This window comes from Neobacillus sp. NPDC058068, assembly GCF_042885335.1.
GTDB lineage: Bacteria > Bacillota > Bacilli > Bacillales > Cytobacillaceae > Neobacillus.
The window spans coordinates 224,273-339,615 of record NZ_JBHVSI010000003.1; the positions used below are offsets into that span (position 1 = coordinate 224,273).

The 115,343-nt window shown below is 40.8% G+C and carries 89 protein-coding genes, 2 pseudogenes and 4 other annotated features (1 of these 95 cut by a window edge); of the genes and pseudogenes, 59 read left to right on the forward strand and 32 right to left on the reverse strand.

Annotated features, from left to right (window positions below; all coding sequences use genetic code 11):
- Window positions 1–623: hypothetical protein (locus ACFVSW_RS05275; protein ID WP_387313107.1), on the forward strand; the 623-nt coding region annotated here is incomplete at its 5' end.
- A gap of 16 nt (window positions 624–639) precedes the next feature.
- The gene (locus ACFVSW_RS05280) at window positions 640–807 is read left to right on the forward strand and encodes a hypothetical protein (RefSeq protein WP_387313108.1); all 168 of its coding nucleotides are present in this window, start codon (window positions 640–642) and stop codon (window positions 805–807) included.
- A gap of 54 nt (window positions 808–861) precedes the next feature.
- Here the strand turns inward: ACFVSW_RS05280 and ACFVSW_RS05285 are convergent, their stop codons facing one another.
- Window positions 862–1,365, reverse strand: coding sequence for a sigma-70 family RNA polymerase sigma factor (locus ACFVSW_RS05285; protein ID WP_387313110.1), 504 nt, complete (start codon window positions 1,363–1,365; stop codon window positions 862–864).
- 298 nt (window positions 1,366–1,663) lie between these two features.
- On the opposite strand from ACFVSW_RS05285, the gene ACFVSW_RS05290 reads away from it, so the two are divergent.
- Window positions 1,664–2,197 carry a VanZ family protein gene (locus tag ACFVSW_RS05290; RefSeq protein WP_387313112.1) on the forward strand — a complete coding sequence of 178 codons (534 nt, stop codon included), beginning with the start codon at window positions 1,664–1,666 and terminating at the stop codon, window positions 2,195–2,197.
- Window positions 2,198–2,320: 123 nt separating this feature from the next.
- Window positions 2,321–3,130, forward strand: a complete 810-nt coding sequence (locus ACFVSW_RS05295) for a protein phosphatase 2C domain-containing protein (RefSeq protein WP_387313114.1) — start codon at window positions 2,321–2,323, stop codon at window positions 3,128–3,130.
- Between the two features lie 152 nt (window positions 3,131–3,282).
- On the opposite strand, the gene ACFVSW_RS05300 is transcribed toward ACFVSW_RS05295, so the two are convergent.
- Window positions 3,283–3,756 carry a hypothetical protein gene (locus ACFVSW_RS05300; protein ID WP_387313116.1) on the reverse strand — a complete coding sequence of 158 codons (474 nt, stop codon included), beginning with the start codon at window positions 3,754–3,756 and terminating at the stop codon, window positions 3,283–3,285.
- A gap of 268 nt (window positions 3,757–4,024) precedes the next feature.
- Between ACFVSW_RS05300 and ACFVSW_RS05305 the strand changes: the two genes are divergently transcribed.
- On the forward strand, window positions 4,025–4,528 hold the full coding sequence (locus ACFVSW_RS05305) for a serine O-acetyltransferase (RefSeq protein WP_387313119.1): 504 nt from the start codon (window positions 4,025–4,027) through the stop codon (window positions 4,526–4,528).
- Between the two features lie 375 nt (window positions 4,529–4,903).
- Here the strand turns inward: ACFVSW_RS05305 and tatC are convergent, their stop codons facing one another.
- Both tatC and ACFVSW_RS05315 read right to left on the reverse strand, forming a co-directional pair.
- On the reverse strand, window positions 4,904–5,644 hold the full coding sequence (tatC, locus tag ACFVSW_RS05310) for a twin-arginine translocase subunit TatC (RefSeq protein ID WP_387313121.1): 741 nt from the start codon (window positions 5,642–5,644) through the stop codon (window positions 4,904–4,906).
- Window positions 5,645–5,800: 156 nt separating this feature from the next.
- On the reverse strand, window positions 5,801–6,808 hold the full coding sequence (locus tag ACFVSW_RS05315) for an NAD-dependent epimerase (protein ID WP_387313124.1): 1,008 nt from the start codon (window positions 6,806–6,808) through the stop codon (window positions 5,801–5,803).
- A gap of 582 nt (window positions 6,809–7,390) precedes the next feature.
- On the opposite strand from ACFVSW_RS05315, the gene ACFVSW_RS05320 reads away from it, so the two are divergent.
- The 3 genes from ACFVSW_RS05320 to ACFVSW_RS05330 all read left to right on the forward strand — a co-directional run bounded on the left by ACFVSW_RS05320 (window position 7,391) and on the right by ACFVSW_RS05330 (window position 20,002).
- The gene (locus ACFVSW_RS05320) at window positions 7,391–11,593 is read left to right on the forward strand and encodes a S8 family serine peptidase (RefSeq protein WP_387313126.1); all 4,203 of its coding nucleotides are present in this window, start codon (window positions 7,391–7,393) and stop codon (window positions 11,591–11,593) included.
- Between the two features lie 327 nt (window positions 11,594–11,920).
- Window positions 11,921–15,376 (forward strand): 5'-nucleotidase C-terminal domain-containing protein, encoded by a 3,456-nt coding sequence (locus ACFVSW_RS05325; protein WP_387313128.1) that lies wholly within the window; start codon window positions 11,921–11,923, stop codon window positions 15,374–15,376.
- Between the two features lie 75 nt (window positions 15,377–15,451).
- A complete protein-coding gene (locus ACFVSW_RS05330) occupies window positions 15,452–20,002 on the forward strand; it encodes an endonuclease (RefSeq protein ID WP_387313130.1) in 4,551 nt (1,516 codons plus the stop codon).
- Window positions 20,003–20,168: 166 nt separating this feature from the next.
- Here ACFVSW_RS05330 and ACFVSW_RS05335 read toward each other — a convergent pair whose 3' ends face one another.
- The 4 genes from ACFVSW_RS05335 to ACFVSW_RS05350 are packed head-to-tail and all read right to left on the reverse strand — an operon-like array spanning window position 20,169 to window position 24,858.
- The gene (locus tag ACFVSW_RS05335; protein ID WP_387313132.1) at window positions 20,169–21,260 is read right to left on the reverse strand and encodes an acyltransferase; all 1,092 of its coding nucleotides are present in this window, start codon (window positions 21,258–21,260) and stop codon (window positions 20,169–20,171) included.
- A gap of 26 nt (window positions 21,261–21,286) precedes the next feature.
- The gene (locus ACFVSW_RS05340; protein ID WP_387313134.1) at window positions 21,287–22,498 is read right to left on the reverse strand and encodes an O-antigen ligase family protein; all 1,212 of its coding nucleotides are present in this window, start codon (window positions 22,496–22,498) and stop codon (window positions 21,287–21,289) included.
- On the reverse strand, window positions 22,488–23,582 hold the full coding sequence (locus ACFVSW_RS05345) for a glycosyltransferase family 1 protein (RefSeq protein ID WP_387313137.1): 1,095 nt from the start codon (window positions 23,580–23,582) through the stop codon (window positions 22,488–22,490). The genes ACFVSW_RS05340 and ACFVSW_RS05345 overlap by 11 nt, the downstream gene beginning before the upstream one ends.
- A 13-nt stretch (window positions 23,583–23,595) precedes the next feature.
- Window positions 23,596–24,858 carry an oligosaccharide flippase family protein gene (locus tag ACFVSW_RS05350; RefSeq protein ID WP_387313140.1) on the reverse strand — a complete coding sequence of 421 codons (1,263 nt, stop codon included), beginning with the start codon at window positions 24,856–24,858 and terminating at the stop codon, window positions 23,596–23,598.
- Between the two features lie 177 nt (window positions 24,859–25,035).
- Here ACFVSW_RS05350 and ACFVSW_RS05355 point away from each other — a divergent pair, with 177 nt between their 5' ends.
- Window positions 25,036–25,614, forward strand: coding sequence for a hypothetical protein (locus ACFVSW_RS05355; protein WP_387313143.1), 579 nt, complete (start codon window positions 25,036–25,038; stop codon window positions 25,612–25,614).
- A 24-nt stretch (window positions 25,615–25,638) separates the two neighbouring features.
- Here ACFVSW_RS05355 and ACFVSW_RS05360 read toward each other — a convergent pair whose 3' ends face one another.
- Genes ACFVSW_RS05360 through ACFVSW_RS05370 form a run of 3 tightly spaced genes read right to left on the reverse strand, consistent with a single transcriptional unit; the run spans window position 25,639 to window position 28,527 of the window.
- Complete coding sequence (locus ACFVSW_RS05360; RefSeq protein WP_387313146.1) at window positions 25,639–26,757, reverse strand: glycosyltransferase family 4 protein; 1,119 nt, start codon at window positions 26,755–26,757, stop codon at window positions 25,639–25,641.
- Window positions 26,754–27,893, reverse strand: coding sequence for a glycosyltransferase family 4 protein (locus tag ACFVSW_RS05365; RefSeq protein ID WP_387313148.1), 1,140 nt, complete (start codon window positions 27,891–27,893; stop codon window positions 26,754–26,756). Before ACFVSW_RS05365 ends, ACFVSW_RS05360 begins: the two co-directional genes overlap by 4 nt.
- Before the next feature lie 4 nt (window positions 27,894–27,897).
- Window positions 27,898–28,527, reverse strand: coding sequence for an exopolysaccharide biosynthesis polyprenyl glycosylphosphotransferase (locus ACFVSW_RS05370; RefSeq protein ID WP_387313153.1), 630 nt, complete (start codon window positions 28,525–28,527; stop codon window positions 27,898–27,900).
- Window positions 28,528–28,990: 463 nt separating this feature from the next.
- Between ACFVSW_RS05370 and ACFVSW_RS05375 the strand changes: the two genes are divergently transcribed.
- Together ACFVSW_RS05375 and ACFVSW_RS05380 are read left to right on the forward strand one after the other, a co-directional pair.
- On the forward strand, window positions 28,991–30,079 hold the full coding sequence (locus tag ACFVSW_RS05375; RefSeq protein WP_387313155.1) for a CotS family spore coat protein: 1,089 nt from the start codon (window positions 28,991–28,993) through the stop codon (window positions 30,077–30,079).
- A 6-nt stretch (window positions 30,080–30,085) separates the two neighbouring features.
- A complete protein-coding gene (locus tag ACFVSW_RS05380) occupies window positions 30,086–31,495 on the forward strand; it encodes a glycosyltransferase family 4 protein (protein ID WP_387313157.1) in 1,410 nt (469 codons plus the stop codon).
- A gap of 96 nt (window positions 31,496–31,591) precedes the next feature.
- Here the strand turns inward: ACFVSW_RS05380 and ACFVSW_RS05385 are convergent, their stop codons facing one another.
- Window positions 31,592–32,173, reverse strand: a complete 582-nt coding sequence (locus ACFVSW_RS05385; RefSeq protein WP_387313158.1) for a DUF421 domain-containing protein — start codon at window positions 32,171–32,173, stop codon at window positions 31,592–31,594.
- Window positions 32,174–32,328: 155 nt separating this feature from the next.
- Window positions 32,329–32,605, forward strand: a binding site (T-box leader).
- Between the two features lie 144 nt (window positions 32,606–32,749).
- Here ACFVSW_RS05385 and ACFVSW_RS05390 point away from each other — a divergent pair.
- Genes ACFVSW_RS05390 through ACFVSW_RS05405 form a run of 4 tightly spaced genes read left to right on the forward strand, consistent with a single transcriptional unit; the run spans window position 32,750 to window position 36,754 of the window.
- Window positions 32,750–33,607, forward strand: coding sequence for an SAM hydrolase/SAM-dependent halogenase family protein (locus ACFVSW_RS05390; protein ID WP_387313160.1), 858 nt, complete (start codon window positions 32,750–32,752; stop codon window positions 33,605–33,607).
- A gap of 30 nt (window positions 33,608–33,637) precedes the next feature.
- Window positions 33,638–34,195: an ECF-type riboflavin transporter substrate-binding protein gene (locus ACFVSW_RS05395; RefSeq protein WP_387313163.1), complete on the forward strand. Its 558-nt coding sequence runs from the start codon at window positions 33,638–33,640 to the stop codon at window positions 34,193–34,195.
- A gap of 26 nt (window positions 34,196–34,221) precedes the next feature.
- On the forward strand, window positions 34,222–35,952 hold the full coding sequence (locus tag ACFVSW_RS05400) for an ABC transporter ATP-binding protein (RefSeq protein WP_387313165.1): 1,731 nt from the start codon (window positions 34,222–34,224) through the stop codon (window positions 35,950–35,952).
- On the forward strand, window positions 35,924–36,754 hold the full coding sequence (locus ACFVSW_RS05405) for an energy-coupling factor transporter transmembrane component T family protein (protein WP_387313167.1): 831 nt from the start codon (window positions 35,924–35,926) through the stop codon (window positions 36,752–36,754). The genes ACFVSW_RS05400 and ACFVSW_RS05405 overlap by 29 nt, the downstream gene beginning before the upstream one ends.
- Before the next feature lie 90 nt (window positions 36,755–36,844).
- On the opposite strand, the pseudogene ACFVSW_RS05410 reads toward ACFVSW_RS05405, so the two are convergent.
- Both ACFVSW_RS05410 and ACFVSW_RS05415 read right to left on the reverse strand, forming a co-directional pair.
- Window positions 36,845–36,952: pseudogene (locus ACFVSW_RS05410) on the reverse strand (carboxylesterase); the annotation flags it as partial.
- A 19-nt stretch (window positions 36,953–36,971) separates the two neighbouring features.
- Window positions 36,972–37,916 carry a ring-cleaving dioxygenase gene (locus tag ACFVSW_RS05415; protein WP_387313169.1) on the reverse strand — a complete coding sequence of 315 codons (945 nt, stop codon included), beginning with the start codon at window positions 37,914–37,916 and terminating at the stop codon, window positions 36,972–36,974.
- A gap of 58 nt (window positions 37,917–37,974) precedes the next feature.
- Here ACFVSW_RS05415 and ACFVSW_RS05420 point away from each other — a divergent pair, with 58 nt between their 5' ends.
- Complete coding sequence (locus ACFVSW_RS05420; protein ID WP_387313171.1) at window positions 37,975–38,103, forward strand: hypothetical protein; 129 nt, start codon at window positions 37,975–37,977, stop codon at window positions 38,101–38,103.
- Between the two features lie 188 nt (window positions 38,104–38,291).
- On the opposite strand, the gene ACFVSW_RS05425 is transcribed toward ACFVSW_RS05420, so the two are convergent.
- Entirely contained in the window at window positions 38,292–39,077 is a 786-nt protein-coding gene (locus ACFVSW_RS05425) for an alpha/beta fold hydrolase (RefSeq protein WP_387313173.1), read from the reverse strand.
- Between the two features lie 115 nt (window positions 39,078–39,192).
- On the opposite strand from ACFVSW_RS05425, the gene ACFVSW_RS05430 reads away from it, so the two are divergent.
- The 6 genes and pseudogenes from ACFVSW_RS05430 to ACFVSW_RS05455 all read left to right on the forward strand — a co-directional run bounded on the left by ACFVSW_RS05430 (window position 39,193) and on the right by ACFVSW_RS05455 (window position 48,720).
- Window positions 39,193–40,284, forward strand: a complete 1,092-nt coding sequence (locus tag ACFVSW_RS05430) for a low temperature requirement protein A (RefSeq protein ID WP_387313175.1) — start codon at window positions 39,193–39,195, stop codon at window positions 40,282–40,284.
- Between the two features lie 216 nt (window positions 40,285–40,500).
- Window positions 40,501–40,733: a binding site (T-box leader), on the forward strand.
- 48 nt (window positions 40,734–40,781) lie between these two features.
- Window positions 40,782–41,013, forward strand: a binding site (T-box leader).
- Between the two features lie 49 nt (window positions 41,014–41,062).
- Window positions 41,063–41,294: a binding site (T-box leader), on the forward strand.
- Between the two features lie 129 nt (window positions 41,295–41,423).
- Window positions 41,424–43,184 (forward strand): aromatic amino acid hydroxylase, encoded by a 1,761-nt coding sequence (locus tag ACFVSW_RS05435; RefSeq protein ID WP_387313176.1) that lies wholly within the window; start codon window positions 41,424–41,426, stop codon window positions 43,182–43,184.
- Entirely contained in the window at window positions 43,178–43,495 is a 318-nt protein-coding gene (locus tag ACFVSW_RS05440; protein WP_387313178.1) for a 4a-hydroxytetrahydrobiopterin dehydratase, read from the forward strand. Before ACFVSW_RS05435 ends, ACFVSW_RS05440 begins: the two co-directional genes overlap by 7 nt.
- Before the next feature lie 91 nt (window positions 43,496–43,586).
- Window positions 43,587–43,682, forward strand: a pseudogene (locus ACFVSW_RS05445) (SDR family oxidoreductase); the annotation flags it as partial.
- Between the two features lie 288 nt (window positions 43,683–43,970).
- A complete protein-coding gene (locus ACFVSW_RS05450; RefSeq protein WP_387313180.1) occupies window positions 43,971–44,345 on the forward strand; it encodes a protease inhibitor I9 family protein in 375 nt (124 codons plus the stop codon).
- A gap of 292 nt (window positions 44,346–44,637) precedes the next feature.
- On the forward strand, window positions 44,638–48,720 hold the full coding sequence (locus ACFVSW_RS05455; RefSeq protein WP_387313182.1) for a S8 family serine peptidase: 4,083 nt from the start codon (window positions 44,638–44,640) through the stop codon (window positions 48,718–48,720).
- A gap of 176 nt (window positions 48,721–48,896) precedes the next feature.
- Here the strand turns inward: ACFVSW_RS05455 and ACFVSW_RS05460 are convergent, their stop codons facing one another.
- Window positions 48,897–50,120 (reverse strand): helix-turn-helix domain-containing protein, encoded by a 1,224-nt coding sequence (locus ACFVSW_RS05460; protein WP_387313184.1) that lies wholly within the window; start codon window positions 50,118–50,120, stop codon window positions 48,897–48,899.
- Window positions 50,121–50,542: 422 nt separating this feature from the next.
- Between ACFVSW_RS05460 and ACFVSW_RS05465 the strand changes: the two genes are divergently transcribed.
- Window positions 50,543–51,289: an SDR family NAD(P)-dependent oxidoreductase gene (locus ACFVSW_RS05465; protein ID WP_387313186.1), complete on the forward strand. Its 747-nt coding sequence runs from the start codon at window positions 50,543–50,545 to the stop codon at window positions 51,287–51,289.
- Window positions 51,290–51,372: 83 nt separating this feature from the next.
- Here the strand turns inward: ACFVSW_RS05465 and ACFVSW_RS05470 are convergent, their stop codons facing one another.
- The 3 genes from ACFVSW_RS05470 to ACFVSW_RS05480 all read right to left on the reverse strand — a co-directional run bounded on the left by ACFVSW_RS05470 (window position 51,373) and on the right by ACFVSW_RS05480 (window position 54,913).
- Complete coding sequence (locus tag ACFVSW_RS05470; protein ID WP_387313188.1) at window positions 51,373–51,978, reverse strand: TetR/AcrR family transcriptional regulator; 606 nt, start codon at window positions 51,976–51,978, stop codon at window positions 51,373–51,375.
- Window positions 51,979–52,152: 174 nt separating this feature from the next.
- Window positions 52,153–53,691, reverse strand: a complete 1,539-nt coding sequence (locus ACFVSW_RS05475) for an ABC-F family ATP-binding cassette domain-containing protein (RefSeq protein WP_387313190.1) — start codon at window positions 53,689–53,691, stop codon at window positions 52,153–52,155.
- Window positions 53,692–54,154: 463 nt separating this feature from the next.
- Window positions 54,155–54,913, reverse strand: coding sequence for an SDR family NAD(P)-dependent oxidoreductase (locus ACFVSW_RS05480; RefSeq protein WP_387313193.1), 759 nt, complete (start codon window positions 54,911–54,913; stop codon window positions 54,155–54,157).
- 155 nt (window positions 54,914–55,068) lie between these two features.
- On the opposite strand from ACFVSW_RS05480, the gene ACFVSW_RS05485 reads away from it, so the two are divergent.
- On the forward strand, window positions 55,069–56,319 hold the full coding sequence (locus ACFVSW_RS05485; RefSeq protein WP_387313196.1) for a helix-turn-helix domain-containing protein: 1,251 nt from the start codon (window positions 55,069–55,071) through the stop codon (window positions 56,317–56,319).
- A gap of 73 nt (window positions 56,320–56,392) precedes the next feature.
- Here ACFVSW_RS05485 and ACFVSW_RS05490 read toward each other — a convergent pair whose 3' ends face one another.
- Genes ACFVSW_RS05490 through ACFVSW_RS05500 form a run of 3 tightly spaced genes read right to left on the reverse strand, consistent with a single transcriptional unit; the run spans window position 56,393 to window position 60,163 of the window.
- Window positions 56,393–57,559 carry a Ger(x)C family spore germination protein gene (locus ACFVSW_RS05490; protein ID WP_387313199.1) on the reverse strand — a complete coding sequence of 389 codons (1,167 nt, stop codon included), beginning with the start codon at window positions 57,557–57,559 and terminating at the stop codon, window positions 56,393–56,395.
- On the reverse strand, window positions 57,559–59,073 hold the full coding sequence (locus ACFVSW_RS05495) for a spore germination protein (RefSeq protein ID WP_387313202.1): 1,515 nt from the start codon (window positions 59,071–59,073) through the stop codon (window positions 57,559–57,561). The genes ACFVSW_RS05490 and ACFVSW_RS05495 overlap by 1 nt, the downstream gene beginning before the upstream one ends.
- Window positions 59,063–60,163, reverse strand: a complete 1,101-nt coding sequence (locus ACFVSW_RS05500; protein WP_387313437.1) for a GerAB/ArcD/ProY family transporter — start codon at window positions 60,161–60,163, stop codon at window positions 59,063–59,065. The genes ACFVSW_RS05495 and ACFVSW_RS05500 overlap by 11 nt, the downstream gene beginning before the upstream one ends.
- Before the next feature lie 218 nt (window positions 60,164–60,381).
- On the opposite strand from ACFVSW_RS05500, the gene ACFVSW_RS05505 reads away from it, so the two are divergent.
- Window positions 60,382–61,095, forward strand: a complete 714-nt coding sequence (locus ACFVSW_RS05505) for a YwaF family protein (RefSeq protein WP_387313205.1) — start codon at window positions 60,382–60,384, stop codon at window positions 61,093–61,095.
- Window positions 61,096–61,203: 108 nt separating this feature from the next.
- Here ACFVSW_RS05505 and ACFVSW_RS05510 read toward each other — a convergent pair whose 3' ends face one another.
- Window positions 61,204–61,857 carry a carboxymuconolactone decarboxylase family protein gene (locus tag ACFVSW_RS05510; protein ID WP_387313207.1) on the reverse strand — a complete coding sequence of 218 codons (654 nt, stop codon included), beginning with the start codon at window positions 61,855–61,857 and terminating at the stop codon, window positions 61,204–61,206.
- A gap of 196 nt (window positions 61,858–62,053) precedes the next feature.
- Window positions 62,054–64,270, reverse strand: a complete 2,217-nt coding sequence (locus ACFVSW_RS05515) for a glycerophosphodiester phosphodiesterase family protein (protein ID WP_387313209.1) — start codon at window positions 64,268–64,270, stop codon at window positions 62,054–62,056.
- A gap of 453 nt (window positions 64,271–64,723) precedes the next feature.
- Here ACFVSW_RS05515 and ACFVSW_RS05520 point away from each other — a divergent pair, with 453 nt between their 5' ends.
- From ACFVSW_RS05520 to ACFVSW_RS05570, 11 genes are all read left to right on the forward strand, one after another.
- A complete protein-coding gene (locus tag ACFVSW_RS05520) occupies window positions 64,724–65,857 on the forward strand; it encodes an MGDG synthase family glycosyltransferase (RefSeq protein ID WP_387313212.1) in 1,134 nt (377 codons plus the stop codon).
- Window positions 65,858–65,937: 80 nt separating this feature from the next.
- On the forward strand, window positions 65,938–67,353 hold the full coding sequence (locus ACFVSW_RS05525; RefSeq protein ID WP_387313214.1) for an MFS transporter: 1,416 nt from the start codon (window positions 65,938–65,940) through the stop codon (window positions 67,351–67,353).
- A gap of 74 nt (window positions 67,354–67,427) precedes the next feature.
- A complete protein-coding gene (ltaS, locus tag ACFVSW_RS05530) occupies window positions 67,428–69,359 on the forward strand; it encodes a lipoteichoic acid synthase (RefSeq protein ID WP_387313217.1) in 1,932 nt (643 codons plus the stop codon).
- A 267-nt stretch (window positions 69,360–69,626) separates the two neighbouring features.
- Window positions 69,627–70,562, forward strand: a complete 936-nt coding sequence (locus tag ACFVSW_RS05535) for a metal ABC transporter solute-binding protein, Zn/Mn family (protein ID WP_387313440.1) — start codon at window positions 69,627–69,629, stop codon at window positions 70,560–70,562.
- Between the two features lie 16 nt (window positions 70,563–70,578).
- Window positions 70,579–71,337: a metal ABC transporter ATP-binding protein gene (locus tag ACFVSW_RS05540; protein WP_387313220.1), complete on the forward strand. Its 759-nt coding sequence runs from the start codon at window positions 70,579–70,581 to the stop codon at window positions 71,335–71,337.
- 5 nt (window positions 71,338–71,342) lie between these two features.
- Entirely contained in the window at window positions 71,343–72,266 is a 924-nt protein-coding gene (locus ACFVSW_RS05545) for a metal ABC transporter permease (RefSeq protein ID WP_387313222.1), read from the forward strand.
- Window positions 72,263–73,141: a metal ABC transporter permease gene (locus ACFVSW_RS05550; RefSeq protein WP_387313225.1), complete on the forward strand. Its 879-nt coding sequence runs from the start codon at window positions 72,263–72,265 to the stop codon at window positions 73,139–73,141. Before ACFVSW_RS05545 ends, ACFVSW_RS05550 begins: the two co-directional genes overlap by 4 nt.
- 337 nt (window positions 73,142–73,478) lie before the next feature.
- Complete coding sequence (gene licT / locus ACFVSW_RS05555; protein ID WP_387313228.1) at window positions 73,479–74,330, forward strand: BglG family transcription antiterminator LicT; 852 nt, start codon at window positions 73,479–73,481, stop codon at window positions 74,328–74,330.
- Between the two features lie 215 nt (window positions 74,331–74,545).
- Window positions 74,546–76,402, forward strand: a complete 1,857-nt coding sequence (locus ACFVSW_RS05560) for a beta-glucoside-specific PTS transporter subunit IIABC (protein WP_387313230.1) — start codon at window positions 74,546–74,548, stop codon at window positions 76,400–76,402.
- 65 nt (window positions 76,403–76,467) lie between these two features.
- Window positions 76,468–77,910 (forward strand): 6-phospho-beta-glucosidase, encoded by a 1,443-nt coding sequence (locus ACFVSW_RS05565; protein WP_387313232.1) that lies wholly within the window; start codon window positions 76,468–76,470, stop codon window positions 77,908–77,910.
- A 131-nt stretch (window positions 77,911–78,041) separates the two neighbouring features.
- The gene (locus ACFVSW_RS05570; protein WP_387313234.1) at window positions 78,042–78,326 is read left to right on the forward strand and encodes an AbrB/MazE/SpoVT family DNA-binding domain-containing protein; all 285 of its coding nucleotides are present in this window, start codon (window positions 78,042–78,044) and stop codon (window positions 78,324–78,326) included.
- Between the two features lie 115 nt (window positions 78,327–78,441).
- Here the strand turns inward: ACFVSW_RS05570 and ACFVSW_RS05575 are convergent, their stop codons facing one another.
- Window positions 78,442–79,239: an N-acetylmuramoyl-L-alanine amidase gene (locus ACFVSW_RS05575; RefSeq protein ID WP_387313236.1), complete on the reverse strand. Its 798-nt coding sequence runs from the start codon at window positions 79,237–79,239 to the stop codon at window positions 78,442–78,444.
- Between the two features lie 345 nt (window positions 79,240–79,584).
- On the opposite strand from ACFVSW_RS05575, the gene ACFVSW_RS05580 reads away from it, so the two are divergent.
- Window positions 79,585–80,031, forward strand: coding sequence for a VanZ family protein (locus ACFVSW_RS05580; RefSeq protein ID WP_387313239.1), 447 nt, complete (start codon window positions 79,585–79,587; stop codon window positions 80,029–80,031).
- Window positions 80,032–80,122: 91 nt separating this feature from the next.
- Here ACFVSW_RS05580 and ACFVSW_RS05585 read toward each other — a convergent pair whose 3' ends face one another.
- Window positions 80,123–80,614 carry a glutathione peroxidase gene (locus tag ACFVSW_RS05585; protein WP_387313242.1) on the reverse strand — a complete coding sequence of 164 codons (492 nt, stop codon included), beginning with the start codon at window positions 80,612–80,614 and terminating at the stop codon, window positions 80,123–80,125.
- 523 nt (window positions 80,615–81,137) lie between these two features.
- Between ACFVSW_RS05585 and ACFVSW_RS05590 the strand changes: the two genes are divergently transcribed.
- Entirely contained in the window at window positions 81,138–85,448 is a 4,311-nt protein-coding gene (locus ACFVSW_RS05590) for a S8 family serine peptidase (RefSeq protein ID WP_387313244.1), read from the forward strand.
- 125 nt (window positions 85,449–85,573) lie between these two features.
- Here the strand turns inward: ACFVSW_RS05590 and ACFVSW_RS05595 are convergent, their stop codons facing one another.
- Window positions 85,574–86,554 (reverse strand): LCP family protein, encoded by a 981-nt coding sequence (locus ACFVSW_RS05595; RefSeq protein ID WP_387313246.1) that lies wholly within the window; start codon window positions 86,552–86,554, stop codon window positions 85,574–85,576.
- A 304-nt stretch (window positions 86,555–86,858) separates the two neighbouring features.
- Here ACFVSW_RS05595 and ACFVSW_RS05600 point away from each other — a divergent pair, with 304 nt between their 5' ends.
- Complete coding sequence (locus ACFVSW_RS05600) at window positions 86,859–87,575, forward strand: polysaccharide deacetylase family protein (RefSeq protein WP_387313249.1); 717 nt, start codon at window positions 86,859–86,861, stop codon at window positions 87,573–87,575.
- 583 nt (window positions 87,576–88,158) lie between these two features.
- On the opposite strand, the gene ACFVSW_RS05605 is transcribed toward ACFVSW_RS05600, so the two are convergent.
- Window positions 88,159–89,520, reverse strand: a complete 1,362-nt coding sequence (locus ACFVSW_RS05605; RefSeq protein WP_387313251.1) for a (Fe-S)-binding protein — start codon at window positions 89,518–89,520, stop codon at window positions 88,159–88,161.
- The gene (gene glcD, locus ACFVSW_RS05610; protein WP_387313254.1) at window positions 89,517–90,929 is read right to left on the reverse strand and encodes a glycolate oxidase subunit GlcD; all 1,413 of its coding nucleotides are present in this window, start codon (window positions 90,927–90,929) and stop codon (window positions 89,517–89,519) included. Before glcD ends, ACFVSW_RS05605 begins: the two co-directional genes overlap by 4 nt.
- A gap of 278 nt (window positions 90,930–91,207) precedes the next feature.
- Between glcD and ACFVSW_RS05615 the strand changes: the two genes are divergently transcribed.
- The 13 genes from ACFVSW_RS05615 (at window position 91,208) to ACFVSW_RS05675 (ending at window position 104,871) form a co-directional block, all read left to right on the forward strand.
- The gene (locus tag ACFVSW_RS05615; protein WP_387313257.1) at window positions 91,208–92,071 is read left to right on the forward strand and encodes a Cof-type HAD-IIB family hydrolase; all 864 of its coding nucleotides are present in this window, start codon (window positions 91,208–91,210) and stop codon (window positions 92,069–92,071) included.
- A gap of 175 nt (window positions 92,072–92,246) precedes the next feature.
- Window positions 92,247–93,155 (forward strand): N-acetylmuramic acid 6-phosphate etherase, encoded by a 909-nt coding sequence (gene murQ, locus ACFVSW_RS05620; protein WP_387313259.1) that lies wholly within the window; start codon window positions 92,247–92,249, stop codon window positions 93,153–93,155.
- Window positions 93,156–93,179: 24 nt separating this feature from the next.
- On the forward strand, window positions 93,180–94,034 hold the full coding sequence (locus ACFVSW_RS05625) for a MurR/RpiR family transcriptional regulator (RefSeq protein ID WP_387313262.1): 855 nt from the start codon (window positions 93,180–93,182) through the stop codon (window positions 94,032–94,034).
- Window positions 94,035–94,112: 78 nt separating this feature from the next.
- Entirely contained in the window at window positions 94,113–95,474 is a 1,362-nt protein-coding gene (locus ACFVSW_RS05630) for a PTS transporter subunit EIIC (protein ID WP_387313264.1), read from the forward strand.
- Window positions 95,471–96,472 (forward strand): MupG family TIM beta-alpha barrel fold protein, encoded by a 1,002-nt coding sequence (locus tag ACFVSW_RS05635; RefSeq protein ID WP_387313267.1) that lies wholly within the window; start codon window positions 95,471–95,473, stop codon window positions 96,470–96,472. Before ACFVSW_RS05630 ends, ACFVSW_RS05635 begins: the two co-directional genes overlap by 4 nt.
- Window positions 96,473–96,947: 475 nt before the next feature.
- Window positions 96,948–97,424 (forward strand): hypothetical protein, encoded by a 477-nt coding sequence (locus tag ACFVSW_RS05640; RefSeq protein ID WP_387313269.1) that lies wholly within the window; start codon window positions 96,948–96,950, stop codon window positions 97,422–97,424.
- A 461-nt stretch (window positions 97,425–97,885) separates the two neighbouring features.
- A complete protein-coding gene (locus ACFVSW_RS05645) occupies window positions 97,886–98,551 on the forward strand; it encodes a YdeI/OmpD-associated family protein (RefSeq protein ID WP_387313271.1) in 666 nt (221 codons plus the stop codon).
- A gap of 140 nt (window positions 98,552–98,691) precedes the next feature.
- Window positions 98,692–99,324: a hypothetical protein gene (locus ACFVSW_RS05650; protein ID WP_387313274.1), complete on the forward strand. Its 633-nt coding sequence runs from the start codon at window positions 98,692–98,694 to the stop codon at window positions 99,322–99,324.
- Window positions 99,321–99,983, forward strand: a complete 663-nt coding sequence (locus tag ACFVSW_RS05655; protein ID WP_387313277.1) for a response regulator transcription factor — start codon at window positions 99,321–99,323, stop codon at window positions 99,981–99,983. Before ACFVSW_RS05650 ends, ACFVSW_RS05655 begins: the two co-directional genes overlap by 4 nt.
- Entirely contained in the window at window positions 99,973–101,361 is a 1,389-nt protein-coding gene (locus ACFVSW_RS05660; protein WP_387313279.1) for a sensor histidine kinase, read from the forward strand. Before ACFVSW_RS05655 ends, ACFVSW_RS05660 begins: the two co-directional genes overlap by 11 nt.
- A 131-nt stretch (window positions 101,362–101,492) precedes the next feature.
- Window positions 101,493–102,104 carry a hypothetical protein gene (locus ACFVSW_RS05665; protein ID WP_387313281.1) on the forward strand — a complete coding sequence of 204 codons (612 nt, stop codon included), beginning with the start codon at window positions 101,493–101,495 and terminating at the stop codon, window positions 102,102–102,104.
- 1 nt (window position 102,105) lies between these two features.
- Window positions 102,106–102,747, forward strand: coding sequence for a PspA/IM30 family protein (locus ACFVSW_RS05670; protein ID WP_387313283.1), 642 nt, complete (start codon window positions 102,106–102,108; stop codon window positions 102,745–102,747).
- Between the two features lie 144 nt (window positions 102,748–102,891).
- Window positions 102,892–104,871, forward strand: coding sequence for a S9 family peptidase (locus ACFVSW_RS05675; protein ID WP_387313285.1), 1,980 nt, complete (start codon window positions 102,892–102,894; stop codon window positions 104,869–104,871).
- A gap of 52 nt (window positions 104,872–104,923) precedes the next feature.
- On the opposite strand, the gene ACFVSW_RS05680 is transcribed toward ACFVSW_RS05675, so the two are convergent.
- Window positions 104,924–106,336, reverse strand: coding sequence for a glycoside hydrolase family 18 protein (locus ACFVSW_RS05680; RefSeq protein ID WP_387313287.1), 1,413 nt, complete (start codon window positions 106,334–106,336; stop codon window positions 104,924–104,926).
- A 327-nt stretch (window positions 106,337–106,663) separates the two neighbouring features.
- On the opposite strand from ACFVSW_RS05680, the gene ACFVSW_RS05685 reads away from it, so the two are divergent.
- Entirely contained in the window at window positions 106,664–106,939 is a 276-nt protein-coding gene (locus ACFVSW_RS05685) for a hypothetical protein (protein WP_387313289.1), read from the forward strand.
- A 167-nt stretch (window positions 106,940–107,106) separates the two neighbouring features.
- On the opposite strand, the gene ACFVSW_RS05690 is transcribed toward ACFVSW_RS05685, so the two are convergent.
- Together ACFVSW_RS05690 and ACFVSW_RS05695 are read right to left on the reverse strand one after the other, a co-directional pair.
- The gene (locus ACFVSW_RS05690) at window positions 107,107–108,312 is read right to left on the reverse strand and encodes an aminotransferase (protein ID WP_387313291.1); all 1,206 of its coding nucleotides are present in this window, start codon (window positions 108,310–108,312) and stop codon (window positions 107,107–107,109) included.
- Entirely contained in the window at window positions 108,309–108,815 is a 507-nt protein-coding gene (locus tag ACFVSW_RS05695) for an Lrp/AsnC family transcriptional regulator (protein WP_387313294.1), read from the reverse strand. The genes ACFVSW_RS05690 and ACFVSW_RS05695 overlap by 4 nt, the downstream gene beginning before the upstream one ends.
- 196 nt (window positions 108,816–109,011) lie before the next feature.
- On the opposite strand from ACFVSW_RS05695, the gene ACFVSW_RS05700 reads away from it, so the two are divergent.
- The 6 genes from ACFVSW_RS05700 to ACFVSW_RS05725 all read left to right on the forward strand — a co-directional run.
- Window positions 109,012–109,473 carry a hypothetical protein gene (locus tag ACFVSW_RS05700; protein WP_387313297.1) on the forward strand — a complete coding sequence of 154 codons (462 nt, stop codon included), beginning with the start codon at window positions 109,012–109,014 and terminating at the stop codon, window positions 109,471–109,473.
- A 793-nt stretch (window positions 109,474–110,266) separates the two neighbouring features.
- Entirely contained in the window at window positions 110,267–111,238 is a 972-nt protein-coding gene (gene galE, locus ACFVSW_RS05705; RefSeq protein ID WP_387313299.1) for a UDP-glucose 4-epimerase GalE, read from the forward strand.
- Window positions 111,239–111,486: 248 nt separating this feature from the next.
- The gene (locus ACFVSW_RS05710) at window positions 111,487–112,755 is read left to right on the forward strand and encodes a dicarboxylate/amino acid:cation symporter (RefSeq protein ID WP_387313302.1); all 1,269 of its coding nucleotides are present in this window, start codon (window positions 111,487–111,489) and stop codon (window positions 112,753–112,755) included.
- 230 nt (window positions 112,756–112,985) lie between these two features.
- On the forward strand, window positions 112,986–114,290 hold the full coding sequence (locus ACFVSW_RS05715) for a putative bifunctional diguanylate cyclase/phosphodiesterase (protein ID WP_387313305.1): 1,305 nt from the start codon (window positions 112,986–112,988) through the stop codon (window positions 114,288–114,290).
- Window positions 114,291–114,398: 108 nt separating this feature from the next.
- Entirely contained in the window at window positions 114,399–115,130 is a 732-nt protein-coding gene (locus ACFVSW_RS05720) for a sensor histidine kinase (protein ID WP_387313308.1), read from the forward strand.
- Window positions 115,131–115,343 carry the beginning of a response regulator transcription factor gene (locus tag ACFVSW_RS05725; RefSeq protein ID WP_387313310.1) on the forward strand. 492 nt of this gene lie beyond the right edge of the window, so 213 of the gene's 705 nt are visible here — the first part of the coding sequence; its start codon is at window positions 115,131–115,133; the stop codon falls past the right edge of the window. It begins immediately after the preceding gene.

The window sequence follows — 115,343 nt, forward strand, 5'->3', positions numbered from 1 at the left end:
AGAAAAGAGAATATTTTACGATTGGTTATGAAGAAGGAAAGAAAGATATAATCAATGTTCCAAAGGATGTAAAAGACCTTTATATACAAGCCTATGAGGACGGTTTTAATAAGGCTGTTGCTGAAATTGATGAAATGAAGAAAAGAGAATATTTTACGATTGGTTATGAAGAAGGAAAGAAAGATATAATCAATGTTCCAAAGGATGTAAAAGACCTTTATATACAAGCCTATGAAGAAGGTTATAACAAAGCCCAAGAGGAATTGAAGGATACATATATAAAAAAAGGGTATGATGCGGCATTTATGATACTGAAGTATAAGGAACCTCATTTAGAGAATCAGAAGTTTATAGATTGGTATAAAGAAGGCTTTGATTCAAATAAAGAGGTGAAAAAAATTCAGGATGAGGCCTATGCATTAGGGCTCAGTGGAAAAGATTATCACTTACCAGAAAAGTATGCAAATGCTGAAGTTTTGTTTAACCATCATTATAAACTAGGGGCAAAACAGTACACTCAAAATAATAAGGATAATACAACAAAAGCAACTGGCGGTGTTGGAGTAGTAGCCTTAGGATGGTTAGCCAGACGGTTCTTTGTTGCTAAAAAAACTATTAGCTAATAAAGGGTGGAGGAATATGGAGTTATATCGAATCGTTTGTCATAAAGTGGAGGATGTATTTATAAAGATGTTGACTCGGAAACAAAATCAACAGGAGATTAAACAAAAGGTTGAAACTTTTAGGAACCAAAAGGCCATTGAAAAGGAACTGAAGAAAAAGGAAAGCAAAACAAGATTAGCCTAGATTGTTCGCATTACGCCAAATTTATGGGACGAGGAGCCTCCTCGTCCCATATCCTTATAAATGAATATCCCCAAGTGGGACAAGGAGCCTCTCCCCGATTTTCCTTTTGGCGCTGCTTCGCCATTGTTTTACAGCGGAGACAGATACGTGTTCTTTTTCGGCGATTTCTTTTATTGTTAAGGTATGCAGGCATGAGGCGAGTACCCATTTTGTTTCTTTTTCCGTTAGTTCTGTGCAATAGGAGAGGAGCAGCTCGGCCTCTAGGTGCCGGGGGGAATCTTGATCCTCAATGGTACCCCAATACTCTTCCTGTGGATGAAATGTTCTTTCTTTCTGCTTAGCGGCAGCGGCCAATTCTGATAACAGCCGGCCTTTAATATACGAATAGGCATAGTTGCTGAATTTCCCCTTTCCAGCATCAAAGCCCTCACTAGCTTCCCAAAGTGCTATTAAACCAGTTTGGTAGAACTCCTCTTGGTCATGAAAAATATTTAGTGAGAGAATGATCCGGTGAATCATTGGTTTATACTGCTCGGCTAATTGTTCAAAGCTTTCCACTTGCGAATCCTTTTGGGACAGCGCGCTTCCGGTTATTCCTAGGTAGCTCTACCATACTGCGAAAAGTAGGTTTCATCGAATTCGCTAAATTCACTTTTGAACCGGAAAAAGCGTGAAACATTCATGTTTTAGCACTTAAAAATTGCTTTTAAAAGTAATTTTGGCTATTTTGTTAGGTTATTATATGAATTTTGCAAAAAAAACATGACGTAATGCCTTGGCGCAATTATCCAATTGTCCTGTTCATCGGTATGATAGAATAAGTAGGTACAGTGCCAATTCAGGAAGGATTTTAACGATGTCTTACTATAGAAAAATTAAGTTTTGTTTACCATGGATTATCGTATTACTTTGGATGCTGCTAATCTTCAAGTTATCGGCGCAGCCGGCCACCCATTCCGATCAGCTTAGCAGGGGAGTTACAGCAGTAGTGGTGGAAACCGTTAAGCAGATTACCCCTGTAACCGATGTAACCGTTGATAGATTAGATCATATTGTAAGAAAAAATGCGCACTTCTTTATTTACCTAATACTGGCAATCTGGGTAGTAAATGCGCTGTTAAGAAGTAGAATAGCAGGATTAAAGGGCTTTTTTCTAGCAATGGCCATTTGTGTCCTGTACGCCATTTCTGATGAGTTCCATCAGGTATTTGTCCCAGGCAGAGGTCCTGGGGCGAAGGATGTGCTCATTGATAGCGCTGGAGCCCTTGTCGGGATTGGGATCTATAAATTAACTGCGCTAGCGATAAAAACCCGAAAGCGTGAAAAAACGAGCGCAGGTCGTAATCCCAGAAAAAAAGGCACGCGCCCGATGACAAAGAGCGGGTCTTAGTAACCTTGCGTGCCTGACACCATGCTGTTGTTATCACGGTCCGCTTCCTTACGATTTGCATATAAATAAAACAGCTGTATTTCAACATTTGCGATTTTCTTTTAAAAAGGAAGCTTGATAACGATGAGGGTTGAGTCATTTTTAAGGAAGGCCCCTTCAAAAAATGTTAGCGAAGATGCCATTTTATTAAATGAAAAAATAAATGTTTATGGGGTTTTTGATGGAGCGACACCGTTAACCCCATTCCAAGATGAGCAAGGGATGAATGGTGCCTACTTAGCATCCAATATTTTTAAAGATTATTTCACAACACACTACCCGGAAAACCTTCCCTTGGTTGAGGGGGTCGCGGCGGCTAATCGGTTGTTGAAGGCTCACATGGAGAAATACGGGATTAATCAGGAAAAGGTTGAACACCTCTGGTCAACATGTGCAGCCATCATCAAGTTTGAAAAGGATGGCATGATCTCTTTTGCGCAGCTTGGGGATTGTATGATTATTGCGGAATATCAAAATGGCTTGATAAAGGTCCTGACAAGGGATACCGTAAAAAATATCAATTATCGTGCGAGGGTTTGGCGTGAGGAGCTGCGTAAGCAGGGAGTTCATATTCCGGATGAGGAGTATTTTCAAGATCGTAAAAAACAGCTTTACTTTAATCGAACACTCGCAAATAAACCGTTTGGGTACAGTGTGGCGAATGGAACAGAAGAGGTTGGCGATAATATTCAGCATGGTCAAGTGCGGGGCAGCGAACTGAAAGCGATTTTGCTGCTATCTGATGGCTTGTTTCACCCTGATTTTTCATTGGATGAAACATTTAAAAAGATACGGAATGCAAATGTTTCTGCTTATGCGATTGAATTAGAAAGACATGAAATGAAGAATCGGCTTCGTTCAGATGATAAGGCTGGTATTATGATTACACTTTGAGGCTGAAGGAACCCGAAACCAATACACCGCTTAATGGAAAAAGCGGGGTATTGGGATTGCGTCAAATTGACATTTCGGCAAAAAAACCGGCTAAGCCTAGATTGGCTTGCCGGTTTTTTTCAATTCCACATTTATGGGAGATCGTCAGAATATTAATTCTTCGATTCATACTGGATTGGGTCTGGGATCCATCCACTTTCATCCAGTTCGGAGTTTGTTGGCATCGATTCCATTTCCTTGCCGAGACGTTTAATCTCATCTGCATCCCGTGCCATCGAACCATTTTGTGGTTTTTGGGCAGTGGGAGGAGCGACTTTTCTTTCAAAAATATTTCGCAAATAATCGGCAATTTCATAAAGCTTGCTTTCCGCAGCATCCATGACAGGCAGCGGAATTCTATTCTCACCATATAGAGAAGGTACTCCAAGTTTAGCATCATTCGGTCCGCTGGCATTTTGATCAATAGGAATTTCTAACCAATAGATTGATTCAGTGGAGGAATCTCGCAATGGGGCTCTATACTTTACTGATTCGTCAATGCCGGTCATCGTAAATCCCTGACTGGTCAAAATGGAGTGTACCTTAGCAAGTGGCTTCTTTTCAAAAACGAGAGATTTCGTTTGCATCGTGCTTTTCATCTCCTTGAATCGATTTTTGTAAGCGGCGACATGTCCGCTTATCGCTGTTTACCCTGAAAATCAGGGAGATAAACATTTTATTTTGAGAAACATGGGGATGTTGAGATTGGCTGGGGAATAGATTTTCCTTTTAACAAATTTCCATCTCAATGGGAAGAATAAATCCTGAAAAGTCTAATATTTTTCTATTCTCATTGATTTCAAATATATATATTGATATATTTTAGTTACAAAAAATAGCAGGGGTTGAAGAACTTTGCACCAAATTAAGAATATGTTAATTAGAAGGGGACCATTAGGATTTATCATGATGATCATTTTTCGTTTTGGTGACCTAATTTATTATAAAGTTAAGCTTCCCGTAGTGAGACAAATTTTATGGATTGTTTATAAAGTATTGGATTTAATTATTGTAAGAATACTAGGTAATGCTGAAATACCTGCCGGTACCAAAATAGGTTCCAACTTAGGGCTTCCTCATAGTGGCAAAGGTGTCATCATTTCACCTGATGCTGTTATTGGTAATAACGTTACAATCTATCATCAAGTCACGATTGGTGTTATAAATGGGTCACCTTTTTCGCCACAAATTGGAGATAATGTCTTTATTGGTACTGGCGCAAAAATATTAGGACCTGTAAAAATTGGCGAAAATGCGATGATTGGGGCTAACGCTGTTGTGATAAAGGATGTTCCGCCAAACTGTACGGCTGTCGGGGTACCCGCTAAAATCGTCAATAAAAAACAATCTATCAGTTAAGTCCGTAATCACCGTGATGTCCCGGTATATTATTTAAGTATATGACCCGAGCCAGGTAAACTTGATGCCTGGCTGTTTTGCTGACTTGAAATGCAGTCTGAAGGGGTTAAAGGGAAAAAGCTAAGTAACATATAAATTATAAGCTGTGTTAAAAGTGAATGTTGATTTCCGTTCCAGGCGCTTCGCGTTCCGCGGGGCGGGCGGTGAGCCTCCTCGGCGCTAAAGCGCCTGCGGGGTCTCACCTGTCCCGCTGCTCCCGCAGGAGTCTCGCGCCTTCCACTCCAATCAACATTGTGCTCAAAATCAACAATGTTCTTTAACACAGCCAAATTATAAAAAAGACCGGATTCATCACCTGAATCCGGTCTCTGCTATTTAACTCATTTCCGCCGAATCTAACAGATCCTGGCGCTGTTGCTTCTTTTTAAAGACAATTTTAGCTAAGAGAATACTAATTTCAAATAAGAGAATCAGCGGTACTGCTACTGATAGATGCGACATGATTTCTGGGGGTGAAATCATCGATGCAATAATGACGAGAATGAAATAAGCATACTTTCGCAGTTTAACCACTTTATAGGGATTTAGGATGCCCAGGGTGGTTAAGAACATTAAAACGAGCGGCATTTCAAAGGCGATGCCGAATGGCAGCGTCATGTCTATTAAGAATCCAACATATTTTTCCGCAGTAAATGAGGGGATCATTAGACCGTCGCCCATTTTCAGAAGAAAGGTCATGATGTTTGGAAAGATAAAAAAGTATCCGAACGAAAGCCCCGCGATGAAAAGAAAAAACATCGCCGGTATATAAGATAAGGCAGCCTTTCTTTCAAATGGTTTCAAGGCTGGCCTTACAAACAGCCAAGCTTGCCACGCTAATACGGGAATGGTTCCGGCTACGGCGATGATGGTGGCCAAGTGGAAAAAAATCCAGATGATATCACTGGGTCCTAACACCATGAGCTTATAGCCGAGATCACCCATAAAAAAGTTATAGATATTTTTCGCATAGATAAGTCCAAGAACAAGAAAGAGGATAAACGCAACAGCGGTAATCATCAATCTCTTTCGTAATTCATCCAAATGGTCCATTATTTGAAGCTCGTTATTTTTCATAGAGGTGCTCCTCAATTCTAGGATAGTATGTATTATATCATCCGAATGGCGCATCCTTCTACGAAAATTTGTCGAATAAAGAAACCATCGCAATTCACCAAATGCATTAGGACGAGGGGACAGGCTCCTCGTCCCATAGGGTCAAGGAGCCTGTCCCTATGTCCCATAATATTTTTTGTACCAGTCAACAAATTGTTTTAGACCCGCATCGATTGTGGTTGTGGGGGTGAAGCCGATGTCTGCGTGTAGGTCGGAGATGTCGGCGTAGGTTTGTTTTACGTCACCGGGCTGCATGGGCAGAAATTCGATTTTTGCTTGTTTCCTGATTATCTTCTCCAACGTATGAATGAAATCGATGATATTTACGGGATTATTGTTGCCGATATTATAAATTTTGTATGGGGCCATACTAGAGCTCGGGTCAGGGCTAAAGCTATCCCAGTTCCTGTTGGGCAGCGGCGGGCGATCAATTAACCGAATAATGGCCGCGACGATATCATCAATATAAGTAAAGTCCCGTCCCACGTTCCCATGATTAAAAACCTTAATGGGCTTGTCAGCGATAATATTTTTTGTAAAAGAATAATAAGCCATATCCGGTCGCCCCCAAGGGCCATAGACCGTAAAGAACCGAAGACCTGTCGTTGGAATCTGAAATAAATGGCTATACGTATGGGCCATTAATTCATTCGCCTTTTTCGTGGCGGCATACAGACTTACGGGGTGATCAACGGTGTCTTTTGTGGAAAAGGGAATGTTCGTATTTGCCCCGTAAACAGAACTCGATGAGGCATAAATCAGGTGCTCTACCTTAAAGTGCCGGCACGCCTCTAAAACATTGATAAAGCCAACTACGTTTGAGTGCACATAGGTATGCGGATGGTCGATACTATAACGCACCCCTGCTTGAGCAGCTAAATTTATCACGACCTCAATCGATTTCTCTTCAAAAAGCTGTGTTAATTTGTCCTTATCGGCTAAATCCATTTGATAAAAGTCAAAATGAGCGTGCCCTTCTAATATCTTAAGACGGTCTTTTTTTAAACGAACATCATAATAGTCATTGAGATTATCTACCCCGATAACATGATGATTTTGCGCTAACAAATGATGTGCTAAGTGGAAACCAATAAAACCTGCCGCCCCTGTGACTAAAATGTTCATGGTCCTCATTTCCTTCCTTTATCAGGTAGCGGAATTGCCTTTTTTGTCCATGCTGCATTGGTTTTGCGATCAATCGCCTTTACTTGTTTTAGAAAGGAATTTAAATGAATAGCAGTACCCAAATAACTCTTCTCCTTTCATATCCTTATCGAATATCGTATGCAGCATGGCAGCGATTAGTGTGGGACTTGGTGACTGGCACCTTGTCCCGATTTTTTGAATATATAACCCCCAATAGGGCAAGGTGCCTGTCCCTAAATAAATGTGCTTAGGTATTTACTACCAACATGATTTATAGTAATATATAATTATCTGAAAATTACATAATGGTAGAATAATTAGAATAGTGAATAATCCCCATGGTATTTCTGCATCTTTTCTCCATTAATATAAGAGGATTCCTAGAATTACATATTATTATTGGATCAGCACCAAGAGGAATAGCATTTTTTTATTCAGATAATTCAATATTGTTAGAAAGTAATTGTAATCCGTTACTTTCTAATTGTTTTATTAAAGGAGGTGAATTTTTTAAAGAAATTTCCACGAAAAAATTTGGATTTTGAAAGAGGGGTATGGAGGTTGAAGGTTAGAAATTATCGTAAATTATTTAGCAGTTTAGTAGCATTAGCGATGTTTTTTACATTGCTATTTCCTTCATACGGAGCTGCGGCTACAAACAAGCAATTAGCGAAAAAAGAAAATCAATTAAGCACTGCAACAGAAACACAAATGAAAAAGCTAATTGCACAGCAAAAAGCCTCTTTAGGCAAAGATGCGGTTTTACACCCGGATTTACAAAACTTAACAGGTGATCAAGAGGTCTCTGTTATTGTTGAATTATCAGAATATCCAGTTGCCTTGGCAACAGGGATTAATAAAGTTGCCGGAAAAACAACTTCAAAAGCTGAAGAAAAAACGATTCAGCAAAAAGTAGTTTCCCAGCAGCAAAAGTTTCAAACGAACCTAAGCTCCAAGGGGATTAAAGCAAAGGTTGGTTATACTTACAATTACACTTTCAACGGGATGGCGCTTACATTAAAGGCCAGCCAAGTGAAAGATTTAGTAAATATCGATGGCGTTAAATTAGTTGAACCAGACGTTGAAAGGCATGCATTAGGCACAAAAACTTCTGGCAGCGCGGTTAAGCCAATGATGAATACAAGCAGCCCATTCCTAGATGTACCATCTGTTTGGGGTCTAGGCTATACAGGCCAAGGGGTAAAAGTAGCCGTTCTTGATACTGGTATCGACTACAACCACCCAGAGTTTCGAAATGTTTACAAGGGCGGATACAACTTTATTGATCAATCCAATAAAGCCAACTACGCTCGCGACCGTGCAGCTGATGATCCATATGAAACGACTCCATTAGATCGCCCAGCAGGCAAGGCTGAATTTGATTCTCAAGGCAGTGCTTTCTACACAGAGCATGGTACTCACGTTGCAGGAACAATTGCTGCACAGGGTAACAACTCATTTGGTATTAAAGGTCTAGCACCGTCAGTTGAGCTGTATGCTTATCGTGTACTAGGTGCTTACGGAAGCGGAGCAAACTCCGGAATTATTGCTGCGATTGATAAAGCAGCTGTAGAAAAAATGGATATTATCAACCTATCGTTGGGTGGAAGCAGTAATAGCCAAACCTCTTCCGACGCAATCGCGATTAACAATGCCGCGCTTGCTGGTGTGACTGCTGTTATTGCAACGGGTAACTCAGGTCCAAACCGTGGAACCATTGGAAGCCCAGCAACTGCAGCATTTGCGATTTCGGTTGCAAACTCGACTGTTCCTGAAACAACCATGGCTGGACAAGCTTCTGTAACTGTAGAAGGTTCTTCACCTGCAGCTTATAACATGAACTTAATGGGCTGGAAATTTGGTACAAAGCCAGGCGAACTTCTATCCGGAACTTATGATGTTGTAGCGGTTCCAGGACTTGGAGAAGCAAAAGACTATAATGGTTTGGATGTACAAGGAAAAGTAGCACTGATTTCACGTGGTACAATTGCTTTTGTTGACAAAATTGCCAATGCTAAAAAAGCAGGAGCAGTAGCGACAATTATCCATAATAATACAGGAACAACGCCTGCAGGTGTATTCCTTGGCGATTCTTTTGCCTTTATCCCGACATTTGATATGTCAACTACGGATGGAAATGCATTAAGAACGGCTTTAGCAACGAAAAAAGGTACAGTAACTTTTGGTAACTTTACTGAAGCCAAAACAGCTGGCGACGAAATCAATAGCTCAAGCTCACGCGGTCCGGCTAATCCGAATTTCGATCTGAAGCCAGATGTTTCTGCTCCAGGAACGAATATTATGTCTTCGGTTCCTGCTTATGGAAAAGACTATCCAGACGCGAAGTATGATGAATCGTATGATCGTTTCACTGGAACAAGTATGGCGACACCGCATGTTGCTGGTATTGCTGCATTATTAAAATCACAGCATCCTAATTGGACGCCATTTGATCTTAAAGTAGCAATCTCCAATACTGCGAAACAACTTGATGTTAAGAAATATGATGTATTCTCACAAGGTCCTGGACGCGTTCAACCACTTCAGGCCGCTACAACAGAGGCACTTGCCTACGCACTTGACACGACTAGTTTTTCAGGAAAAACCTATAGTAATATCAAAGGTACGGTCACTTTCGGAAATGTTGCAACCAATGCGAACAATGCCTCTACCGTTACAAAAGATATTTTAGTAAAAAATCTCACAGGCAACGCTAGTGATTATACGGTTACTGTACAGACCACAAAGGCTGCAACTGGTGCTTTAGCTGCTGCAAACGTGACAGTGGATAAAGCCAATTTCACACTTGCGGCTAATGGTGAGAGCACATTAAAAGTAACGTTAAACGTTCCAAAAGGTGCAGGTACTACTGGAAATGAAATCCTTGGTTATGTAAAAATCACCAATGGTAAAACGAATTTGAATTTACCATTTGCAGGAAACTTTGCCCCGCCAACAGGATTAAAGAGCTTTACGATTGATAGTAAGGCTTTCTCTCCAAATGGCGATGGCAAGTTAGACAGCACAACGGTTCGTTATGAATTCTATGATCGTCAATACACTACTTATATTGAGCTTTGGGATGCATTCCATCAGGAAGCCGGCGAATACCAGGATGGATATCTTGGCTATTTATTGAGCTCCAGTTCGACAACAGTTGGAGCGAAAACGCTTGCATTTGATGGAAACTATACTTCTTGGACAAAGGGCGTTGGGAAGGTTAAAGCTGCAGACGGCGTATACACAGTCGATATCACGACGTTAAACCTAGCGCAAACAGCGATTGTTGCCTCAGGATGGACTGGACCAGTTTATATCAAAACAACTGCTCCAAAAATTGTAACTCAGAACAGCTTTACTACTGACAAAACAAGCTTTGAGCTATCTGGAAAAGTTGATGACTCTTATATCGATTGGGCTCCGGGCGTAGATGAGGTATTTGGTGAACAGTATGACATCAACACAAAATTAATGGCCAAGTACCAATTGACTAACAGCAATGGTGAAACACAAACAGGTACAACGCCAATTACGCTTGATCAAGACGGTAAATTTAAAGTATCCCTAGCTGGATTAACGGATGGGGATAATAAAGTGAAGATTACTGTTGATGATGAAGCACAAAATTCTGCTTCAAAAGAAATAACCGTTACGAAAACGGCTGCACCAAATCCAGATGCAGGTAAAGGTCAGCTATTATTAGGTGACAAACCGTTAGCTAATGTTACATTCAGCCTTTATACAGCTGGTGCAAATCAAGTATGGTACGATTTCACAACAGATGCAAACGGAAACTTCACTCATAATTTGCCAGATGGCGACTATAAACTTGATGGTGTATGGGTGGCTCCGACATGGTATCCATTAAACGGGGCTTACAAGATTAAGAATGGCCTAGTGAATGGAACAACCAAATTAGTCATTAGTGCAACTGATTACCAAGTTCCAACAGATCCTGGAAAAGTAAATGTTTCAGGAAAATTAACAAAGAATTCTGAGGGTTACGCAAACATTCCGTTCAGTATCCATACACTTGATGGAAAACAATGGTACGATACAAGAACGGATGCTAAAGGTCAATTTGCTCTCCTAGTACCTGATGGAAAATATCAACTAGATGGTATTTGGGATGGAGCAAAAGGCTTATGGCAAGTTTTAAATCAACAATTTGAAGTAAAAGATGGTAAGCTAGTCGGCGCTTCTGAGTTACTAGTTAATGTAAAGGTAATTGAATCAAACGTAACTGGTAAATTAACTCAAGGCGATGTTCCTTTAGCCAATACAATCTTTAGTATCCATACGACTACAGGCGAAGAAGTTTGGTATGATACGCAAACAGATGCAAACGGAAACTTTAGCTTTAGTCTGAACGATGGCACGTATAAGCTTGAAGGTATTTGGGTTGATGCGGACGGCACATGGTATGAATTACAAAAAGAATTTACCGTTTCAGGTCCACTTCTACTTGACCTTAAGGTTCCAGTTAAACCAGCGAAAAATGTGACAGGTGTATTAACGCAAGGGACGGAAGCCCTAGGCGATATCATTTTCAGTTTCCATACTACTTCTGGTGAAACGAAATGGTATGATGTGAAAACAGCTGCTGACGGAAGCTTTGGTCTTGTAATGCCAAACGGCGCTTATCAACTTGACGGGGTTTGGGTGGCATCCGAAGCGAAGTGGTATGTCCTAAACCTTAAGTTTAGTGTCGAAGATGGAAAATTAGTTGGAGCTGACAAACTGCTTATCAATCTTACGAAGTAATAACATGTAGGAAGAGCCGGCCACTTTTATAAAGGGCCGGCTTTTTTTCCATAATTCCTCTCAATTCATATCCTTTCATCGTAATGAACTTCATCACTTTTTCCAAAAGATTGACAACGGGAAGTTTAATAGAGTTGAAGGAAATGAACTAGTAGAAATTTTAGAATATTTATAGAAATATGTAGAATTATAGTGTGAAACATTATAAACTATAAATGGTTACATATACCTAGTGGAAAGAGAGGGAAGGTTTGGGGGAAGTGGGATTCCTCGCCTGAACAGGAAGTCTTTTTTTTCAACATTAGTAGATTTGGAGGGAATTAATCTGTGAACAAGATATTCAACAAATCAAAAAAGTGGGTCAGCTTAGTCTTGACAGCAGTCTTGCTCTTAGCGTTAGTAGTGCCCCTTAATGTAAGCGCGGCTACAACGCCGGTTTCATTGGCGAAGTGGGATTTTAGTAAAGGGGACCTAGTGGCAACCTCAGGAACAACTGCGAACGTGGACAAAGCATTGTCTGTAACGGGTGCGAAACTTGAGGCAGCATATGTGGCGGGACCTGGTGCATTTAAGGTTCCAAGCGCTACAACTTGGACAGCCAATCCTTCATTTTGGCAAGTATCAGTGTCAACAAAAGGCTATCAAAATATTACCTTATCATCAAAACAATATGGTTCTGGTACAGGACCAAAAGATTTCAAGGTTCAATATAGCAAAGACAACAATACATGGGTAGACGTTCCGGGTGCAGCAGTAACCGTGGGTAGCAACTGGACAAGCGGAGTCTTAACAAATGTGGCGTTACCTAAAGAGGTAAATGATCTGGATTTAGTTCATGTTAGATGGCTAAAAAATTCAACTACCTCGATAGGCGGTGGTACAGTTGCCGCTGGCGGAACAAGCCGCATGGGCGAAATCGAGTTTAAAGGCGAAGCAGCAGCTCAAGAACCACAGCCAGATCCAGGTGCCGTTCCAGGCAAAGGGAAGGTTGTTTTGGGTGGCGAGCCGTTAGCAAATCTCACATTCAGCCTTAGAGATACAACTAGCAATACATGGTATGACTTTACATCCGATAAAGATGGTGTGTTCACTTTCAATCTAGCAGATGGTGCATATGCGATTGAAGGTCTTTGGGTGGCACCAACATGGTATCCAATTAACAAAACCATTACGATTAAAAATGGTTTAGTAGATGGATTACATGAATTAGCAATCGATGGATTAAATCCAGCTGAAGGTACTTGGAATTTAACTGGATATGTCAAAAATGGTTCCAAAGCATTAAACAATATTACATTTAGTCTCCATAGCACTGATGGAAAATGGTATGATGCGACAACAGATAAAAACGGAAAATTCAATTTTAAGTTAGCAGATGGCAGCTACCAAGTAGATGGTATTTGGGACGGAGCAGCTAATAAATGGTATGAGCTTAATCAAGCATTCTCAATGGAAAACGGGAAACTTGTTGGAGCAAATGAATTAACGATCAATCTTGCTGGTGTCTTAAATGTAACAGGAACACTTAAAAAGGGAACAACAGCACTAAGCAACACCGTTTTCAGTCTGCATACAAAATCTGGCGAAGTCATTTGGTATGACACGAAAACAGATGCAAATGGAAACTTTGAATTAAAGCTAGCAAATGGTACGTACACCATTGATGGAATTTGGGACAGTGCCGCTGGAAAATGGTACGAACTCAAAAAGGATTTCACAGTTAATGGTTTACTCCAATTAAACATTGACGTGTTAAAAGATGGAACAGGTGTTATTTCACCAAACGTAACAGGTGTAGTAAAGAAAGGTAAAGACGTTTTACCTAGCGTAACGTTCAGCGTGCGCACTGCTGATGGAAAAACATGGTACGATATGACGACAGATGCAAATGGTATCTACAGCACCACAATCCCGAACGGAAGCTATGTTCTTGAGGGGATTTGGCTGGGTACGGAAAACCATTGGTATGTATTAAATAAAGAATTTACCGTAAACGGTGTAACTGAATTTAATATCGATGTTTTAGGTGGACAAGCTAACGAGAAATTTACCTTGAATGTCATGCATTCTAACGACACACATGCAAACGTTGATAATGCGACGAATAATATTAACGTGGCGAAAAAAATGACTGCGATTAAGTCTGTTCGTGCAGAAAAACCTAGCGCATTATTACTTGATGCAGGTGATGTGTTCTCAGGTACATTGTACTTCAATGAGTTTAAAGGCTTAGCAGATTTAGAGTTTATGAATTTAGCTGGCTATGATGCAATGACCTTTGGAAACCACGAGTTTGATGTCGGTACTGAAGTGTTATCTAATTTTGTCAAAGGAGCGTCATTCCCATTTGTCAGCGCTAACGTTGACTTCACGAACGATGCGAATTTAAAATCCCGTTACCATAACGGCTTAACAACAGATAACCCTAAGGGCGGCGAAATTTATAACGGCATTATCAAGGTTGTAAATGGAGAAAAAATCGGTATTTTTGGTTTGACAACAGAAGAAACTCCAACGATTTCTAGCCCAGGAGACGGTGTAGTCTTCAAAAATTACCTCACTGAGGCAAGAAAATCTGTTGCTGCCTTAGAAGCACAAGGCGTTAACAAAATCATTGCTTTAACACATATCGGTTACGACGACTCACTTGACTGGGATAATGACCTAGAATTAGCGAAACAAGTGGAAGGAATTGACGTCATCGTTGGCGGTCATACTCATACAAAGCTTGATGCTCCTGTATTTGTGACAACTAAAGCTGAGCCAACGGTTATCGTGCAAGCAAATGAATATAACAGGTTCCTTGGAACATTGGATGTAACATTTGATGCAAACGGTAAAGTAATCGTTCCTGAAACAACTGGAAAATTACTTGACATAAGCACGTATCAAGAAGATGCAGCTACATTGCAAATTCTTAACACAAAATACAAGCCAACAGTTCAGGAAAAGGAAAAAACTGTTGTTGGTACAGCTGCGGTTGCCTTAGAAGGTGGAAATCCATTAGCTCGTACAAGAGAAACAAACCTTGGTAATTTCATTACTGACGGTATGCTTGCAAAAGCTCAATCTATCAATCCTGACACGTTAATTGCCGTTCAAAATGGCGGAGGAATTCGTGTCACTCTTCCTGCTGGTAACATTACAGTAGCTGATGTATTCAAAGTACTTCCATTCGGAAACACTTTGGGCATCATGGATTTAAAAGGCAGTGAATTAAAAGCGGCTCTTGAATACAGCGTGAAGGATGCTCCTGCAACTGCCTTTGGCGGCTTCCTACAAGTGTCTGGTTTGAAAGTCACTTATGACAGCACAAAACCAGCTGGTCAAAAAATTCAAGCCATTCAAGTGAAGGGTAAGGATGGAAGCTATACGGCTTTAGACCTTAATAAGAACTACTTTGTGGCAACAAACGTCTTTACGGCTAAGGGCGGCGACGGCTTCACAATGTTCGAAAAAGCTTACAAAGAAGGCCGTGTGAGTGAGCCAGGATTTGTGGATTGGGAAATGTTCAATGACTTCATCAATGCACAGCCAAACAAAGTCGTAAATCCTCAAGTAGAGGGACGAATCATTAACGTAGTACCACAAACAATTCCAGCTGCATCATTCAGCGGTACAGCTTCGAATCCAAAAGTATACTTCGGAAACGTAATCGTTGATGTGACAGGTGTTAGCAAGCTTGAATATGCAACAGTTAAAGGTAACTTAACTTTAAAAGGTGGTACTAGTGTCAATCTTTCAACCGTAACGGTAGAAGGCGAAACTATTTTTGAAGATTAATTGAAAGCTCTGTAAAGCTCCTGGTAATTTGCCGGGGGCTTTACCCAACAAATATCGCTTACATTGGAGGATACAATGAGATATAAGACGAAGAAAAGGATATTGAATATCGGATTAATTTTTGCCTTACTAGTTAGCCTTTTCGTTCCTTTTCAAAATGTTTCAAAAGCTGCCGATTATATTACCGTTGCAGAAGCTATTGCGAAGAATGCTGCTGGCGGTAAAGCCACTGTTCAAGGATATATTGTCGCCTTTGCCACAGGAAGCAATGCAATAACGCAAGATCCAAGTAAATTCTCAAGTGATTTCAACTACTCCATCGCAGATTCACCATCAGAAACAGATAAAGCAAAAATGCTTAATGTTCAGATCCCAACTAACTATAGAGCAACTCATGGCTTACAGTCCAATCCAACGAATATTGGGAAAAAGGTCCTAATTTCGGGCGATTTATTGGCATATAATAGTATGCCTGGATTAAAAAATGCTACATCCATGGAGTTTGTTAATGTAACTGATCCAACGAAAGTTAGTGCAGTTACAGCTACTCCAGAAGCTGGTGCAGTACCAGCTGGAACAACAGTCACGTTAGCAACAGCAACAGCTGATGCAAAAATTTATTACACAACGAACGGCACGGAACCAACGGCAGCAAGCACTGCATATACAGCTCCGATTGTCATCAATGGAGCCGTAACCATCAAAGCTGTTGCCATTAAAGCGGGCTTAACTAACAGTGATGTCGCAACATTCGCTTATACGATTTTACAAGCAAATACGATTGCTGAAGTCAGAGCGATGGCTCTTCAATCGAACGTTCAAACAAGTGGTGTCGTTACCGCTGTGTTAGGAAGAGCGATTTACTTCCAAGATGCGACAGCTGGAATTGTTGCCTACACACCAACAGATAGTACAACGATTCAACCGGGAAATAAAATCACCGTATCAGGTAAATTGACAGAGTATTCAACATTGCTTGAAATTGAAGCCAGTCATGAAAATATTGTTGTTACTGGTACAGAAGCCGTTCCGGCCGCTGAACTAGTAAAAGCTGCTGACTTGCAAGAAAGCAAAGAAGCAACTCTATTAAAATTGAAAAATGTAACAGTCGGCGCATTCGCTGGAGGTAACTATACAGCAACAGATGCTGATGGGACAAGCTTCCAAGTTCGCCCGACCGATGCAGCCATGCTTACTACTGGCACAACCTATGAAGAAATTACCGGAGTTCTTAGTCAATTCGGCGGGGTATACCAATTACTTCCGCGAAATGCAGGCGACATTATTAAAGACTCTAGTATTGTCCAATCGGTTGTTGCTACTCCTGGTGCCGGCTTGGTAAAAGCAGGAACAGAAGTTACCTTAGCAACAGGTACCACCGGTGCAGCGATTCATTACACTGTAGATGGCAGTGTACCAACAGCAGCAAGCCCGGTATACTCACAGCCAATCGTGATTAATAAAGCGACAACAATTAAAGCAGTTGCCGTGAAAGCAGGCATGACTAATAGTCCTGTTGCTAGCTTTGATTATGTGATCCAAGACGGCGCGATTCACATTTATGATATTCAAGGTAAATCACACACATCACCGTTTAACGGCAAGACGGTTACAGATGTAGAGGGCGTTGTTACGTATATTGATGGAACAAGCCGCTTCTTCATCCAAGACCTAGTCGGTGATGGAGATCCGAACACTTCTGATGCGATTCTTGTCTTTAAATCGGCTCACGGTGTATCCATCGGTGATCGCGTGAAGGTATCTGGTAAAGTAACAGAATACTATGGTGAAGGCTACGCTGAGAAAACGACAACAGACTTAACGATTACAGAAATTGAAGCAACAACAATTACGAAAAATGGCACGGCACCACTTCCGGCACCAATCAGACTGGGCGTTGACCGAATCTGCCCGCCGGAAATCATTGATAATGACCAATTTAGTGTATTTGATCCTGAGGAAGATGCAATTGATTTCTGGGAAAGCCTTGAAGGCATGTATGTCCAAGTCGATGATCCAAAAGTCATTGCATTGCAAAAAGACGGCCTAGTTTGGGTGGTACCAAAAGACTATCCAACAAATGTCGAACCAGGCGGTTTACGGATTACTGCAACCAATTCGAACCCGAATCGAATTGGTGTCGATGTAAGAAATGGCGCCACAGCTAACAAATCCTACCGCGCTAAAATGGGAGACTATTATACAGGTGCGATTAAGGGTATTGTTAACTACGGATACAGTAACTTTAAAGTGATGACGCAAGAACCTACGTTGCCAAAATTAACTGAAACTCCAATCGTTCGCGCGGCAACCAAAATTACGCCAGCAGCAGATAAATTAACGATTGGAACGTATAACGTTGAGAACTTCTCAACCGTTACACCGGATGATAAAGTAACAAAAATTGGCGATGCAATTGTCAACAAGATGAAAAACCCTGATATTATCGGATTAAACGAAATCCAAGATAACAACGGGGAAACAGACAACGGAACAGTAGATGGAACACAAAGTGCCCAAAAGATTATTGATAAGATCAAAACACTTGGCGGACCAACCTACGCTTACACAGAAATTGCTCCGGTTAACAATCAAGATGGCGGCGCACCTGGCGGAAACATCCGTGTTGCCTTCCTTTATAATAAGGACCGTGTATCGTTAACTGCTGGAGCACAAAAAGGTACATCAACACAAGCAGTTGGCTTTGAAAATGGCAAGCTTACCTTAAACCCTGGCCGAATTGATCCAACAAATTCTGCGTTTAATTCAAGCCGTAAGCCGCTTGCAGCTCAATTTGATTTCCAAGGCCAGAGCATAATCGTCGTAGCAAACCATTTCAACTCTAAAGGCGGCGACCAACCGTTATTCGGGAAAACGCAGCCGCCAGTTTTAAGCAGTGAAATTCAACGTCATAAAATTGCAGCGATTGTGAATAACTTCGTAAAAAATGTGAAAGCAAAAGATGCAAACGCAAACGTTGTCTTACTTGGAGACTTCAATGATTTTGAATTCACGAAAACATTAGAAATTGCTAAAGGGAACGAATTATCCAACATGATTGACAAAGTTCCTGCTAATGAGCGCTACAATTACTCTTATCAAGGTAACGCGCAAGTACTAGACCAAGTCCTAGTTACCAACAATATGGTACCGAATACAACAGTCGACATTTTACACATTAACTCTGGTTTCATGGATGTGCATGGTCGTGCAAGTGACCATGATCCGATACTCATTCAAACACAATTAAAAGCAGCGGGCGGCGAAATTTTACCACCAGTTACACCGCCGTCAGGAACTAAGGTTTACAACTTAAACGGCTTTACTACGAAGAAGTTAACGGTAAACAATGTAGGTGCTGATATTACGGTAAGTGCTGATTCTGTGATTTCAGAAGGCATTGTGTTAACAGGTTCATATGCGAAATTAAGTGGTGCCGGCTTAAAGAACACGGCCATCACGCTTAGCCCAACCGCACCAGGAGCCGTGATTGACCTTGGCGGCAATGAGGTGAAAGAAGTCGTTATTTCAAACGCCAATATCAGTCAAATCAGAGGCGTTGAAAAAGTTCAGAAGTGGACAGTGAAAGACGGCGTCGACACTTCTAGCATCAAATTTACAAAGGTTAGCGGTGAAGTGATTCCGGCTCCGGTATCTCCACCAAAAGGGAATCAAGCCCCTGTTGTAGCTAAAGCATTACCAAATGTTTCGGTGCAAGTTGGTGCACCCGTTTCAATTAATTTAAATGACCATTTTTCGGACCCAGATGGTGACGTATTAACGTACACGGCTACTGCCGGCACCATTCTGGGATCAACGTTAACGGTTCCAACTGCTTTGGAAGGAACGGTCAATGTGACGGTTACAGCAAATGACGGCACGAAAACGGTTAGTGCCACGTTTACGGTAACGGTGACGGCTGCAACCGGGGGTAATGTGGAAGCATATTACCAGCCGGCAGCCGGTAAAACAGGTGCTGATCTGAAGCTTGCGTTACACAATATTATTAAAGTACAAAAGAAATTAACGTATGCTGCGGTAACAGAAGCATTAAAGAAAACAGACGAAGATCCAAACAATCCGAACAATGTCATCCTGCTTTACACCGGCCGTTCACAAGCAAAAACGACGTTTGGTTCAGGTGTAAATGACTGGAATCGTGAACATGTTTGGGCAAAATCTCATGGTAACTTTGGAACAAGTGTCGGCCCGGGAACAGATATTCACCATTTACGCCCGGCTGATGCATCCGTCAACAGCACCCGCGGTCATTTAGATTTTGATAACGGCGGCAAACCTCAAGGTGAGTGTGAAGGCTGTTTCTATGATAGCGATTCCTTTGAGCCACCTAATCGTGTGAAAGGTGACATTGCGAGAATGCTCATGTACATGGATGTTCGCTATGAGGGCGATGGCGGCGAGATTAATCTTGAACTAGCTGACAAGGTGAATACCTATCCAACTCCATTCCACGGCAAGAAATCTGTTCTGCTGCAATGGAGCAAAATGGATCCACCAGATGCCTTTGAAAAGCACAGAAATGATGTCATTGAATCCATTCAAGGCAATCGCAATCCATTCATCGATCACCCAGAATGGGCAGACTCGATCTGGCCTGCAAGCTAATAAAATATAGCAAAAAAGCATCTGCTGTTATTCGAAGCAGATGCTTTTTTGCTCTTAACAAAGACCATGGGGTTAGTCTTTCCTTTCAGAAAGAGAATCCGTATGATTTTTATCGTCTTTAAAGCAAAAGGCAAAAAACACACGACTCGCGTACCAGTCGTGTGTTTTATTGTAACAGTTGCTCTTTTTTTGCCTTCTTAAATCTTAAGAATTTCTTCATCTTCAATTTTATTACTTGTAAAATCTGATAGATGTAATAAGACAAAATAAAAATGATTGGAGTAAATAATAGATTCCAGATTAAGGTGTGTGTGATTGATTTTAATTGAAGAATATTTACGGCAATATAACTTAAACTGATCAATAATGGATGAATCACATAAATACCAACCGAATTTGCTCCTACTTTATTAATGAAAGAATGCCGTTTCTTTGGATTAGTAAGGACAAATAACATTAAAGTTATAGTTGTTAGAATGGTAAAGAAGTAATAGTTTCCCCAAACTCCCGTTAAATTGGATACTAACAATTCACCCTCCAGGATTTGTAAAAGACAAAAAACTAGCAACAAAATAAGAAGTAGATTTGATTTTCCTTTTAATCTCATCTTATTGAAATTAATGGATAAATAGTACCCGAATGTCACATAAAATAATCCGAAAAATAAGGCATCCCTGGTATCAAAAGATATTTTTAAAAAGGTAGAATAGGATTGCCCAAATAATCCGGTTAAATGCAAAATAAAACTACCCAATAATAGGATGTTAATCCTTCCAATTTTAATAAAGAAAGATAAGATGATAATTGACCAAATTAATGCAGCTAAATACCATAAGTGATAGGATGTACCATTGTTGTTTCCATAGTATAAGTTTGTGATCTGGAACACGGAATCTAGGTAACTGCCAATTTCCAATCTAATATTTAATCCTTGTAAAAAGGACTTTAAAGCAATCATTATTACATCGTAAAGAAAAAAGAACAGTGACCAAACAACAAGTAATTTTGTGGTTTTTAATAAATATTTCCTTATATAGTCTGGTTTTTGGTTAGTATTTTTAAGTTTCTGTCCTAATAAATATCCCGAGATAACAAAAAAGTAGGGAACGCCAAAACGAGCAAAAACGTTAATAACAAAATTTATTTTTTCGCCATCAATTCCTGCAAAATGATATGTTGAGAATGGGAAAGTATGAATACAAACAACAAAGAATATCGCAAAAAACTTTATATAATCGATTGTATCATTCCGTTCCAAAGTCATTTTCCTTTCCAATGTTAAGATTAAGGACTTTTTGTTTCTATGGCCACTGTTTTAGTTTCTATATTTACCTCCCTGTTAAAAAGCAATAAACCAACAATATGATAAAAAGCAACTGAAATTCCGGTCCCGATTAGTCCAAACATGGCTTCCGTCATACTAAATAACGTAAAAGTAACGATGATGACAAATGGAAAAACGGCCAGTTTGTCTCTTTTACTTCGAATGGTATGAAGGAATGCTAAAATAATTAAAAACAGAAGAAAAGCGGTTAATAAAATGGCGGGAATAATACCATACACACCAAGTATATAAACAATGCTATTATGAGCGCCTTCAAAAAATTTTTGAAAGTAGTCTTCCCCATTTCCAAATAAAGAAGAATCCTGGGCAACGACCTTCCAGATACCCGTTCGACCGCTAAAGAGATTTCCTTCATTATAGGTCGAAGAAAATTTTTCTATCATTCCATGTAAAAACATTTCTTTGATAGGGGAAAACCAACTAATTAATCCTACTATTATGATAATAAGAAATGGCTTAAAATTCCTTCGTGAAACGATAAAATGAACAGTTAGGATCAAGGTGATGATCCCAACAACGATAAACGATGTTCGGCTAGATGAAAGAATTACGCTAACAAGTGAAAGAAAAATGGATGTAATAAGCAGAATCTTTGCTAGCTTTCTCTTTTTAGCCATCTTTATTAGTATAAAAAAACCATTAATAACAGCAATTGCCGCTATTTGTCCAAACCCATTTGGATTTGCTGCTAGCCCTGTATAGGGTAGAAAATCAACTGGTACTGTTAAATAAGAAATTAGAATATAAAGAAAATTAGCGGCAAATAACGATTGATAAACAATTGGACCGCTTAGTTTTGTCATAAAAGGCATGACCGTAAAGTAGATAAATGGGACAATTAATAAAAAGAACAATCCTTGAAAAGGAAATGTATGATGAATAATTTCTGATAGTGCAACAAATAGACTAAATAAAATCCAGATAATAAAAATATAAATCGATAAAAAGGACGAAAATCGTAAAATGGTCAGTCTACTTTTTCTAAAATAAATTAAGATTAGTAGGGAAAAGCCAAGTAAAATAAGAATATATCTAGCATAAATTAACGCCGGGGCAAGAGGTCGATAGGGATTGCCCATAAGCACTATTGAAGCAGCAAAGTAAATCATTGTAAAAAGAATAAAATTTATTTTTTTCATGTTAATAGCCACTGTAAAGCCTCTCAAGGTATTTTGCGTTTTCGACAACGTCGTAGCCGAACCTTTTAAGCTTCCTCTTCCGTTCATCCCAGCTCGGTCTTTCCTTTTGGGTGATTAAGTCCGCTAATTCTTCTGCCCATGCCTCTGCGCCATTTATTAAACTTTTAAAGGTTACGAGATTCATTGTTAAATCGACTTCCTTCGGAACAGTATCTGATACTAAGCAGGGGACGCCTGCTGCTTGCGCCTCGATGATGACATTGCCGAGACCCTCATAAATGGAAGGGAATAGGAAAATATCAAATGTGCTTAATATCTCTGGGATATCGGACCGAATTCCCAGCAGGTTTACAGAATCTTGTAATTGATACTCGCATATCAAGTCTTCTATCGTATTCTTTTCCGGTCCGTCGCCAACGAGTACTGCAGACGCTTGCGGATATTTTTGTTTGAAATGATAAAATGTTTCTATGAAAAATGAGTGATTTTTGACCGTGTCAAAGCGGCCAACATGCCCGATGACAATCGAATCGGCTTGTTTGGACTCATTTTCTGCAGAAACTTGTTCATAGGTCTGCAGATTGAAACTATTTGGTAATACGTTCGTAACTACATTTTTTCCAAATAGGGATTCCCCCGCAGTCACAGAACAGCTAAGCCGATGTGTGGCGTTTTTTCGCAGATTCCATTTCATAAATGATCGATAGAGCCGCCGTAAAATAGTTGCATTTTGCCCATCTGAGGTTGTATGACTGTGTGCAACCCGAATCGGAATCGATGCTTTCTTTGCTGCTTTCAAAATAAAGCCGCTAAAGAAATGCGGGTGACTATGAACGGCAGCAAATTGATTCAGGCTGAAGAGCTGAAATAATTGCTTTTGGTAGGATGACAGATAGTTCAATCTTGGATTTGGGAGTCTGAAAATCCTGCCCCCTAAGGCGATTATTTCTTGTTCGTAATAGCCAATTTCGTCGGTATGTACTAAAAAGTCAAATTGGATCTTTTCGCGGTCTATCGCCCTGTATAAATTGAGGATCATTGTTTCGGCGCCGCCCACATTCATGGCAGTAAACACATGAAGTACTCGATATGTCATTGATATCACTCCGTTAGTTAGAGGTATATGTTGTTGTAAGATTGTGATGTTTCTTCGCTTTTGACAAATACCACAGCACTGTAACCGCAAGTGTAAGAAGCTGTATTGCCGCCGTCATAATCGTTACGACAGCCGCTCCAGTTAATCCATATCGAGGAATTAATAGAACACTTAAAACGATGGTTGAAAGGACCCAAATAATTGAAAGAAGCGGCTGGATCGAAAATTTCCTCATGGCCGTTAGCGCAATTCCAACAAAAGAACCTGAATACAGTAAAGTTCCAGCCACCATCAGAAGGACAAACACCTTATTATACTGTGCATAATCGTGTGTGTAGAAAATACTAAGGACTTGTTTGCCGATTAAAAGGGCTGCTAAAATTCCAAATAAACCATATATAAATCCAAAACAGATAAATTTTGTTAGCAATCTAGAAAAAGGTGTGTACTCTTCATTGTTAAAGTAATTTGCCAGTCTGGGGCTGATGGTTTGTCCAATGGCGTTAATCACTAGATTACCAGCTGTCACGATATAAAAGAGGGCGGAAAAGTAGCCGACAGCTTCCGTACCTGCTGCATGTTCAATTACGTATCGTGGAATATTTCCGTATAGAGACATCATCATCATCACTAACCCAAGCGGGAAGCTCGTAAGAAATAGCTTTTTGACTGCCTGGACATTTACGGATGAGGCGTGAAAGGCATCCAGTTTCTTCACCTTTGGTATTTCTAGAATAATCAGTAATCCTAACCAGGATAGACTAAAGCCGGCTACAGCGACCAAAAGGCTATGCGTAAACGTGATTAGAACCGCAACGATGAATACAGATGTACACCCCCGGATAATAAGGGATTTTGCGATCATGTCCATTCTTTCCTGTTTTTGAAACAAGCCATAATGAAGCTCGATAACAGATTCAATCAGTTTGGTAATACCTACCAGAAAAATAACGACAGCTGCTTGTCCTTGATATCCGCCTAGAATGATAACGATTCCAAGTACGAGTATCGCAAGCAAACTATTTATCCCTTTAAGGGTAAGATAACTGCGAAACGAAAATTCTTCCTTTGTATCTGTGGCTAGTACAGACCGCAATTGCAGGTCGAATATTAAAATAATCGGTGCGGTTATTGCTAATCCCAGCGTAAATCCCCCGACCATTTTGGGAGAACCTAATTTTGCGAGAACCATAATGATTCCCCATTGGGATAAGGCATAAATAAGGTTTCCTAGTAACATATAGGAAACATTCCTCTTAAGAGATAATGGGACCAATGAACTAACCCCCGTATGTTGGACTCTACTATATTATATTATATGGTAAAAAGAGGTGCCTGTCACCGCTCGATTTTTCCGAAAGGAATTGATAGTTATTTTCATTGATGTAAGCGGGGCCAACGGGGTATAATTAAGTAAGGTGAATATTTTGAATAATTTAGTAGGGGGAAAAGTATGAAGCTGTATGGGAAAATCATCCTAGTTTTGATGTTATCGGTATCGTTAATAGGATTAAGCGGCTGTTTTGGAAAAGAGAAAGAATCGAATGCTGCTGATAAAAAGGTTGCAGCAACTAAAACGGGCGATAAAGCAACTGAAAAAAACCAAAGCACCAATCAAGAGAATCAAGCAGCAAAAAACACGGATCAAGGAACTAAATCATCACAAAATACAGATACAAGCAAACCAGCATCTAATAACGATGGTAATGCCAACAAGACAACACCGTCGGATAATAAGAATGATAAAACCACACAAAACACGGATAGCGGGAAGAAGCCTGCACAAAATACGAATCCGGCAAAAACAAATCCTTCTAAAAACCAAACGGTTGGAGATAAAGAGATTACGGATTTTGTCCTCGCAAATACTAGAATCGTGCAAATTTCTAATATCAGCAGACGTACTAATGAGAAGTACCCGAATTTAGGTCCGTTTTATGTCGTCAGGGGGATGGATTTAAGGGGAGAAGCAAGCGAAGTTTGGATAAAAGATATGAAGATTTTCGAGATGGTTACACAAGCGAATAAATAATAAAAAAAGGAAAACGATAGGGGCTTATCGTTTTCCTTTTAAATAAACCTGTTCTGTTTGTTGACACATTTGCTCCACTGTAAACCCGCTCGCAAGTTCCAAATAGTACCTTCCTACTTCCTCACGGTACGAATCGTTTGCTAGTATAGTAGTAAGCCGATGGCACATGGCTTCATCATCATTTATTTCTACTAAAAGGTTCTTCGTCCCATCGGGGTCGATTACTTCCTTAACCCCGCCGACATCTGTACTGATAACGGAAAGTCCCCGGCCGCATGCCTCAAGCAAAACATAGGGAAGCCCCTCTTTATGAGAGGTAATCACCATCGCATGCATCTGGTCCATCCACTCGAGGACATTGTCCTGATTTCCTTCTAACTTGATAATCGATTCAAGGTTTCGCGTTTTAATCTCGTTTTGATAATGACCATATAATGGACCATCGCCAATCAACCAAAACTCGACATTTTGCCCTCTGAATCGCGAAGCTACCCTAAGGAGCATATCCAAATTCTTTTCCGAGGCAAAACGGCCGACAAAGCCAACAACCTTGGGATCACGCTTGCGAAGACGTTGCTGCAATAATTCCCAATCTGTAAACGAAATGATTTGCTTTTCAGGGATCCCATTATGGATAACAGACAATTTCTTTCGATTAATTCCATGATCGATTCCTTGTGTAAAGTCAAAGCTTGACACCGTGATAATGTCCGTAGAAACCCAACTGAATACCTTTTCAAGCAGAAGATAAAATCTTCGCTTTTTCGATGATAAAGTGGGATCCGTGAACACAAAGCCATGGGCGGTATAAATATTTTTATCGATTCTATTTAAAAAACCAGCCAATCTCGCAATGATACCCGCGATTGAACTGTGTGAATGAACAAGATCATATTTTCCTTTTTTTATAAAAAGAAATAAATTCGATATTGCCTTCGTATCTTCCCATATCTTGATGGTTCTTGGGATAGGTATCACGGCAGTCTCAATTTCCTGCTTCGCTAACTCTTCCCTTAGTGGTCCATCTTCGCCGAGCACGACATGGACTTCATGTCCTTTCTTTGAAAACCATTCCGTCAAATACAGTAGATGTTTCTGAGCGCCGCCGATATCCGCACCGGTTATACAATAGAGGATTTTCATTTGCCAACGGTGTTAATGACACCTGCAACTCCTTTAATAAACGATTTTCTAGTAAAATGTGCTTCGTACCTTGCTCGTGCCTGATGCCCCATCTGTTCACATAGCGCTGGCTGTTCGAGCAGCAGTGTTAGCTTTTCAACGAGTTCATCCAGACTTCCGGGCTTAATGATAAAACCGGTTTTTTCGTCTTCAATTAACTCCGGAATACCGCCGACATTTGTCGAAATAGCTGGCAGCCCTAAAGCCATGGCTTCAATAATCGAAAGCGGCAGTCCTTCGGTATCCGAGGGCAAAATGAAAACAGTTGAAGTTAGTAAAAGCTCCCAAGGATTTTCAACCCAGCCGAGAAAGTTGACAGAGCCTTCGAGCCCCAATTGACGTACATGTTCGTGCAAGGAATGTTTATAGTCTTCTGGATGCCATGGAGGTTTCTCTCCGATAATATTCAGCTGAACGTTATTGCCCAATTTCTTCAGCCGGTCGACAGCTGAAATCGCAAGGTCTTGGCGTTTTCCTTCAATTATTGTTCCAACCATGGTGATCGTAAAGGTGGAACTTTCCTTCTTTCGTTCGGATAATGTGGTTGTCAGCTCGACACCATTATGAACCACGCTGAATTTAGTCTTTTGATTGGGAAATTGTTGCTGGTAGCGCTCTGCTAATGTGTTTGAAACGACAATAATTTTATCAGCGGCTGCTACGCTTATTTTTCCTAAAAGATTATTCAGCTGTTCCTCCCCATGGAGATGCCAGATGACCTTTCGTCCAAACAGTTTCGCCAGCCAGCCAATGAGGAGCTGGGAGCGGAATTGACTCGTATATACAAGGTCAATCTGATTCTTGCGAAGGTAGGAAATAACGTGAAATAAATGCGGGAGCATATTGATTGCTTGCGAAAGGAAAAAGAATGCTCCCGTTTTGACTTGTCCTTTTCGAATCTTATCGACGGCATTATGGATTGGAATCAGTGTAACGGCTTTTCCTGCAGCGCTTACACGACCGTTCATCGGTCCGTCTGTTGAAGTGACAAAATAGGTCTCTAGTGAATCGCTGTCAAGCGACGTTAGAAGCTCAAGCTCGCATTTCTGTGCTCCTCCCCATTCTGGACGGCTTTCGTAAAAGAGAATCCGCTTCACTGTCTTATCTCCATCCTTTGGCGAACAAAATAACGGGAATTGATTTCAATATAATCTTAAAATCTAATAAAATCGAATAATTGTAAATATAGTATAAATCGAGATCTAATTTTTCCTTTGGGTCTATATCGTATCCGCCGTTAATTTGTGCCCAGCCAGTAATCCCTGGTTTTACTTGGAGGCGGTTACGAAAATGAGGAATTTCCTTTTCGAAGTCTTCAATAAAGACTAATCGTTCCGGCCGTGGGCCAATAATCGACATTTCGCCGCGTAATATATTTATAAATTGAGGAATTTCATCGATCCGGTATTTCCGTAAATAATAACCAACCGCAGTAATCCGGGCATCATTTTGGTTAGCCCATTGCGGTCCATGCTTTTCGGCATCTATGTACATCGTTCTGAATTTAATGATCAAAAAGGGTTGTCCATCCAGCCCAATGCGTTCCTGTGTGTAAAACACAGGACCGCGCGAATCAAGCTTAATGACAAGCGCAATGATGATAAGAAATGGGAAAAGAAGAATTAATAAACAAAGGCTTAAAAGAGTATCAATCATCTGTTTTACTAAAAAATGAAGTGGTTTATTTTTTGTGCTTGTTGTTACAAGACTTTGTTCATTAAGTACTTTCATTCTTCTCACCCTTATAAATGATAGTTAGAGGCTGCTCTTTTAAGAAGTTAAAAGGTTTAAAGCTAATGATTCTAAAGGGTTTACAACAGGAAACTATGAATATCTTTTTCCTATTGTACTATAAATTTACTCAACCTGTCTCCTATCCTTGCGAATTTTGTTGAATATTAAAAATTTTTTTAAGGACTTTAGTCTTGGGGCGGAGGAACTGTCCCGGAAGCAGGAAGCACGGGGACGGTTCTTATGCTTTGAGTACTTGATGAAGCAGGAGCACCGTCCCCCTGCTTCGCACACTTTTCTAAAGAATCCGCACCTAACCTCTCACCATGCTTGGACAATTACATATGATTAAGTATGGCCAATTGATTATTACTAAGCAGAGTAGGACGATTTCTAGAGCATTTTATTCCGAGTTAGAAATGTTTTGCACTTTTTGAGTGCTCAAAAAGGTAGGAGGGATATATTGGATAATATTGTTATCGTACCATGGGAAGTGGATGAGCTTACGCATGAATTTTTTATTCCGGATTATATTAATACGCTAGCTGATGAGGTTTTGAAACATTATAGTTTTCAAGTTAACAGCATGCAGGTGGTGACAACGAAGCCAGATAAAGGTGGGTCCATATGGAAACTTGAAACGAATGCAGGGCCAAAAAGTTTAAAACTGTTACATCGAAGACCAACTAGAAGTATGTTTAGCCTTGGAGCTCAAAAATACTTGGTCGAAGTTAAGGGAGCAAGAGTTCCAGGAATCGTCCAAACAAAAAATGGACAAGAGTATATTGAGGCAGGCGGGAAATTATGGTTTGTTGCCGAGTGGATTGAACCATTGGCACCGGTAACAAAAGATTTGGAAGGAGCAAAACAGCTTTGTTATGCGCTTGGTGAATTCCACCAGTTAAGCAAGGGGTATATTCCACCAAGTCAAGCAGAAATTGCTTCAAGATTGGCCAAATGGCCAAAGAGCTATGAAAAAGTCATCACGAAAATGGATTGGTTCCGAAACATTGCTAATGCTTATAAGGAGATGCCGGCAAGTCAATCGATATTGAATGTTGTAGATACATTTCAAGAACAAGCGAGAAAAAGTCTAGCAGACCTTAATCAATCGAGTTATTTGTCGTTAGTTGAACAAGGGAATAAGAGTTGGGGGCTCGTACACCAGGACTACGGTTGGTCAAACGGCCAAATGGGATCGAACGGTATGTGGATTATTGATCTGGATGGTGTCGCCTACGACCTGCCAATTCGTGATTTAAGGAAACTAATTTCAGGTACAATGTCCGATTTATTTAATTGGGATGTGACATGGATACGAGAAATGATAAGGGCTTACCATGAGGCAAGTCCACTAACACCTGAACTTTATGAACTATTAATGATCGATTTCTCCCTTCCTAATGAATTTTATAAAAATATTAAAGAAGTCGTATATGAACCGGAACTATTTTTAAATGAAACAACCACTCAATTAATTCAAACGATCGTCGACACGGATCAATCAAAATGGCCTGCGTTAAATGAAATTCAACATGATTGGAGGAAGTAGGGAAATATGAAGATATTAATGGTTTGTACAGAAAAACTTCCTGTGCCTCCTGTTTTAGGAGGAGCTATACAAACGTATATATCCGGAACTCTCCCAATCTTAAGCAAATTTCATGATATTACAGTGATCGGGATTAGTCATCCGTCTCTCCCTGATAATGAAATAATGAACGGCATTCAATATGTCCGTGTTCCAGGGATCGTATTGGAAATATATCGAGATGAGGTCGTACAATTTATCCAAAACAATTCTTTTGATCTTATCCACATTTTTAATCGCCCCCGACTTGTCATGCCCATCCGCGGTGCAGCGCCAAATGCAAAAATTACTTTAAGCATGCACAATGATATGTTCAGTATCGAAAAAATTGACACAACTGAGGCAACAGCAGTTTTGAAAGAGGTTTCCAATATTGTAACCGTAAGTGATTATGTAGGAAATGTCATCCGTACTCTTTATCCCGAATCTGTCCCTAATATCCGCACCATTTATTCAGGTGTAGATACCGAGCGTTTCCTACCTGGAAACCATCCAGAAATGCGCGAAATTCGAAATTCCATTCGAAAACAACACGGTTTAGAGAATAAAACCGTTTTATTATTTGCCGGAAGGCTTTCGGTAAACAAAGGGGTAGATAAGTTAATTCAAGCATTACCTCAGCTTTCAACAAAATTCAAAGATTTAGCTTTGGTAGTTATGGGAAGTAAATGGTTTAGTCAAGATGAAGTAACGGATTATGTCGCGTATATTAGGGCATTGGCAAAAAAACAATCCATACCGGTTGTAGCAACGGGTTTCGTTTCTCCAAGTGAAATTCAAAAATGGTTTGCATCAGCTGATTTATTTGTGTGTACTTCCCTTTGGCAAGAACCGCTAGCACGCGTTCATTATGAAGCAATGGCAGCAGGCCTTCCGATTGTTACAACTGCAAGGGGAGGAAACGCGGAAGTAATTATCCAAAATGAAAATGGGCTGGTCGTAGAAAATCCGGAAGATCCAAGTAGCTTTGCTGATAAAATTACAACCATCTTATCGGATAAATCTCTTATGAAAAGAATGGGGAATAGAGGAAGAGAACTGGCAGTTGCGAATTATGAATGGGATCGGGTGGCAAACGAGATTTTAGAAGTTTGGCAACAAGCGGTAGAAGCGCCGCTTACAAATATTCTGGATAATGATTTAGAGTCTATACAAACCCAACTCACGAATCAAACGCAAAGTGAGACACTCGAAGTCTATCAGAATGTGGAGCTCGACAACGAATTAAAACAAGACAAGGTGGATAAGAACGACAAAAAGGATAAGAAAGACAAAAAGGACAAGAAGAAAGATAAGAAAGATAAGAAAGATAAGAAAGATAAGAAAGATAAGAAAGATAAGAAAGATAAGAAAGACAAGAAAGATAAGCAAAAGTAAAACGAATATAATAATAAGTACACTAAAATATCCCCCTGACGTTAAGGGGGATATTTCGGTTATTCCCGGGGGAACTCATTCCAATCTGTTGGGTGATTAAGTGAGAGACTTTTTGTTTACCACCTCAGTAAATATATTCTCTTTAAGATCTGTTGACTGATTGATAGGAGAGGGGAGTTTACCAGTTTGAATTAATTGAATAAGATTTTGTATGTCTTCTTTTGTTGCAGGTTGTTTCTCTTTCTTTAACATATATCCTAATTGTCCATTCACCTCTAATGTAGCATATTGGACATCGCTAACCGTAGTAACACCTACTTGTCGTAGAAGTGTTTCTAATTTATCTATCGTAAATCTAAGTTTTTTTAAATTTTTTTCATTTATTTCCCCTTTTTCAATAATTGGTATAGCTTTACCAGAAACGAAAGATTCAAATCCATCGAATTTTAATTCAACGAATTCAATTATGATAAGAGCTAGTATTAATATGGTCCCGGCTCCAATAGTAGGCCAAAGCCCTTTACTTACCACTGGATGAATCATTAATGTACCAATCATAATCATGATCACTGTGTGTGGTACAGTCATTCTAGCTATCGACCGTCTCCCGCTAATCCGTAACAATATCAATCCTGTTACTATAATGATGACAGTTTTCCAAACCCAATCAAAATCCATACAAGCTCTCCTCTTTTTTATTATTAATATTACGAACTTTCTATATGGATATACATTATTTTGCAGGGGAGGGGTGCCTGTCCCCATGGTTTTTTTGCTTGACTATTTCGACTATCCAGAATATAATTGAATAAATTTTCAAATTAAATACACGATTTAAAGCGTTGAAGAGGGAAAGTACGATTATGTTATTTTTCACAGAGAGCTTCGGGAGCTGAAAAGAAGCAAAAATACGAATCCGAACAATGGCCTCCGAGCTTCGTTCTGAAACAATCTGCAAAGGTTGGAGTAGGTTCCGACGAGATTTGGTACTCGTTATCCATACCACAGTATAAGGAGCATCATTTGCGCTCACGTACTTGCAGAGGCTGTTTTGCGTGAGCAAACAGTAAATTAAGGTGGTACCACGTGGATCTAAACCACGTCCTTATCTATTTTCTTGAAATAGATAGGGGCGTGGTTTTTTAATTTTTTTCAGGAAGCATGGGGACGGTTCTTATGCTTTGGGTACATGATGAAGCAGGAGAACCGTCCCCCTGCTTCTAGCAGACATATTAAAGGATGGAGGAAAATAGAATGAATAATCATCTCGTATTACAAACTGATTTTGGGACAAGTGACGGTGCTGTGAGCGCTATGTATGGTGTGGCGATTTCTGTGAATCCAGCCATTCGGATTTTTGATTTAACCCATGACATTCCCCAGTATCATATATGGGAAGGCTCCTACCGCTTATATCAGACGGTTTCCTATTGGCCGGAAGGGACGGTGTTTGTATCGGTTGTTGACCCGGGCGTCGGTTCCGAGCGCAGAAGTATTGTCGCGAAAACGGCTTTAAATCAATATATCATTACTCCGGATAATGGGACGCTTACTCATATTAAAAACAGTATTGGGATTGTGGAAGTGAGAATCATTGATGAAAGCGTCAATCGCTTGCCGCGTTCAGGGGAATCTTATACGTTCCACGGCCGTGATGTCTATGCCTATACCGGGGCGCGACTCGCTTCTAATTTGATTACCTTTGAGGAAGTTGGTCCAGAGGTGCCGGTTGAATCCGTCATCGAACTGCCGAAAGCGGAGCCGAGGATTAGCCATCATATTCTCACAGGGAATATCGACATTCTTGATATTCGCTTCGGCAATTTATGGACCAATATTGACCGCGTCCTCTTCAAAGACTTATCAGCTGAATACGGCGATTCCTTTGAAGTGACGATTGAAAATGACACCCGCCAAGTTTATAAAAATATTATGACCTATGGCCGGACATTTGCCGACATCCATTTAGGCGAGCCCTTGCTGTATGTGAATTCGCTCGATAAAATCGGCGTGGCGATTAACCAGGGGTCGTTTGCCAAGGCGTATCATATTGAAACAGGGGCAGCGTGGAAAATTTCTATCCGCAAGGTTCCGAAAATTGTATATAATTGATTTTTAAAAAATATTTTGGGGGTTGAGGGAATGAGAAGAAAGAATTTATCAGTAAAAACTATTGTGGCGATTGGGATTGGGTCAGCTGTATTCGCAATTTTAGGGAGATTCGCCTCCATTCCAACGGGAGTTGCAAACACAAATTTCGAAACCGCGTATGGCTTTTTAGCGTTAATGGCGGTTGTGTTCGGACCGATTGCCGGCGGCTTGATTGGTTTAATCGGCCACACGTTAAAGGATGCCATTTTCTACGGAACACCGTGGTGGAGCTGGGTCGTTGTTTCTGGCATTGTTGGTCTTCTAATTGGTTTAGTAGCGAAGAAAATCAATATTGAGGAAGGCAAGTTTACGGTCAAAAATATCATTCTGTTTAACGTGATTCAAATCGTCGTCCAAGCAATCGGCTGGTTCGTGATAGCACCATCGCTCGATATTTTCATTTATGCGGAACCAGCGAATAAAGTTTACTTGCAAGGGCTTGTTGGCGGCGGGTTAAACATGGTGACAGTCGCTGTCCTTGGCACGCTGCTGCTTAGTATCTATGCAAAAAGCCGCAGCCAAAGCGGCAGCCTGACAAAGGATGTTTAATTAGAAGATTTGCTAGGAGAAATTTTATGAAAAAACCAGTTATTCAATTCGAAAACTATAGCTTTCAATACCGCAGCCAGACGGCACCGACATTACATGAGATCAACCTAACCGTCTATGAAGGGGAAAAGGTTCTTATTGTCGGTCCCTCAGGGTCTGGAAAAAGCACACTTGGCCATTGTCTCAATGGCCTTGTTCCCTTTTCATATAAAGGGAAAGTGTCAGGCAGTTTGAAAATCAGCGATAAGGATGTAAAGGATTTAGACATCTTTTCCTTATCGAAAAAAGTCGGTACCGTTCTTCAAGATCCGGATGGACAATTTATCGGACTTACGGTGGCTGAGGATATTGCATTTGCACTTGAAAATGATGTTGCACCGCAAACACATATGTTTGATAAAGTGGCCGAGGTATCGAAAATGGTCGAAATGGACGAGTATCTTGACTCCTCACTCCACCAGCTTTCCGGAGGTCAAAAGCAGCGGGTTTCACTTGCCGGGGTCATGGTCGATGACGTGGAGATTCTGTTATTTGATGAGCCACTGGCCAATCTCGATCCAGCGACAGGAAAATATGCGATTGAGCTCATTGACCGGATCCAAAAAGAAACAAACAAAACAGTCGTAATCATTGAGCATCGGCTGGAGGATGTCTTGCACTGCCATGTTGACCGCATCATTGTCGTGGATGATGGCAGGATTATCGCTGACATGAGTCCAGACGAACTATTAGCTTCACCCGTTTTAGAGCAGTGCTCCATCCGCGAGCCTTTATATGTAAAAGCGGCAAAGTACGCCGGCTGTGAGATAACGCCGGAAATGCAGCCTGCACATATCGAAACCTTTCAAGTGGATAGCTGCAAAGACCAGCTGGCAAACTGGTTTAAAAAAGCAGATACCCCTAACGATACGTCGATTTCAGAATTTATTTTGGAATTAAAGGATATTACATTTGGTTATAAACCGGGTCGAACAACAATTCAAGGTGTTTCTTTTTCAATTGAAAAAGGGGAAATGGTTAGTATTGTAGGAAAAAATGGTGCCGGAAAGTCGACGCTATCGAAATTAATTTGTGGCTTTGAGAAGCCGAATGCGGGCCAGATTTATTATCGCGGTCAGGATATTAGCGGTGATACGATTAAAGAGCGTGCAGCTAGGATTGGGATGGTGATGCAAAACCCGAATCAGATGATTTCGAAGCAGATGATTTATGATGAAGTGGCGCTAGGGCTCGTCATTCGCGGTGTACCAGAAGCCGAAATAAAAGAGCGCGTTTTGAAGACGCTGAAAATATGCGGCTTGTATCCATTCCGCAACTGGCCGATATCAGCGTTAAGTTTCGGTCAGAAAAAGCGGGTCACCATCGCCTCAATTTTAGTGTTGGAACCAGAGGTATTGATTCTTGACGAGCCAACTGCTGGCCAGGATTTCCGCCATTATACCGAGATTATGGAGTTTTTGGTGGAACTGGGACAGCAAGGCGTGACCATCATCATGATTACCCATGATATGCACTTGATGCTCGAATATACGCCGCGGGCGATTGTAATTGCCGGCGGGGAAAAAATTGCCGATGATACGGCTGTCAATGTATTGGCGGATTCTACTATTATTGAAGCGGCCAACTTAAAGGAAACATCCCTTTTTGAACTGGCGCACCGGACGGGAATAGGCGAACCAAAAGAGTTTGTCCGCCGGTTTATTGCTTATGATCGGGAGGTGCGGCAGTATGGCAGTAGAAATGCTTTCCTACATTGAGCGAATATCACCGGTCCATCGGCTTACAGGTGTAACCAAGCTGATTTGCTTCCTAATCTGGTCATCCATCGCGATGCTCACCTATGATACGCGCGTTTTGGTCTTTCTCTTCCTATTTAGTATTGGTGTTTTTATCGTTTCCAAGGTGAGGCTTAGTGAAGTGGCCTTTGTCCTGCTGTTTATATTGTTTTTCTTGCTGATTAATAATCTCGCAATCTATGTTTTTTCGCCGCAAGAGGGTGTGGGGATCTATGGTACAAGCCATGTGCTTGTTGACATCGGCGGCGGGCGCTATTCACTTACGCTTGAACAACTATTTTATCAATTCAATGTGACGCTTAAATATTTTACCGTCATTCCTGCAGCGATTCTGTTTATTGTCACGACCAATCCGAGTGAATTTGCGGCGTCATTAAACCGAATCGGAGTCAGCTACCGCATTTCCTATGCTGTCTCGCTCGCATTACGCTATATTCCCGATATTCAACGTGATTTTCGTAATATCTCGATGTCCCAGCAAGCAAGGGGAATTGATATGTCACGCAAAGAAAAGCTGCCGAGGAGGATCAAGAATGCCGCTTCAATCATCATCCCGCTTATCCTGTCCAGTCTCGATAAAATCGAGATTATCAGCAATGCAATGGAACTGCGCGGCTTTGGAAAAAACAAAAAGAGGACCTGGTACCGCGCCCGTCCCTTTCAAAAAATCGATATCATAACCTTAATCCTATTTGTCCTCATGTTAATCGTCACACTTTATATCACCTTTCATGATGGCAATCGGTTCTATAATCCGTTTTAAAGCAAGGGAACGGACGGTCCTCAAAAAAGCGAACAGTGACACTGTTCGCTTTTTGCACATTAGGATAAATTACTTTCCGTAATACTTGTATTATTTGATGATTAATTTGCGATACCAATTTGCTGTGGCTTCTACTTCTTGGACGGTTAATTGATGACCTCTATTCTCCCAATGAAGTGTTTTGTTGGATCTTGCCTCTTATTGAATATATGTTTCATCATTTATCTCCCTCAAGAACACGAACCTCTACAGGCGGTAAGGTCTCTTCAAATTCTTCTCTTTTTGACTCTAGCCAAGAAGGTAACATGAGTTTTTTTCCTAGTGCAGCGACTGGTTCATCGACCGAAAAGCCTGGTGGGTCGGTTGCTATTTCGAAGAGGATTCCCCCTTCTTCATGAAAATACACTGCTTTAAAGTAGTTTCGATCACGAATTTCTGTTGGATAATATCCTTTGTCTTGGAGAAGTGATCTCCATCTAAGTTGATCTTCTTCATCCTTTGCTCTCCAAGCTATATGGTGAACCGTTCCAGCTCCCATCAGCCCTCTGACTGAAGGATTTAACTGAATATCAATCGTATTTCCAAGATGTCCTTCAGATTTAAATCTCAGAAATTCATCTTCCTGTCCAATATATTCCATTCCCAAAATATTTTCTAGAACGTCCGTAGTTTTATGCGGTCGTGCAGAAAACAGCACAGCACCACCAAACCCTTTTATTGCATATTCAGCTTGAACTCCCCCAAAGTTCCAAGTATTTATTGGACCTTCATCTCGTTCTGTCAGTTCTAGTTGGAGTCCGTCAGGATCGGTAAATTTCAAATATCTCTCGCCAAAGCGATTGGATGAAGTATATTCAATTCCAAACTTTCGTAAACGATTCTCCCAGAAATTAATTGAACCTGTTGGAATAATGTAGCTAGTGACTCCAACCTGACCTAAACCAATTCGACCTTTCAGCTGTTTAGCCCATGGGAAAAAGGTGATGACAGTACCTGGTTGCCCTGTTTCATTCCCAAAATATAGATGGTATACTTCTGGTCGATCAAAATTTATGGTTTTTTTAACGAGTCTTAACCCAAGTACGCCTGAATAAAAGTCAATATTCCTTTGTGCATCGTTTACCATGGCTGTTATATGATGGATACCTGCTGTCTTTTGCAATCATATTCTCTCCATTTCGCTAAAGTGGATTATAAATAGAACTATTTAGGACGTTCTATTGAAAAGCATCGAAGACGGCTTCGCACAATGGAAGCATGCGCCAAAGCGCGGAGGAGAAGGAAAAGCGGAAGCGCCTTGTCCAGCCGCGACAAGCGCTGGAGGGTCTGACGTTGAAGTCGTTCTTTGACTTCAGCGGCAGGACCGAAGCGACCTCGAGGGGCTAGGCGCTGCAGCTAGACGAGCTCCCCGGACCGCCCTAAGGTGCGCGAAGCGCCTGAATCAGAAATCAACAGGCAAGTTTAACAGAGCCTTATTTTAAAAAAGATCAACTAGGAATTGAAAATAAACGCAGGGTACAGATTGCTTATATAGCCATCACTCTAAAAAGCTCTTCATCTCAGAAATAAATTGATCAGGTGCTTCATACATACTCATATGGCCCGTATTTTTTAATAAAGAATGCTTAATGTTTTCCTTCGTAACCGAAAATGTTTTTTCATATGGGATAATCTGGTCCTTTTCGCCGGCAAGTAAAAGAACAGGTAATGTGGTTTTCTCAAGAACGCTATTTCGGTCTGGCCGATCTTTCATTGCTTTTAGTGCACCAATGGCGCCTTCAAGAGAAGTTAAGTAACCAATATCCTGTGTAACTTTTACGTCATCGACAAGCTTCTTTAAATTGTCCGAAGAAAAAAGTTTAGGGACCAACCCGTCGACTAGAGAATGCATTCCCTGATGTGTTACTTTTTCTATATTAGCTTCTCTCCCCTTTTTTGCTTCTTCTGAGTCTGGAAAAGCAGTCGAGTGAATAAGTGAGAAACGATTTAATCGGTTACTAAATTTTTCAGCAAACGCAAGTGTTATGTACCCTCCTAAAGAGTGACCAAACATGGCTACTTCCTTTATTTCCAATTTATTCAACAGCTGATTAATAATGTCGGACATTTCCTCAATTGAATGTTTTTCATTCGTTATGGTTGAATTTCCGTGACCAGGAAGATCCGGCGCAATGACTCGATAGTCTTTTGATAACTCGGGAATCACTTTTTCCCAATACTTCTGGCTTCCACAAAATCCGTGAAGTAAAACAATCGGTTTTCCATCTCCTTCATCACGATACGACATTGTTATATTCTGTAACATAATGTTTTTCATATTCATAATCATTCAGCTCCAATCTTTTGTTTTGAAACCATTGAAGTGCATTATCTGCAATTTTCTTTCAAATTATTTTTATCATACAATAATCTATAAGAGGAAGGAAGGAGGGCTGAAAATGGAAGAAAAGAAAGTTACATGGTTAGAACTCTTATATGATTTGCTTTTTGCGGCAGCTGTTTCGACTGCGACTCATGTATTACTTCATGTTGAAAAAGGGGAAATCCATCCAGAATACTTTTTGAAGTTTGTTTTAATATTTATCCCTATCTGGTGGTCTTGGGTAGGCCAAACGTTGTTTATTAATCGGTTTGGACAAGATTTTTTTCACCAACGGATCTTTACGATTTTTCAGATGTTGTTTGTCCTTATTATGACATCCTCCTTATCGGTTGACTTTGATCAATATTTTCTTCCGTTTCTTATTGGCTATATTGGATTAAGAGCACTTACAGCGATCCAATATCTGGTTGTTCGAAGATTAGAAGAAGGGGATAGGAAAAAGGTAGCTCAATATTTAGGAACTCGTTTTTGGATAGGAATCATTATATCATGTTTCTCTATCTTATTTGATTCATGGATACGATATAGCGTATTGTATGCAGGAATATTTGTTGATATTATTGTGCCATTTTTCGGACGTAAGTATTTGGTGAAAGCCACGTCCAATACGGTTCATTTATTAGACCGTTTTGCTACATTTACAGTAATCCTTTTTGGGGAATCGGTCGTCAGCACCCTTTCTGTACTTCAGCCACAAAAAGGGGATTGGAATTCGATCTCATTTTCAATCATTTCATTTATCCTTATTATTTCGATGTGGTGGCAGTATTTCGAAAATGTAGATAAGAAAGTAAATAAGTCGATCGAAACAGCCGGCCAAACTATTATTTACGGTCATCTGTTTATTTTAATGTCTTTGAGCATGATTGCTGCTTCCATCAAGCTGCTCTATCTCAATGAGGTAGGTTATTCATTTAACTTATATTTTGTATTCGGTTCTGTATTACTCTATTTCATTACAACAACTATCGTTTTTCATCAATACAGGTTTGAACAAGACCGCTTAAAATATCATCATTTAGTGTTATTTTTAGGGATTTTAGCAACCTTTTTTATTATTAATTTGGTAGTAGTAGTTCCAAACATAATCATAATAGGACAACTAACCCTGTTTTTTATCATCTATGCTAAATTAACAACTACTTAGGAATTTTACCCGGCAGTTCGTAAAATAAAATAATAAAGGTTATTGGTGGCATAAGACAGTTAAATATTTTTGAATAAAATTATATTTACATAACTAGACAAGATACACCTCCCACAAAGAGTTTTCGGTCTGCGATAATATATTTATACTAGTTAACCCTTGACAACTTGGCAAATCTTATTTTATAATTCGTTATACTAAAAAAATGTTAAATATTGTAGAGCGTTGAAAGGAATCAAGTAGTGCTTAACAATTTTGTCTTCAGAGAGCTGATGGTTGGTGCGAATCAGTACAAACGTAAGCATGAATTACACTCCGGGAGTTTCTTTTTCGTAGTAAAGGCAGCAGCCTTTATGAAGGGGAAGACGGCAACAAAGCCGTTATCAGAATGAAGTGGTGAGCATAAGCTCGCAACTAGGGTGGTACCGCGAAGTCTATTCGTCCCTACTGGAATTTTGCCAGTAGGGACTTTTTATTTTTATAAAAAATTTCATAGGATACAAGCATGGAAGGGAATACAGTAGTGCTTAGCATTTTGTCTACAGAGAGCTGATGGTCGGTGCGAATCAGTACAAACGTAAGCATGAATTACACTCCCGGAGTTTCTTTTTCGTAGTAAAGGCAGCAGTCTTTATGAAGGGGAAGACGGCATCATAGTCGTTATTAGAATGAAGTGGTGAGCATAAGCTCGCAACTAGGGTGGTACCGCGAAGTCTATTCGTCCCTACTGGAATTTTTCCAGTAGGGACTTTTTATTTTTTAATTAAAATTTCATAGGATACAAGCATGGAAGGGAATACAGTAGTGCTTAGCATTTTGTCTACAGAGAGCTGATGGTCGGTGTGAATCAGTACAAATGTAAGCATGAATTACACTCCCGGAGTTTCTTTTTCGTAGTAAAGGCAGCAGTCTTTATGAAGGGGAAGACGGCAACAAAGTCGTTATTAGAATGAAGTGGTGAGCGTATGCTCGCAACTAGGGTGGTACCGCGAAGTCTATTCGTCCCTACTGGTTTATTCCAGTAGGGACTTTTTTTATGGAAGGAGGAGTAATGATGAAACAGAGAATTCGATTACCTTGTTAAGAGAATTAAGAGAATTCACAACAACATTGAAAAGATAGAAAGGATGTAATCTAGTATGAACCAACAATCAAAATCCAGAAAACAGATTCCCGCGCATTTGCGACAATTTGTTTCTGAGCAGCACTACGAGGAGTACACACCGATTGATCATGCGGTATGGCGATATGTGATGAGACAAAATCATCATGCCCTAAAGGATTCGGCACATCCGGCATATGTGGAAGGTCTCCGCGCATCTGGGATTGACACAGAGGCTATTCCAAATGTATCAGACATGAACGAGCATCTTTCGAAAATTGGCTGGGGCGCTGCGATTGTAGATGGATTGATTCCAGGTGTTGCCTTTTATGATTTCCAAGCGCATGGTATTTTGCCAATTGCCGTGGCTATTCGAAAAGTAGAAAACATCGAATATACACCGGCACCGGATATTATCCACGAATCCGTAGGTCATGCACCAATCCTATTTGATTCTAAATATGCTTCATACGTCAAACGATTTGGAGAAATTGGTTCAAAGGCATTTGCGACAAAAGCAAAACATGAAGTATTTGAGGCTGTAAGAAATCTTTCGATTGTTATGGAAGATCGCCATTCCACACCGCAACAAATTGAAGAAGCAAAACGATTGCTAAGCGAAAGGAAAAAAGCGGTAAAAGGGATGTCGGAAGCAGATCAAATCTCGCGGATTTTCTGGTGGACAGTGGAGTACGGCTTAATTGGAACGTTGGAAAACCCGCAAATATACGGTGCCGGACTCTTATCTTCTGTAGGAGAAAGCAAGCATTGCCTGTCTGATAAGGTAGTAAAACTTCCTTTTTCTATTGAGTCATGTATTCAGACAAGCTACGATGTAACGACGATGCAGCCGCAATTATTTGTTTGCGAGAGTTTTGATCAATTGACAGAGGCTATCGAAGAGTTCGCCAATTCAATGGCATTCCGGAAAGGGGGAACGGAGAGCTTAGATAAGGCGCTTCAATCAGGTAGTACGTCGACATTTGTCCTGAATTCTGGATTACAAATTACAGGAACGATCGAAAGGCTGCTTAAAGATTCAGATGGAGAAGCCATTTACGTGAAAACAGCAGGACCTACGGCTTTGGCTATTAATGATAAGGAACTTTCTGGACATTCGAAAACGACACATTACAGCGGTTTTGGCACTCCAATTGGTTTATTAGAAGGGGACATCGCTCTTGAAGAATGTACCGAGGAAGACCTTCAGACTTTAGGAATTGAAAAAGGTCGTAAATCGACTTTGGCTTTTAAGAGCGGCATTCAAGTAACGGGTAGGATCTCTACTATAATCCGAAACAACAACAAACTAAATCTCATTTCCTTCGAAAGCTGCAAAGTCACATTAGGAGATCAAGTGTTATTTGAGGAAAAGTGGGGAACGTTCGACATGGCGGTAGGATCAGCCGTTATTTCTGCATTTCCAGGCGCTGCCGATGCAGAAGCATTCTTCGGTGTAGAAGAAATATTTAAAAAGGCTGCAACAGAACCAAGACTGTTAACAGAAATAGAAATTCTGTACCAAACAATCAGAGAAATCCGTGAAAAAGAGTCACTGGATGAAAATAGTATGGTGACTGTTCAAAACGTTCTTCAAGTGTTGAGAAGCACTTATCCAAAAGAATGGCTGTTGCGCTTGGAAATTCTGGAATTGTTCTGTGAGCATTGTGTGCAAACAATGGAAACAGAACAGGTGCATCAAGAATTGCTTCGTCTCAGCACAACAAAAGAACTTCAGCGTCTGATCAATAATGGATTATCGTTACTTCCGCTTCAAAAGGAAAGTCAAAGATGTTAACAGCATTGACTCCTTCAGAAATTCAATCGGAGTGTGCAAAACTTCAAAACTGGAAGGCAAAAAACGATAAATGGATCGAAAGGAAATATATGTTTAAAGATTACCTGCAGGGTATTCAATTTGTTTCAGCAATCGGCCAAATTGCTGAAGCAAACAAACATCATCCATTTATCAATGTCCAATATAAAGCGGTTATTGTCTCGCTCAGCACCTGGGCTGCAAAAGGTGTAACAGCTTTAGATATTGATCTAGCAGTCGAATTCGAAAAAGCGTATGAACATGTAAATCATACTATTTCATCCATAAGGTGATTAGTATATCGAAAATATGATTTTATGTACAGATGAATGAAAGAAGCAAGGGGACGGTTCTCTTGCTTCTTTCGATTTTTCGAGCCTGTCAGAAATAGCAAAGGCCGTTCTTTTTTTAGCAAGTGATGATGCTAGTTTTGTTAATGGTACAACCCTTCTTGTTGATGGTGGTTATACCGCACATTAATTTATATGAAGGTATACTTACGTTACCCCATAAATAATTTTCTTTTAGATAGACAGTTATAAATCCGTTGCCAGCTTCTTTGGCAGCGGATTTTCATGTTTAATTGAAATATTAAATGAATAGGCCACCCCATTTTTCATGTCAATTTCAAAAAAACAGTAAAAAAGACCTGAAAAATTACCCCAATAACTAATAGTAAGTAAAGATAATATAATAATTATTGAAATATTAAAAATTTTAGCCTTTGTTGACATAAGGGGACGGGGAGAAAACAGGGGGGAAGAAGTAATGACTTCAACTATACACATTGACCCAGAAGTCGATATGATTAGTGAAAAGATGGTTGAAATCATCATTCACTTTAAAACGCAGCCAGCAAAGGTTGCAGTCGCCATTGCAGAAATGAGTGGAGTACCATTAACATTGGATCAAGCAAAACAGGACGTAGAAGAAAGTCATTCACGCTTTATGAAGGATGTAGAACGATATTTAGGCCAAAACCAAATTCCTTATTCGATAAAGCGTACCTATAAAACGGCGTTTAACGGGGTTTCGATGAAGCTTCCAGGGAAGGAAATTAAAAGATTGTTACAATCTAACGAAATTGCTGCTATTTATGCCAATAAGGAAATCAAGCTAATTCCACCGCCAAAACCTAAATAATGTACTAATAGCGGGATTAATCGTCCGCTTTCTAGATTTCAATAATATAGAACAATCAAAAGGGCGTCAAAATATTGGCGCCCTTTTTGTTTGTTTTAAAAATGGTGACCAATTACCCCAATTTACAAGTTTAGAAATTTTTAAAAGATAGGTAGGAATGCCTATCAAATAACCCCAATTGCTATATGATAATAAAATTTTATAATACTATTATAATATTCAAAATATTATTACCTCTATGAAAGGAGTCTTTCCTAACTAGTTTTATTAATAAATAGAAAGTAGGGAGAAGATGAAAAAGAAATCATTTTTTAAACGTTCGGCAGCGATCACATTGACTGCTGGTTTGTTGTTATCACCATTTAATCCGTACATCGCACCGAAGGCAACAGCAACTAGCTTCAATGCAGAGGACATCCTTGCCTCACTTACACCGGAGCAAAGACAAGCTTTAAACCAATTAGAAATGACAGATAACTACGGCTTGCAAGGATTTAGCAAAGAGGAATTAAAGAGCGAGAAAGAAATCGATGTTATCGTTCAATTTCGTGCAAAGCCGGGTAAAGTAGCTGTGTTGGATGCAGAGGTAAAGGGAAAGAAGCTTACCAAACAACAAGCGGATGAACAGGTGTCAAAGGAACATAAGCAATTTGAAAAGGATATTCAATCGATTCTACCATCAGCTAATCTGAAAACTAGAAAGTTAGTTCATAAAATTACTAAAACCTATAAAACTACTTATAATGGGGTAGCAATGAAACTACCTGCCAATCAAGTAGAAATGCTCTTAAAATCTGATGTTGTTAAATCCGTTTACAAAAATGTTGAATTTAAGGTCGACCCCATTGCGTTAGGTGAAGAAAAGGCATCAAACAATAATCCTGGTACATCGGTTGAAAGTCTTCCCTATTTAAAAGTAGACAAGCTTCATGAAGAAGGAATTACCGGAAAAGGCATTAAAGTTGGGGTAATTGATACAGGTATTGATTACAACCACCCTGATTTGAAAAAAGTCTATAAGGGCGGATACGACTTCGTTGACAATGATAATGACCCAATGGAGACGACTTACGCAGACTGGCAAAAGTCTGGAGGATATCCGGAAATTTATGCAGGCTCAGCCTACTATACTTCACATGGAACACATGTAGCGGGAACCATTGCCGGTCAGGCGACCAATAAAGATATTTCTGTCAAAGGCGTCGCGCCAGATGTCGATCTATATGCCTACCGTGTTCTTGGTCCATATGGCAGCGGTACCTCCGAGGATGTCATTGCCGCAATTGAAAAATCGGTAGATGATGGCATGGATGTTATTAATCTTTCGCTTGGAGCAGGAATCAATGACCCGTATTACCCTACAAGTACGGCGATCAATTATGCAGTCCTAAGCGGGGTTACAGCGGTAGTTGCAGCCGGTAATGAGGGTCCTGGTGACTATACATTAGGTTCCCCTGGAACAGCCGCACTTGCGTTAACGGTTGGAGCGAGTGATGTACCGATGACGATTTCTACCTTTAAAGGGAAAATCGGCACGGAAAATGGCATTGATCTTATTGGGATGGCTCGCCACTATGCTGATCAATTAAAGGATTGGGAAGGAAAATCCTATCAAGTAGTCGATGTCGGCTTAGGAGACACCAATGATTATACTGGTAAGAACGTACAAGGGAAAATTGCACTTGTGGCCCGCGGTGACTTCGCCTTAGCAGACAAAGTCAGCAATGCAAAACAAAAAGGCGCAGTCGCTGTTCTTCTCTATAACAATATTGCGGGACAAATCGATGCCAATCTGGGTGAAGCAACAAACTTTGTACCAGCTTTTTCTATAACGAAAGAGGCAGGAGAAAAAATCAAAGCCCAGCTTAAAGCAGGTGAAACAAGCTTTACGTTCTCAAATTATGCAGTAACGGAAACAAAAGGCGACCGCTTAGCGGACTTTAGTTCACGCGGTCCGGTAAGACAAACATACGGTATAAAGCCGGAAGTAACGGCACCTGGAGTCAGTGTTCTCTCTACTGTCCCTTCTTATATGGTTGATCCTAAAAACCAAAGTGACTATAAGTATGCTTATTCTCGCTATTCCGGAACATCGATGGCAACACCATTTACGGCAGGCGTTGCAGCGCTGATGCTGCAGGCAAATCCGAAATTAAAGCCGGAAGATATTAAGACCGTGCTAATGAATACGGCTGATCCTCTTAATGGAGATTACAGCGTCTTTGAAGTTGGTGCCGGAAGAGTCAATCCATATCAAGCGATTCATAATGGCGCAAGCTTCCAAATTATCGACAAGACGTTTATTCCGGGCGCAGAGGATTTAGTGAAAGTCAAAGCATTAACCGGTGGACTAAGCTTTGAGTATGAACTGGTTGGCAAAAACGTCAATATAAAAAAGTCAATCAATATGAAAAACAGTGAAAATGTGAAGAAGACCTTTAATATATCAATCAGTGAATCCAAGGGTTCCAATAGTTTGAAGCAAAATGACGTCGACCTTAAGATTTCAGACAAAATTGACCTAAAGGCTAAAGAAGAGAAAACATTATCTGTCAGTCTGCATGCTAAAAATAAGGCAAAGGCTGGTATTTATGCAGGGTATATTACCCTAACGAATGCAGCGAAATCTTCTGAACAGTACGGGATTCCGTTTAGCTTCCGCACAATGGAAGAAGGGTTTAACAAGGTGGAGATACTTAATCCGGCCTATTCACCAGGTTATTTAAACGAAACTGCATGGGATCCATTTCGTGAGGTCTTTGTTTATTCTGATTTTAACATGAGCGCACCAATGGAAAAAATGGATATCGTCCTTCAAGATACGAAAACAGGGAATGATCTTGGACTAATTGGAACGGTTAATTTAGAGTGGGCATCTGACAATGTTGATTATGGATTATTTGCATTTAATGGAGTTTACTATAAATTTACGGGTGACTCCAAACAACCTATTTCACAAGAAGAAAGCTATGCGCCAGAAGGTCATTACAAACTAAAATTTATTGGAACAGGCCTATCCGGAAAGGTGAAAACGGAAACAAGAGATTTATGGGTTTATCTCGATCCGCCTAGCTTTAAAAGTTCACTGGATGGCAAATCACCATTTATTGAATATAAACCAGGTCAAGAAACGTACCCATTTGACATTCAAATCACTGACCCATTGGTGGATGAAATGAAGAAATTTGGAGTAAAAGTAGACCAAGCATCGAACTTTATGGTTTATTATTGGGGCAATTGGGGATTCCCTTCCTCACCTATTCATATGGATAAAGACGGAAAGTTTGTTGAGGAAATTGCCATGGATGAATCCACTGAGGTCCTTCCGTTTAGTATGGATGGCTATAATATGGCAGGCAACAAGCAGCCTCGAAAGGAATATTTCTTTGTAAAAGAAGGTACACCATATACGTACCCAACAAGTCAAACAACTGCGGCAAAACCTGGAGAAACAGTGAAAGCAAAATTAGTCTTAAATAATTTAAATAATGTATCTAAAGCGGAATGGACCTTTGGAGACGATTGGGGTTATAAAACGTTACAGCTTGTAGATGCCAAACTTTCTGAGACATTTGCAGATAAAGCTACCGTTAGTGTTAATGGTGATAAAGTAACCGTTCAGTTTAAAGAGCCGAGCGGGAAATTAAGTGATTCAGAAACTGTAGAAGTAACATTAAAGGTACTAGATGATCACTTTTTCACTGGGACAAGCATCAATCCGACTGTAAACGTAACGGATGCAAACAATAAAACAATTAAGGTATTAAACGCTGGTAACTATCTTAAAGTTAACCCGCCATATTCTAGGGTTGGGGGCTATATAACGCCGAAAGGTTTTTATATAGGTGATCCTGGGAATGGCGGATACATCGGTAAGAAAGAGTGGTCAAAGGTTGGGGCGTCCATCAAACTCATCGATTCAACCGGTAAAGAGTACGACGCCACATCTTCAATAAACGAATATGCGCAATATTCAATCGAGAAATTGCCATTAACCAAGGATCCATACACTGTTGAAATGAAGGTTCCAGGCCACTTCTTGACAAAGAAAAAAGTAACAATTGGTTTTGAGCACAATGGTATATTATACGGAAAATATCAATCAATCCCGTCGCTTGATATTATTGCAGGCGATGTAAACCAGGATGGTGTCATTGATGTCCTTGATGCGATTGAAATTCAAAAAGCATGGAAGACAAATAACCGGGCTGCAGATATCAACTTTGATGGTATCGTTGACGAACAAGATATGAAATTTGTGCAACAAAACTACCTCAAGCAAAACAAGAGTGTGGACAATGCGCCAAAGCCAATGACGAGCTATAATGGCAAGACACTCGAAACGATCTTAGCGGAATTGGGCATTAAGCCTTAACCGAATAAACACACCTGATTTCCTAAACAAGTGGAAATCAGGTGGTTTTTCTTTACTAGAATTCAATTGATTGTTACCTGTTTTGGTTAGAAATTACTTCTATTTTCAATATAGGGAAACATGGGGTGTGATCAAAGTAATTTCCAATCCCAAGCAGCAACTAGCGGAAAAAACAATTAGATTTTAATTAACGATTGGGCGATTCCAAAAGCTTTTTCGATTTGTTGAGTTTTGGTGTAATGTGAAAAAAGCCTTTTTTCATATTGTTCGGACAGCCAAAACAGTCGATTTTCTTTGAAAAATGGAATAGCTTTTTCATAAATGAATGGATAAAGTTTGCTATTATCCTCTATTTCATAGATAAGCATCGTAAATAAAATTTTGAAAAGAAGTTCATTTAATTCTTTTGCAATCGTTATCCCTTCATGAGCAAGTCCTATTAATTCCTCTTTTTCTAACAGTCTTGCCTCAAAACTAGTCCGAATATAGCCCTCGAATGATAGTAAAAAAAGGGAAGAGTATTTTTCGCAGCATTGCATGGCTTCAAAATATAATTGTTGAGCGTCGATTAATTCCTTTCGACGATAATGATTGTATGCCCAGTTATGAAGCAGTTTTGATTTCTTATCATCAAATTTACAAGTTTCACATGTTTGAATTAAGGATTCGTACCTAGCAACAGTCTCTTGGAAATTGAGATACTCATTGTCACCTATTTGGACTAGCATCAATGTTTCTGTATCGATGATTCGAACAAAATTATTCATGATTTTAAAATATTCTAGTGCTTTCTCTGCATAATAATATGCCAATATTTTAGAGTCAATGGAATGATAGGAATAGGCTAAATTATAATAAAATTCATGGTTTTTATAATGATCGTTATTAATCGATTTTAGGATTTCAATTGCTTTAATAAATTCCTTTTTTGTAATGTAATAGATTCCTAAAACATGTTTTAATAAGTTGCTTTCGTATGCGGGTAATTTTGACTGAAACTTTTCAATTTGAAAAATTAACTTTTTTGCTTTGGCTACATTTCCTTGTAAAAGAAAAAATCTTGCTTTTAGGAGATCAAATTGTTTTCGATAATCAGATACAAAAAGAATGGATAGTGCCTCTAGTTCATTTAAGGTAGCCTCAGCCTCCTCCAGTTTTTGCATGATGATCGCATTATGTAACCTATGAAGTTGTTTTTCAATCCCTTTAAGCCGCTCTACCTCTACTTGGATATTAATTCCTAGTCTATTTGCTAATAGGGTGGTGATTTCGGAGGAATATTCCGTAATCCCACGTTCAATTTTGCTAATATGAGTAACTGAGCAAATGCCGCTGCCAAGTTGCTCTTGGGTTAAATTTACTTTTTCACGATAATATTTAATGATTTTCCCCACATTCATATAGAACCACCTTCCTTTTCTTGAAAAACGCATTCGTATTACGATCATTCCTGTCGATAAAAATCTTATCCAATATATTATCAGAATATTCAGGTGAGAAAAGAGGAAATTTGTCGAATAAACTATCTTTTCGGAGATTTTATCTTCTTAAATAGAAATTTCGATCTTTAGTAATAGGTTAGGGTAATCCTTTAGACCTAAAAGTTTTAGGAATCTCAGTGTCCACTGGAGACGGACAAAACCATTAAAAATGTCTTTTTGTGGTGCCTGACACCCTTAACATAATTTACATGATGTAAATTAGTTCACAAAATAGACATAATGGGTTTATAATAGGTTTTGGGTACCTGATTGAAATAAAAAGCCGGCATGATTGGATCATTGCTTAATCTATTATGTTTACTATATAGGAGGAAATGGACATGGGACGTTTAGCTGGAAAAGTAGCCATCATCACGGGTGCGGCTTTTGGAATGGGAGCTTCTGAGGCAATTCTGTTCGCAAAAGAAGGCGCAAAGGTTGTGGCAACGGACATTAAAGATGACGCTTTAACGGAAGTAATCAATAAAATTAATGCGGATGGCGGCGACGCGATTGGCTTGAAACATAATGTTGCATCTGAGGAAGAGTGGAAACACGTTATTGAAGAGACAATTAATCATTATGGAAAAATTGATATTTTAGTAAATAATGCGGGAATCGCAGAACCTAAAACGATTGCCACGATTGGAATGGACCAGTGGGAAAAAGTAATGGATGTGAATTTATCCGGTTGTGTCATCGGCATGAAATACGTAATACCTGAAATGAAGAAAGCCGGTGGAGGTTCACTCATCAATATTTCATCTATCGGTGGAATTGTAGGTATGGCAGGGACAAGTCCATATACAGCTGCAAAAGGAGCGCTCCGTTCATTAACAAAAGCAGCTGCTGTGGAATTTTCCAAAGATAAAATTCGGGTAAATTCTGTGCATCCTGGAATTATTGAAACGCCAATGACGAAGGAATCTTTTAAAGAGGCCTTACCATATTATCAAACCTTTACACAGCTCCCTTACTTTGGAAAACCTGAGGATGTTGCTTACGGAGTCCTTTATCTAGCATCTGACGAGGCACGCTTTGTAACTGGTTCAGAACTTGTCATTGACGGTGGTTGGACCGCACTTTAAGCCAAAAAATGAAAAAAGCCGCTCAAGCTTATCTATCGATAAGTTGAGCGGCTTTATATTAAAAGATTATTTCGTTTAAGTTGTTATTTAGTAGGAATATGGTGATAGGGCCCTTTGATGGACAAGGCCATTAATTGGACCGCCATCTCATGTTCGGAATAGTGCATATTATTTTCCACCCACCAAATGATTACTTCTAGGAAAGCAGATTCAACATATTTAATGATTAGATCTCTATTTGCAGTAAGATTATTGTCATCTGGCTCAGTTTGATTGATTCCTTCAGAAACGAATTCGTGAATGATTTCGAGCAACCCATTTGTTAGATAAGCCACACGGTTCTTAACAAGCAGGGCTTTATAAAAAGGAAATTGCGCTGCAATCTGGTGAAACAATTCAATAAAACTAGGATGGGGTTCATTCTCACGGAATTCAAAATCATTCGGATAGGAAATGCATTTTGTAATCTGTTCACGTAGTTCGCTTAGCACATCATCGATACTTTGAATCAAGAGAGCATTCTTATCTTTATAATGCAAATAAAAAGTAACACGTTTAATGGAGGCACGATCTGAAATATCTTGAACGGTAATTTGCTCAAATTTCCGCTCTTCCATTAAATCGATTAAAGCATGTTTTAACAGGCGTTGTGTGCGAATAACACGAGGATCTGTTCTTTGTTTTTTCACAATAGCCGTTCCTTTTCTATTAATATGGTTATTGTTTTAAAGATTATTAATCAGTTTACCATTGATTTGTATTCATGCAAAGAGAGGAAGTAATTGAACGGATTTGTCCAACAATGAAAAAAGCCCCTTTAGTCTAAGGGACTTTTAACTGTTTATTAATGAATAATTGGAGCTTTATTTTATGGCGTCCTCGATATTTAGAAAACGATCTGCCCACTGTTGATAGAATTTCTCTTCATGGGAAACGAGTAATATACTTCCTTTAAACTGAATTAAAGCTTTTTGTAAGGCTTCTTTTGTTTCCGCATCTAAATGATTAGTTGGTTCATCCAAGATGAGGAAATTGTAAGAAGATAGAAGGAGTAAGCATAATTTTACCTTCGACTGTTCACCGCCACTTAGCGTTGCTACTGCTTGGGTGGTATGAGTATTCTTCACACCACATTGAGCCAACCGACTTCGAATTTCCTTCACACTCAATTTTGGGTAACCATCTGAGATGATTTGGATAGGTGTTTTTGCTCCATCTTCCCACGTTAAATCTTGTTCGAAATAACCAATCTTTACTGATTCCGAAAACCGAAAACTACCCGCGACAGCCGTAAGACGATGAACGAGTGTTTTGAGTAATGTAGATTTTCCGATTCCGTTAAAGCCTGTAATCACAAGTTTTTCTCCTCCTAAAACTGAGAAGTTCAGTTTGGGCAAAAGGGGTTTACCATAACCGACCTCAAGGTTATCTACACGGAGCGCCACTTGTGCAACTGACGGTATTTCCTGAAAGGTAAAGGACCGCATATGAGTGAAAGCTGGTGGAGCCAGTCGTTCCAACCTTTCAAGCTGCTTTCTGCGCCCTTGAGCGATCTTGGTATTCACTCCAGCAATATTTTTTCGAATAAATTCTTCCGTCTTTTCGATCTTTTTTTGTTGAGCATCGTATTGTCTGATATAATCTTCTCGCAAATGCTCTTTTTGCCGAAGAAAATCCGAGTATTTCCCCGCATATTTTTTGATCGTTCCAAACTCGATATCACATATACAAGAGGATATTTTCTCTAAAAAATCAAAATCATGGGATACAACGATATAAGCGCCATCGAAAGTTGATAAATAATTGGCTAGCCAGTCCACATGTTCCTTATCGAGAAAATTTGTTGGCTCATCTAACAATAGAACATTTGGCTTTTCCAGCAAGAGCTTTGCTAAAATTACTTTCGCTCTCTGACCTCCGCTCAACTCCTGAATGGGGCGATCGATGCCAATTGCATGGATCCCTAAGCCATAAACCACTTTATCGATGTGACTTTCTATTAAATAAAAATCACTCGTTTCAAGCTTCTCCTGATATGTTGCTGCTTGCTCCAATAGACCGTAATCACCTGTGATGGACATTTCTTGATAGAGATCATTCAGTTTTTTTTCCAGTTCAAATAAATGGGCAAATGCTGTTTTCAAATAATCGATAATTGTTTTGGTTCCATTGATTTCCGCATATTGATCAAGATGTCCAATACGAATAGTAGAGTGCCATTTAATTATTCCGCTATCTGGAATGATTTCTCCCATCAATATTTTTATCAGCGTGCTTTTTCCAGCGCCATTTTGGCCTACAATTCCCATATGTTCACCTTTGTATAAATCAAAACTTGCTTGATTATATAGAACTTTGTCAATAAAACTGTGTGTTAAATTTCTGACTCCAAGTAAACTCATCATAATTCCTCTTTTCCTAAAAATAAAAAAAGCAAAGAGACAGCGTCGTATAAGACACTAGCTCTTTGCTTTGGTGGTTTTGTTGTATAGAAAGATCCAACAAATACTACTTCAATTTGGTGAAAACTCATTGAAATATCCAAAACAAAGGGCCATAGACAAAGCATTGTCTATGGCCCTTTAATCTATTATCCATCGGCAAATAGTCATACTCAAATAAGCATAGTACCACTACACTTTTTTCAGCAAACTATAAGCCGATGAATATAGGAAACAGTATGCTTCCCGATTAAGCTCCTGACACAATGCTTCATCGTATACATTTGTGCGGAGCTAAGTTCTGTAATAAATACTCTAGACTGGATATTCATTTTGGAAAGCACCTTCTTTCCCATCTATATTATTATAATATCACAAAAATGTTCTTGTAAATGTTTCGAACCCTACTCGATGTCTCTATAGCCTATAAAGTTAAACCACCATCTACTAGTGCAACTGAACCGGTCATATAGCTTGCTTTATCTGATGCTAAGAATGCAACCATTTCAGCAAGTTCGTTCGGATCAGCATAACGACCCATTCTCATATTTGAAAATTCTTCTGGAACGTAACCGCCTTTTTCAAACTGCTCAGCAACACTAGCGGTTAAAGCTGTTTGAACACCGCCTGGGCAAAGCGCATTAATACGGATTCCTTTTTTAGCATATTCTAATGCAGCACCTTTCGTTAAACCGATAACCGCATGTTTACTTGCAGAATATACAGCTACACTATGCTCAGGACGAATTCCTGCAGTTGAAGCGGTGTTAATAATCGATCCGCTTCCTTGCTCTTCCATCACTTTTAGCACATATTTCAATCCAAGGAATACTCCTTTGACATTGATGGACATAATCCGGTCAAATTCAGATTCTTCCACTGTAGTGAAAGGTGCGAACTTTTGGATAATACCTGCATTATTGAAAAATATATCAATACGTCCATATGTTTCTACTGCTTTATTGACATAGTTTTGCACATCTTCATTTTTCGATACATCAGCCTGAACGAAGATTCCGTCTCCACCTTGCTCTTTCACAAGTTTTAACGTTTCTTCCCCTGTTTCTTTATTGAAATCAACTAAGACAACGGTTGCCCCGTTACTAGCAAGTTTCAAACTGCTTGCTCTTCCGATGCCACTTCCTGCACCAGTGATGACGGCAATTTTATTTGTTAATTCCATGTTCATTTCCCCTTTGTTTTAGATTTCTTACATCACCTATTTTATTGCTGATAAAGAATAATTTATTGTATTATTTTACGGATAATAGTATTTTTCAAATGTAAAAAATAAACAATATAACTTGTTGCGAAAAATGAATGGAGCAGATGAAAATAATGAAAATATCGAAAGAGGATCTACACTATATTTGTCAGCTTATATCTGAAGTTCATCAAATACCTGTCTATTATCTCAATCAATTTGGTGAGTTTGAATACGAATTTTCAAGAAGTGACCTAAGGAGTAATCCCTATTATGCCCCGTTCAAGGAGCAGATGAGTGTATATACGTATAAAGAGGATCCAAATGATTTTCCTATCTTCTTTTCAAATTCAAAGTTGAACTTTTTCTTTGTCAATCTTAAAGAATCGGACCATTTTTTAGGATCGATTATTGTAGGACCTTCCCTGGTTTCCGCAATATCTGAGGAGAATATTACGAAGATCATGGATGCTTTTAAAGGAAACATCAATAAAAGGAATCTTATTGAATACTATCAAGCTATCCCCATTATAGATAACCAACAACTCTTAACAATTAGTTTAATGGTTTTTTATTTGATTTATCATCAAACGTTAGATAAAAAGTTTGTCCTGCAAAACAATAATGCGTTAGACCTCGTCGTAATTGATTCAGAGAATTTGGATCTTGAGCTTTCGAAAGGGAGAAGGAATTTCATTTTTCACTCCAATCTTTCCTATGAACTGGTGTTGCTTGATTATGTCAAAAACGGGCGGATCGATAAATTACAGGATATCTTCGATTACTCCATTGTCGGTGAGGCAGAATTAGGATTATTGTCGAAACGGAATCGCTTAAGAAGTGAAAAAAATTTAATGATAACGGGCATTGCCCTTGTTTGCAGAGCAGCCATTGAAGGTGGCTTACATGAGGAAACGGCCTTTACTTTAAGTGATATCTATATTCAACAACTTGAGGAATTAGGAAACCTTAAAGCAATATTGAAATTAACGGAGGAAGCCATTAAGGATTTTACGAAGCGTGTGTACCAATTAAATGAAGAAAAATATTCTGCCGCCATAACCGCTTGTCAACATTATATTTATAACCATCTTTATGGCGACATCACACTTGATCACCTTGCAGAAATGTGTCGTTTAAGTCCCAATTACTTATCATCCCTTTTTAAAAAAGAAGTTGGTATACCGATAAGTGAATATATCCAACGGTATCGAGTAGACGAAGCAAAAAAGCTGCTAGTATTAACAAATTATTCGATTTCAGACATCAGCACATGGCTAAATTTCAATGATCAAAGTTATTTTATAAAGATCTTTAAAAAATACACAGGTTTAACTCCTAAGCAGTTTAGAAATGATCATTCTTCTGAAAATACATCGACATAATATAAGAAAACCACTCCTGACGAGTGGTTTTCTTAAAGGAATGTGCAAAATGAATCAAAAACTATAGGCAGAGTTATTCTAAGGTAGGCTCTTCCCGTTGTTTAGCTCCATGACCTATTTTCACATTTATATCTAGCTTAATGGAATCTTTCGTTAACGGAATTTTTCCATTATGTTCTGCTTGTTTCCAGGCTTTTACGTTTTTCCTATAAAGAACCTCTGATAGTCGATACACATCGGCGTCGAAGTTAAGTCCTTTTGAATACGTTTCTATAATTTGTTTTTTTATTTCCTTTTCTGCTGCTGATGCTAAACTAGCAAGATTGACTTTATTCACTAAGACAAGCATTGTACCTTTTGCTTTGATCTGCACATTAAAATGAATGTCCGAATTTTTTACGACTGGTTGTACCTTTAACTTTACCTTTTCAAATATTAGATCAACCATTGTTCCTTCTTTACTTCTTACTTGTAGCCCGTCTCGAACAAAATCTTTATTCATCCATCTAAAACCTAAGGCGTGATTGTTCGTTATTTTTCCCTTAAGAGCATCTTTTGTAGTCACAGCAATCCCATCTGTTTTAATGGCATCATGTCTTCCTCTATCTGTTACCCAGTTTTTTTTGGAAATGCTTATGAAAGGGATACTAGCCTCGTGTCCAGGCTCGTTTAGCGCGATAAGCAGTTCTCTCATATCGATCGGACGAATAAACGAACTTTGATGGAATGTGGCTTTAGGATCACTTAGCCTTGATAGGGCGGTAGACATATCAAGAATTGGAGTTGTAACGAATACTTTTGAAAGTGGTTCCTTTGTTGCGTAAAACCAAATGCGATAACGCGTCTCGCGATAGCGATCCAACATATCAATCGTTGCTTTGACACCAACTTGTTTTAGCGCATTTTCTGTGAAAACAACATAGGAAAGATGGCCCCAGAAAATGCGTCTTTGGGTACTTTTATAGAGGTTGAAAACTGCTTTATCAAACGTTTTAGCCGAGGCATGGCCAACTTCAACATTTACTTGAGGCCCTCCGGTTCCGCTGGACTCAGATTTTGCCATTAAGCGTAAATTTATTACTTGTAAATAAATGGTATAATGACCATCCTTATAATCCACGCCCATCCCTTGAGCATATACCATTCGCTCGGATTCATTTGTATCCCAGCAGCCGGCTATCGGAAAAACAGTCAGCACGGTCAATGTAAGAAACAAGTGTTTTATCAGTTTTCTCCTCATTAGGATTCCCCTTCTTTTCGGGTAGGGTCGTTAGGGTTTAAAGAGTTTACTCTGTCGCCTTTTTTGGAATCGGGTAAACGAAAAACAGTTTTAATGATATTCATCATGTCAAGACGGGTGACTAAACCTAAATAAGGAACCCCGAAAATTCGAATTTGTGCAATGTAGATTAAAATAATAAAGATTGAGATAAAAAAACCAAAAAAACCAAAAAGAGAAACACAAAAGATGACAAAAAACCGTATTATAGAAATTGTTCCGATTAACCACTGGTTCACCAGTGTAAAGGTAGCAATAGTCGAGCCCGAAATGACAACAAGCATGGCAGGATTTGTTAAGCCTGCTCTAATTGCCGCATCTCCGATAATAAGTCCGCCTATTACGCTGAGTGTTTGACCTACTGCAGTTGGCAGGCGCAGACCAGCTTCTCTAAATAATTCAAAAATAAGCAGCATTAATAAGGCTTCGAGAGAAGTGGGTAGAGGAACTCCCCTTCTCGATTCGACAATTGTTGCTAAAAGCGTGAGCGGAAGCTGATTCTGATGGAAAGAAGAGAGGGCAACCCAGAAACCAGGAAGGAAAGTTGCCACAAGAATTCCGATAATCCGCATCAATCGCTCAAAGGAGTTAAATGCATAGTTCTGTTCCTTATCCTCGGTGCTCTTTAACAGAAAGAACAGATTTACAGGTGTTATATAAGCATAAGCAATCCCATCGATTAAAATAATGATTCTGCCGTTAAGGAGAGATTGAACGGCAAAGTCGGGCCGTCCCGTATAGGCATGACGCGGAAACAAACCGAATGGGTTTTTATCTAGTAATTCTTCTAATTGTGTACCGCTAAAGAGTCCATCAATATCAATAGAAGACAACTTTTCCAAGACTTTTTGTAAAATTTCCTTATCAGCAATATCATCTATATATAGAACAGAAACTTTCGTTCTTGTTCGCCTGCCAATTTCAAGAGATTTACTTGCAAGCGAGGTTGTTCGTAGTCGTTTTCGAATTAAAGCAGTATTGATTGAAATGTCTTCGATAAAATTGTCACGTGGACCTAAGATACTTATTTCTGTTTTTGTTTCTTCTGGGTTTCGCTGCGGCCGTTCCGAAACGTCAACTAGAAAAATGCTTCCCGGTATATTGAAATCCATCAACAATTTTCCGGAAAAAATCTCTGAAACTGCTTCATCATCATTTTCTATCAATTTAAGAGAAGGGAGGCGAAGGAGGTCGAGAATCTTTTCCTTGCTAGGTTCCACATGAAATTGCGAAAAAAAAGCTTCCAGACGTTCGGGAATTATTTGATAAAGCATATCGTTTTTAACTAATCCCTTACAGTAAATAAACATCACTTTGTGCTGATTGAATTTAAAAGGTTCAAAAATAACATCTTCGTTTTTTTTGAATAACTCCCGAAGAGTTTGTTCGTTTAGTGACTTTGATGCTGTTGAAATCTCCTTTTCATCAGGACTTCTAGCTGAAATCTGAGTCTTTTTCTTTTTCTTAAATATCATTGTTCGGCCTCCATACTTTTCTTTCAAAAATCGCTGCCAATAGACCGAGGAAAACGGATAAGCCTAAGAAGAACCAGAGTGTAAATGGTAAAATAATCGCAGATAACATTCGCAAGTATTGAAAATCACTAATCGGCAGTAATGCTATAGCAGTAATTGCAGTTAAAATAATTAGCAGAAACCATTTTTGTTTCTGTTTAAATGGAAGATACTCTCTTATTAGTAGCAAAAATAGTGAAATTCGGATAAATGCTCCTGATAACCATTGATAGATGGATAAAAAGTCGACGTGTTCAATAAAATTTCCTAGAGAGGCCAGACCCCATTCCTCATAGGGAGGAAACCGCTGTTTTGATGCTTCAACGGGTCCAAATTCAATCACAGCTCCAATCAGTGGGCCAACTGTTAACATTGTTAAGATGACTGCAGTTATGATTAAATCACGAAACCGAATGGATGTTTCAGTTTTGTGTTGTAGAAACAGAAGGAATATTAATTCCACCATCCCTGAACATTGGTATACCGTCCCTTTTAAAACAGGAGTAAATCCATGTTCGAGAAAGGGCATAAGAAGTGATAAATTTTTGTATTGAATATTAGTAATCGCCACAAAAAAGCCGAGAAGAATAATAAAGAATAAAAGAAATATATTAACGATACTCAGAGTACGTAGACTCGTTCCTGCCAACGTCCAACAAACCAAAGCAAAACAAGCTGCCAACAAAAAAAAGGGGGTCTTCGGCAAGAAAGTAATATTGACCCAAGTAATTGTCTCTCTTAATGTCACTCCCGCCATAATGGTCAGGTAAAGGATAACGATGAAAAAAATAAAATTGCCTAGCCATTTTCCAGTATATTTTTGCATCCATATATTCAAGTGCTGCTGCTTTGTTTTTTTATGAATAAAAAATAGAAGAGGAATCCAGAGAAGTACAAAAAAAAGTGAAACAATCACACTTAACCATGAATCTCTTCCTGCGGTTTGTATCAATGGTGAAATAATAATGACATGATTCTTTAAGCCAATCGCAGTCATAGATAATAGGATTAATTGAAATACAGTAATCGAATCTGCTTTCTTTATAGCTATACCTCCCTCTAAGTATAATAATGGTAAATATTATTTGTATTTCACTATTATTTATTCTTGTTATATTTTTTTAAGAGGATTCTTGATTAGTGTACTTTTTTTTGCGTCATTTTGTCTTCGTTGCTTCCCTGTCCATCAGATCGGTATAGTCTTGGTTAAATTTGCCCCAAACTAAGAAATCATCCAAAAAAATCTGCACAGCTAATGGGGTAGTTAAGATGCAAGCATACTTTCAATTTCATTCAAAACTTGATTCGTTCCGTCTTTTTTCAGTGGAACACCTCTTTACGATCGGGATTATTTTTGCTCTATGTCTTCTCCAATTTTTATTTAGGAATGAGCTTAGAACGGAGGAAAAGGGAAGGCTTATTCGTTTCTTTCTTGCGGGTCTCTTAGTGGTTTCTGATGTATCGGAACATCTTTGGCTTGTGGTTGAAAATGCTTGGTCTATAAGGAGAGATTTGCCGCTGCACCTTAGTGATCTGGTTGTCATACTGGCCATAGTCATGTTGCTTGCGAGAAGCGAAAAACTTTTTCGATTTATGTATTTTGCGGGACTGGGCAGTTCTATTCAAGCCATCCTGACACCAGATCTGGGCAGGTTTTCGTTTCCACATTTTCAATATATCGAATTTTTTGTTTCACATGGAGGAGTAGTGCTAGCATGTTTGTTTATGGTGGCGGCCTTCCACTATCGGCCCACGATTCGTTCCATGTGGGTGACCATTCTACTAGTGAATCTATATGCAGTTTGTGTCTATTTCCTAAATAAGCTGCTGAGTGCAAATTACCTGTATATCATGAAAAAACCAAAAAGCACCTCCCTGTTAGATTATCTCGGTCCGTGGCCATGGTACCTCTTATCACTGGAACTAGTGATGGTTCTGAGCTATTTCATCCTCTACATTCCGTTTTGGAACAAAAAAAAATAGCGGTAGGACGGGGGAAGCGAGGGGACAGTTCTCGTGCTTCTTTTCCGTTCTGTTCCCTATTTTTGAATCATAAGAACCGTCCCTTTGCTTCCTTTGCTTCCCACAACCTTAATCTTGGTAACTTTGAATCATATTAGCCATGTGAGCGTAGGAAGCACCTGCACGAACTGCGGAAGTGACTATGATAGCTTCAGCAAGCTCTTCGCTGGTTGCTCCTTGTTTTTCTGCGTTTTTAGTATGAACGTCAATACAATATGGGCATTGGGTAGCGTTTGCAACAGCTACAGCAATAATTTCTTTAAATTTTGTACTTAGTTTACCAGCTTTTGTTGCTGCAGTACTGAATGCTTGATAACCTTTAAAACCATCTGGTGCAAATTTGCCTAATTGACCTAAATTTTTTAAGTTAGAACGAGCATAGAGCACATCTGACGCATCGTGAGCCTTTGCATTATGGACATGGGTACTATGTGTAATGGTGCCGCCAGCTTCAACTGCTGTTGTTACAAATACAGCTTCCGCTAATTCCTCCAAAGAAGCACCAGCTTTTTTCGCATTTTTTGTATGAGCATCAATACAATAAGGACATTGCGTAACATGTGTAATGGCCACCGCAATCATTTCTTTTTCTTTTTTCGATAGTGCACCCTCTTTAAAAGCAGCAACATTAAAATCATTAAAAGCTTTTAATTGTTCTGGTGCAAGATTGTTTAATTGAGCTAAATTATGTGTATTTTCTTTTGAATAAAGATTTGATGTCATTCTTCAATCTCCTTTCGATTTTTAGTTTATCCTTCAATTAGTGAATGTCATGCACTAAGTTAATCAAAATGAGGTTATGTGTTTAATGGAAAACAATAGCAGCACCATGTGAATTTTTCACATGGTGCCTGACACCTATAATGTGCAGATAAACAGCACTACTTTTAAAGCATAAGAACCGTCCCTTTGCTTCCTACTACTCTTCAAGTTGGAAAGCATGGCTGAAATGGATTTTTCCATTCTCATCGCGGATTTCTACTGTAGCTTGTTTATTTGCCGGATCTACCTGGAACACACCGAAGTTGAAAAAATCACCTTCCGCATACATGCTCTCTGGGCCAAAGGTGGGATCCAAAGTGCCAGGATTTATTTTTACTGCCCCAATCGGACCGCTGATTAGCTCGTGATAATCGGTTTTGCCGTCTTGATTGGCATCATATTTGATGACTTGGGCAAAATGGACATCGGTCGTGACGAAAAATACGTTCTTAATTCCTTTTTCCACGATAAAATCAGAGATTTTTTTGAACTCGTTCTCATACCCGGTAGGATCATTTGGGTTCACTTGATTTCCATTTGCCCATCCATCCCTGGCATTTGCTTTTCCGGTCGGAACAGAGATTGGGACAGAAGTAGCTACAAGTTTAACCTTAGCATCTGACTCGAGAAGCTGCTGCTGAAGCCATTTCAACTGTTCTTCCCCGAGCATTGTTTTATCCGGACCATCCGCTTTTGTATTGGGATCACGGTAACCTCGGTTGTTAAGTATCATCATATCAAGCGTATTTCCCCATGAATACGTATGGTAAAGCTTGTCCGCTGAACTGCGTTCCCCCGAAATTGGCCAATAATCCTTGAATGCACGTAAACCGGTCGGAGTTAACGATTCAGACGGGCCTGAAAAGTCATTGGTTACTTCATGGTCATCCCAGATAGAAAAGGTAGCAGTTTTTTGTAAAAGACTGCGTAATCCCGCATCTGTTCGATTTTCCTTATATTTCGCCCAAAAATCCTGTACGGTTTCGGATGGAGGATTAGGAACTGCCGGTGTCTTGTTATCAGCATAAATGGTATCCCCGCTGAACAGAAAGAAGTCCGGATTTAAGGCAGACATTGCCTGAAAAGTTTTATATGGCGGAATCTCTCCCTGACCGCCAGTATCTCCGCCCCAAACCATTGTCATTGGTTTTAGACTGTTTTGTTCTGGTGCTGTTTTGAAAGAACCGTTCACGGTATATTTGCTTGAAACAGTATGTGCGCGGTAATAATAGGTAGTATCAGGCTTTAATCCGTTGACAGGCACATTTACTGTGAAATCATGCTTTTCATCTGCATGACTGGTTTTGACGATGGAACCGTGTTTAAAGCTGGGGTCCGATGAAACCTCAAATTGAATATTGGCAGGTCCGTTTGCACGTGCCCATAATACGGCTGAAGAGTCGGTTACATCCCCGCTCGCTGCACCATGTGAAATAAACGGCTTATCCAGTAAATCTGCTAACAGGTCAGGGTTATTCGTGAATTCTCCATCAACACCAAGTGAAAGAAGGGCTGCCAAATCGTCCTGTGAATTGACCGTCCATGGATGGACAAGCAGTTGATTCTGATGTGCGGCTTCCATAAATGTTGGAACAACAAGTTCTTTACTAGGACCTACTCCGGCTGCGTATTCAGAGATGCGTTTGAATTCCTGATAGACATCCTTCCCTTTCAGCATATCGGCCGTGTAAAGTTGAATCAGCTTCACATTTGGCGCCATGGTTTTCAATTTGCGAAGGCTTTCCTCACTGAATGATTCGAGAATAAGATGCTTGTCCTTCAGCACATTCGTTTTTTTCAGGATATCAATCAACTTTTCTTCCATTCCAGGGTAGACATTTGGTGCTTTTGTTTCCATATAAAGGCCAACTTTTCCATTTCCTTTTTGTTTAACAAATTTAATCGCTTCTTCAAGAGTTGGTACGGGCTGTCCGACATATTCCTTTTTCGCCATGTTCGGAAATTTTGCGTTAAACCATGAACCTGCATCCAGACGTTTAATTTCATCCAGTGTAAAATCTTTCACTCGCCATGGTGCCCGGTCTGGATAGAGTTCCTTTGCATTTGTCGTTCTTTCAAGCGTATCATCGTGCAAGGCGATCAAGTGGCCGTCCTTCGTCATTTGTAAATCGAATTCCACATAATCTGCTTTCATTTGCATTGCCTGTTTATAGGCTGTCAGAGTATGCTCTGGGCCGTATGCAGAGGCACCGCGATGGGCAATGACTGCAACATCAGACGTAATTGAACGTAAGGTAGATTGTCCATTGTCAGTAACTATACCCTTTTCCGGGGCAGCTAAAACGGCCCAAGGAACACCTGAAGTTACCGTAAGGGATAGACAAGCAAGACCAGCGATCAAACTTTTTTTCATTTTCAATCAGCTCCTATATGGTTTGTGTCTGTCATAAATAAAGTTATAGGAGATTTGTAAAGATAATTTTGATATAATATTAATATTTCGTAAAAACAGAAAAAATAGTAAAATTTTATTATAAAATAATACGCTAATAGTAGCTTTGTGTGATAAATTCCCTACTCACAATGAAGCGAAGGACGGTGCTATTGCTTTTAAGTGGTTTTAGATTGTGAGAACCGCCCCTCTGTTTCCTCCCAAAAAATAAACCATTAATATATTCTTAAGAATATATTATTAAGAATATATTAATAAGGGAGGAATTGACAAAGTAAGTGGTACAATGGAATAAGGGTACCTGTCACATTCAGAAATGGGCAGAGGTCTAAGAAAGATGTGTGTGAGTATCCCCTGCTTATTTTTTTACAGCAGTTTGACAAGGGTTAACAATGTTAAGAGAGGGTCTTTTATATGACTAAAAAAATATTAATTATTTCTTCTGATAACACTGGTCATGGCCATAAAAGCATCACAGAATCCTTGTGTGAAAAGATTGGAATGGATCATGATAGTAAAGTGCATGTAGTAGATGGCTTTTCATTGGGTGGACATCCACTAATGAATATTGGCAAGACCTACGGGCCCATAACGAGAAGATCAGAAAATTTATGGGAGAAGGTATTTAACTATTCAGCAGAAAACCCAGAATTAATTGACAAATTTATCGAAATGCTTATAAGAAAAAATTTCTTGAAATTACTTGATGAAGAAAAACCCGATTTGATTTTATCTGTTCATCCAAATTTTAATGGCTCTATTTTGAATATTTTGGAAAAGGAATTTATCAAAATTCCATTTATTACGCTAATTGCCGACCTTGTGAACATATCGCCGCTATGGGCGGATAAGAGAGCAGACTATATCATCAGCCCCACTATTGAAGCGCGTGATAAGTGTATTGAGTATGGGGTGTCAGCTGAAAATATAAAAGTTGTAGGGTTCCCCGTTCGCTCGAGATTTTTTAGAAATAGCACAAATAAAAAAGTAAATTATCAAGTTGGCACACCTTTAAACTTCTTAATCATGAGCGGCGGTGAAGGTGTAGGGAATATGAAGAGTATTGCTGAGATTCTCTTTGATCAATTTGATTGTACGGTGAAAATTGTCGCAGGTAGAAATGCAAAGTTAAAGGCAGAGTTAGAGCAATCGCTTAAGGGGAAGTATGGAACTAAAGTGGATATTTACGGTTTTACTAAAGATATTCAAGATCTCATGTTTCAGGCAGATATCGCTTTTACAAGAGGAAGTCCAAATGTTATGTTTGAGGCGTTCGCTTCCAATACACCGATTATGATCACAGGTGCGTTACCTGGTCAAGAACAGGACAATCCAACCTTTGCTGAAAAATTAAATTTGGGTGTAATCTGCAAAGATCCAAGCCAGATTGAAACTAAAATTAACCAATTACTTGAAAATGATGCAGAAAAGCTGAATCATATCATCCATTGCCAAAGAAAGTTTATCAACTCTCGAGCTGCAGAAGAAATCATTCAATTTATGTTAGAAGTAGAAAATCGTTTTGAGTGGAAGCTACAGCTTGCTTAAAACGGTAAAAATGTATTTATTATGACTAAACAATAAAATAGTACCAGTTCATCTTACTAGATAAAGGTGTGTTCTTGTTTTTGAAAAGTACGAATCCTCACTTGGTATTCACCATATTTGTATTTATTGTCTTGGCTGCTTTTGATAATATCATCGTCGGATTATTTCCGCCACTATTTCAGTATATTGCAGACGATTTGCATGTGAAAATTGCTAAATTGGGGACGATTTCAGCTGTGAACATTTTAGTTACAGCTGTTTCTTCCGTTTTTTGGGGATATCTATCAGGAAAATTCAAACGTAAAAAACTGATTATCATCGGAACGTTGATTTGGGTTGTCTCCGTATTTTTGACATCGATTAGCCGGAGCTATGGAGAGCTTCTCTTTTATCAAATATTAACGGGAATAGGTTTAGGGTGTATTGCCTCTATTGGCTTTAGTGTATTAACTGATTCGATTCCATATCAGAAACGCGGGATGATTTTGAGCCTTTGGGGCATGGCCCAAGGCTTGGGAGGAATTGCAGGAGCCCTTTTGGCTTCTTTAACTGCAACCAGCACAAGTTGGAGATGGCCTTTTGAAATCGTCGGATTTATAGGCCTTTTTCTCATTATTTTATACCTTTTCGTAAAAGAACCTGCAAGGGGAGGAGCAGATCCTGAACTGAAAGGTCTCATGGAAAATAATCAATCATATCATTATGTTATTGAAGCAAAGCAAATTGTACCGATTTTATTAAAAGGAAGCAATCTGTATCTTTTCTTGCAGGCACTTTTTATGAATATTGCAACAGGCAGTCTCATATGGCTTCCAACCTTATATATTTTCAAAATTCAACAATTAGGTTACAGTGTAGAGACAGCGATGATTGCTTCGGGATACCTATATGCCATATTTCAAATTGGAGGAATTACATCTGTTTACTTTGGTCACCTTGGCGACAGATTTCAAAAGAAAACGTATAAAGGAAGGGCAATGTTAACCTCGTTCTTTGTATTTCTTACGATGCCCCTATACATACTAATGTTTATAATTCCTATGAACAATCTGCAGCTGCCTCATGACAATAATGCTTTAAGTATTTTCGTTAGTTTAATGGGTCAGCTATTCATGAACCCATGGATGGCTTTATTGTTTATTTTGTCTTTTTTTGCTTCGGCTGCTCAATCTGCAAACACACCAAACTGGCTCGCCCTTATTACCGAAGTAAATTTACCAGAGCATCGAGGGACAGCTTTTAGCATCGCCAATCTGTTCAATAGTTTAGGCAGAACCATTGGAAACGTAGGAGTCGGTATCGTGCTCGGCGTGATTTCGACTCGCTATCATGGACCAACTTCTTATATCATAACCTTAGCGGTCCTTCAAATTTTCCTCATTCCTTCAGCCATTTGTTATCTTTTAATGGCAAAAAAAAATATGTTGGATATACAGAAGGTGAAAGAAACACTGACGTTGCGATCAGGACCAGAACCGGAGCCGGATAAGGGCTAATAGGATTCGTGGGGTTGGAGACACATTTGAAAGTAGAAAAATAGTATATTACCTGGCTGGTGGAGGGAAGAAACGTGAATAACCTATTACAAAAGGGTCAAAGTATGTTTACGAGATATTTTGCCTTTTTCTATTTGGCTGTATTCCTCATTTGGATGAAAACATACATAGCACAAATAACGCAGTTTAGATTAGGCGTGGAAGGACCATTTCAGCACTTTCTCTTATTTATCAATCCTTTGGGAGCTTCCTTCCTTTTTTTAGGGCTTGCTCTCTTTTTTAAAGGACGAAAAAAGTATAGTTGGCTAATGGTCATTTATTTCCTTTTATCCGTTCTCTTGTATAGTAATATTTTGTATTATCGCTTCTTTAGTGACTTTATTACGTTACCGACGCTAACTCAAACAAAAAATGCTGGAGAAATTGGCGGCAGTGTCGTTTCCTTATTAAAACCTTATGACTTTTTATTCTTCATTGATTTCTTTCTGTTGCTGGCGTTACTTGCATCTCGTTTTATAACAATTGAAGTTAGAGATGTGAATCGCCGAAAGGTAGGTGCGTTATTTTCACTTTCATTGGCGATTTCTTGTGCCAATTTAGGTTTAGCGGAAATAGACCGACCTGAATTATTAACAAGAGGATTTGACCGGAATTATATTGTCAAATATTTAGGGATGTACAATTACACCATTTATGATGCAGTTCAAAGTACGCAAGCATCGGCACAAAGGGTAATGGCAAATAGCGACGATATTACAGAAGTCAATAATTATACGAAATCAAATTATGCTGAGCCAAATCCTGATTACTTTGGTTTAGGAAAGGGAATGAACGTCGTTTATTTCCATCTTGAGTCGTTCCAAAACTTCCTTATTGATTACAAATTACACGGAGAAGAAGTAACCCCATATTTAAATTCAATGACGAAGGATAAAAACACCGTTTATTTCGATAATTTTTTCCATCAGACGGCACATGGGAAAACGTCTGATGCAGAATTTATGTTGGAAAATTCATTATATGGATTACCCCAAGGTTCTGCTTTTATGACAAAAAGTTTAAACACGTACCAAGCGGCTCCTGCCATTTTAGGAACCCGTGGCTACACGTCTGCGGTCTTCCATGGGAATTCGGGGAGTTTCTGGAATCGTGATGAAATTTATAAATCGTTTGGATATGATAAGTTCTTTGATTCAAGTTACTACCAAATGGACCCTGAGGACCTAGCGCAATATGGGCTTATGGATAAGCCGTTTTTAAAGGAATCAATGCCGCTGTTAAAATCATTGCCTCAGCCATTTTATACTAAGTTCATAACAGTTACGAATCATTTTCCGTTCCCAATTGATAAAAAAGATGCGTCGATTAATCCACATACCACTGGTGTCCCATCTGTCGACTCGTACTTTCAGACTGCCCGCTATGCCGACGAAGCGTTAAAGCAGTTTTTTGCATCACTTGAGAAAGCTGGATTAATGGATCATACGATTATAATTATGTACGGTGACCATTATGGAATTTCAAAAGATAATAATAAGCAAATGGAGCAAGTTCTTGGAAAAGAAATTTCCCCTTTTGAAAGCACTGGCTTGCAGCGAGTACCGTTATTGATTCGCGCGCCAGGATTAGTTGGTGGAGTGAACCATGAATACGGCGGGCAAATTGATCTTCTTCCAACACTGCTTCACTTGTTAGGAATTGATACGAAAGAGTATGTCCAATTTGGTACAGACTTGTTTTCTAAACAGCATGATGATCTAATTCCTTTCCGAAATGGTGATTTTGTCAGTTCAACCATCACATCCATTGATGGAAAATTCTATGATTCAAAGACGGGAATGGAATTAGGCTTTGACAAGTTAGCAAAGGCTGAAAAAAATCGGAAAATGGCCGAGGAAAAATTATCGTTATCAGATCGAGTAGTAAATGGAGATTTATTACGTTTCCACAATCCCGAAGGTTTTGTTATAGTTGATCGTTCTAAATACAACTATCATCAGAAATAAAGAAGCAAGAGGATCCTTTCCTCTTGCTTTTTTTCATTTATCTTTTAATAAAATAGTTTTGTCTGAAGGATATCCAGGGCGCGGTCGATCGCCTTTAAGTTAGCGCTTCTGTTATTGTCGAAAAATTCCGACGGTTTTTTGTTGACCTTATCTTGGTTCTAGGTTAACATAAAAGTTGCACTAAGGAAAAATATTTTACACAGTATAAAAAACATGGCATAAGATAAAAAAATTGTGATAATGCTAGAATTGGAGGGTTTAATTTTGATGAAGACGATAAAAAAGTGGGCAATCGTGGGACTTGTCCTAGTGTTTTCATTAGTAGGCTGTTCCGCTGCAGACGTATCAAAGGAGAGGATAGAGAACGGGAAAATCCGTGTGACCACAACCATTGGAATGATTAATGACATCGTGGAAAATGTCGGTGGAGAGCACGTAGAAACAACAGGCTTAATGAAATCTGGCGTGGACCCGCATCTTTATAAAGCCTCACAAGGAGACATTAAGAAGTTGGATACAGCCGATATGATTTTTTACAATGGACTGCATTTAGAAGGGAAAATGGTTGATATTTTTGAAAAAATGGCTAAGAAAAAGCCTACCATTGCCGTCACGAAAAATATTCCTAAAGAAAAACTTCATTCAGCAAAGGATGGCTCCCAAGGCGTTGATCCTCATGTTTGGTTTAATGTGAAACATTGGATTTCCGCAACCGAAACGATCGGCGAGGAACTGTCCAAATTTGATCCGAAACACGCTGATGACTATAAACAAAACGCTGAAAAATATATTGATAAGTTAAGAGAGCTTGATGAATACGTAACAGAACAAATTGCCACAATCCCAGAACAGACTCGTGTCTTAGTGACTGCCCATGATGCCTTCGGTTATTTTGGCGAGGCCTATGCTATTAAAGTAATGGGACTTCAGGGAATTAGTACAGCTTCCGAATATGGATCAAAGGATGTTAGTGAACTACGAGACTATCTTGTCAAAAATAAAATTAAAGCCGTTTTTGTTGAATCAAGTGTTCCGAAAAAAGCGATCGAAGCTGTGATTGAAGGTGCAAAAGAAAAAGGACACGAAGTGAAAATTGGCGGCGAGCTCTTTTCGGACGCTATGGGAGCGGAAGGATCGGAGGAAGGGACCTATATAGGCATGGTTAGACACAATGTCGATACAATTGTGAATGCATTGAAATAAAAGGAGATGATTATGGATGGCGTTCCCACTTAAGGTAAACAATTTAACGGTTGCCTATCAGAAAAAACCTGTATTAGAGGATATTTCCTTTCGTGTTCCAGAAGGGAAACTGATTGGGATTATCGGACCGAACGGGGCCGGAAAATCGACGCTGATTAAAGCGATATTAGAACTAATCCCGTCCATTACTGGAGACGTGGCGATTTTTGGTGAATCCTATAAAAAAACACGAAAACGAGTAGGCTATGTGCCGCAGCGGGAATCAGTCGATTGGGATTTTCCTACGGATGCTCTCGATGTAGTGATGATGGGGAGATATGGGCATTTAGGGTGGTTTAGACGCCCCGATAAGAGAGATAAAGCGTATGCTATGGAATGTTTAAATCAAGTTGGCATGCGTTCGTATGCCCATCGCCAAATTAGCCAGCTCTCCGGCGGACAGCAGCAGCGGGTCTTTTTAGCAAGAGCACTTGCGCAGGACGCAGAAATTTATTTTATGGATGAGCCGTTTGTTGGAGTGGATGCGGCGACAGAAAAGGCGATTATTGCGCTGCTAATGAAGTTAAAAAGCCAAGGAAAAACCGTTCTCGTTGTCCATCACGATTTAAATACGGTGAAAGAATATTTTGATTGGATTATGCTCTTAAATGTCAAACTTATTGGCATCGGTCCTACGGAAGAGTTGTTTACGAAGGATTATTTACAGAAGACATATGGTGGGAGCTTAACCATGCTTGATTCGAACACATCGCCCATCATTGTCAGCCCGAGGTGATCAATATGAATTGGTTTTCGTTATTTTTAGACCCCAATACACAGTGGATTTTAATGGGATCGATGCTGTTAGGATTAAGCAGCGGTGTGATTGGAAGTTTTGCCTATTTACGAAAACAATCCTTAATGGGAGATGCCTTATCACATGCGGCTCTTCCGGGTGTGTGTCTGGCCTATATGGTAACGGGGACGAAGTCGATCTTTTTCTTTCTCATCGGTGCCATCATTGCCGGGATTTTGGCAACGGCAGCGATTGGCTATATTACGAGAAATTCGCGCATTAAACAAGACTCGGCATTAGGGATTATTTTAACCGTGTTTTTTGGGGTTGGAATTGTCCTCTTAACCCAAATCCAACATAGTAATAGCGGTAATCAAAGCGGGTTAGATAAATTTCTGTTTGGCCACGCTGCCTCGATGATTAAACTGGATGTTTACACGATTGCCGGGATTAGTGCTGTTCTTGTCGCCCTATGTTTCTTATTTTTTAAAGAATTTAAACTCCTTTCCTTTGATTCGGGTTTTGCAAAAGGAATCGGGCTGCCGACTATTCTTTTAGATCAATTTATGATGCTGCTGATTGTGACCGCTGTTGTCATTGGGATTCAGGCAGTGGGTGTCGTCTTAATGGCGGCTTTATTAATCACACCGGCGGTTGCGGCAAGGTATTGGACCGAGAAGCTGCATGTAATGGTCATCCTTGCCGGATTGTTTGGAGCTTTCAGCGGCTTTGTTGGTACGGTGGTTAGTTCCATGGTGAATAATCTGCCTACAGGTCCACTGATCGTCTTATCAGCAACGGTCCTATTTATTATTTCGGTCCTCGCTGCCCCGAATCGCGGCGTCTTAGCAAAAACTAGATTACGAGTGTCGGCCAAGAGTGAATATCAGCCACTCACTAACCAGAGAGTAAAGGAGAAATCCTTATGAATCACTTTTGGATCATCTTAATTGGGGCGCTAGTTGGGTCATCCTGCAGTATTTTAGGCTGTTTTCTCGTGTTAAGAAAAATGTCGATGATTGGCGATGCCATCAGCCATTCCGTCTTACCGGGGATTGTGATTGCCTTTTTAATCAGCGGCTCAAGAGACTCGCTGGTGATGATGTTTGGAGCTGCGGCCATCGGATTAGTCACCGTTTTTCTGATCCAGATGTTTCAAAACAGCGGTGTCCAGGCAGATGCCTCGATTGGCGTCGTCTTTACCGCGTTATTTGCGGTTGGCGTTGTGTTAATTAGTTTGTACACAAGGCAGGTAGATTTAGATTTAGACTGTGTGTTATATGGAGAAATCGCTTATGCCCCGTGGGATACATTGCATATAAACGGACAAAGTATCGGACCCAAAGCCGTTTGGGGAGTAGGAGCAAGCTTTCTCCTAAATATTCTCGTCATTAGTCTGTTTTATAAGCAGTTTAAAATCAGCACGTTTGATCCGGCACTAGCCGCTTCATTAGGAATTCCGGTCGTGTTTTTCCACTATTTATTAATGAGCTTAGTTTCAATCTCAACTGTTGCCTCTTTTGAAAGTGTAGGAGCAATCCTGGTGGTAGGGATGATTATAGTTCCGGCTGCCACCGCCTATTTATTAACAGATAAATTGAGCAGGATGATCATGATTAGTATCGCCTTAAGTATTGTCAGTTCGCTGCTCGGGTATTACGTTGCCTACCTTCTAGATGCATCGATCAGTGGAACGATGGTAGCGGTGACAGGCGTATTATTTATCGTAGCCTTGTTCTTCTCGCCAAAGCACGGGGTCTTTATTAAAAAATGGAGCAGGAAAAAATTGCTTCAGCAAAATTAAAGGAACGAGGCTCCTCGTCCCAATTACTTTAATAGGGATGCCATTATTTTGAAACTAAAAGTGTTGAATGGTGTTACAGTTAAACAATTATCCAGAGTAAAAGAAAAGGGACAGGGAGCCTGTCCTCATGGTCTTCCCGAGCCTCACTATTGACAAACATAAAGCAAAATGGTAAAAATGAAAGTAATCGGTTACATTTGAAAAGTGGATTGTTACTGTTCGGCAGGCAAAACCTAAGTTTGTGAAAGAATGACGGAAGTGTTATTCTTTTAACAAATTTGGGTTTTTTTATTTTTTATCCCTATCTTTCAAATAATTTAATCAAGGGCGAGTGGAAATGGAAATTAAGAAGATTTTAAACAATAATGTCGTCGTATCAAGTAATGAATTGAATCAAGAAATTGTCGTCATGGGAAGGGGCTTGGCCTTTCAGAAGAAAGTGGGCGAGACCATTGATCCGACTAAAATCGAGAAGACCTTTGTGTTGGAGACACATGGGATATCAGAAAAGCTGGCAAAATTATTACGGGATACGTCCGAAAAATACTTGAACATTTCTGCGAAACTTTTGGACTATGCCAGGTCCCATCTTCCTTACAAATTAGACGAATATTTATATGTTGCACTAACCGACCACATCAGCTTTGCCATTAGCAGGCATAAACAGGGAATTCATTTAAAAAATCCACTTCTATGGGAAATTCGGAAATATTATAAGCAGGAGTTTCAGATTGCCTTAAACGCTTTGGATATCATTGAAAACGATACGGGAATTCGATTTGATGAGGATGAGGCAGCTTCCATTGCCTTGCATTTAGTCAATAGCCAGCTATCGGGTGAGAACATGGCGGCCGCAGTACAAATTACCGAGATGGTAAGTACAGTTCTGAAAATTGTGAAATACCATTTTAAAATGGAATTGGATGAAAGTTCGGTAAATTATGAACGATTTTTAACTCATCTACGTTTTTTTGCCATCCGTTTTATTCGCAAAGAAAAAATGGAAGAGACGATGGATCTTTTCTTCTTTGATGAGATCAAGCTAAAATATACGGATGCTTATTCGTGCACGGAAAAAATTGCCGCTTATTTAGCTAATCAATTTAATTGGAGGATAACGAAGGATGAAGAAATCTATTTAACCGTTCATATTCATCGGGTGACAAGCCGCCATAAGATATCTAAGTAGGGAGAAATATTGTCAAAAAAATAAAAATCTCGTCGAGAAAGCGTTGACAAATCATGCTAGCACGTGCTATCTTATTGCTATAAAATAAATATTTATTTTTTTTAGGATTGTTACTGATTACGCAGGCAAAACCTAAATCATTTTACGATAAAACAGTTGTTTTTTATCGAATGATTTGGGTTTTGCCTTTTTTATTTATTTGGAGGTGTATAGAAATGGGCCGAGAAAAATTAGCAAGAGAAATTTTAGAATTAGTGGGTGGAGAAGAAAACGTAAATTCCCTCGTTCATTGTGCAACACGGTTACGGTTTGGTTTAAAAGATCAATCAAAAGCAAACAAAGAAAAATTACTAAAAACGGACGGGGTCATCACTGTTAAAGAAAGCGGCGGTCAATTCCAGGTAGTAGTTGGAAATAGTGTTCCAGAAGTTTATGCGGAAATTGGCAAAATATCCAACATATTAAACGACTCAAAGAAAAAAGAAAGTCCCTCAGACAATAAAAAAGGCAATGTTGTCGGCAAAGTAGTCGATGTTGTATCAAGCCTTTTTGCGCCGCTGCTCGGAGTAATGGCAGGTGCAGGTATTTTAAAAGGGTTGCTTTTACTCGCATCAAACTTTGGCTGGCTAGTGAATACAAGCACAACCTATACGATTTTATATGCAGCATCAGATGCCCTGTTTTATTTCTTACCAGTGTTGCTTGCGATTACAACAGCTAGAAAATTTGGCGGAAACATATTTGTGGCAGTGACGATTGCCGGTGCATTAATTTACCCTTCTATTGTCGCTTTAAAAGCTACGCCACCTGAAGGCGGAGTCAGTTTCCTTGGCATTCCAGTTACGATGATGAGTTATGCTTCAACCGTAGTGCCAATTATTTTATCGATCATTGTTATGAGCAAACTTGAAACATTTTTAAATCGTCGGATTCATGAAAGCATTAAAAACTTTTTGACACCGTTTATTTTACTAGTTGTCATGGTTCCTTTGACATTGATTGTATTTGGTCCTATTGGTGTTAGTGCAGGTAATGCAGTGGCAAATGCAATGGTCGCAGCATTTGCATGGAATCCAATTTTAGCCGGTGCGATTATGGGCGCCAGCTGGCAGTTGCTTGTTATGTTTGGTATTCACTGGGGATTGATCCCAGTTTTCATTAATAACATTGCGATATATGGAAAAGACGGTGTAAAACCAGCTGCTGCCGCTTCTGTTTTTGCCCAAACTGGTTCAGCCTTTGGTGTTATGTTAAAGACAAAAAACAAACGATTAAAAACATTGGCAGGCTCTACCGTAGTGACAGGATTATTCGGGATTACAGAACCAGCTATCTATGGTGTAACCTTACCTCTTAAAAAGCCATTTATTGCTGGGGTCATCGGGGCTGCAGTCGGAGGAGGGATAATTGGATTTGCGGGAACAAAAGCCTTTGCTTCTGGAGCTCCCGGATTATTAACTTTACCTATTTTCTACGGACCTGGGGGGGAAGGTTTTCCAGGGCTTATTATCGGGATTGTAACAGCATTTGTTGTCTCAGCGGCCATTACGTATATTCTTGGTTTTGAAGATCCTGTTGAAGAAAAGGAACAAGAAACCGTCAATAGCACCACAAAAAATAATGAAGAAATCCTTAGCCCGATTGAGGGAACAGTTGTAGCTCTTAAAGAAGTTAATGATCAAGTTTTCTCTTCGGAAGCAATGGGAAAAGGGTTTGCCATTCTTCCATCTGTTGGCCGTGTAGTTGCTCCAGTCGATGGTACCGTTTCTTCTTTCTTTAAAACAAGACATGCGATTGGGATTACATCTGAAGAAGGTGCTGAAATTTTAATCCATGTTGGTCTTGATACAGTCAAGTTGGATGGCGAATACTTTACGGCACATGTACAACAAGATGATCATGTAGAAGCTGGGGATTTATTATTAGAGTTTGACATGGCCAAAATCAAAGAAGCCGGTTTTGAAGTTATTACACCTGTTATCATAACAAACTCTTCCGATTATCAAATGGTTAATATTATAAAAAGCGGTGTAGTAACTGAAAAAGAGAGTATACTTGCGCTGCAACTATAAAAAAATATACGGTTTCGATTATTTGTCGGAACCGTATTTATGTAATAAATAAGGAGGATTTTTAAATGAAACATAATAAAACAAATCACTTCCCTAAAGACTTTTTATGGGGAGGGGCAATCGCCGCAAATCAAGCTGAAGGTGCCTATTTGGAAGATGGTAAAGGATTAACTATTGTTGATTTGCTACCAACTGGTGAAAACAGAAGAACGATAATGAAAGGGAACGTTCCGTCGCTTCGGCCGCAGGATGGGGAATTTTATCCGTCCCATGAAGCTATTGATTTTTATCATCATTACAAAGAGGATGTTGCCTTGTTTGCAGAAATGGGTTTCAAAGCTTTGCGTATTTCTCTTTCATGGGCAAGAATTTTCCCGAGTGGTGAGGAAACATCACTAAATGAATCAGGCTTACAATTTTATGATGATTTATTTGATGAATTAAAAAAATACAATATTGAACCTGTTGTCACTTTAGCTCATTTTGACGTTCCTGTTGCTTTAATTGAAAATTACGGCAGCTGGAGAAATCGAAAACTGGTTTCTTTATTTGAAATGTATGCTAAAACTGTTTTTACACGCTATAAAGATAAGGTAAAATATTGGCTCACCTTCAACGAAATTAATATGCTTCTTCACTTGCCTTTTTTGGGTGCCGGTCTTGTGTTTAAAGAAGGTGATAACCAAAAACAAATTCAATATCAAACAGCTCATCACCAATTACTGGGAAGTGCATTGGCGGTTAAAGCATGCCATGAAATCATTCCGGATGCAAAAATAGGATGTATGTTGGCGGCTGGCAGCTTTTATCCTTTTACATGTAATCCTGAAGATGTGTTTCAAGGTATGGAAAAAGACCGCGAATCCTACTTCTTTATCGATGTTCAATCTCGTGGAAAGTATCCTGCTTATGCAAACCGTTTCTTTAAAGATCATGGAATATCCATTGAAATGGAAACAAATGATGAGGAAATTCTAAAAGAAGGTACAGTTGATTATATTGGATTTAGCTATTATTCAAGTAGGACAACGAGTACAGATCCTGAGGTTATCAAAAACATGACAAGCGGGAATGTATTCGGTTCGGTTTCGAACCCTTATGTTGCAAAATCGGAATGGGGATGGACCATCGATCCTAAAGGATTCCGTATTACGGCAAATCAGCTGTATGATCGTTACCAAAAACCATTATTTGTTGTCGAAAATGGACTTGGTGCAGTTGATGATGTCACTCCAGAAGGCGAAGTCAATGACGATTACCGCATCGATTATTTACGAAAACACATCGCTGAAATGGCTGAAGCGATTGAGGATGGGGTAGAAATTCTCGGTTATACAAGCTGGGGCCCGATTGATCTCGTCAGCGCTTCATCTGGCGAGATGAAAAAACGCTACGGTTATATCTATGTCGATAAGGATAACGAGGGCAGCGGGTCACTGAAGAGAATCAAAAAGAAAAGCTTTGACTGGTACAAAAACGTCATAGCCACTAACGGGGCAGTACTATAACAGCAATGGGACGAGGGGACAGTAAACTGTCCCCTCGTCCCATTGTTCACAAAAATACCATTAGTAAAAATTACAAATAATTGTATTTTATGTTATAGTAAATTTAAAATGATAGGAAAGTTGGTAGATTTATGAAAAGTACTGGGATTGTCCGTAAGGTTGATGAGTTAGGCAGGATTGTGATTCCAAAGGAATTAAGAAATACGCTCGATATTCAAATTAAAGATCCATTAGAGATATTTGTCGAAGATCAGCGCATCATTTTACAAAAATATAAGCCTTCTAATGTTTGTGCAGTTACTGGAGAAGTTACAAGCAAAAATAAACTCTATCCTGGAGATATTATTCTAAGTCCAAAAGGGGCAGAAATTCTGTTTGAGCAATTAAAAGCAAATCTTCATGTAATAGGTTTATAGAGTTAAAAGAAAAGAGAGACAAGGGCAAACTGCTCTTTCTCTCTTTTTTTGATAGTCAAATAGATTTTCGATGTTCTGCGCAGACTTCGGACAGGTGAATCCATAATTCTTGCTACTATTTTTCACTGACAATGAATGCGTCCGAAATGCCGGCATTTTTGAGGTCAGTCAACCTTTTTTCTGCATTTTCACGATTTGCATAAGCTCCAGCTTGAACGCGGTACCAGGTCTCACCAGAGATTACGGTCGTATGGACAAACGATTCGATGCCTTTTGTTCCTAGTAAAGCGACACGGTCGTCCGCATTTTGTTTGGATTTGAACGAACCAGCGATAACTTTGTAAAGTAAACCAGAAACGGGGGGATTAGGTTTGAGTTTGAGGTTAAATGCCTTGGCAATTCCATTTACATGACCTTGAGCAGCCTGTTGGCGCCATGAAAATTGCTTCAACAGTGCGGTATCTTGCGGGTTATCAATAAAGCCATTTTCCGATAACAATGCGGGCATTGCGGACTCGCGGAGAACGTGAAAATTCGCTTTTTTCTTTCCACGGTCGCGAAGCTGATTCGTTTTTATTACTTCTGTATGAATGATTGTTTGATAGTTTGCTGTCGCTGAAGAGTCAGATATGCCGCTGTATATATAGTCCTCATATCCAGTTCCCCCGCCAGCGTTAATATGAACGGCTAGATAATAATCTGCGCCCCATGCGTTTGCCTCATTTGTTCGCTCGCTTAAGCCTTTTGTTGTATCGCTTGTCCGGCTCATTTTTACCTCTATATTTTCATAATTATTCTCTAATAGCGCGCGGATTTTAAGTGCTATATCTAAGGTAATATCCTTTTCATTTAATCCGTTGCCAGAGGCCCCAGGATCCGCGCCGCCATGACCAGGATCTAAATAAAGTTTCATATTTTCCCCTCCTTAAAAATTGATTCTATGTTAATAATGCTATGTGGAAGGTTTTACTTTGTTCGGGTGCTTGTCCTCAACAGGTAAATTTTATTAATGGTTCTTGAATTTAAGAAGGAAATAGTGACCGTCCGAGAAATCGGGAATGTGGTCACCAATAGGGTCATTGGAGCCCGGAAAGTGGGTGAAAAACGAGAAAGTGGTCACCAATAGAAGAATGTCTATTGCTTCGGGCACCGTTACTAAGAACTACCCTACCCGCTAACCTCATATTACTGAAACCGTCCCTCTTTATGTTATGCTGTAGTATATAATCCAAGGTTGGTAACGTAAGAGGTGGTTTGAATGGCAAAGTCAAAAAGATTCTGGGTGTTCGCGTTAATTATTTGGATGGCAATAATCTTTTTCTTCACCCAGCTGCCATATTTTACAGGGGAAAATACGTCCAAAGCCATTTTTAAGTTGTTTGCTGTGGAACATGATATCACTCAATCACCAGATGCAGGATGGGGTCTAATAAAGGCTGTTAATATTATTCTTAGAAAGGCGTCACATCTAACGGGATTTGGTATAATTGCCTTTTTGTTGTTTCAAGTGTTCAGGAACTTTCGATATCCCTATCTCCTTTCGTGGTTTCTTACGTTCCTGTATGCGATAACAGATGAATGGCACCAATCGTTTATGCCGGGCAGAACTGCCTCATTTCAAGATGTATTGATTGATGGTCTAGGGGCATTCATCGCCTTGCTGCTTACATTTTTATTTTCCTCGCGAAAAAGAAAAACCCAGTAGTAAAGGTAACGTTTGATTTTCCAAAAGTGCCGTTATACGAAGAAAGAATCCCAATCACAAAAGTGACTGGGATTCTTTGGGTTTCTATGATCTAAACATTGGATAACGACAATAATTTTTTTAAGTCATCCTCAATGCTGCTTGGTTCGGTAGTCGGTGCATAGCGTTCAACGACCTGGCCGTTCTGGTTGATAAGGAATTTGGTGAAATTCCATTTGATATTTTTGGTGAGGAGGCCTCTTTTCTGTTCTTTTAAAAAAGTGAATAAAGGATCAGCATGATCGCCATTTACATCGACTTTTGCGAAGATTGGAAAGGTTACACCGTAGTTCCTCTGGCAAAACTGAGTCGTTTCTTCAATAGCAGCAAATTCCTGATTGTTGAATTGTGCACATGGGAAGCCTAAAATCATTAACCCGTGTTCGTTGTATTTCTCATATAATTCTTGGAGTCCCTTAAATTGGGGAGTAAAACCGCATTTGCTGGCGGTGTTTACAACTAGTAAGGGCTTGCCCTCGTATTCCTTTAATGCTTTCTCCTCACCATTGGTCATCTTCACCTGAAAATCATAAACCGTTTTCATGGCGCTCCGCCTCCTCATTTTCACCCTAAATTAATTTGAATTCCTTTTTGTGGTAAGTTATCGCTAGTTTAATCTTAAGCGATTTATTCAATCAATACAAAACTAATGCTTGATGTCTCCTATGGATCGGAGACATTTTGTTCTTTGTGGGAAAATAAAACTATTTCATCACAAAATTCCAATATTTAGCAACTTTAACCAATCAAATGGACTAGGAATAATGAATCTTTTTTTTAAAAAATAGAAATTTATTGGGCTAGAAAGACCAAGAAAATGGACCGAAGGATATATTTTGGATAGGAAACAAGTACTGTCGACCTTCATTTGGACTAATTTACCAATTTTCCCAACACCAACTAAACTACCAATTTCTAATAATTGGAATTTCTATGACGAAATTCGACACAAATACAAGCCGTAAAGGGCTATTTTTAAAGTAGCACCTAGAAATTGACATATAGTAGGCGCCAGGAAGGAGGGTAGTAGATTCATTGATTAGGAAAATACTTAGGGGGGTAAGAGGATGAGAAGAAAGCAACGCCAGTGGTTATCGATTCTGCTCACCGCGATTCTAGTGTTGCCACTAATGATGCAGCCGCAAATGAATGTCGGCGCGGCAACAAAAGGGGCCAGTGTTTCAGTCAAAGATGAGCTAACTCCAAATCAAAAAGTAACGAATAAGTTGTACAAACAATTTGCTGATCAGGATAAAGTCACCTTTCTCATTAAAATGAAAGAACAGGTAGATGCTGCAAAAGTTGCAAAGGCAGCGGAAGACAAAGCTAAACTGCAGAAGGCAACACCTGCAAAAACAAAATCATTGAAGCGAAACACAATTGTTTCCGAGTTAAAAGCAACGGCACAGGGAACACAGACTGACGTGTTAGCGTTTCTTGAGGAGCAAGTGAAGGCTGGAAAGGCGAAGGATGTACATTCCTATTATATCGTGAATGCGATTGCGGTAACAGCAACGCAAGAGGTAATGGAAAAGGCAGCGGCTTTTCTAGAGGTTGAAAAAATCCTCCCGAACGAAACAAGACAATTGTTCGTTCCGGAAAAATCTGCAGGTACCGCTGTACAAGAACCGGCTGCTGGAACCAATGCGATTGAATGGAATATTGACCGTGTAGGAGCCCCGGCAGTATGGGCAATGGGGATTGATGGCAGCGGTGTTGTTGTTGGATCGATTGATACCGGGGTTCAATGGAATCATCCGGCATTAAAAGGAAAATACCGCGGCTATAATCCGTCTACAGATCAAGTGGATAATACGTATAGCTGGCTTGACGCAACTCGAGGTCAAACTACACCATATGATGATCTCGGTCATGGAACACATACAATGGGAACAATGGTTGGCTCAGAGCCGAATGGCTCAAATGCGATTGGTGTCGCACCGGGTGCAAAGTGGATTGCGGTAAAAGCATTCACATCAGCTGGCGGCACGGACGCAGATTTGTTAAGAGCGGGTGAATGGATGATTGCCCCAGGGGGAAACCCTGATAAGGCACCAGATGTTGTTAATAATTCATGGGGCGGAGGTCCCGGACTTGATGAGTGGTACCGTCCGATGGTTCGGGCATGGAAAGCAGCAGAAATCTTCCCAGAATTCTCTGCTGGAAATACAACCTTAAGTAATCCTGGAGGACCTGGATCTGTTGCTAACCCAGCAAACTACCCAGAGTCATTTGCAACAGGAGCTACTGATATTAACAACAAACTTGGTAGCTTTTCCTTACTTGGACCATCTCCATATGGGGAAATCAAACCTGAGATTGCGGCACCTGGTGTCAATATTCGTTCTTCCGTTCCAGGAAGCAGCTATGAAGGCGGATGGAATGGAACCTCGATGGCCGGACCACATGTATCAGCGGCAATTGCTTTATTGAAGCAAGCAAATGCAAGTTTAACAGTGGATGATTTAGAAAGAATTTTACAATCATCAGCTATTCCTTTAACAGACAGCAAATATCCAGAGTCACCAAATAACGGTTATGGCTCAGGATTATTGAATGTATACGATGCCGTTTCTTCGGTGATGACCGGTTTAGGGAAAATAAAAGGACAGGTAACGAAAGAAGGAGACGACAGTGAAGCACCGGTGTTAACGCATTCTGCGCCTGCCACGGTTTTTGCAGGAATGCCGCTAACGTTAGAAGCTTCAGCTGCCGACAATATTAGTGTAACAGATGTATCACTCCAATATCAAAAGCAAGATGGTTCATGGACAACTGTTCCTGCCCAAAGAACTAGCGGCGATTACAAAAACGGAACGTACCAGGTGAATATTCCAGGTGCAGAGATTTCGGGAAATGCTTTCGTTTACAAATGGAAAGCAGTTGACTTTGGTGGAAATGAAACGGTAAGTGAACATAGAATCACCGTGCTTCCGGGAATTACGGTCGGCTATTTCCAAGATTTCGAAAGTAATCGGGACGGATGGACTTCTTATGGAGCCAATGATCCATGGCAGTGGGGTAAGCCGACAAGCGGCCCTAGCAAAGCCTTCTCTGGTGAAAAAGTCTATGCGACTAATCTCAGCGGAGCCTACGCGAACAGCACAAATGCGTCCTTACAGATGCCGCCAATTGATTTACCACAAGGAAATAGCTACCTGCAATTCAAGCAATGGTACGAACTTGAAAGAAACTATGATTTCGGCCATGTTTATGTTTCAACAGATGCCGTAAACTGGGTTCAAAAGCTTCGTGTCAATGATCTGTCAAATGGTTGGATTGATGGTCAAGTCGATTTAAGTGAATATGCAGGCCAACGAATTTATATTGCTTTCAATCTGAAAACAGATGGCAGTGTAACGAAGCTCGGCTGGTATTTAGACGATGTTCGTCTAACAAATACTCCTCTTGCAACATCACAAACAGCAGACACTGTTGCAGCTGATAATAATGACAGTTCTTCATCGACTGACATGAAAAAGGAAAAGGTCAATCCGGATAAGTTCACAATGATGATGCCTGAGAAGAAAAAAGAGGCAAGCGCTGAAAAGGCAACTGCTCCAATGCTTTTACCAATGCAGGCGCAAGTAACGGTGTTAGAATCCGGCCGTTCCGTTAACACTAACCCTGCAAATGGAGGCTTTGAGTTTACCCATGCGACAGGAACGTTTACAGTCATTGCCGAAAGCTATGGCTATCATTCACAAACAAAAACAGTAACGGTTGACCGGGACGGAGAAACAACAGCGAACTTTACGCTTCAGGAATTAGCGAAGGGTACTGTATCTGGTACGATTAAGAATCAAGCATCAGGACAGCCGGTAGCCGGCGCGACAGTATATGTTGTCGAAGACGCAGCGGTTCAGCCTGTCCAAACAGATGCAAACGGACATTTTACGATCACAGCCTATGAAGGTGACTATACACTTAAAGTCATTGCACCACACTATTATAGTCAGGAAGCAACAATTAAACTTAAAGGAAATATCGAGAAGAATTTTGATATCAAGCCTTTCATCGGTTTCCCTAGTGAAATCGGCTATGATGATGGAACTGCAGAAAACGCCAGAGCATTTTACGATGCCGGAAATGGCTGGGCTGTAAAAATGTCACTAGCAAAAGGGCATAAAAAGGCATTAGTCACCGGCGGCTTGTTCCGCTTCTGGACTTCTGAATGGCCAGTTCCAGGCGGCACTGCCTTTAAGGTAGCGGTTTATGATGCATCTGGAGTTGATGGTGCACCTGGTAAAAAACTAGCCGGTCCTTTTGATGCGACGGCACTTCGAAATGGTCAGTGGACGTTAGTGGATTTAAGCAGCCACGGAATCCTTGTTGAAGGAGATTTCTATATCGTCTACATCCAAGGAGATGTCAATACGAAGTCACCTGGTCTGGCAACAGATGAGAATGGTCCAAATGCGAAGCGAAGCTGGCAGCTAGTTGGCGGCGCATGGACACCATCACCAGAAGCTGAAGGCAACTATATGATTCGTGCCGTCGTTGATTATGAAGTAACGGCACCATCGATTACCTCACCTGTTGACGGAACATTTACTAACGTTGAAACGGTAACTGTGAAAGGGCAAGCAGCGCCGACGACAAAGGTTCATATTTTTAATAAAGGCGCAGAAGTCGCTTCCGTTGATGCAAACGGTGATGGCAGCTATGCGGTCAATGTGAAACTCAATAAGAGTGAGAACCAATTAACGGCAAAGGCTTCCACATCGCAAGGGATGACCGATGCCTCCGCACCTGTAACAGTAACCTTTGATGCTGATGCGCCAGAGTTAACGATTGACTCACCGTCAAACGGAACGAAAATGAATACGGAAACGGTCACGGTTAAAGGAAAAGTGAAGGATGATCATTTGAATTTCGTCCTTGTTAATGGCACAACCGCTAAAGTTGAAAACGGCACCTATTCGGCTAGAATCATGCTGGATGAAGGAATCAACCAAATCAACGTTACCGCCAAAGATAAGGCCGGAAACACGACAGAAAAATCAGTCAAAGTGGATGTGAAGTACACAGCTCCACAAATCAAAAATCTAAAACCAACGCAAGATATGGAATTGAAGAAAGGCGAAAGTGTCAAGATTGAGTTCACAAGTGAACCGGGCTTGAAAACATCCTTCTTCATTCATATGCCGTTGACACAAACGAATTCAGTTCAAGCGCAAGTGGCGAATGCGACAGAGCTTCCAATGATGGAGGTTTCAGCTGGATATTATGTCGGCTATTACACAGCTACGAAGGACATGAAAGCCGCAGGTGCAGTCATTGAGGTGAAGGCTGTAGATTCCTATGGCAATGAATCAAGACAAACAGCTGACGGAAAATTGTACATTAATGAGAAGATTAAAAAGGCGAATAACTAAGGAACGTTAGCAACATTAAAAAGGGGCATTTCCACTTTATGTGGCAGCGCTCCTTTTTCATTAATCGGTTCTTGGATAAAAAAAACAGACCAATCGGAGACGGACTCCCATTGGTCTGTTTTATGTTAAAAATATTTAGAGGTTAGTTCTTCAATTTTCTCCGGGTCAATGACTAATTGATAGTTATTGGCTTTAAGGATGTCATCGTACATTCTTTTGCCTTCGCCTTCGATTTGATGATATTCCAATTGGGTGTCAGGGTTGAAATTCTTAGCCGCTAATCCCAGGCTTAACATATCAGACGTTGACATATTTGTTGCAATGACAAAATCGGGAACTGATTTTACTAATGAAGGCAGGTTGCCGATGCTGCTTGGGCTCAACGCCTTCTTGGCAAGTCCTTTTAAGGCTTCCTCCTGCATGCGCTGGCGGCTATATTCTCCGTCCGCAAGGGAGTAGCGCTCATGAACAACTTCGGCCACCATTTTTCCATCTAAAAAATGAGAACCTGCGGTAATCACTTTATTCTTATTTTCGCTGTACCATGGATGGGTTAATTTTACATCATAGGGTACATTCATATCAATGCCGCCGACAGCATCGACCAAGGCTTGAAAGCCCCAATAATTGGTTTCAACATAATAGTTAATCGGAACGCCTACTAAATCGCTGACCGCACTTACGGCTGCTTCCACTCCAGCTTGTGCCCCTTTTTCGGATTGCATAATATATTGAACACTTGTTAGTTTCGTATAGCCATAGCCATCTAAATGAACACGTGTATCACGAGGGATACTAACAGCTTCAAACTTCTGTTGTTTTAAATCAACATGGACGAGGATCATGGAGTCAGAGTGACCAATTTTTTCGTCTTTTCGTTGGTCGGAGCCAAGTAACAGCAGGTTAAAAACCGGCTCTTTTATTTCAGTGGTTGCTACTGGGGTTGCCGAATTTGATGTGCCTGAACTGACGACTGGCACTGTTTTAAAATGATTCTTCGGTTGTAGCTGATAATATTCATATCCGAAAACAGCCATTCCTATAATAAAAATTCCCAAAACGCTAAAACCGACAATCTTCCATTTGCGTTTACGCTTATTTTTCATTCTGTCCTCCGCCCGAAACTGTATTATACTGAATTTCATTGTAATGGATTAATTTTATGAAAAATAGAGTATGGATGCAACAGATTTCTCTTGGAAAGTCGACAAAAATTGTGACAAATTTCCCATCCCGTAACAATTAACATGGATAGTGAATTTGTCTCTTCAGATAATCTATTTTCGCACCTAAGCTTCATCCCTGATACTTAGAAAATGTCTAACTTCTAACATAGTTAAGAGGGTTATGGTGCAAAGTATTAAGACTTACATCTACGTAAGAAAATTTTTAAAAGGGGCTTTTATTGTTATGAAATGGGTCCGTTTCGTTATTGTCATTATCTGTTTTTATTCCAACGTTCAAACGATTGCGACTGCAGAGATGATAAAGCGAAATAAGGTGGAGCCAACCGGTCAGGTTGTCTGGGATGTGGCTACCCAGAAAAAGGTTATCGCTTTAACGTTTGACGATGGACCAAGCCCGGTCTTTACCCCACAGGTGCTCAGGGTCCTGGAGAAGTATGGTGCGAACGCCACCTTTTTTCAGATTGGCAGCCGCATGGAGCGGTATCCGGAGGTTGTCCAGCATGTGGTGGAAGCCGGCCATGAAATAGGCAATCATTCGATGACACATCCGTATGAAAATAAGGTGGGGTTCAGGCAGATGCGTCTCGAAATTATTCGCGCTGAGCAGATTATCCAAAAGTACCAGCCCAACCATGCTAAGCTGTTCCGGCCGCCGGGAGGATATTTAGACAATGCTTTACTGCAGGAGGCAAAAAAGCAAGGGTACAAAGTTGTGCTTTGGTCGTATCATCAGGAATTAAAGGACTGGTCCCAGCCAGGAGCCCAAGTCATAGCTAATCATGTGATACGCCATGCAAGAAATGGTGACATTTTACTCCTTCATGATGGCGGCGGCGACCGAAGTCAAACCATCCAGGCTCTAAAAATTTTCCTCCCTGCCCTCAAGCAAAAAGGCTACCAATTTGTCAGTGTATCGGAGCTGCTTTCGAATAAGGAATAACGGGAATGAGATATGGAATATTGGGCAATGGGGAAAATGAGGGGGCTTCACATGCGCCGGTCGAAAAGTCATCATTCTATAATTAAACTGCAATTAGAAACTTTTCATGAGAACAGATTCCGCCGTTTCCACTTGGGTTTTGTCCTCATGAACCTCTCATGAGGACAGTTGCTTTGGTTCACCCGGATTTTTGTCCTCATGAACCCCTCATGAGGACAGTTTCCGCCGTTTCCACCTGGGTTTTGTCCTCATGAACCCCTGATGAGGACAGTTTCCTTTGATTCATCCTGATTTTTGTCCTCATGAACCCCTGATGAGGACAGTTTCCTTCGGTTCACCCGGATTTCTGTCCTCATGAACCCCTCATGAGGACAGTATCCGCCGTTTCTACTTGGGGTTTTGTCCTCATGAACCCCTGATGAGGACAGTTTCCGCCGTTTCCACCTGGGTTTTGTCCTCATGAACCCTGATGAGGACAGTTTCCTTCGGTTCACCCGGATTTCTGTCCTCATGAACCCCTCATGAGGACAGTTTCCACAATTTCACCCGCATCTAAGTCCACATGAACGATGTATCCATTTTTTTACTGGGAAGAGGGGCCTGTCCCCGCGTCCCAGTTAACAGCCTCAATCAATAAATCAACAATATGAACGCCTCGCATTTTGGCGGAGAGTCCTTCTCGTTCGATTCCTAGCTGCATTTGTAATAAGCAGCCGGGGTTGGCGGTGACAATGGTTGCTGCATGGGTCTCTTTTGCTTGCTTCATTTTGTAGTCGAGCATTACCATCGACATTTCCGATTCCACGATATTATAAATTCCGGCAGAGCCGCAACAGCGGTCGGCATCGACCATTTCTTTATATTTCACCCCCGCGATTGCTTGAAGCAGAACTCTTGGCGCGGAAGCCGTTTTCATCACATTGCGCAGGTGGCAGGAATCCTGATAGGTAATGACCTGCGGCGGGAGCTCCATTTTGACTTTTTTATGAAAATCAACAGCGACTAGGACTTCGGAAATATCCTTAATTTTTGCCGCGAATGCCTTTGCCCGGTCCTTCCATTCAGGGTCGTCCTGCAGCAAGTGATCATAATCGACTAAAAAGGCACCACAGCCGCCGGCGTTGGTAATGATAAAGTTGACGTCCAATTCCTCGAAGGCAATGATATTTTTTTTCGCCAGCTCCTTGGCTGTTTGTTTTTCGCCGCTGTGACCATGCAAGGCCCCGCAGCATACCTGGCTCTCGGGGATCACGACCTCGCAGCCAGCCAATTGCAGCAGCTTCATCGTGGCATCGTTTGTTTTCAGGAACATCGTGTCCATTAAACAGCCGCTGAAAAAAGCAACCCGGTGAACCTTTTCAGCGATTGCCGGCAGATAAGCGGGCCGATTCTTCATTTCTTTCATCGTCGGCACCTTAGGCAGTATTTTTTCCATAGTAGCTAAAGTAGCTAAACTTTCAGGAAGCAGGCCCAAAAAGCCAATTTTCCGTGCTAGCGTTTGAATTCCGGAGCGCTGATAGAAACCTAGTAAGCCCACCGCTCCGCGCATCCGATTAGGGTGCGGAAATAATTCTTGAAAAACCGTTTTTCTAACGGCCCGGGCCGGTAAGGAATGTTTCTTGTTTTGATTAATAATGTCCCTGGCATCTTCTAATAAATGACCATAATTCACACCGGAGGGGCAGACCGGTTCACAGGCACGGCAGCCGAGGCAGAGTTCAAGCGAGCGCTCAAACTCTGCGTCTGGTTCAATCAGCCCGTCCACAACTGCCTTCATTAAGGCGATTCTTCCGCGCGGTGACTGCGATTCTTTGAAGCCCGATTCTATATAAGTCGGGCAGGTTGGCAGGCAAAAACCGCAGCGCATACAATTTAGCAATTCATCTTCATCCATCCGTGCTTTAAATTGTTCTTGGATTATTTCTTGCTCTTTCATTGTTGTCATCTTGTGATCACCACACGTTTCTTGCTGTCTTTGGCAAAAACCTTCCCCGGATTCATGATATTATGAGGGTCGAATGCTAGTTTAATAGCTTTCATCGCGGCAATTCCTTCAGCTTTCAGCTTCCATTCAAGATATGGGGCCTTCATTGCTCCGACTCCATGCTCCCCGGTAATTGTGCCGCCCAAGTCTATCGCTTTTTCAAAAATTTCCGCAAAGGCCTGTTCGACTCGTTCCATTTCCTCATGATTTCTTGCATCCGTGGCACAAGTAGGGTGGAGGTTTCCGTCCCCGGCATGGCCAAACGTACAAATCTCGAGCTGATATTTTTCGGCAATTTCATTAATCGTCTGCACCATTTTTGCAATTTCAGACCTTGGAACGGTCGCATCCTCTAAGATGGTCGTCGGTTTTAACCGGGCAATCGCCGATAGTGCCGCGCGCCGAGCGGTTCGCAATGCTTCGGCTTCCACTTCAGACGCGGCGATTTGAATCGAGACTGCTTGTTCCTGTTTGCATATTTCCGCCATGCTGGTTAAATCCCGTTCGACCACTTCAGCTGGGCCGTCCTGCTCGATTAATAAAACCGCCTGTACATCGGTAGGCAAGCCGATTTGCGCAAATTCCTCAACCACCTTTAAGGTTGGCTGGTCAAGAAACTCAAGCGTCGTCGGAATGATTTTATTAGCGATAATCGCTGAAACAGATTTGGCAGCGGCGTTTAAGTCTTGGTACAGGGCAAGCATTGTTTTCTTCGTTTCCGGCATGGGAATCAGCTTTAGGGTCGCCTCAGTGATAACGCCAAGTGTTCCTTCAGAGCCGACAAACAGCCGGGTTAAATCATAACCGGCGACATCCTTCGCCAGCTTTCCGCCCGTCCGGATGACGTCGCCATTCGGCAAAACTACTTCGAGCGCCATTACATAGTCCCGAGTTACTCCATATTTAAGACCGCGCAAACCGCCGGAGTTTTCATTGATGTTTCCGCCAATTGTCGAGATTTTCATCGAGCTTGGATCGGGCGGATAGAACAGCCCGAGCGCTTCCACGGCATGGATCATATCAAGGGTGATCACCCCAGGCTGGACGGTGACAGTTAAATTCTCCTCATCGATTTCAAGGATGCGGTTCATCTGTTTAAAGAGCAGGACAATCCCGCCCTCGGTCGGACATGTCCCGGCACAAAGATTCGTTCCAGATCCGCGCGGAACAATCGGCACTTGATGTTGATTACAAATCTTAAGGATCTCCGCAACTTCAGCCGTATTCCGCGGGCTAACCACAGCATCCGGCATCGATTGGAAGTTGGGTGTAGCATCATAAGAATAAACCAATCGCTCCGTTTTAGAATCATCGAAATTAGCTTTCGTCACAATCGCAATCAGCTTTTCTCTCACTTCATTCGCTAGCATTCTAATTCCCCCATCTCAACCTGTAAATACGAATATTTAATGTAAAGTATAGACCATATTAACTGCCAATGGCGAAAATTGAAACAATAATCGCGCGTTTTCAAATAAAGTGGTGTCAGGTATCATTTTCCAATAATAGTAAAATGGTGCCTGACACCACTTTCCATTAATAGTAAAATGATGTCGTGAAACGGTGTCAGGCACCAAAACGTTTTGAAATAAAATTTCAATAAAATTATAATAAAAATAAAAATAAATTACAAAGGGAGTTATATTCAGTGAGATATTCTTTATTAGCGACTGACCTGGATGGCACTTTGTTGAATGATGAGAAGGAGATTGATGTTGAAACGAGGCAGGCGATTCAAGAATACCGTCGAAGAGGCGGGAGAGTTGTGATTTGCAGCGGGCGTTCCCCGCTTTCGACACGATGGATTGCCAGCACCATTGGCTTAGCAGGAGAGCCAATTATTGCTTACAATGGAGCGATTTTGCTTGATGAGAATGGAGAGGTCAAAGAGCAGGCGATTTTTCAACATGAAGCACTATTGAATTTCTGGGAATTATGCGAGACAGAAGGCATCTATGCCCATTTTTATGAAGGCGATACACTTCTGGTCCCTAAGGTCAATAAATGGAACGAGAACTGGATTGAAAATAATATTCCTACACTTGGGAAATCAGGCGGCGGACTCAAAAGCTGTGAAAGCTTTCGGGAAAAATGTCAGGTCAAGGTCATGGAGGATTTCTACCGATACCTGAAGGAAGAGCAGCCGCAAATTACCAAAATAGCTGTATTTGATGATGGCGATAAGCTCAATGATTTTTCACAACGAATTGGCGAACTTATCACGGAGATGGAAATTAGCAGCAGTTTTAATTTCGTTAATTTAGAGATTTCTCCTAGCGGGGTGACGAAGGCGTCGGCACTATTAAGGCTGGCGGAGGAGCTTTCAATCCCTATCGCGCAAACTGCTGCCATTGGCGATAACTATAATGATTCCCTGATGCTCTCCGCTGCAGGACTAGGCATTGCTATGGGAAATGCGCCGGAAAAGGTCAAACAAATGGCAGATCAGGTAACGGGTAATAATAATGAGGCAGGAGTTGCGAACGCCATCCGCCGCTATTTACTTGATTAGGTTCCGGCCGCCTGCTCCAAGATCAATCCATTCCAGTTCATTTTGGTAAAATACTTTTCTGAAATACCATTTCACTGATTTTAAAAATATATTGAATTAATATTTCAGTAATATTATAATTAAGGTACAGGTAAACGCTTACAGCCGAGAAAGACCACAGGAGGTCAATGATACCATGGAAGAAAATCTTGAATTATTAACAACAGAATCACGTAACCAACTATCGATAACGATTGATACGGCCGAGCCAAAGGATATATTGCGCATCATGAATGACCAGGATCAATTAGTGGCATTAGCCGTCAAAGATGTTTTACCAGAAATAGAGGCAGCCGTTCAATTTGTCTTTGAATCCTTTCAAAAAGGCGGACGGCTGATTTATGTAGGTGCAGGCACGAGCGGCCGTTTAGGTGTGCTGGATGCAGTCGAATGTCCGCCTACCTTCAGCACTGACCCGGAAATGGTCCAAGGGATTATCGCCGGAGGAGAAGGGGCATTCTTGAAAGCAGTGGAAGGTGCGGAGGATCAGCCGGACCTTGGTGCTGCTGACCTTAAGGAAGTGGAGCTGACAGAAAACGATACCGTTATTGGCATTGCCGCCAGCGGACGGACGCCATACGTGATTGGGGCCCTTCGCTATGCCCGCAGTATCGGTGCGAAAACAGTCGCGCTTTCATGCAATAAAGATGCTGCCATTAGCAAGGAAGCCGACCAAAGCATTGAGGTGATTGTCGGTCCGGAGGTTCTAACGGGTTCGACTCGCTTGAAAGCCGGGACAGCGCACAAAATGATTTTGAATATGATCTCCACCTCCTCGATGATTCTTTTAGGAAAAGCTTATGAAAATTTAATGGTCGATGTTCATGTGAGCAATCAAAAATTGAAGGAACGGGCGATTGGCATCATTCGAAAAATTACCGGGATTTCCTATGAAATCGCAGCGGAAACCTTAGAAAAAGCAGACCTGCAAGTGAAGACGGCAATCGTCATGATAAAGACAGAGACAACGAAACAGGATGCGGAACAATTGTTATCAAAAGCAAATGGCTATGTAAAAAAAGCCATCGAAAATGAAGAAAAATGATGGGAATGAAAGTGGGTTTATCAGATGGCAGCAGGCGGTCTAAAAATGATCCAAAACATGCTTGAACAGCTTCCGGCTTCCGAGCGGAAAATTGCTGAATTTATTCTTGAAAATCCTCAAAGTGTTTTAAACAGTACGGTCAATGATATCGGAATCCAAGCAAATACAAGCGGCGCAGCTGTGATTAGGCTTTGCAAATCACTAGGCATAAATGGGTTTCAAGATTTAAAAGTAAGAATTGCCGGCGATTTAGTGAAGCCTGTCGAACAAGGGTATCGTGACATTGAGCCCGGTGAATCCTTTTTCACCATCGTTCAGAAGACAACCAGCAATAGCATCCAAAGCATTCGCGATACCGAAGAGATGATCAATTATGATGAATTGGAACGAGCAGTTCACACCTTGTTACCGGCGCAAAATGTGCATTTTTTTGGCATTGGCGCTTCCGGTATTATCGCCAAGGATGCCCAGCAGAAATTCCTGCGGATTCATAAAAATGCAACCGCTTTTACCGATACACATCTTGTCGCCACCTTAATTGCAAATGCCAATAAGGATGATGTGTTGTTTGGGATTTCTCATTCCGGGGAAACAGCGGAGGTCATTAAAGTGATGGCGCTGGCGAAAGAGCGCGGCGTTAAAACGATTAGTTTAACGAAATACGGGCAATCGCAGGTCGCTTCGCTTGCAGATATTAAGCTGTTTACCGCTTATTCCGGGGAAGCTCCGTTTCGAAGTGCGGCCACTTCATCAAGGCTGTCGCAGTTATATTTAATCGATATTTTGTTTTTGGCGATGGCGACCGTTCAGTACGAGGAAACGATCCATTCGATTGACAAAACAAGAGAAGCCATCCGGTTTATTAAACAAGGTAAATAAACCTTCAGGGAGGTGATGTGAACATCATTCCGTTCCTTATTTTTAAAAAAATTAACAACAGAGAGAAGGGGAATTAGCATGGCTGGAGAGAATAAAATTTTAGCAGAAAAGATCCTTGAACAATTAGGCGGCCCAGCGAATATTGGCAATTACACACATTGTATGACAAGACTTCGCGTGACACCAAATGATGAGTCGAAGGTCAACAAGGCTGCAATTAAGAAAATTGACGGGGTACTTGGGGTTGTCGAAGAAGAGACACTCCAAATTATTCTCGGTCCTGGAAAAGTTAATAGAGTGACAGAAGAGTTTGGTAAGTTAGTAGATGCAGCCGGCGGGATTGATTTGAAAGCGAAGGCAGCAAGCAACAAGGCAGAAATCAACAAAAAGAATGCAACACCATTTAAGCTGTTTTTACGAAAAATTTCAAGTATTTTCATTCCATTAATCCCGGCACTTGTAGCCTCCGGATTAATTACAGGGATTACAAAAGCGATCATTCAAGCTGAATGGCTGGCAGGGGATTCCCAGCTTGCAACCATCTTAACGGTCATTGGCAGCGGATTATTTGGTTACCTTGGAATTTTGGTCGGTATTAATGCGGCGAAGGAATTTGGCGGGTCACCAGCACTTGGGGCACTTGCTGGTATCTTAATCATTAACCCAGCTGTTGCAGGAATCCATTTGTTTGGCACAGATTTGCTTCCTGGACGCGGCGGTTTAATTGGCGTTCTGTTTGCCGCGATTTTTATTGCCCTTGTCGAAAAACGAGTTCGCAAGTTTGTTCCACAATCTCTTGATCTTTTTATCACACCAACGGTTGCTTTATTGGTTACTGGTATTGTTACTTATCTTGTATTTATGCCGCTTGGTGGTTTCGTTTCAGATCTTATCACAAAAGGATTAACCTCTCTCCTTGATATGGGTGGGGTAGTAGCAGGCTTTGTCCTCGGGGCAACCTTCCTGCCGCTCGTCGTTACTGGTTTACATCAGGGCTTAACACCTATACATCTTGAGTTAATTAATTCAACAGGCATTGACCCGCTTCTTCCTATCTTAGCAATGGGTGGCGCTGGGCAAGTCGGAGCTGCGTTTGCGATTTACTTTAAGACGAAGAAAACTCGCTTAAAAAGAGCGATTGGCGGTGGTCTGCCTGCAGGAATTCTCGGTATCGGGGAGCCGCTTATTTTCGGGGTAACGTTACCATTAGGCCGTCCATTCTTAACCGCTTGTCTAGGAGCCGGTGTCGGCGGAGCCTTCCAAGCAGCGTTCAAAATCGCAACGGTCGCAATCGGAGTATCTGGATTACCACTTGCGTTCCTTGTGGTAACAGGTCAAGTTCTCCTTTATTTATTAGGGGTATTAATTGCGTATGCAGCCGGTTTCTTGTTTACGTACCTATTTGGTTTCAAAGACGATATGGCTGGTGAATTTGATTGATTGGAATTTCCTTTTATTTAAATGATCCTCAAGCTGCGGCTCGGATCGAACTTGCCGGGAAAAAAGGTGTGAAGCGGGCGTTTACCTCGCTTCACATTCCCGAAGAGTCCGGGGATTTAGCGGACCGTGCTAGACATTTGCTGCAAACAGCAAAGGAAGTAGGAATCGAAGTTTATGCAGATGTATCGGCGCGGACACCTGCCCATTTGGGATTGGAACGTCTGGATGAGTTAAAATCCTTAGGGGTAATCGGTTTGCGCTTAGATGACTTTTTTGAGCACGAAACGATTTTGAGCCTGGCGAAGGATTTTAAGCTTGCGCTTAATGCCAGTATCTTGTTTGAGGAAGATTTGCAAGCGCTGATTGCCGGCGGGTTATCGGCAAGTCAGCTGCTTGCCTGGCATAATTTCTATCCAAGGCGTGAAACTGGATTAGCTCAATCCTTTTTCGACGCGCAAAATGAGCTTTTTAAACGGTATGGGATTCCGGTCAGTGCTTATATTCCAGGTGACGGGGAGAAACGCGGTCCGTTGTTTGAAGGGCTGCCCACTCTCGAGGACCATCGTGAAGTGGATCCGTTTATGGCGGCGCTGGAATTGTTTCAGGCGGGTGTCGAAGATGTATACATCGGTGATCCAGAAGTAAGTGCAGATCTTTTGGAAAAACTAATCGGCTTTGACCATCATCGCCAGGTTTCGATTCGAGTCGAAGGGCTTCAAGCGGGAGAATTCCGGCTCCGCCCTGATTTTTCCCGTGATGTTCTTCGGTTAATGGATACGAGAAGTGCAGATGCAGTCGCCCCGGAAAATACGGCGCCGCGGCCTGTTGGCACGATCACGAGAGACAATGATCGCTACGGACGCTATCGCGGCGAAGTCCAAATCACCCTCCGCGACCTCCCAGCCGACGAGCGAGTCAACGTAATTGGAAGAGTTATAGAAGAAGACCTGCCACTTCTCAGCTTCCTCAAACCAGGGCAAACCATAAGATTAATTTAGGGACATGGGGACAGACTCTCCGTGTCCCATTTTTTTTAATTGGGGCGCGGTGAATGCCCCAAAACGCCACGACCTATCCAATCGTTTTAGGCGGCAAACTAAACTTTTCTATCAACTGCTTGAGGAGGTTGTTAAAACCATTTTTCTTTTATTGCTAAATGTAAATCTAATCCATAATAAGGAATAGTAAGATTCTCTTTGATAAAAATCTCCTTGAGGTCATTAATGCTCTTTTTAGCGTGATTTAACATCTTTTCTATCACTTGTTTTATAGTGCTATTTTCTGTGCTTTGCCCCTCTCGAAGGATAATGGTGTCAGGCACCTTTTAGGGTTTTTCGGAAGTTTAAGCGGTGACAGGAGCCACATATAATTTTTTCCAATATTATCAAAAAGTCTTTATTTTATAGGAAAATAGTGTTATTTTTAAATGGTCTGAAAATTGAAATTTATAGCCATCTGTATGAGGGGAAAGATATGAAAAAATTTTATTTACCATTTTTAATGGTCATTATTCTAGTAGGTTGTCGAACAAATAAAACAATTGAAACAAATAAAACATTTTTAACGTATAAAAGCGCTTTAGAATATGGGCTACAAGAAGAGGGAATTACCAAAGATGATATCATTGATGAAGTTAAAGTCGGTGGTGAACAATTTATTATTTTTATAAACCCTAATCTAGGGGATTCAATAGCAACTGCTAACATTAATGTAGACAAAAATGGTACTTATACTTGGAACCTAGTCGGTTCAAGAGTTGTTTTTTCAATGAGTTTAGATCATCATACTCCTTCGACAAAGGGTGAATTTCAATTATTGTCCGGAAAAAAATTTAATGTTTATCTGGGAATGGATGAAACTAACCTACCGTCGATGGTAAATGGCGAAGAACTCAAATACGATAAAAAAAGAAAGATATACTATAATATTAGCGAAAACACAGATCTTTAAAGGGAAAATGGGACATGCTTCCTTGTCCCTTTTTTAAAATATAGCTCTGTTATAACTGAATGTTGATTTCACAGTGTTTGAAAAATAAACGGTGAAATTCCGTTTAAATTGGGAAATATCCATATTTCCTTAAAAATAAAGGAAGTTTTTCCGTTTATATTATCCAAATCTTTGGATTTTGTCTTATTTAGAGCAGTTAATCGGAATATCTCCGCTTATATCTGCTTCTTAAGCTTCCTCTATATACAATAGCAGGAAATTCTCCCCCTATGACCGGGGTGCTTGCGCTTTTTTATGTTCATTGTTGTGTTGGAGCCGGTGATTTTGGACAGTTTCAAAACCTTTTGTACCTTTAATAGAATCAGAGTAGAAATCTGTGAATTTTCTAAATTCAAAAGGTTGTGAACTCCAACAGGAATTCGTACACTAAGGAAGAAAAAATATAGGTAAGGTGGATAACGATGACTAAAACAATAGTAGAAAAACTGAACTTACAAAAGTATAAAAAAGTTGCAGTATTGAATTTGCCAGACGGTGCGAATTATTTAGCAGAGTTAGCAGATTATGATACAGAGCTTGCAGACAGTAAATATGATCTGATTTTTGCTTTTGTGCTTGATATGGAATCCTTGAAAGAACTCGTAAATAAGGTGATCCAAAAGGATTATCTAAATAAAAACGGCTATCTCTATTTGGCTTATCCAAAGAAGGGGAACAAAGTCTATTCAACGTTTATTCATCGCGATGATTTATTAGATGGCTTGGGTGCAGATGGAGGGAGTTATCTTGGGTCAAGTAACATTAAATTTGCGCGGATGGTAGGATTAGATACGGTCTTTACGATTGTCGGATTAAAAGAAGACTCACGAGGCAAAAATCAAGTATCTACAAAAGCAAGTCAATGTGTAGATGATTATATAGCAATGATTCCAGATGTAGAAAAAGATTTGCAAGATACTCCAGATTCACTTGCTTTCTATCAGTCACTCACTCCAGGATACCAGAAAGATTGGGCCCGTTATGTGTATAGTGCTAAACAAGAAGCAACCAAAGAAAAACGACGAGAAGAAATGAAACTAATCTTGGGAGAAGGATACAAGAGTCGGGACTTATATTCAAGAAGATAGGGACATGGGACAGGCTCCTTGTCCCATTTTTATTACCAATTGGGACGTAGTGCCTAACCCCGTGTCGCACCTATTTTTTCACTTTCTTTTCACTTTTTTTATGTATGATGGTTTTATTAAAGTTAATGGAGTTGACTATGATGAGAAAGTGGAAGGTTTATATTCCGGCAATAATCATTTTGTTTTTTTGTGCGGCATTAATAGCATATGAATTTTTTCTTTCACCAACTGGAGGTCCCGGCGGTCATGGACACCATCCAGAAGGCGGGTTCCACTCAAAGGGTCAGAGTTCGTTTCGGGGAATTTTCAACTGGCTTGGTACTATTGCAATTATCGGCGGAGCCATTACGTATTCCTGGGTACGATTTAAGAAAAAATTAAAATCCTCCTCTCCGTTTATTAAAAAGTTTTCAAAGCTTTTATTCCGTGTGCATAATCTAATTGGCTATGGTATTTTAATTCTAGCTACAGCACACGGCGCCTACTATCTTTTTACGGAAAAGCTAACAGGCAAGGGCGTTCTGAACGGTATTGCAGCATTTCTCCTTCTATTAAGCGTTGGAGTATATGGATTTTTAATCAGACGAATAAAGAACAAATACACGAGGAAAGTCCACTTTTGGGTAAGCAATGCATCCCTGATTGCCCTTCTTATTCACGCAGGGGGATCCTTTATTTTACCGGCTATTGGGACACTGGCGGTATGGGGCATTTTTGAGATAGCTGAGAGGACGTCTTCGCAAAAGCAAATCGCAGAGGGTGAGGGTATTTGAATATTTTACTGGCTGAAGATGATACACGGCTTGGACAGCTGATTTCACACATGCTGAAAAAAAAGGGCGGCTACCGTGTCGATTGGGTTGAGCAAGGAGAGGATGCCTATGATTACGCTCTCGCTTCCCATTATGATGTGGTTATTCTCGATTGGATGATGCCAGTGAAGGATGGTATTTCCGTTTGCCGCGAGCTCCGATCAGAAGGATATGGCGGTCCGATTTTAATGTTAACCGCAAAGGATGCCGTCCAGGACAGGGTCGAAGGTCTTGATGCGGGAGCCGATGATTATCTGGTGAAGCCGTTTGAAATCGATGAACTATTGGCCCGGCTTCGTTCACTGTCACGCCGTAATTTTGCTCCGATTCAGGAGGAGTCCGTTTCATTTGGCCAGTTTACATTGAATCGGACAAGCCGGAACTTAGCGGTTTGTGGAAATGAGATTCAGCTGTCCCCAAAGGAATTTCAATTGCTCGATTTGCTGCTGCAAAACAAAGGGCAAGTGCTGACAAGGGAACTTATCCTTGATCGCATATGGGGATATGATGCCGATGTTTCTTATAAAATTGTCGATGCAACCGTGAAGCTTTTACGAAAAAAACTGGACGTGGATATCATTCATAGTATCCGCGGGGTAGGGTATAAACTTGAAGGATAAATTACGCAAAATCGTTCAACGCATTTTTGGCGGAGATGTTTTAAACCGGACGCAAAAGCGTTTAACACTCTATAATAGTGGATTGCTGATGATCTTCCTTTGTCTTTTCGCGGCGATTGTCTATTTGCTTTTATATACGGCAATGACCTATCAGGAACAGCAGACATTACAGAATTTGATTCATCAAACGGTCTACTATCAAGAAGAACTCGAAACTAAATCGGATAATCCGCGGGAAGATCTGTTAATGTCCGGCAATGAAGAACTGTTTTATTATTCAATCGTCAGTTCCTCAGGGGAAGTGCTTGCAGGAAATAGCAGGATTTCTCCTAGTCAAGCTATTACTGATAGCATCCGCGGCTGGGTCCCGAGGGTGGGAGAAACACAATCGAAGGAAATTACCGTCTCACCCCCTCCAGAACGAGGTGAAAGGCATTCCCATGATGAGCATTTTAAAAAGCACAATATTCATCTCCTGCTTGCCGGGCAGCCTATTTATAAAGGAAACCAAATAACAGAGATTGTTTACGTAGGAATTGACCAAACTTCACACCTTAGGCTGTTAAAAATATTATTATGGATTCTATCAGGACTGATTGTATCCTTTTTTCTGGTTGCTTTAGGGGTCAGCCACAAAATGGCAAAAAAGGCAATGGTTCCGGTCCGCCAATCGTTCAAACGTCAACGGGAATTTGTCGCTGATGCCTCACATGAGCTGCGGACGCCATTAAGCGTGCTTTATACCTCTCTTGAAGTGTTAGATTTAGAGGAAGAAAATCATTTTTCAGATTACTCCCAGCAAGTAGTGGAGGATATGAAAGATGAAGTGAAACGGATGACAAAGCTTGTCGGCGACCTATTAACACTTGCGCGCGTTGATTCTGGTGTGGCAAATATGAATATGACGGCATTCGATATTGCTCCAGTAGCTATGCAGCTCATCCGTTCGATACAGCCTGTCACTAAACATAAAGACATTCAAGTAACTGCAAATATTCCGCCGGCATTGCAGGTTGTTGGGGATATCGAAAAGCTAAGACAGCTATTTTACATTTTATTGGATAACGCGATCAAATATACACCTGCGAATGGTCAGGTATCGGTCACAATAGCGGTTCAAGACAAACATTGGCACCTAAGGGTAAAAGATACAGGTTTAGGCATTCAGCCGGAAGACCAGCAGAAGATTTTCGACCGGTTTTTTCGAGCTGATAAGCATCGTTCCCGTCAATTAGGCGGTGTCGGCCTGGGCCTTTCCATTGCCCATTGGATTGTCGCCTCACACGAAGGTTCAATAACAGTTGAAAGTGAATTCGGAAAAGGGAGTGAATTTATCGTCCGAATTCCACTTTCACTAAAGCAAGCTGCCACTGGATAAGTGGCAGTTTTTTTTCATATTAAAAAAACTCTTAAAAACTTTTTAAATAATGATAGTGTAGGTTCTATTTTTCACTCTTTTTTCTCTTTTCTTTTTTATAATCCATCTATCAACAGGAAAGGGATGATGAAGTGAAAGAGAAAAAGAAGAAAAAAGGCTGGAAGTGGTTTTTGCTAGGGATTGGGCTAGTAGCCCTGATCTCTCTTGCCATCCTATCTACCGGCATGGATGGAAGGCGGCATCTAAATGATCTCTCAATGCCAAAGCAGGCGGAAGGAGTCATGCGGGACACGTTCCAGAAGGGCCGGGATATTGCTGGCAATTTCAATATGAAGTCCTTTCATGAGCGAGAAGACGCAGGCCGATCCGGTATGCAGCATGGTCCGAAATTCGAGGGGCATGATGTAGAAATGATGGGACATCGCCATGGTTTACATGACCATCACGGTCCCGAAGCTGGTAAATACTTATTAGGATTAGGTGCATTGTTTGCATTGCTGCTTGGTTGGTACTTGCGAAGAGTGAGAGGGAAGAAGCTTCTGGGAAATCTATTAATTATAGTAGGAATTCTTCCAATCCTTCCGTTTGTGCTCATAGGTATACTCATTTACTGGTTAGTAAAAAAGGTCCGTTCAGGCAAACAAAACGTAGTATCAGAACCGCTTTCTCATTTTCCTGATAGCTCGGTAAACGCACAGCTTTTGGATGAATGGGAACGTAAAATGAAAATGGAGGAGAAATAAGATGAACTTATTTACAAGAATTAAAAATTTGATAACTGCAGATCTTCACGGAGTTTTGGATAAGTGTGAAAACCCAATGACCATGCTTCAACACCATTTACGCGAAATGGACGGGCAGGTTGCCGAGGCAAAGAAAGCTTTAGCCCATCAATTTTATTTAGAAAAAAGGTATGAAATATTAATCGCCGCCGGAGAAGAAAATGTTGCCAAGCGTGCCCGCCAAGCGGAGCTCGCCATTGCAAAAGATGATGATTCGATTGCTAAAATTGCCTTACAAGAAAAAATCACCGAGGAAGCTAAAGTTCAAATGCTCCAGAATCAAGCTGCGATTACGAAAGCGAACACAGCGAAACTGATTGAACAAATTGAAAAACTAAAAGCGAATTATCAAGAATTCCAATTCAAGAAATTAGAGTTAGAGTCAAAAGTTCATGCAGCAATGGCAATCAAGCAAGGACAGGAAATGGTGGAAGCCTTTCAATTCAAAGGTAGTTCAAAGGGAATAGCAAAAGCACAGGAATATGTGTACAAGCTTGAAGCAGAAGCACTGGCAAGCCAGCATTTTTACACATCATCACCCGTCATCTCCGTTGAACTTCACGACGAAGTAGAAAAACAACTTGCAAGCTTAAAACAAGCATAAGGGACAAGGGGACAGGACAGGCTCCTTGTCCCTTTTTCATTATCACTTTGGACGCGGTGCCTGTCTCCGTGTCCAAAGCAGGAAAAAATATTTCCATTGTCGAAATAAATAGTGTACGAGATTTATGAATGGGAGGCAGCGACAATGGCAGGGAGAAGAGGAATTCAGTCGGAGGAATTATATCAATTAAAATCGGTGGCAAACCCACAGTTTGCTCCTGATGGGAAGTTCTGCGTTTATGTGCAAACGACGATAGACGAGGAAGCGGATGAATATCAGGCACATTTATTTTTCCATACACTTGAACCGGGCAGCGAAGCGGTCCAATGGACATTTGGTAAAGGGCGGAATCACTCACCGTGCTGGTCGCCTGATGGAGCGCAAATTGCGTTTGTATCCAATCGGACCGGGAAAAATCAACTTTACCTATTAAGTGTGAATGGCGGGGAGGCGCGGCAATTAACGTCTCTTCCTAGTGGAGCGAGCAATCCAGTTTGGTCTCCGGATGGAACAAAGCTTGCGTTCAATACTTCGTTTAAAACGGATAAAACTATTTTTGACAAAGAAGAAAAAAAGACTGTGCCGCTTGAAGTGACGAAGATGAAATATAAATCAGATGACGGGGGCTTTTGGCAGGGGGATTTCAAACAAGTAGCACTCGTGGATGTGAAAAGCGGCGATCTAACGCAGCTTACAGAAGGCGAGCATGATGTAAATCTCTATTGCTGGTCACCAGACGGAAAGTATCTCGCAGTTGGCGCTGATTTTTCGGAAGAAACGGATTCATCGTTTATCCATGATGTGTATTTGTTGGACATTGCTCAGAAGGAATTCATTCCCGTGACAAATGGGACCGGCTATTTTGGAAGCGTGTCTTGGTCGCCGGACGGGAACTACCTTGGGATGCTTGGACACGAGCGGGAGTTTGAAAATGCGACCCATCCGAGGGTCTGGCTTTACGAAGTCCATTCGAAAAAGTTCTCTTGTTTGACCCGTAATTGGGATGTGCCTGTGGGCGATTTTACCGTCGGCGATTTTCAGCAGGGAGCAGTATCCCCAGGATTATTGTGGTCGAATGACAGCAAGGGATTCTATTTTATTGGCTCGGAACATGGCAATACGAATATTTATTTCAGTGATGTGAACGGCGGCGAGATTCAGCCGGTTTATTCGGACGGCGGCCATGTCTATGGCTTGTCGATCAATAGCGCAACGCAAAAAGCAGTCATCGCGTTAAGCAAGCCGACAGCAATCAGCGATCTGTATCTCCTCTCGCTAAGCGGCGAGCCGTCTTCACTTGAAAAATTGACCGATGTAAACGGGGCGATTTTGGAAAATATCACCTTGTCACAACCGGAGCCGGTGGAATTTTCAGGAGCGGATGGCCGGAAAGTTCACGGCTGGATGATGAAGCCGCTTGGCTTTGAAGAAGGGAATAAGTACCCGTTAATCCTCGAAATTCACGGCGGCCCGCATGCGATGTATGGAAATACATATATGAATGAGTTTCAACTATTGGCGGCCAAAGGCTTCGCGGTATTGTATGTGAATCCGCGCGGCAGCCACGGCTATGGGCAGGAATTTGTCAATGCAGTGCGCGGCGATTATGGCGGCGGCGACTACGAGGATTTAATGCTTGCAGTTGATTTTGCGTTGGAGCACTATGACTTCATTGATGAAAATCGCCTCGGTGTGACGGGCGGCAGCTACGGCGGTTTTATGACGAACTGGATCGTCGGCCATACGAACCGCTTTAAAGCAGCAGTGACACAGCGTTCCATCTCAAATTGGATCAGCTTTTACGGTGTCAGCGATATCGGCTATTATTTCACAGAGTGGCAAATTAAGGCGGATTTCCGCGATATTCAAACGCTTTGGAAGCATTCGCCGCTTGCTTATGTAGAAAACGTGGCGACACCATTATTAATTCTCCATAGCGAGAAGGATTACCGCTGTCCAATCGAGCAGGCAGAGCAATTGTTTATTGCCTTAAAACGTTTAGGTCAGAACACAAAATTGGTCCGCTTCCCTGAAGAAAACCACGAGCTTTCCAGAAGCGGGAAGCCAAGCCTGCGCAAAAGCCGCTTGGATTACATCGTGAACTGGTTTGAGGAGAATTTATAATTTTTTGATGGGGGAAAAAGGCCGGATTCGAGATGAATCCGGCCTGATTTTTTCAACTAAGTTTTTTTATCGTAAAATTATCATTCAACAATGCCCAATTCTGCGGGTAAGGATAACCTAAGACCCAGTAGCTGACACCGCGAAGATTATATTGTTTGACCAGGTTGAACTTCGCTTGGGCGCTGCGGGCATCCTCAAACCAAACTTCGTGACCGCGGCCTTGTTCATCTACGTAGCGGAAAAACGGTGATTGCGTTGTTGCATCATATTGAATGGCAGCACCGTATTTTAATGCCCGTCTTACCGCTTCCTGCGGGCTAAACGTCTCGGCTTCCTGCCCTTTAACATGGGGGAGGAGCCAATCCCTTGCATAAATTTGGAAGCCTAAAAATATTTTCTGAGCTGGCATAACCGTAAGGGCATACTCAACCACTTTTCTCATTTCGGTAATCGGCGAGATTGCCTGCGGCGGTCCAAGTCTGTATCCCCATTCATAGGTCATTAACACGACAAAATCGGCAATTCGCCCATGTGCCGCATAATCGTGGGCTTCATATAACAGACCAGATTGGGTCACACTCGTTTTTGGGGCCAGGGCAGTTGAGACAAAAAATCCTTTAGGGTGTAAGGCATTAACCACTTGCTGGAGGAACTGATTATATGATTCACGGTCATCTGGCAGCACATTTTCGAAATCAATATTTATCCCTTTATACCCTTTGCTATCCATCACTTGAACAATATTTGTGATGATTTTTTCTCTGATGTCTGGACTTGATAAAATGACATGAGCTTCATTTGATCCGGCATGTGTAGCTGTAAAGTTAGTCAACGACATCATCGGGACGGCATTTTTGGCCTTGGCTGCCGCAATCATTAATGGATCTTTAATTGGACTTAATGACCCATCTTCCAGAATCTTATAAGCAAATGGGCTGAAATAAGTTAAAAATTGTCCCAGTTCCTTAACGGTTTGAGCCCCTGCATCATCTGATTGATACGTATAGGCGTTGACTTCAATAAGTGGCTTTTTCCGTGGAATCACCAACTGCATGCCGATGGAAATCAGATTCGGGTTAGCAATTTGATTTTCACTGCTGATGGCTTGGACTGTTGTGCCGTAACGGCTGGCAATATACGCTAAGGTTTCTCCGGGTTGGACCACATGTGTAATGGCCGGAATAAAAATGGAGGTACCGGGATATAAGAGGTTCGGGTTTGTTAACTGGTTTGCCTGGATAATCGTATTGATTGTCACCCCATATTGCTGCGCGATTGACCAAAGTGTTTCCCCGTATTTGATGACGTGAGATGTGCCGGGCTTAGGAATGACTAACGATTGTCCGACGGCTAACTGATTGGCGTTTGGCAATTCATTGAGCTGAACAATAGAATTCATATTCACTTTATAACGATTTGCAAGCTGCCACAATGTTTCGCCCCTATTAACGACATGAATAATCACTAGAATCACCACCTGGGCGTTTTCATTAATGTACTATATGTATTCGTTACTAAAAAGTGCCTATAAAGTTTAATTTCTAGCGTTTGGTGATCCACGTTAAAGCTAAAAAAAGCCGAATCATTGTGAAGTAAATATAAGTATAACAAAGGTAACTAATAGTCCCTTTTAGAAAAAAAGACGTTTTCGCGGCCGGTTCCAGATCTTTATATAGGTATTCCCCTCTTTACAGCGAAACACTTTTATTCCGATTAGTTTTAGAGGAGTAAAAATTTCCTTCATATGCAAAAGCGGCATACCAAAAACCTCCAAAAAATAGTAGTAGTTAAAATGATATCGCATGCATGGAAGGTGGGAAATCAATTTTTCTCGATAAAAACCGACTCCATTCGGAAAAAGCAAAAAGTATTTGCCGGTATTTCCCGAGAAATGACGTTTCTTGTCTCAAGAGTGTCAGGCACTATAAAAAAAACAGCCCCAAAACGAGGGGCTGTTGCAACTATTCTTGAATGTACGAGCAGTGGTCTTGTCGACCGAATATTCCTTCAAGCGGAAAGCAGTAAGCGACCGAAGCCAAGAGATACCGTCGAGTTCGGTAGCCAATAAGGGATATAAGCGACCGAAACCAAGAGATACCGCTGAGCTCGGTAGCCAATAAGGGTTATAAGCGACCGAAGCCAAGAGATGCCGTCGAGTTCGGTAGCCAATAAGGGTTATAAGCGACCGAAACCAAGAGATACCGTCGAACTCGGTAGCCAATAAGGGTTACTGATCTAAGAGTTTTGTTCAATTTTTTCGCCAGTTCTAATGCCTTTCGTTTCAAGAAACCGCTGCATCCGTTTTAGTGCTTCCTGGAGCTGCGGCATTGAGGTGGCATAAGAACAGCGAATATAGCCTTCACCGCATTCACCAAACACGTTGCCGGGAACGACCGCAACTTTTTCCTGCATGAGCAGTTCTTCAGCAAATTGTTCGGAAGTGAGCCCGGTTGCCCGAATCGATGGGAACACATAGAAGGCGCCGCCAGGGGTATGGCAGTCCAAGCCGATGTTGTTCAGCGTTTGGACCACATAATTTCGCCGTCTTCGGTAGCTTCGCTGCATCGATTCGACTTCATGATAGGTGTTGCGAAGTGCTTCAATCGCCCCGTATTGCAGCATCGTCGGAGCACACAACGTCGTGTATTGAAAAATTTTCAACATCGCTTCGACGAATTCCTTAGGAGCAGCAAGCATTCCTAAGCGCCAGCCCGTCATCGCAAAGCCTTTAGAAAAGCCGTTTATTAAAATCGTTCTTTCATACATGCCCGGGATGGCGGCGAAGCTTGTAAAGGTTTCATCATAGGTCAGTTCCGCGTAAATTTCGTCGGACACTACTAGTAAATCGTGCTTTTCAATGATTTTGGCAATCTCCATCAGTTCTGCTTTGTTTAACGAAGTGCCGGTTGGATTGTTAGGGAAACAGAGTAACAGTGCCTTCGTTTTTTCGCTAATCGCCTGTTCTATTTGCTCCGGAGTCACTTTAAAACCGTTTGCCGCTGAGGTAGAAACGGCAATCGGTTTTCCGCCAGCTAATGAAACGAGTGGCGCATAGGAAACAAACGCCGGTTCGACAATCAGCACCTCATCGCCTTGGTTTAAAATCGTGCGAAAGGCTAAATCTAGCGCCTGGCTTGCACCAACCGTGACAATGATTTGATTTTTAGGATTGTAGGCAACGCCAAATCTTGTCCCCAGGTAGGCTGAGATTTCCTCTCTCAATTCAAGCAAGCCGGCATTTGCCGTATAGGAGGTATGGCCTTCCTCCAGCGATAAAATGGCGGCTTCGCGAATATTCCATGGGGTGATGAAGTCCGGTTCGCCAACACCTAAAGAAATCACGTCTTTCATCCCGGCAGCGAGGTCGAAAAATTTCCTTATGCCGGATGGCTCCAGTTCCTTAGCTATTTGTGAAATATAGTGGGTAACGTCGTTTTTCATGGTGTAACCACCATCCGCCGGTCTTTATCGTCAGCCCCGCTGTCAAAGATGACGCCGTCATGTTTGTATTTTTTTAACATGAAATGAGTGGTTGTCGAAACGACATTTTCAATTGTTGATAATTTCTCTGATACGAAAGCGGCGATTTGGTTCATCGTTTTTCCTTCGATGGTGATCGATAAATCGTAAGCGCCAGACATGAGATACAAGGAGGAGACTTCCGGAAAACGGTAGATTCTCTCGGCGACATCATCAAAGCCCACGCCCCGCTTCGGGGTTACCTTCACATCAATCATGGCAATGATGCTTTCCTGCCCGTCCACTTTGGTCCAATCGATTAAGGTCGGGTAACTCATGATAATTTTCTCGTCTTCTAACTTTTTGATCGTGTTTTTGACCGTTTCCTCGCTTGTCAACGCCATTAGGGCAATCGTTTCTGCCGATGCCTTATGGTTTTCTTCGATTATTTTTAAAATCTCGAGCTCTTCACTACTCAGTTTCATTTCTAGTTGCCTCCTCATAAAATCAACAAATCTTATTGTTTGATTTTATCGAGAGGGCTATGAAAACTCAATTAAAATCGGATTAAAAAATACTATTTGGACATGGCGGTGCATATTTTTTTATATACAAGCTTTTGTAGATATATGAACTTTTGAAGTTATACGAGCCGAGTTTTTGAAAATAAAGGAGATTACAATGTCAAAAAGGTCTGTTCCATTCAAAGGATTTATCATTGGAATTCTATTGGCTGCTGGCATTTTTATAGTCTTTCAGTTTGTCCGGGATTCTCCCGATAAACAGGCAGGGTCGGTTGTTGATGAGTTTTATCGCTATGAACAGCAGGGGGATTTTGCGAAATCGTGGGCGTTATTTCATTCCGCGATGAAGGAAAAGTTCCCGAAAGGCGGGTACATCCAGGACCGTGCCCACGTGTTTATGTCTCATTTCGGGGTAGAAACCTTTGCTTATACAGCCGGTAAGCCGGAAAAATTAGAGAAGTGGAGAATGTCCAAAACAGGACCGGCACTGGAGAATGTCTATAAGATTCTTGTTACGCAAACCTACAAAGGAAAGTATGGCCACTTTGACTTGAAACAGGAAGTTTTTGTCGTGAAGGAAAAGGACGAATGGCGGATCATGTGGGATTACAACCAATGATGGGTGTCTGGCACCATGTTTCGGAACAGGGGGTGAATCTTCTTTAGAGGCGGCCTTCTTTTTCAAAAAAGATGAAGGATGATTTTAATCCAGCCGAAAAACGCAATCCATAATGGAATACTGAGAGTTGTCCCCCATAATAACCCCGTGAAAAAATTCTCCTGCTCTTTCATCCCATTCACTCCTAATGAAAGTAATATCAGTACGGTCCAAATGATGGATATTTATAAGGCTGACCGGCACGCTTTTTGCAAACGGAAAGTCGCCGTTCGCGGTATTAGCCTTGTTTTGTTAATGATATCAATTGGACGTTGGAAAAGATGGGGTTTTTTGTCATAAGTAACGAAATACTTTCGACATAAGCTTGCTGCCGATATTCACGAAAAAAACTCCGATAGCAAATCGGAGTTTTTTTCGTGAATATCTACTGTAATGTATTATGAAGATGGAACAAATAAGCTGCTATATTTCATAGCACCGTAATAGTTTTTCTTGATGGTATTTTGCTTTTTTCATTATTTGTTGTTTTAAATGAAAATCTAAACAGTCATGAGAAAGTCTGTGAAAGTAATAAAAGCGCCATTTGTGCCAATAGATGAGCAATTGTTGAACCACTTTATCACCTCATTAAAATTGGTCTAGAACCACTTCGTTATATGTTTCGGATGACTAGGCAAATTTTTGTGCTTGGAAAATGGGGAAATTTTTAGCAAGGCATGTTAGTAAACTGTCTTTTTTCAAAAATGCTATAATAGTAAAAGTAAATGAAATTTCTAGCTAAGGGGAAATGGATATGATTCTCGTTGTTGGCGGAGCTGGCTACATTGGCAGCCATCTTGTAAAGGAATTAGTTGAAAAAGAAGAGGTCGTTGTGCTCGATAACCTGTCGACCGGGCACCGTGCGGCCGTTGACAGCCGGGCTATCTTTGTTAAGGGTGACCTCGGTAATGAGGAAGATTTGCACATGGTCTTTAGAAGTTATCCTATTAAGGCCGTTATGCACTTTGCTGCTTGCAGCTTGGTCGGGGAGTCTGTTGTAGACCCTTTGAAATATTACCAAAATAATGTAGCTTCAACTTTAACACTGTTAAAAGTCATGTTGAAATTTAAGGTGAAGAACTTTATTTTCTCTTCCACCGCTGCTACCTATGGAATTCCCAATGTAGAGGTTATCGACGAAACAAGTGCAACAACACCGATTAATCCGTATGGCCACTCAAAATTGATGGTTGAGCAGATGCTTGCTGATTTTTCAAGATCCTATGATTTGCATTATGTTGTACTGCGTTACTTCAATGCAGCCGGCGCCCATCAATCAGCGGCGGTTGGCGAAAGTCATGACCCGGAAACACATTTAATCCCAATTGTCCTGCAGCAGCTGTTAGGTCAGCGGGAAAAGGTGTCCGTGTTTGGCGCTGATTATGATACGGCGGACGGCACGTGTATTCGTGATTATATTCATGTAACTGATTTAGCGGCCGCCCATATTCTTGCCCTTGAAGCGCTGTTAGCCGGGAAGAAATCGGCTGCGGTCTACAATCTCGGCAATGGACTTGGCTATTCTGTAAAGGAAGTTATCGAAACATGCGAAAAAGTCACCGGTGTGAAGGCGAATGTTGAAATAGCCGACCGCCGCGCTGGGGATCCGGCAAGACTCGTTGCCTCATCAGCGAAAATCCTATCAGAACTTGGCTGGAAAGCAGAAAGAAACTTAGAACAAATCATCGCCGACGCCTGGAAATGGCACCAGCAGCAACAATATTAATATTTTCCTAAAATCCCTCTTGCATAGAGCAAGAGGGATTTTTCACTTTGCAATTGTTAATCATCTTGCGTGGAAAAAAACCAGATGGTGTCAGGCACCATTAAATGCAGCTGCTAGCATGAAGTGACTGGGAGATTTATTATTTTGACTATTTTGCAAATAATAAAGTCATTTACCTGATGCGCAAACTTGAGTATGATTTTTAATGGAATAATATATTTTTATAAATTGAAAGGCAGTTGGACCCAATGAAATTATTTTTTAAAAATTATCGCTTTACCCTTATCCTGCTTTCTGCCATCGTAATCGGCGGTGTAGCAGGCTTGATTTTTGGACCCAAAACAGCGGTTGTTAAGCCGTTTGGAGACCTATTTCTGAACTTAATGTTCATGATCATCGTTCCGTTGGTATTTTTCAGCATTGCCTCGGCGATAGCCAACATGAACGGCATGAAACGGCTTGGGAAAATAATGGGCAGCATCCTGGTGGTTTTCCTGGTGACAGCTTTTGTCGCGGCAATTCTCGGGGTTGCCGGTGCCTCCATTATACATCCCCTTGAAAATACCGATATCGCCTCGCTTAAAGAGGTGATGAACCATTCTGCAGCCGGGACGGATGCAGAGAAATTATCGTTTCTTGACCATCTGGTCGCTACGTTCACGGTTTCAGATTTTCATTTATTATTATCAAGAAGCAATATGCTCCAGCTGATTGTCTTCGCGCTTCTGTTTGGACTTTCCACTGCTGCGGTTGGGGAAAAGGCGAAACCGGTCGCGGACTTTTTATCAGCGGCGGCTGCTGTCATCATGAAGATGGTCAGCGTCGTCATGTATTACGCTCCGATTGGGCTTGGCTGTTATTTTGCCGCGGTCATCGGTGAGCTCGGGCCGCAAATTTTAGAGGGGTATGCCCGTTCATTTGTTTTGTATTTGATTCTAACCGTGATTTATTATTTTGTTTTCTTCACCCTGTATGCCTTCATCGCCGGCGGCAAGGTTGGGGTCAAGATCTTTTGGAAAAACGCAATCACTCCTTCTGTCACGGCGCTTGCAACTTGTTCCAGTGCTGCCTGTATTCCTGTGAACCTAGCCACAGTTAGAAGGATGGGTGTGCCAAAGGATATCGCCGAAACAATTATCCCGCTTGGTGCGAATACGCATAAAGATGGTTCTGTGTTTGGCGGTGTGCTGAAAATCGTGTTCCTGTTTGCGCTATTTGGCAAGGATTTAACAAGTATCTCTAGTATATTAAGTGTGCTGGCTGTCGCCTTTTTAGTTGGCGCGGTTATGGGCGCGATTCCTGGGGGCGGGATGATTGGCGAGATGCTGATTATCAGCGTCTACGGCTTTCCGCCGGAAACACTTCCAATCATTGCTGTCATCAGCACCATCATTGACGCACCTGCAACACTCCTAAACTCAACCGGAAACACCGTCTGCGCCATGCTCGTAACCCGGCTTGTCGAAGGGAAAAACTGGCTCAGCAAAACCTTCAAAACCGGTGAAGAAATTGCTTAGGTGATGTGACTAGTATGGTGTCAGGCACCAATTACCTTTTTAAGGAATTAGGTGTCAGGCACCATTTTCCAATTTAAGGGAAATGGTGCCTGACACCCCGTACTCACTGACACCACCCACTCACAGACGCACCACACCATGCAGCCCTTTTGGAATTTGCTGATTTTTATGTATTGCGTTACACTTTAATTATCGGAAGAGTTTGTTAATTTGGATGGAGTGGTTCTTTGATGGGTAGAATGGATAATGAACCGGAATTGCCAAAGGTCGAATTGCTGAATGACCGCCTTAATTTAACTTTGGCTTTTAGTAAAAGGTATAAGATGTCGACGGCTGTTTGTTACCTGCGATTGCATTTTCCACCAGAACTATCACAGACTAATGATGAAGAAATTGAAATCGTACTTGCTAATAACATTCTAGCAAGGTTAAAACGATCTATTAGAAATATTGATACTGTGATAAAAATAAATAGAACAGATTTTGCTTTTTTAATAGTGGATATAACGGAGCATGATTGCAAGCTGATTTGCGAGCGGATTATTAGCTCTATATCTGATACGTATACGATGGATTTTCGCCATTTTTCCATCAGCAGTAATATTGGAATTTGCATGTTTCCTTATGGCGCTGAAGAGCCGGAAGAACTGCAGGTGATTGCCAAAGCACAAATGTATGTGGCGGAAGCGCGCGGTGAAAATCAATTTTCACTTTATATAGGAGAGTTAGATCAAATGGCCAGCCGAAAGGTGTTAATTGAAAATGACTTCCCGTATGCTTTAAAAAGGGGCCAGCTGCATGTCCAATTCCAGCCGCAGTATAGCTTGGAGAAAAAGACAATTGATGGCGCAGAGGCCTTAATCCGTTGGAATCATCCAAGTTTGGGCGAAGTTTCTCCTACTGAATTTATCAGCTACGCTGAGGAAGCCGGGATGTCAAATCAACTGTTTTTCTGGGTATTCGAAGAGGTTTGCAGGCATATTGCCAGCGAGAAAAACAGGATTATGAAGTATTCCATCAATTTGTCCGTTAACCAGCTTTTACTGGATTCCTTTTTACAAGACGTTGCAGAAATCCTTAACTTATACTCGGTTTCAGCCAAGCAAATCACGTTGGAAATTACCGAAAATATTGAGATTTATTCAGTGAAAACGGTCAATGACAAATTAAATGTCTTGAAAGAGGCTGGTTTTACGATTGCCTTAGATGATTTCGGAAATGGTTATTTCTCATTTTCCGACTTTATTAAGCTCCCGATCGACTATATTAAGCTCGACCGCGATTTTGTTTTTAGTTTATGGAAAAATAAGAAACACAAAGGCGTCGTATTGCCGATCATAAATATGGCCCATAACCTGGGTTTACAGGTAATTATTGAAGGAATCGAAGACCAGACTCAGTTTGTGGAATGGGATCAACTGGGCTGCGATATTATTCAAGGATATTTTATAAGCAAACCCATCTCCTTTGAAGCAATGATGGCTTCAATTGTTGGGATTGAGGAGAGAGCGGGAGCAGTTCGGAATCAAGGCTAAATGGCTTTGGTTCTTTTTTTGTTCTTAAAAGCTGAAACAGGGTGACCTTTACTATTTTTTAATTTAAAATAATATTCAGATAAATAATATTTGTGCGTGGTGTTGTGAATGTTTGTGCTTGTGATGTTCCTCGGTGTGCTGCTGCCGATTGTCGGCTTCGTTGTGTTGATGATGTTAGGCTGGCTCGATCAGGAATTGGATGTGCTCGAGCTTGAGAATATTAAAGTTCGGCTTGAGAAGGAGCTCCAGGAAAGTGAATACCGGCAGCTGGCCGAGCGAATCCAGCCCCACTTTTTATTTAATGCACTGAATGCGTTTTTATCGTTGAGCCGAATTGGCCGCCATCGCGATATGACCAAAGGGCTTGAGCAGTTTTCATTGTTCCTGCGCTACCGGTATCAGGACCATGAGGTGCTAGTTCCTTTTTCAACAGAGTTAGAACATACGAAAAATTACTTGGCTGTCCAGCAGCTGCGATTTGGGCAGAGGTTACTAGTTACCTATGAAATCGACACCAACTTACTAGCATGTAAGATTCCTCCTTACACGCTGCAAACATTTGTTGAAAATGCCTTTAAGCATGGGCTTGAAAAAAAGGCGGGCGACAAGCTGTTGAAGATTGCCTTCGAGCGCGAAGGGAACTGGGTGTCTTTGAAAGTGTTCGACAACGGTCCGGACCGCATCCTTGAGCCGGCGTATTGGAAGGGGACAGGGCTTCACAATATCGAAAAACGCTTCCAGCTTCTGTTTGACCTGCCGTCTGCGATTAGATTGTCAGAAACAAAGGGTGGGCGGACACTTGCCCATGCCTATTGGCCATACATACCTGGAGATGATTAAATGAACATCCTGATTGTTGATGATGAATATTTGGAAATAGAACAGCTCCGTTATCTGATTCTTGGCAAATACCCCCTGTGGAATATCTTTGCAGCAGAGGACGGGGTGTCAGCATGGAAGGTTACGGAGGAAGAAAGCATCCAGCTTGCGTTTATCGATATTCGGCTGCCCGGTGAGGATGGCTTGAAGTTATCCGAGCGTCTTAAGGAGAAG

What these genes read in the sequence shown, in the direction of transcription:
- ACFVSW_RS05280 (WP_387313108.1), top strand. Translation starts at nt 640, where the DNA reads ATGGAGTTATATCGAATCGTTTGTCATAAAGTGGAGGATGTATTTATA.
- ACFVSW_RS05290 (WP_387313112.1), top strand. Translation starts at nt 1,664, where the DNA reads ATGTCTTACTATAGAAAAATTAAGTTTTGTTTACCATGGATTATCGTA.
- ACFVSW_RS05295 (WP_387313114.1), top strand. Translation starts at nt 2,321, where the DNA reads ATGAGGGTTGAGTCATTTTTAAGGAAGGCCCCTTCAAAAAATGTTAGC.
- ACFVSW_RS05300 (WP_387313116.1), bottom strand. Translation starts at nt 3,756, where the DNA reads ATGCAAACGAAATCTCTCGTTTTTGAAAAGAAGCCACTTGCTAAGGTA.
- tatC (WP_387313121.1), bottom strand. Translation starts at nt 5,644, where the DNA reads ATGAAAAATAACGAGCTTCAAATAATGGACCATTTGGATGAATTACGA.
- ACFVSW_RS05315 (WP_387313124.1), bottom strand. Translation starts at nt 6,808, where the DNA reads ATGAACATTTTAGTCACAGGGGCGGCAGGTTTTATTGGTTTCCACTTA.
- ACFVSW_RS05330 (WP_387313130.1), top strand. Translation starts at nt 15,452, where the DNA reads ATGAGATATAAGACGAAGAAAAGGATATTGAATATCGGATTAATTTTT.
- ACFVSW_RS05345 (WP_387313137.1), bottom strand. Translation starts at nt 23,582, where the DNA reads ATGACATATCGAGTACTTCATGTGTTTACTGCCATGAATGTGGGCGGC.
- ACFVSW_RS05355 (WP_387313143.1), top strand. Translation starts at nt 25,036, where the DNA reads ATGAAGCTGTATGGGAAAATCATCCTAGTTTTGATGTTATCGGTATCG.
- ACFVSW_RS05360 (WP_387313146.1), bottom strand. Translation starts at nt 26,757, where the DNA reads ATGAAAATCCTCTATTGTATAACCGGTGCGGATATCGGCGGCGCTCAG.
- ACFVSW_RS05370 (WP_387313153.1), bottom strand. Translation starts at nt 28,527, where the DNA reads ATGAAAGTACTTAATGAACAAAGTCTTGTAACAACAAGCACAAAAAAT.
- ACFVSW_RS05380 (WP_387313157.1), top strand. Translation starts at nt 30,086, where the DNA reads ATGAAGATATTAATGGTTTGTACAGAAAAACTTCCTGTGCCTCCTGTT.
- ACFVSW_RS05385 (WP_387313158.1), bottom strand. Translation starts at nt 32,173, where the DNA reads ATGGATTTTGATTGGGTTTGGAAAACTGTCATCATTATAGTAACAGGA.
- ACFVSW_RS05390 (WP_387313160.1), top strand. Translation starts at nt 32,750, where the DNA reads ATGAATAATCATCTCGTATTACAAACTGATTTTGGGACAAGTGACGGT.
- ACFVSW_RS05395 (WP_387313163.1), top strand. Translation starts at nt 33,638, where the DNA reads ATGAGAAGAAAGAATTTATCAGTAAAAACTATTGTGGCGATTGGGATT.
- ACFVSW_RS05400 (WP_387313165.1), top strand. Translation starts at nt 34,222, where the DNA reads ATGAAAAAACCAGTTATTCAATTCGAAAACTATAGCTTTCAATACCGC.
- ACFVSW_RS05405 (WP_387313167.1), top strand. Translation starts at nt 35,924, where the DNA reads ATGGCAGTAGAAATGCTTTCCTACATTGAGCGAATATCACCGGTCCAT.
- ACFVSW_RS05425 (WP_387313173.1), bottom strand. Translation starts at nt 39,077, where the DNA reads ATGAATATGAAAAACATTATGTTACAGAATATAACAATGTCGTATCGT.
- ACFVSW_RS05430 (WP_387313175.1), top strand. Translation starts at nt 39,193, where the DNA reads ATGGAAGAAAAGAAAGTTACATGGTTAGAACTCTTATATGATTTGCTT.
- ACFVSW_RS05435 (WP_387313176.1), top strand. Translation starts at nt 41,424, where the DNA reads ATGAACCAACAATCAAAATCCAGAAAACAGATTCCCGCGCATTTGCGA.
- ACFVSW_RS05440 (WP_387313178.1), top strand. Translation starts at nt 43,178, where the DNA reads ATGTTAACAGCATTGACTCCTTCAGAAATTCAATCGGAGTGTGCAAAA.
- ACFVSW_RS05450 (WP_387313180.1), top strand. Translation starts at nt 43,971, where the DNA reads ATGACTTCAACTATACACATTGACCCAGAAGTCGATATGATTAGTGAA.
- ACFVSW_RS05455 (WP_387313182.1), top strand. Translation starts at nt 44,638, where the DNA reads ATGAAAAAGAAATCATTTTTTAAACGTTCGGCAGCGATCACATTGACT.
- ACFVSW_RS05460 (WP_387313184.1), bottom strand. Translation starts at nt 50,120, where the DNA reads ATGAATGTGGGGAAAATCATTAAATATTATCGTGAAAAAGTAAATTTA.
- ACFVSW_RS05465 (WP_387313186.1), top strand. Translation starts at nt 50,543, where the DNA reads ATGGGACGTTTAGCTGGAAAAGTAGCCATCATCACGGGTGCGGCTTTT.
- ACFVSW_RS05475 (WP_387313190.1), bottom strand. Translation starts at nt 53,691, where the DNA reads ATGAGTTTACTTGGAGTCAGAAATTTAACACACAGTTTTATTGACAAA.
- ACFVSW_RS05480 (WP_387313193.1), bottom strand. Translation starts at nt 54,913, where the DNA reads ATGGAATTAACAAATAAAATTGCCGTCATCACTGGTGCAGGAAGTGGC.
- ACFVSW_RS05485 (WP_387313196.1), top strand. Translation starts at nt 55,069, where the DNA reads ATGAAAATATCGAAAGAGGATCTACACTATATTTGTCAGCTTATATCT.
- ACFVSW_RS05490 (WP_387313199.1), bottom strand. Translation starts at nt 57,559, where the DNA reads ATGAGGAGAAAACTGATAAAACACTTGTTTCTTACATTGACCGTGCTG.
- ACFVSW_RS05495 (WP_387313202.1), bottom strand. Translation starts at nt 59,073, where the DNA reads ATGATATTTAAGAAAAAGAAAAAGACTCAGATTTCAGCTAGAAGTCCT.
- ACFVSW_RS05505 (WP_387313205.1), top strand. Translation starts at nt 60,382, where the DNA reads ATGCAAGCATACTTTCAATTTCATTCAAAACTTGATTCGTTCCGTCTT.
- ACFVSW_RS05510 (WP_387313207.1), bottom strand. Translation starts at nt 61,857, where the DNA reads ATGACATCAAATCTTTATTCAAAAGAAAATACACATAATTTAGCTCAA.
- ACFVSW_RS05515 (WP_387313209.1), bottom strand. Translation starts at nt 64,270, where the DNA reads ATGAAAAAAAGTTTGATCGCTGGTCTTGCTTGTCTATCCCTTACGGTA.
- ACFVSW_RS05520 (WP_387313212.1), top strand. Translation starts at nt 64,724, where the DNA reads ATGACTAAAAAAATATTAATTATTTCTTCTGATAACACTGGTCATGGC.
- ACFVSW_RS05535 (WP_387313440.1), top strand. Translation starts at nt 69,627, where the DNA reads ATGAAGACGATAAAAAAGTGGGCAATCGTGGGACTTGTCCTAGTGTTT.
- ACFVSW_RS05540 (WP_387313220.1), top strand. Translation starts at nt 70,579, where the DNA reads ATGGCGTTCCCACTTAAGGTAAACAATTTAACGGTTGCCTATCAGAAA.
- ACFVSW_RS05545 (WP_387313222.1), top strand. Translation starts at nt 71,343, where the DNA reads ATGAATTGGTTTTCGTTATTTTTAGACCCCAATACACAGTGGATTTTA.
- ACFVSW_RS05550 (WP_387313225.1), top strand. Translation starts at nt 72,263, where the DNA reads ATGAATCACTTTTGGATCATCTTAATTGGGGCGCTAGTTGGGTCATCC.
- licT (WP_387313228.1), top strand. Translation starts at nt 73,479, where the DNA reads ATGGAAATTAAGAAGATTTTAAACAATAATGTCGTCGTATCAAGTAAT.
- ACFVSW_RS05560 (WP_387313230.1), top strand. Translation starts at nt 74,546, where the DNA reads ATGGGCCGAGAAAAATTAGCAAGAGAAATTTTAGAATTAGTGGGTGGA.
- ACFVSW_RS05565 (WP_387313232.1), top strand. Translation starts at nt 76,468, where the DNA reads ATGAAACATAATAAAACAAATCACTTCCCTAAAGACTTTTTATGGGGA.
- ACFVSW_RS05570 (WP_387313234.1), top strand. Translation starts at nt 78,042, where the DNA reads ATGAAAAGTACTGGGATTGTCCGTAAGGTTGATGAGTTAGGCAGGATT.
- ACFVSW_RS05575 (WP_387313236.1), bottom strand. Translation starts at nt 79,239, where the DNA reads ATGAAACTTTATTTAGATCCTGGTCATGGCGGCGCGGATCCTGGGGCC.
- ACFVSW_RS05580 (WP_387313239.1), top strand. Translation starts at nt 79,585, where the DNA reads ATGGCAAAGTCAAAAAGATTCTGGGTGTTCGCGTTAATTATTTGGATG.
- ACFVSW_RS05585 (WP_387313242.1), bottom strand. Translation starts at nt 80,614, where the DNA reads ATGAAAACGGTTTATGATTTTCAGGTGAAGATGACCAATGGTGAGGAG.
- ACFVSW_RS05590 (WP_387313244.1), top strand. Translation starts at nt 81,138, where the DNA reads ATGAGAAGAAAGCAACGCCAGTGGTTATCGATTCTGCTCACCGCGATT.
- ACFVSW_RS05595 (WP_387313246.1), bottom strand. Translation starts at nt 86,554, where the DNA reads ATGAAAAATAAGCGTAAACGCAAATGGAAGATTGTCGGTTTTAGCGTT.
- ACFVSW_RS05600 (WP_387313249.1), top strand. Translation starts at nt 86,859, where the DNA reads ATGAAATGGGTCCGTTTCGTTATTGTCATTATCTGTTTTTATTCCAAC.
- ACFVSW_RS05605 (WP_387313251.1), bottom strand. Translation starts at nt 89,520, where the DNA reads ATGACAACAATGAAAGAGCAAGAAATAATCCAAGAACAATTTAAAGCA.
- glcD (WP_387313254.1), bottom strand. Translation starts at nt 90,929, where the DNA reads ATGCTAGCGAATGAAGTGAGAGAAAAGCTGATTGCGATTGTGACGAAA.
- murQ (WP_387313259.1), top strand. Translation starts at nt 92,247, where the DNA reads ATGGAAGAAAATCTTGAATTATTAACAACAGAATCACGTAACCAACTA.
- ACFVSW_RS05625 (WP_387313262.1), top strand. Translation starts at nt 93,180, where the DNA reads ATGGCAGCAGGCGGTCTAAAAATGATCCAAAACATGCTTGAACAGCTT.
- ACFVSW_RS05630 (WP_387313264.1), top strand. Translation starts at nt 94,113, where the DNA reads ATGGCTGGAGAGAATAAAATTTTAGCAGAAAAGATCCTTGAACAATTA.
- ACFVSW_RS05640 (WP_387313269.1), top strand. Translation starts at nt 96,948, where the DNA reads ATGAAAAAATTTTATTTACCATTTTTAATGGTCATTATTCTAGTAGGT.
- ACFVSW_RS05645 (WP_387313271.1), top strand. Translation starts at nt 97,886, where the DNA reads ATGACTAAAACAATAGTAGAAAAACTGAACTTACAAAAGTATAAAAAA.
- ACFVSW_RS05650 (WP_387313274.1), top strand. Translation starts at nt 98,692, where the DNA reads ATGAGAAAGTGGAAGGTTTATATTCCGGCAATAATCATTTTGTTTTTT.
- ACFVSW_RS05670 (WP_387313283.1), top strand. Translation starts at nt 102,106, where the DNA reads ATGAACTTATTTACAAGAATTAAAAATTTGATAACTGCAGATCTTCAC.
- ACFVSW_RS05675 (WP_387313285.1), top strand. Translation starts at nt 102,892, where the DNA reads ATGGCAGGGAGAAGAGGAATTCAGTCGGAGGAATTATATCAATTAAAA.
- ACFVSW_RS05685 (WP_387313289.1), top strand. Translation starts at nt 106,664, where the DNA reads ATGATATCGCATGCATGGAAGGTGGGAAATCAATTTTTCTCGATAAAA.
- ACFVSW_RS05690 (WP_387313291.1), bottom strand. Translation starts at nt 108,312, where the DNA reads ATGAAAAACGACGTTACCCACTATATTTCACAAATAGCTAAGGAACTG.
- ACFVSW_RS05695 (WP_387313294.1), bottom strand. Translation starts at nt 108,815, where the DNA reads ATGAAACTGAGTAGTGAAGAGCTCGAGATTTTAAAAATAATCGAAGAA.
- ACFVSW_RS05700 (WP_387313297.1), top strand. Translation starts at nt 109,012, where the DNA reads ATGTCAAAAAGGTCTGTTCCATTCAAAGGATTTATCATTGGAATTCTA.
- galE (WP_387313299.1), top strand. Translation starts at nt 110,267, where the DNA reads ATGATTCTCGTTGTTGGCGGAGCTGGCTACATTGGCAGCCATCTTGTA.
- ACFVSW_RS05710 (WP_387313302.1), top strand. Translation starts at nt 111,487, where the DNA reads ATGAAATTATTTTTTAAAAATTATCGCTTTACCCTTATCCTGCTTTCT.
- ACFVSW_RS05715 (WP_387313305.1), top strand. Translation starts at nt 112,986, where the DNA reads ATGGGTAGAATGGATAATGAACCGGAATTGCCAAAGGTCGAATTGCTG.
- ACFVSW_RS05720 (WP_387313308.1), top strand. Translation starts at nt 114,399, where the DNA reads ATGTTTGTGCTTGTGATGTTCCTCGGTGTGCTGCTGCCGATTGTCGGC.